Source organism: Mycobacterium asiaticum (assembly GCF_001673315.1).
GTDB classification, from domain to species: Bacteria; Actinomycetota; Actinomycetes; order Mycobacteriales; family Mycobacteriaceae; genus Mycobacterium; species Mycobacterium asiaticum_B.
The window spans coordinates 1-115,343 of sequence record NZ_LZLQ01000124.1 but is presented as its reverse complement, the minus strand read 5'-3'; the positions used below and the strand labels follow the sequence as shown (position 1 = coordinate 115,343).

General features: G+C 66.6%; 91 protein-coding genes, 1 tRNA gene, 2 pseudogenes and 1 riboswitch (1 of these 95 running past the window's edge). Of the genes and pseudogenes, 39 read left to right on the top strand and 55 right to left on the bottom strand.

Annotated elements, in window-relative coordinates; translation table 11 throughout:
* Together A5636_RS26260 and A5636_RS19550 are read right to left on the bottom strand one after the other, a co-directional pair.
* A pseudogene (locus A5636_RS26260) lies at positions 1 to 140 on the bottom strand (PE family protein); its annotated part reaches 52 nt to the left of the window's first position; the annotation flags it as partial.
* Positions 141 to 344: 204 nt separating this feature from the next.
* Positions 345 to 2,405, bottom strand: a complete 2,061-nt coding sequence (locus A5636_RS19550) for a serine/threonine-protein kinase (protein WP_065160282.1) — start codon at positions 2,403 to 2,405, stop codon at positions 345 to 347.
* A gap of 192 nt (positions 2,406 to 2,597) precedes the next feature.
* On the opposite strand from A5636_RS19550, the gene A5636_RS19545 reads away from it, so the two are divergent.
* Positions 2,598 to 5,216 carry an FHA domain-containing protein gene (locus A5636_RS19545; protein WP_081287886.1) on the top strand — a complete coding sequence of 873 codons (2,619 nt, stop codon included), beginning with the start codon at positions 2,598 to 2,600 and terminating at the stop codon, positions 5,214 to 5,216.
* A gap of 87 nt (positions 5,217 to 5,303) precedes the next feature.
* The gene (locus tag A5636_RS19540; RefSeq protein WP_065160281.1) at positions 5,304 to 5,753 is read left to right on the top strand and encodes a DUF402 domain-containing protein; all 450 of its coding nucleotides are present in this window, start codon (positions 5,304 to 5,306) and stop codon (positions 5,751 to 5,753) included.
* Here A5636_RS19540 and A5636_RS19535 read toward each other — a convergent pair.
* The 6 genes from A5636_RS19535 to polA all read right to left on the bottom strand — a co-directional run bounded on the left by A5636_RS19535 (position 5,743) and on the right by polA (position 13,799).
* Positions 5,743 to 6,195 (bottom strand): hypothetical protein, encoded by a 453-nt coding sequence (locus A5636_RS19535; protein WP_065160280.1) that lies wholly within the window; start codon positions 6,193 to 6,195, stop codon positions 5,743 to 5,745. The genes A5636_RS19540 and A5636_RS19535 overlap by 11 nt on opposite strands.
* A 14-nt stretch (positions 6,196 to 6,209) precedes the next feature.
* Entirely contained in the window at positions 6,210 to 7,214 is a 1,005-nt protein-coding gene (locus tag A5636_RS19530; protein ID WP_065160279.1) for a DUF2889 domain-containing protein, read from the bottom strand.
* A 6-nt stretch (positions 7,215 to 7,220) separates the two neighbouring features.
* Positions 7,221 to 8,435 (bottom strand): dephospho-CoA kinase, encoded by a 1,215-nt coding sequence (gene coaE, locus A5636_RS19525; protein WP_065160278.1) that lies wholly within the window; start codon positions 8,433 to 8,435, stop codon positions 7,221 to 7,223.
* Between the two features lie 11 nt (positions 8,436 to 8,446).
* The gene (gene rpsA / locus A5636_RS19520) at positions 8,447 to 9,886 is read right to left on the bottom strand and encodes a 30S ribosomal protein S1 (protein ID WP_065160277.1); all 1,440 of its coding nucleotides are present in this window, start codon (positions 9,884 to 9,886) and stop codon (positions 8,447 to 8,449) included.
* A gap of 196 nt (positions 9,887 to 10,082) precedes the next feature.
* On the bottom strand, positions 10,083 to 11,048 hold the full coding sequence (locus A5636_RS19515; protein ID WP_065160276.1) for a lysophospholipid acyltransferase family protein: 966 nt from the start codon (positions 11,046 to 11,048) through the stop codon (positions 10,083 to 10,085).
* Between the two features lie 78 nt (positions 11,049 to 11,126).
* On the bottom strand, positions 11,127 to 13,799 hold the full coding sequence (polA, locus tag A5636_RS19510; RefSeq protein ID WP_155763918.1) for a DNA polymerase I: 2,673 nt from the start codon (positions 13,797 to 13,799) through the stop codon (positions 11,127 to 11,129).
* 133 nt (positions 13,800 to 13,932) lie between these two features.
* On the opposite strand from polA, the gene A5636_RS19505 reads away from it, so the two are divergent.
* Together A5636_RS19505 and A5636_RS19500 are read left to right on the top strand one after the other, a co-directional pair.
* Complete coding sequence (locus tag A5636_RS19505) at positions 13,933 to 14,376, top strand: Zn-ribbon domain-containing OB-fold protein (protein ID WP_065160274.1); 444 nt, start codon at positions 13,933 to 13,935, stop codon at positions 14,374 to 14,376.
* Positions 14,373 to 15,575, top strand: a complete 1,203-nt coding sequence (locus tag A5636_RS19500; protein WP_065160273.1) for a lipid-transfer protein — start codon at positions 14,373 to 14,375, stop codon at positions 15,573 to 15,575. Before A5636_RS19505 ends, A5636_RS19500 begins: the two co-directional genes overlap by 4 nt.
* A 99-nt stretch (positions 15,576 to 15,674) precedes the next feature.
* Here A5636_RS19500 and A5636_RS19495 read toward each other — a convergent pair whose 3' ends face one another.
* Positions 15,675 to 16,286: an ANTAR domain-containing response regulator gene (locus tag A5636_RS19495; RefSeq protein WP_065160272.1), complete on the bottom strand. Its 612-nt coding sequence runs from the start codon at positions 16,284 to 16,286 to the stop codon at positions 15,675 to 15,677.
* Between the two features lie 78 nt (positions 16,287 to 16,364).
* Between A5636_RS19495 and A5636_RS19490 the strand changes: the two genes are divergently transcribed.
* From A5636_RS19490 to cydC, 7 genes are all read left to right on the top strand, one after another.
* A tRNA-Leu gene (locus tag A5636_RS19490) sits at positions 16,365 to 16,441 on the top strand.
* 66 nt (positions 16,442 to 16,507) lie between these two features.
* Positions 16,508 to 17,839, top strand: coding sequence for an adenylate/guanylate cyclase domain-containing protein (locus tag A5636_RS19485; protein WP_065160415.1), 1,332 nt, complete (start codon positions 16,508 to 16,510; stop codon positions 17,837 to 17,839).
* A 49-nt stretch (positions 17,840 to 17,888) separates the two neighbouring features.
* A complete protein-coding gene (locus tag A5636_RS19480) occupies positions 17,889 to 18,467 on the top strand; it encodes an HdeD family acid-resistance protein (RefSeq protein WP_437339846.1) in 579 nt (192 codons plus the stop codon).
* A gap of 68 nt (positions 18,468 to 18,535) precedes the next feature.
* The gene (locus A5636_RS19475) at positions 18,536 to 20,005 is read left to right on the top strand and encodes a cytochrome ubiquinol oxidase subunit I (protein ID WP_065160271.1); all 1,470 of its coding nucleotides are present in this window, start codon (positions 18,536 to 18,538) and stop codon (positions 20,003 to 20,005) included.
* Between the two features lie 28 nt (positions 20,006 to 20,033).
* Positions 20,034 to 21,074 (top strand): cytochrome d ubiquinol oxidase subunit II, encoded by a 1,041-nt coding sequence (gene cydB, locus A5636_RS19470; protein ID WP_065160270.1) that lies wholly within the window; start codon positions 20,034 to 20,036, stop codon positions 21,072 to 21,074.
* Positions 21,075 to 21,154: 80 nt separating this feature from the next.
* Entirely contained in the window at positions 21,155 to 22,744 is a 1,590-nt protein-coding gene (cydD, locus tag A5636_RS19465; RefSeq protein ID WP_065160269.1) for a thiol reductant ABC exporter subunit CydD, read from the top strand.
* Complete coding sequence (gene cydC, locus A5636_RS19460) at positions 22,731 to 24,386, top strand: thiol reductant ABC exporter subunit CydC (RefSeq protein WP_065160268.1); 1,656 nt, start codon at positions 22,731 to 22,733, stop codon at positions 24,384 to 24,386. Before cydD ends, cydC begins: the two co-directional genes overlap by 14 nt.
* Here cydC and A5636_RS19455 read toward each other — a convergent pair.
* The 11 genes from A5636_RS19455 to A5636_RS19405 all read right to left on the bottom strand — a co-directional run bounded on the left by A5636_RS19455 (position 24,361) and on the right by A5636_RS19405 (position 36,583).
* Positions 24,361 to 25,743 (bottom strand): phosphatidylglycerol lysyltransferase domain-containing protein, encoded by a 1,383-nt coding sequence (locus A5636_RS19455; RefSeq protein WP_065160267.1) that lies wholly within the window; start codon positions 25,741 to 25,743, stop codon positions 24,361 to 24,363. The genes cydC and A5636_RS19455 overlap by 26 nt on opposite strands.
* 61 nt (positions 25,744 to 25,804) lie before the next feature.
* On the bottom strand, positions 25,805 to 26,668 hold the full coding sequence (locus tag A5636_RS19450) for an acyl-CoA thioesterase II (RefSeq protein ID WP_065160266.1): 864 nt from the start codon (positions 26,666 to 26,668) through the stop codon (positions 25,805 to 25,807).
* Entirely contained in the window at positions 26,669 to 28,087 is a 1,419-nt protein-coding gene (gene pyk / locus A5636_RS19445) for a pyruvate kinase (RefSeq protein WP_065160265.1), read from the bottom strand.
* A 74-nt stretch (positions 28,088 to 28,161) separates the two neighbouring features.
* The gene (locus A5636_RS19440; RefSeq protein ID WP_065160264.1) at positions 28,162 to 28,578 is read right to left on the bottom strand and encodes a DUF2752 domain-containing protein; all 417 of its coding nucleotides are present in this window, start codon (positions 28,576 to 28,578) and stop codon (positions 28,162 to 28,164) included.
* Positions 28,568 to 28,978: an NINE protein gene (locus tag A5636_RS19435; RefSeq protein ID WP_065160263.1), complete on the bottom strand. Its 411-nt coding sequence runs from the start codon at positions 28,976 to 28,978 to the stop codon at positions 28,568 to 28,570. Before A5636_RS19435 ends, A5636_RS19440 begins: the two co-directional genes overlap by 11 nt.
* Before the next feature lie 91 nt (positions 28,979 to 29,069).
* Positions 29,070 to 31,328 (bottom strand): prolipoprotein diacylglyceryl transferase, encoded by a 2,259-nt coding sequence (locus A5636_RS19430; protein WP_065160262.1) that lies wholly within the window; start codon positions 31,326 to 31,328, stop codon positions 29,070 to 29,072.
* Positions 31,325 to 32,134 carry a tryptophan synthase subunit alpha gene (gene trpA, locus A5636_RS19425; RefSeq protein WP_065160261.1) on the bottom strand — a complete coding sequence of 270 codons (810 nt, stop codon included), beginning with the start codon at positions 32,132 to 32,134 and terminating at the stop codon, positions 31,325 to 31,327. The genes A5636_RS19430 and trpA overlap by 4 nt, the downstream gene beginning before the upstream one ends.
* Positions 32,131 to 33,384 carry a tryptophan synthase subunit beta gene (trpB, locus tag A5636_RS19420; RefSeq protein ID WP_065160260.1) on the bottom strand — a complete coding sequence of 418 codons (1,254 nt, stop codon included), beginning with the start codon at positions 33,382 to 33,384 and terminating at the stop codon, positions 32,131 to 32,133. The genes trpA and trpB overlap by 4 nt, the downstream gene beginning before the upstream one ends.
* Before the next feature lie 35 nt (positions 33,385 to 33,419).
* Positions 33,420 to 34,238: an indole-3-glycerol phosphate synthase TrpC gene (gene trpC / locus A5636_RS19415; protein ID WP_065160259.1), complete on the bottom strand. Its 819-nt coding sequence runs from the start codon at positions 34,236 to 34,238 to the stop codon at positions 33,420 to 33,422.
* A gap of 121 nt (positions 34,239 to 34,359) precedes the next feature.
* Entirely contained in the window at positions 34,360 to 35,031 is a 672-nt protein-coding gene (locus A5636_RS19410; protein ID WP_065160258.1) for a TIGR02234 family membrane protein, read from the bottom strand.
* Positions 35,024 to 36,583, bottom strand: coding sequence for an anthranilate synthase component I (locus tag A5636_RS19405; RefSeq protein ID WP_065160413.1), 1,560 nt, complete (start codon positions 36,581 to 36,583; stop codon positions 35,024 to 35,026). Before A5636_RS19405 ends, A5636_RS19410 begins: the two co-directional genes overlap by 8 nt.
* Positions 36,584 to 36,633: 50 nt before the next feature.
* On the opposite strand from A5636_RS19405, the gene A5636_RS19400 reads away from it, so the two are divergent.
* The gene (locus A5636_RS19400; RefSeq protein ID WP_065160257.1) at positions 36,634 to 37,089 is read left to right on the top strand and encodes a peroxiredoxin; all 456 of its coding nucleotides are present in this window, start codon (positions 36,634 to 36,636) and stop codon (positions 37,087 to 37,089) included.
* Positions 37,090 to 37,127: 38 nt separating this feature from the next.
* The gene (locus A5636_RS19395) at positions 37,128 to 38,639 is read left to right on the top strand and encodes a serine/threonine-protein kinase (protein WP_065160256.1); all 1,512 of its coding nucleotides are present in this window, start codon (positions 37,128 to 37,130) and stop codon (positions 38,637 to 38,639) included.
* A gap of 55 nt (positions 38,640 to 38,694) precedes the next feature.
* Here the strand turns inward: A5636_RS19395 and hisI are convergent, their stop codons facing one another.
* Genes hisI through hisD form a run of 8 tightly spaced genes read right to left on the bottom strand, consistent with a single transcriptional unit; the run spans position 38,695 to position 45,154 of the window.
* Positions 38,695 to 39,042, bottom strand: a complete 348-nt coding sequence (gene hisI / locus A5636_RS19390; RefSeq protein ID WP_065160255.1) for a phosphoribosyl-AMP cyclohydrolase — start codon at positions 39,040 to 39,042, stop codon at positions 38,695 to 38,697.
* Positions 39,039 to 39,863, bottom strand: a complete 825-nt coding sequence (gene hisF / locus A5636_RS19385; protein WP_065160254.1) for an imidazole glycerol phosphate synthase subunit HisF — start codon at positions 39,861 to 39,863, stop codon at positions 39,039 to 39,041. Before hisF ends, hisI begins: the two co-directional genes overlap by 4 nt.
* Positions 39,857 to 40,663: an inositol monophosphatase family protein gene (locus A5636_RS19380; RefSeq protein ID WP_065160253.1), complete on the bottom strand. Its 807-nt coding sequence runs from the start codon at positions 40,661 to 40,663 to the stop codon at positions 39,857 to 39,859. Before A5636_RS19380 ends, hisF begins: the two co-directional genes overlap by 7 nt.
* A 7-nt stretch (positions 40,664 to 40,670) precedes the next feature.
* Positions 40,671 to 41,405, bottom strand: a complete 735-nt coding sequence (gene priA / locus A5636_RS19375; protein WP_065160252.1) for a bifunctional 1-(5-phosphoribosyl)-5-((5-phosphoribosylamino)methylideneamino)imidazole-4-carboxamide isomerase/phosphoribosylanthranilate isomerase PriA — start codon at positions 41,403 to 41,405, stop codon at positions 40,671 to 40,673.
* 2 nt (positions 41,406 to 41,407) lie between these two features.
* Entirely contained in the window at positions 41,408 to 42,028 is a 621-nt protein-coding gene (hisH, locus tag A5636_RS19370) for an imidazole glycerol phosphate synthase subunit HisH (RefSeq protein WP_155763917.1), read from the bottom strand.
* A gap of 8 nt (positions 42,029 to 42,036) precedes the next feature.
* Entirely contained in the window at positions 42,037 to 42,663 is a 627-nt protein-coding gene (hisB, locus tag A5636_RS19365; RefSeq protein ID WP_065160250.1) for an imidazoleglycerol-phosphate dehydratase HisB, read from the bottom strand.
* Complete coding sequence (locus A5636_RS19360) at positions 42,660 to 43,841, bottom strand: histidinol-phosphate transaminase (RefSeq protein WP_065160249.1); 1,182 nt, start codon at positions 43,839 to 43,841, stop codon at positions 42,660 to 42,662. The genes hisB and A5636_RS19360 overlap by 4 nt, the downstream gene beginning before the upstream one ends.
* Complete coding sequence (gene hisD, locus A5636_RS19355; RefSeq protein ID WP_155763916.1) at positions 43,838 to 45,154, bottom strand: histidinol dehydrogenase; 1,317 nt, start codon at positions 45,152 to 45,154, stop codon at positions 43,838 to 43,840. The genes A5636_RS19360 and hisD overlap by 4 nt, the downstream gene beginning before the upstream one ends.
* A 108-nt stretch (positions 45,155 to 45,262) precedes the next feature.
* Between hisD and A5636_RS19350 the strand changes: the two genes are divergently transcribed.
* Entirely contained in the window at positions 45,263 to 45,676 is a 414-nt protein-coding gene (locus tag A5636_RS19350) for a nitroreductase family deazaflavin-dependent oxidoreductase (RefSeq protein ID WP_065160247.1), read from the top strand.
* A gap of 29 nt (positions 45,677 to 45,705) precedes the next feature.
* Here the strand turns inward: A5636_RS19350 and nadC are convergent, their stop codons facing one another.
* The 3 genes from nadC to nadA are packed head-to-tail and all read right to left on the bottom strand — an operon-like array spanning position 45,706 to position 49,195.
* Positions 45,706 to 46,563 (bottom strand): carboxylating nicotinate-nucleotide diphosphorylase, encoded by an 858-nt coding sequence (nadC, locus tag A5636_RS19345; RefSeq protein ID WP_065160246.1) that lies wholly within the window; start codon positions 46,561 to 46,563, stop codon positions 45,706 to 45,708.
* On the bottom strand, positions 46,563 to 48,149 hold the full coding sequence (locus A5636_RS19340) for an L-aspartate oxidase (RefSeq protein ID WP_065160245.1): 1,587 nt from the start codon (positions 48,147 to 48,149) through the stop codon (positions 46,563 to 46,565). The genes nadC and A5636_RS19340 overlap by 1 nt, the downstream gene beginning before the upstream one ends.
* On the bottom strand, positions 48,146 to 49,195 hold the full coding sequence (gene nadA, locus A5636_RS19335) for a quinolinate synthase NadA (RefSeq protein WP_065160244.1): 1,050 nt from the start codon (positions 49,193 to 49,195) through the stop codon (positions 48,146 to 48,148). Before nadA ends, A5636_RS19340 begins: the two co-directional genes overlap by 4 nt.
* Before the next feature lie 46 nt (positions 49,196 to 49,241).
* On the opposite strand from nadA, the gene A5636_RS19330 reads away from it, so the two are divergent.
* Positions 49,242 to 49,946 carry an NUDIX hydrolase gene (locus A5636_RS19330; RefSeq protein WP_065160243.1) on the top strand — a complete coding sequence of 235 codons (705 nt, stop codon included), beginning with the start codon at positions 49,242 to 49,244 and terminating at the stop codon, positions 49,944 to 49,946.
* Between the two features lie 195 nt (positions 49,947 to 50,141).
* Entirely contained in the window at positions 50,142 to 51,491 is a 1,350-nt protein-coding gene (locus A5636_RS19325) for a lipase family protein (RefSeq protein ID WP_065160242.1), read from the top strand.
* 6 nt (positions 51,492 to 51,497) lie between these two features.
* Here A5636_RS19325 and A5636_RS19320 read toward each other — a convergent pair whose 3' ends face one another.
* Genes A5636_RS19320 through bioB form a run of 3 tightly spaced genes read right to left on the bottom strand, consistent with a single transcriptional unit; the run spans position 51,498 to position 53,455 of the window.
* On the bottom strand, positions 51,498 to 52,157 hold the full coding sequence (locus A5636_RS19320) for a DUF2567 domain-containing protein (RefSeq protein ID WP_065160241.1): 660 nt from the start codon (positions 52,155 to 52,157) through the stop codon (positions 51,498 to 51,500).
* Positions 52,154 to 52,390: a hypothetical protein gene (locus tag A5636_RS19315; RefSeq protein ID WP_155763900.1), complete on the bottom strand. Its 237-nt coding sequence runs from the start codon at positions 52,388 to 52,390 to the stop codon at positions 52,154 to 52,156. Before A5636_RS19315 ends, A5636_RS19320 begins: the two co-directional genes overlap by 4 nt.
* 15 nt (positions 52,391 to 52,405) lie before the next feature.
* Positions 52,406 to 53,455, bottom strand: coding sequence for a biotin synthase BioB (gene bioB, locus A5636_RS19310; RefSeq protein ID WP_065160240.1), 1,050 nt, complete (start codon positions 53,453 to 53,455; stop codon positions 52,406 to 52,408).
* 220 nt (positions 53,456 to 53,675) lie between these two features.
* On the opposite strand from bioB, the gene A5636_RS26645 reads away from it, so the two are divergent.
* The 4 genes from A5636_RS26645 (at position 53,676) to A5636_RS19295 (ending at position 57,449) form a co-directional block, all read left to right on the top strand.
* Positions 53,676 to 53,819, top strand: coding sequence for a hypothetical protein (locus tag A5636_RS26645; RefSeq protein ID WP_172827275.1), 144 nt, complete (start codon positions 53,676 to 53,678; stop codon positions 53,817 to 53,819).
* 114 nt (positions 53,820 to 53,933) lie between these two features.
* A complete protein-coding gene (locus tag A5636_RS19305; RefSeq protein WP_081287897.1) occupies positions 53,934 to 55,715 on the top strand; it encodes a hypothetical protein in 1,782 nt (593 codons plus the stop codon).
* 4 nt (positions 55,716 to 55,719) lie between these two features.
* Positions 55,720 to 56,085, top strand: a complete 366-nt coding sequence (locus tag A5636_RS19300; RefSeq protein ID WP_065160239.1) for a hypothetical protein — start codon at positions 55,720 to 55,722, stop codon at positions 56,083 to 56,085.
* A complete protein-coding gene (locus A5636_RS19295) occupies positions 56,082 to 57,449 on the top strand; it encodes a hypothetical protein (RefSeq protein ID WP_065160238.1) in 1,368 nt (455 codons plus the stop codon). The genes A5636_RS19300 and A5636_RS19295 overlap by 4 nt, the downstream gene beginning before the upstream one ends.
* Here A5636_RS19295 and A5636_RS19290 read toward each other — a convergent pair.
* From A5636_RS19290 to A5636_RS19275, 4 genes are read right to left on the bottom strand one after another with little or no spacing between them, the layout of a single operon-like run.
* On the bottom strand, positions 57,446 to 57,958 hold the full coding sequence (locus tag A5636_RS19290; RefSeq protein ID WP_065160237.1) for a 2'-5' RNA ligase family protein: 513 nt from the start codon (positions 57,956 to 57,958) through the stop codon (positions 57,446 to 57,448). The genes A5636_RS19295 and A5636_RS19290 overlap by 4 nt on opposite strands.
* On the bottom strand, positions 57,958 to 58,635 hold the full coding sequence (gene bioD / locus A5636_RS19285) for a dethiobiotin synthase (RefSeq protein WP_065160236.1): 678 nt from the start codon (positions 58,633 to 58,635) through the stop codon (positions 57,958 to 57,960). The genes A5636_RS19290 and bioD overlap by 1 nt, the downstream gene beginning before the upstream one ends.
* Positions 58,632 to 59,780, bottom strand: coding sequence for an 8-amino-7-oxononanoate synthase (locus A5636_RS19280; protein ID WP_065160235.1), 1,149 nt, complete (start codon positions 59,778 to 59,780; stop codon positions 58,632 to 58,634). The genes bioD and A5636_RS19280 overlap by 4 nt, the downstream gene beginning before the upstream one ends.
* A gap of 6 nt (positions 59,781 to 59,786) precedes the next feature.
* The gene (locus A5636_RS19275) at positions 59,787 to 61,091 is read right to left on the bottom strand and encodes an adenosylmethionine--8-amino-7-oxononanoate transaminase (protein WP_065160234.1); all 1,305 of its coding nucleotides are present in this window, start codon (positions 61,089 to 61,091) and stop codon (positions 59,787 to 59,789) included.
* Positions 61,092 to 61,175: 84 nt separating this feature from the next.
* Between A5636_RS19275 and A5636_RS19270 the strand changes: the two genes are divergently transcribed.
* From A5636_RS19270 to treZ, 6 genes and pseudogenes are all read left to right on the top strand, one after another.
* The gene (locus A5636_RS19270; RefSeq protein ID WP_065160410.1) at positions 61,176 to 61,601 is read left to right on the top strand and encodes a hypothetical protein; all 426 of its coding nucleotides are present in this window, start codon (positions 61,176 to 61,178) and stop codon (positions 61,599 to 61,601) included.
* 333 nt (positions 61,602 to 61,934) lie between these two features.
* Positions 61,935 to 62,606, top strand: a pseudogene (gene ripD / locus A5636_RS19265) (NlpC/P60 family peptidoglycan-binding protein RipD); the annotation flags it as partial.
* Positions 62,607 to 62,951: 345 nt separating this feature from the next.
* On the top strand, positions 62,952 to 65,096 hold the full coding sequence (locus tag A5636_RS19260) for an acyltransferase family protein (protein WP_065160409.1): 2,145 nt from the start codon (positions 62,952 to 62,954) through the stop codon (positions 65,094 to 65,096).
* Between the two features lie 42 nt (positions 65,097 to 65,138).
* A complete protein-coding gene (gene glgX, locus A5636_RS19255; protein WP_065160232.1) occupies positions 65,139 to 67,331 on the top strand; it encodes a glycogen debranching protein GlgX in 2,193 nt (730 codons plus the stop codon).
* Between the two features lie 3 nt (positions 67,332 to 67,334).
* Entirely contained in the window at positions 67,335 to 69,635 is a 2,301-nt protein-coding gene (gene treY, locus A5636_RS19250; protein ID WP_065160231.1) for a malto-oligosyltrehalose synthase, read from the top strand.
* On the top strand, positions 69,628 to 71,364 hold the full coding sequence (gene treZ, locus A5636_RS19245; RefSeq protein ID WP_065160230.1) for a malto-oligosyltrehalose trehalohydrolase: 1,737 nt from the start codon (positions 69,628 to 69,630) through the stop codon (positions 71,362 to 71,364). Before treY ends, treZ begins: the two co-directional genes overlap by 8 nt.
* Before the next feature lie 139 nt (positions 71,365 to 71,503).
* Here treZ and A5636_RS19240 read toward each other — a convergent pair whose 3' ends face one another.
* The gene (locus A5636_RS19240) at positions 71,504 to 72,832 is read right to left on the bottom strand and encodes an aminotransferase class I/II-fold pyridoxal phosphate-dependent enzyme (protein ID WP_065160229.1); all 1,329 of its coding nucleotides are present in this window, start codon (positions 72,830 to 72,832) and stop codon (positions 71,504 to 71,506) included.
* 47 nt (positions 72,833 to 72,879) lie between these two features.
* Here A5636_RS19240 and A5636_RS19235 point away from each other — a divergent pair, with 47 nt between their 5' ends.
* Positions 72,880 to 73,521 (top strand): pyridoxamine 5'-phosphate oxidase family protein, encoded by a 642-nt coding sequence (locus A5636_RS19235; RefSeq protein WP_065160228.1) that lies wholly within the window; start codon positions 72,880 to 72,882, stop codon positions 73,519 to 73,521.
* A gap of 143 nt (positions 73,522 to 73,664) precedes the next feature.
* Here A5636_RS19235 and ilvA read toward each other — a convergent pair whose 3' ends face one another.
* Together ilvA and A5636_RS19225 are read right to left on the bottom strand one after the other, a co-directional pair.
* A complete protein-coding gene (ilvA, locus tag A5636_RS19230) occupies positions 73,665 to 74,948 on the bottom strand; it encodes a threonine ammonia-lyase (RefSeq protein WP_065160227.1) in 1,284 nt (427 codons plus the stop codon).
* Between the two features lie 34 nt (positions 74,949 to 74,982).
* Positions 74,983 to 75,420: a nitroreductase family deazaflavin-dependent oxidoreductase gene (locus A5636_RS19225; protein WP_065160226.1), complete on the bottom strand. Its 438-nt coding sequence runs from the start codon at positions 75,418 to 75,420 to the stop codon at positions 74,983 to 74,985.
* Between the two features lie 80 nt (positions 75,421 to 75,500).
* On the opposite strand from A5636_RS19225, the gene A5636_RS19220 reads away from it, so the two are divergent.
* Positions 75,501 to 75,710, top strand: coding sequence for a hypothetical protein (locus A5636_RS19220; protein ID WP_065160408.1), 210 nt, complete (start codon positions 75,501 to 75,503; stop codon positions 75,708 to 75,710).
* Here the strand turns inward: A5636_RS19220 and A5636_RS19215 are convergent.
* Positions 75,691 to 77,583: a lysophospholipid acyltransferase gene (locus A5636_RS19215; protein ID WP_065160225.1), complete on the bottom strand. Its 1,893-nt coding sequence runs from the start codon at positions 77,581 to 77,583 to the stop codon at positions 75,691 to 75,693. The genes A5636_RS19220 and A5636_RS19215 overlap by 20 nt on opposite strands.
* A gap of 152 nt (positions 77,584 to 77,735) precedes the next feature.
* Positions 77,736 to 78,167 carry a helix-turn-helix domain-containing protein gene (locus A5636_RS19210; protein WP_065160224.1) on the bottom strand — a complete coding sequence of 144 codons (432 nt, stop codon included), beginning with the start codon at positions 78,165 to 78,167 and terminating at the stop codon, positions 77,736 to 77,738.
* Positions 78,168 to 78,219: 52 nt separating this feature from the next.
* Between A5636_RS19210 and A5636_RS19205 the strand changes: the two genes are divergently transcribed.
* Entirely contained in the window at positions 78,220 to 78,666 is a 447-nt protein-coding gene (locus A5636_RS19205; RefSeq protein WP_065160223.1) for a PPOX class F420-dependent oxidoreductase, read from the top strand.
* Here the strand turns inward: A5636_RS19205 and dnaE are convergent.
* Entirely contained in the window at positions 78,663 to 82,214 is a 3,552-nt protein-coding gene (gene dnaE / locus A5636_RS19200; RefSeq protein WP_065160222.1) for a DNA polymerase III subunit alpha, read from the bottom strand. The two genes, A5636_RS19205 and dnaE, sit on opposite strands and share 4 nt — an antisense overlap.
* Before the next feature lie 67 nt (positions 82,215 to 82,281).
* Positions 82,282 to 82,713 (bottom strand): type II toxin-antitoxin system Rv0910 family toxin, encoded by a 432-nt coding sequence (locus tag A5636_RS19195; protein ID WP_065160221.1) that lies wholly within the window; start codon positions 82,711 to 82,713, stop codon positions 82,282 to 82,284.
* An 81-nt stretch (positions 82,714 to 82,794) separates the two neighbouring features.
* Between A5636_RS19195 and A5636_RS19190 the strand changes: the two genes are divergently transcribed.
* The 3 genes from A5636_RS19190 to A5636_RS19180 are packed head-to-tail and all read left to right on the top strand — an operon-like array spanning position 82,795 to position 88,192.
* Complete coding sequence (locus A5636_RS19190; RefSeq protein WP_065160220.1) at positions 82,795 to 84,660, top strand: serine/threonine-protein kinase; 1,866 nt, start codon at positions 82,795 to 82,797, stop codon at positions 84,658 to 84,660.
* Positions 84,657 to 86,531, top strand: coding sequence for a serine/threonine-protein kinase (locus A5636_RS19185; protein WP_065160219.1), 1,875 nt, complete (start codon positions 84,657 to 84,659; stop codon positions 86,529 to 86,531). The genes A5636_RS19190 and A5636_RS19185 overlap by 4 nt, the downstream gene beginning before the upstream one ends.
* Positions 86,531 to 88,192 carry a hypothetical protein gene (locus A5636_RS19180; protein WP_065160218.1) on the top strand — a complete coding sequence of 554 codons (1,662 nt, stop codon included), beginning with the start codon at positions 86,531 to 86,533 and terminating at the stop codon, positions 88,190 to 88,192. Before A5636_RS19185 ends, A5636_RS19180 begins: the two co-directional genes overlap by 1 nt.
* A gap of 9 nt (positions 88,193 to 88,201) precedes the next feature.
* Here A5636_RS19180 and A5636_RS19175 read toward each other — a convergent pair whose 3' ends face one another.
* Positions 88,202 to 89,005 carry an SDR family NAD(P)-dependent oxidoreductase gene (locus A5636_RS19175; RefSeq protein ID WP_065160217.1) on the bottom strand — a complete coding sequence of 268 codons (804 nt, stop codon included), beginning with the start codon at positions 89,003 to 89,005 and terminating at the stop codon, positions 88,202 to 88,204.
* A 4-nt stretch (positions 89,006 to 89,009) separates the two neighbouring features.
* Positions 89,010 to 90,023 (bottom strand): SDR family NAD(P)-dependent oxidoreductase, encoded by a 1,014-nt coding sequence (locus A5636_RS19170; protein ID WP_065160216.1) that lies wholly within the window; start codon positions 90,021 to 90,023, stop codon positions 89,010 to 89,012.
* Positions 90,024 to 90,256: 233 nt separating this feature from the next.
* On the opposite strand from A5636_RS19170, the gene A5636_RS19165 reads away from it, so the two are divergent.
* On the top strand, positions 90,257 to 90,889 hold the full coding sequence (locus A5636_RS19165) for an MliC family protein (protein WP_065160215.1): 633 nt from the start codon (positions 90,257 to 90,259) through the stop codon (positions 90,887 to 90,889).
* Positions 90,890 to 90,891: 2 nt separating this feature from the next.
* The gene (locus A5636_RS19160) at positions 90,892 to 91,668 is read left to right on the top strand and encodes a class I SAM-dependent methyltransferase (protein WP_065160214.1); all 777 of its coding nucleotides are present in this window, start codon (positions 90,892 to 90,894) and stop codon (positions 91,666 to 91,668) included.
* Here the strand turns inward: A5636_RS19160 and A5636_RS19155 are convergent.
* Both A5636_RS19155 and lspA read right to left on the bottom strand, forming a co-directional pair.
* Entirely contained in the window at positions 91,651 to 92,577 is a 927-nt protein-coding gene (locus A5636_RS19155; RefSeq protein WP_065160213.1) for an RluA family pseudouridine synthase, read from the bottom strand. The genes A5636_RS19160 and A5636_RS19155 overlap by 18 nt on opposite strands.
* Positions 92,574 to 93,167, bottom strand: coding sequence for a signal peptidase II (lspA, locus tag A5636_RS19150; RefSeq protein WP_081287883.1), 594 nt, complete (start codon positions 93,165 to 93,167; stop codon positions 92,574 to 92,576). Before lspA ends, A5636_RS19155 begins: the two co-directional genes overlap by 4 nt.
* Before the next feature lie 46 nt (positions 93,168 to 93,213).
* On the opposite strand from lspA, the gene A5636_RS19145 reads away from it, so the two are divergent.
* Complete coding sequence (locus A5636_RS19145) at positions 93,214 to 94,167, top strand: asparaginase (RefSeq protein WP_065160405.1); 954 nt, start codon at positions 93,214 to 93,216, stop codon at positions 94,165 to 94,167.
* Here A5636_RS19145 and A5636_RS19140 read toward each other — a convergent pair.
* Positions 94,132 to 95,532, bottom strand: coding sequence for a DNA polymerase IV (locus A5636_RS19140; RefSeq protein WP_065160406.1), 1,401 nt, complete (start codon positions 95,530 to 95,532; stop codon positions 94,132 to 94,134). The two genes, A5636_RS19145 and A5636_RS19140, sit on opposite strands and share 36 nt — an antisense overlap.
* A 232-nt stretch (positions 95,533 to 95,764) precedes the next feature.
* Here A5636_RS19140 and A5636_RS19135 point away from each other — a divergent pair, with 232 nt between their 5' ends.
* A complete protein-coding gene (locus A5636_RS19135; RefSeq protein WP_172827273.1) occupies positions 95,765 to 97,405 on the top strand; it encodes a PE family protein in 1,641 nt (546 codons plus the stop codon).
* A gap of 23 nt (positions 97,406 to 97,428) precedes the next feature.
* Here the strand turns inward: A5636_RS19135 and ileS are convergent, their stop codons facing one another.
* The 5 genes from ileS to A5636_RS19110 all read right to left on the bottom strand — a co-directional run bounded on the left by ileS (position 97,429) and on the right by A5636_RS19110 (position 105,243).
* Entirely contained in the window at positions 97,429 to 100,677 is a 3,249-nt protein-coding gene (gene ileS, locus A5636_RS19130; protein WP_081287881.1) for an isoleucine--tRNA ligase, read from the bottom strand.
* A 224-nt stretch (positions 100,678 to 100,901) separates the two neighbouring features.
* Complete coding sequence (locus A5636_RS19125) at positions 100,902 to 101,147, bottom strand: Rv1535 family protein (RefSeq protein ID WP_065160211.1); 246 nt, start codon at positions 101,145 to 101,147, stop codon at positions 100,902 to 100,904.
* A gap of 277 nt (positions 101,148 to 101,424) precedes the next feature.
* Positions 101,425 to 101,594: riboswitch (M-box (ykoK) riboswitch) on the bottom strand.
* A 168-nt stretch (positions 101,595 to 101,762) separates the two neighbouring features.
* On the bottom strand, positions 101,763 to 102,887 hold the full coding sequence (locus tag A5636_RS19120; RefSeq protein WP_065160210.1) for an NAD(P)H-dependent flavin oxidoreductase: 1,125 nt from the start codon (positions 102,885 to 102,887) through the stop codon (positions 101,763 to 101,765).
* A 10-nt stretch (positions 102,888 to 102,897) separates the two neighbouring features.
* Positions 102,898 to 103,482 carry a carboxymuconolactone decarboxylase family protein gene (locus A5636_RS19115; protein ID WP_065160209.1) on the bottom strand — a complete coding sequence of 195 codons (585 nt, stop codon included), beginning with the start codon at positions 103,480 to 103,482 and terminating at the stop codon, positions 102,898 to 102,900.
* A gap of 9 nt (positions 103,483 to 103,491) precedes the next feature.
* On the bottom strand, positions 103,492 to 105,243 hold the full coding sequence (locus A5636_RS19110) for an AMP-binding protein (protein WP_065160403.1): 1,752 nt from the start codon (positions 105,241 to 105,243) through the stop codon (positions 103,492 to 103,494).
* A 138-nt stretch (positions 105,244 to 105,381) separates the two neighbouring features.
* Between A5636_RS19110 and pks2 the strand changes: the two genes are divergently transcribed.
* The 3 genes from pks2 to A5636_RS19095 form a co-directional block, all read left to right on the top strand.
* Positions 105,382 to 111,693 (top strand): sulfolipid-1 biosynthesis phthioceranic/hydroxyphthioceranic acid synthase, encoded by a 6,312-nt coding sequence (gene pks2, locus A5636_RS19105; RefSeq protein WP_437339845.1) that lies wholly within the window; start codon positions 105,382 to 105,384, stop codon positions 111,691 to 111,693.
* Between the two features lie 60 nt (positions 111,694 to 111,753).
* Complete coding sequence (locus A5636_RS19100) at positions 111,754 to 113,199, top strand: condensation domain-containing protein (protein WP_065160208.1); 1,446 nt, start codon at positions 111,754 to 111,756, stop codon at positions 113,197 to 113,199.
* A 401-nt stretch (positions 113,200 to 113,600) separates the two neighbouring features.
* A partial coding sequence (locus A5636_RS19095) for a type I polyketide synthase (protein ID WP_253900650.1) occupies positions 113,601 to 115,343 on the top strand: 1,743 nt, incomplete at its 3' end.

The following is a 115,343-nucleotide window of genomic DNA, read 5'->3' as shown; positions in this document are numbered from 1 at the left end:
GCGTTGAACAACGCCGCGATCGCCGTGGACACCTCGTCAGCAGCAGCGGTGACCAGGTTTGTCGTGGTGGCGGCGGCACTGAGGTTGGCCGCATTCAAGGCGGAGCCAAGCCCGGCCAACTGCCCCGCTATAGCCGACATCAATTGGGGCGCAGCCACCATCAACGACATTCGAGCCTCCTCCGCCGACGACCCCCTTTGCCGACGCAATTTATCAACGCACGGGTCAACCAACTCGGTAATTGAAAAAACTCGTCGCGGCGGAAACTTAGGTGCGCCGAAAGTGTGGAGAATCCGCGCGTCGCGGCGTGATGCTCTCCATTTGCGCACCCTCGCGACGGGAATTCAGCTGTGCCGGGACCACACCCGGGTCACCGGGTCGCACTCGATCAGATAGCCGTCGTTGGATGCCGACATCGCGAACACCGGGATGTCCGGGCGGTCGCAGGAGCTACCTGCGGCGTGGACGCCGGTGGTGATCGGCGCTTTGCTCCACGTGCCGCCCTCGCACACGACCTGCTCGTTGCTGGTCTGGTCGTAACTCAGCTTGTCGACGTCGTTGCATGCCCCGCCCAGCACTGGTGGCGACGGCTTGCTGGCCGGCGTAGCGGGTGCGCTGAGTACCTGCGCCGGATCCGCCCACGTCAAACCCGACGGCGCCGCGCCCACTCGGGTAGCCACCACAGGGACTCGGAGCACCGCCCCTTGCGCGCCGCATTCGTTGCTGCGCACGGTCTCGGTCTCGACACCGCGCAGGGTGCCGTCGGACTGCGGCGCGAGCGACCAGGAGACCGTTTCCTGCTGGGTGGCTCCCGCCGGGCCGTTCGGCTGGCGACAGCCAACCTGCTGCTGCTGCGGTGCGCCCTGCCAGTACCCGGCGACGAAACGCAAGGCATCGGTCTGGCCGGCACCGGCCATCTGATGGTTCGCGGCGTCGAGCTGGATCCCGGTCGCCGCACACCCGTTGTCCGTGCAGACCGAATGGAATGCCCACCAATCGGTGCTGGACCCGTCGTGCCGAATTCCGAGACCATTGCTGGTCTTCTTGGCCCGGTTGTAATCCAGCCGGTAAGTCCCGTCCAGGACCCGCATGCCGGTAGCTGCGACCGGCGCGGAAGTAGGGGCCGCCTCCGGCGCCGCGGGCCTGGCTGCCAACGCGGGCTTGGGCTGTGGAGTACCGGAGGTATCGGGCTCGAACGAGTACAGCAGCGACCAGGTGGCGGCCACCGCAACCAGCACCGCGCACACCAACGCCGCCGCCATGCGAGTACGCGCCGAAAACTTGCGCCTCAGCCCAGCGATGGCGCCACGTTCTGTGGGCTCCTCCGCCGCAGCTTCGTCGCAACCGTCGGGCAGTTGCGCACGGAAATCGGCGGCGAAGGCCCGGCACCGCTCGTATCGGTCGGCCGGGTCTTTGGCCAAAGCACGGCAGAACACCTCGTCGAGGTGCGCCAAATCGGGTCGGCGGTCGCTCAGCAGTGGCGGCTCATCGTGCAGGTGCTGACTGATCACCGCGATCGAGTTGGGGTGCTGGAATGGCGGCGCACCGGTCAACAGGTGAAAAGCCGTGGCTGCCAACGCGTACTGGTCGGCTCGCCCGTCGATGTTGGATCCGGTCAGCTGCTCGGGGGCCGCGTAGGCGACGGTGCCGACCGCGACATTGGTCTGGGTTATCCCGCTGATGTCCCCCAGGTGGCGAGCGACACCGAAATCCGCCAGCAGGATTCGGCGCTCGTCGTCCTCGGGATGGGTGAGCAGGATGTTTGCGGGTTTGACGTCGCGGTGCAGCAGGCCGCGGTCGTGCGCGTAATCGAGCGCGCCGGCGACGGCGGTCAGGATGGCGCACACCTCAGCGGCCGGCATGCCTTGCGGGTGCTGCTCTTTGACCAGCCTGGACGCATCCGTGCCTTCGACGTAGTCCATCGAAATCCAGAGCTGGCCGTTGAATTCGCCGCGGTCATGCACTCCTACGATGTGCGGGTGCCAGAGCGTGGCGGCCAGATCAGCTTCCCGGTTGAACCTCTCGCGGAACTCGCTGTCGGCCGTGATCGCTTGTGCCAGAACCTTGATCACGTCGCGTCGGGGCAATCGGGGATGCAGGGCCAAATAAACCTCGGCCATTCCGCCGGCGCCGAGCGGCCGCAGGATGGTGTATCCGGCGAAGGGAGCACCACGGGACAATCCGGCGTCCTCGACCACCGCACCACGGGACAATTCGGCGTCCTCTACTACGCGGGTGGTCTGGCGGTCCTGCGCCGGTCGGGGCTGGCCCCCGGGCGTGCTCCGGACGGGTGGAACGCGGCGGCGGAGGTGAGCGACGCTCACCGAAGGTAGGGATTGAAAGCTCGCGCGCAGCAGGCGCCGACCGGCATGCAGGCGCCGGGTGGCACCGCTGTGGTCGTCCATGTGCGTTATCCCTCCCCTCGGGCTCGGCACTACGTGAGATCGCGTGCATACCTTTTGCGATGATGCCGGAAGTTGGCTGGGCACTGGGCCGATACAGGCTGTGTAGCAGCTATGTATGGCCGCGCCGAAACATAGCGGACTCACAGCTGCGTCACACAGAGCACACTCAGAAAGTGCACGGATACTGTTCTGGTGAGTCGACCAGCCCCTCCCGCGCTGACCATCCGGCACGACGGTACACAGATTTCGTTCGCCCCCGGTTACGAGGTGATCATCGGACGAGACCTACACGCCGACCTACGCATCCCGGACCCGCGTATCTCCCGGGCGCACCTGGTGCTGCGGTTCGACCAAGGGCGGTGGCTGGCGATCGACAACGGCTCGTTGAACGGCACCTACGTCAACGGCTACCGGATGCCGGTGGTCGACATCCACGACGGGCAAAGCATCAACGTGGGGAACCCGGCCGGGCCGCGACTGACATTCGAGATCGGTCAGCAACGAGGCGCCACGACCCGCCCGCCCGTCGCCAAGCCCAGAACGGCGCACGACAGCGGTCCGCCCACGCTGGCCTGGTCCACAGTCCCACCACCACCTCCGCGCCCTGCGACCCGTCCCCCGCGAGGACGGGTCCATCCCGCGCCGACGCGAACGACCCCACGGCGTCCGGGGCGTCGGGCGGTGCCGCCAGCGCCGCCGGAGGAGATCACTTCGTCCAACATCCAGTCCAACATCCAGTCCAACATCCAGGCCAATATCCGGCCGGAACCGGCGGAGATGACCGAAATCGACATCAGGTCCGCCGACGTGTCGAGTCTGGCCACCAGGATGGTGCGGATCCTGTCACCCCGCTCATCTGGGGCCACCGGCACCGCGAAGTCGTCGGGCACCCAGACGATCGGCCGGGCCAACGACAGCGACATCGTCGTCTCCGATGTGCTGGCCTCCCGTCAGCACGCCGTGTTGCGGGACACCCCGCTGGGCACCGAGATCCAGGACCGCAGCATCAACGGGACGTTCGTCAACGGCACCAGGGTGGGATCGGCGATCCTGTCCAAGGGTGACGTGGTCACCATCGGCAACGTCGACCTGGAGTTCCGCGAAGACACCCTCGTCCCGCGCCGCGAAACCGAGACTCGCACAGGCGGTTTGGAAGTACGCAGCGTCAACTACACCGTCGACAACGGCAAACGGCTGCTCGACGGCATTTCCCTGGTCGCCCGACCCGGCACGCTGACCGCCGTGATCGGCGGCTCGGGTGCAGGCAAGAGCACACTGGCCCGGCTCATCGCCGGGTATGCCCGCCCCAGCTCGGGTTCGGTCAGTTTCGAAGGCCATGACATCCACGCCGAGTACGCCTCGCTGCGCAGCCGGATCGGAATCGTCCCCCAAGACGACGTCGTGCACCGCCAGCTCACCGTCAACCAGGCCCTGGGATACGCCGCCGAACTCCGGCTGCCGCCCGATACCAGCAAAGCCGACCGGGCCAGGGTAGTCACCCAGGTGCTCAAGGAGCTTGACCTGACCAAGCACGCCGACACCCGGGTCGACAAGCTGTCCGGGGGCCAGCGCAAGCGGGCCTCGGTCGCGCTGGAGCTGCTCACCGGACCATCGCTGCTGATTCTCGACGAGCCGACCTCGGGCCTGGACCCGGCGCTCGACCACCAGGTCATGACGATGCTGCGCCAGCTCGCCGACGCCGGGCGGGTGGTCATCGTGGTCACGCACATGCTGTCCTACCTGGACACCTGCGATCAGCTGCTGCTGGTGGCTCCGGGCGGCAAGACCGCCTACTGCGGCCCGCCGGACCAGATCGGCGATGCGATGGGCACCACCAACTGGGCCAAAATCTTCAGCCAGGTGGGCGCCGACCCGGACGAGGCGAACCGACGCTTCCTGGCCCAGACCGAAGCCCAGAACCTGCGCCAGCCGCCCGCCGGGGCCGCTGAGCCCGCCGATCTCGGCGCGCCGGTGCATACCAGCGTGCGCCGCCAGATCTCCACCATCGCGCGGCGACAGGTTCGACTGGTGGTCGCCGACCGCGCCTACTTCGTCTTCCTGGCGCTGCTGCCGTTCATTCTGGGTTCGTTGTCCCTGACAGTGCCGGGTAGCAACGGATTTCGCGCTCCTGGGCCCAACGCGGGCACGCCGGACGAGGCCGCCCAGATCCTGGCGCTGCTGCTGCCGGCCGCTGCGTTCATGGGAACCGCGCTGACGATCCGCGACCTGGTCGGCGAGCGGGCCATCTTCCAGCGCGAACAGGCCGTCGGGCTGTCCACCACGGCCTACCTGCTGGCAAAGACGCTGGTGTATTGCGGGTTCGCGATTATGCAGTCGGCGATCATCACCGCGATCGTGGTGGTCGGCAAGAGCGCACCGACGCGGGGCGCCGTGCTGATGGGCCATTCGACGCTCGGCGCCTCGGTAGAGCTGTTCACCACCGTCGCCGCGACCTGCGTCGCCTCGGCCATCCTCGGCCTGGCCATTTCGTCGCTGGTGCGCTCCAGCGAGCAGATCATGCCGTTGTTCGTGGTGACGGTGATGGCGCAACTCGTGTTGTGCGGCGGGATGGTGCCGGTGACTGGCAGGCTCGCGCTGAACCAGCTGTCGTTCGCGATGCCGGCACGCTGGGGCTACGCGGCGGCGGCTTCGACGGTCGATCTGCGGCACCTGGTGCCGGGCTCGCTGGTGCCGCAAGACCGGTTCTGGGATCACACGTCGAAGAGCTGGCTGACCGACATGGGCATGCTTGCCGGGCTGTCGGTGTTCTACGCCTGCTTCCTTCGGTGGAGGATTCGGCTCCGTAGATAGCTCGGTCGTTAGAGTGAGACCATCCATCCGCCCAAGCACGAGACGTTTGACCTGGCTGCCCGCACCAACACCGATCCCAAAGGCATCGTGCGGGCGGTGGACGAATACGTTGTGCAGCCGTGGGGCCTCTACGTCGCCCGGCCGACGCCCGGGCGGACTCAGTTCCGCTACCTCGAATCGTGGCTGTTGCCGTCATTGGGCTTGCGCGCCACAGTTTTTCACTTCAACCCTGGCCATGAGCGCGACCACGACTATTACCTCGACATTGGCGAATACACGCCCGGCCAGACGGCGTGGCGTTCTGAGGACCACTACCTCGACATCGAGGTCCGCACTGGTCTGGGTGCCGGTCTGGCCGACGTCGACGAGCTGGTCGCCGCCGTACGGCAAGGGTTGTTGAGTCCAGACGTCGCGGAACTGGCGGTGCGACGGGCGGTGACCGCCGTCGACGGGCTGGCTCGCAACGGTTACGACCTACAGGCCTGGCTGGGCTCGCAGGGCATGCAGCTCAGCTGGCGGGACGGGTTTAGGTCGTGAGGTGCCTGCGGACCAGCTTGTGCCAGCGCCGCTGCCGGTACCGATAGATCCCGTTCGCGACGGCGACGACTACGCCGGTCATCGCGCCGGCGTCGATGTCGACGGTGTCGCTGTAGCGGCAGGACCCCGCCGCGAGCGGCTCGACGTGCAAGGTGTGGTTCCAGGCTTTGAGCAGGCCGCCGTGTTCGCGGGTGCGGATTGTTCCGGTGCTCTCGTCGACCTCGACGACTTCGATGGTGTGCCGGTAGGCCGGCAGTAGGTGGAACGCGAACAACCATCCGGTCCCCTGCTCGCCTTCCCGCAGCGCTTCGGTGCGTCCGGCCAACGACGGGAAGCCGAACAACCCTTTGCAGACGTAGAGAAAGGTGGCGGGCGACAGCATTGCCGACCAGACCCGCTCGGCGCCGGTAGGCAGGACGGTTTCGACATGCACGGTACGCATGGCCACTGTTTACCTCAGCCGAGATCCAGTAGGGCGTCCAGATCGGCGATGGCCCGGAGCGTGTCGTTGAGGTGCGTGCAGGTGCTGGTCCCGACGAACTCACCTCGGACCCGCTGCCGTAGCTCGGCGAGTGTCATTCCTTGAACATCCGCAGCGCTCCCGATGGCGCGGGGGCATTCCTGCCACGGCAGCACCCGCACCTCTGCGCTCACCGCGGTGATGGTCCGCGTCGAGGTGTCGACCCTGCCGGCGACGGTGTACTCGTGCACGATCGTCTCCACCAGGTCGTCGTCGGTGTAGGAATCACGGAAATGGGCGTCGAACTGCGCCGAAGAGGCGTCCGCGGGCGACATGTCGAGCCGGCGGAACCTGCGCATTCCCCGCGCCCGGAGCGGTTCGACCTCATGCAGTCCGTTCAGCGTGGGCGCCCGCGGACCGCGACCCGTGGGAATCACGTCGTGCTGCCGGGTGTAGCTGATCAACGACGCCTCAGGTGCGAAACCCGCGCAAATCCCGGCCATCCGGTCGGCGATGCCGGGCGGGAACTTCTGCTCGGTGCCGTCGACGATGGCCGCGTACTGAGTGGCATACCCGGACACCAGGGCGGCCCCCACCCAGTCGTCGAGCAGCAGATGCAACAGGCTCGCCCGCTGCACTTCGTCCGGGAAGAGTTGGCCGATCTTCGATCGAAAACCCGCACCCACGCGACTGCCGCGCAGCGTCTGCAGGCGGCTGTCCTGCGGCGCGGCACTGATGTCGTCGATGACGGAGTCGGTCAGGTGTGCCCGTACCCGGATTTCGTCCCGCACGTGGATTTCTCCCCGCACGTCGACTTGCACATCGAGAGAGCCCGCGCCGGCCGCTACGGCGTCGCGCGCCCGCAGGTCGACCAGGGATCCCCGCGGGCCGTCCGGATGAGTATCGATGGTGCTGGTACGCCGGCGCCGACCGGCCACCAACGGCGGTGCCTCGTCCACGACGGGCCGCCGCGGGCCGAGGATGTCGGTGACGAATGGCATGAGACGCTACGGCTTCCAACCGGTGGCGTCGGCCCACTCCCAGGCTCGCCGGTAGGCGTCCCGGAACCACGGCTCCTTCGCGGTGATGTAGCGCACGATGTCGCCGCCGGCGCTCGCATCCGCGTCCTGTTTGACTGCCGAATACTTCTCGCACACATCGGCATTGGCTTTGAGCCAGTCGACGAACAGTAGAGCGAACTGCTGATTGGGCCACCCCGCAGTGCGGATATGGACGTTGGTCGGCCGCCCGGGGTCGGCTGAGGCGTGAATGCGCTTGCCCCACAACGCGGGATCGTCGCTGTGGTCGATGCCCGGTACGGTGCTGCGGGCATCGGTCTTGGCGGCGTCCTGAGTGATGTGCTCGAGGCGCGGATAGCCGGCGGACAACAACGGTTCGACGAGTTCTTCGGCGGCATCCAGGGATTCGACGGTGACCTGGATGTCGATCACGTCTTTGGCGTCGAGTTTCGGTACCGCGGTCGACCCGATGTGGTCCACTCGCACGGCCCGGTGACCACACGTGGTCTGCAATCGCTTGACGATGCGTTGGGCTTGCTCCGCCCAACTCGGATCAGCCGAAACCACCCGTGCCGGTGTCCGCGCGGGCTGGCGCTGAGAAAGATTGTGCGAGAACGGAAGTATCCGGTTGTGCCATACGTCGCGGGCCCGTTCCGCCAACGCTTCCGGCCTGCCCGAATTGTCCAGCCAAATGTCGGCCACTGCCCTGCGTTGCTCGTCGGTGGCCTGTGCGGAGATCCTGGCTCGCGCGTCGTCCTCGGTCATGCCACGGATCTCGACCAGGCGTTGCACCCTCAACTCGACGTCAGCGTGCACGATGATCACCAACGGAAACAGCGGCGCCATGCCGGACTCGACCAGCAGCGGAATATCTTCCACCACAACGGCATCCGGAGAAACGCCGGCGATGATCTCCGCGCGCCGCTTGCCGACCAGTGGATGAACGATGCCGTTGAGCTTCTGGCGCTCTTCGTCGTTGGCAAACGCCTTGGCCGCCAACGCGGGACGATCCAGCGACCCGTCGGGCTGCAGGATGTCCTCACCGAACGTGTCGACCAGGGATTTCAATCCCTCGGTGCCTGGCTCGACGACCTCGCGGGCGATGACATCACCGTCGACGATGATGCCACCGAGCTCCGCGAACGTCTTGGACAGCGCCGACTTTCCGGCACCGATGCCACCGGTCAGCCCGATGCGCAGCATCCGGCGTGCTGCTATGCGCTGCCGGCGAGCTTCTCCCGCAGAGCCGCCAGCTGGGCGTCGCTGGCCAGCGACCCACCCGCGGACTTCTCCGAGGAGCTGCTGCTCGAGGACGACTGCCCGCCGTGGTCGGCTGCCTCAGCCGCGGCGAACTTCTCCATTTGCGCAGTGTGCATCTTGTGGCGACGCTCGGCCTCGGCGTAGCGGGCTTCCCATTCGTTGCGCTGGGTGTCGAAACCTTCGATCCACTCGTTGGTTTCGGCGTCGAAGCCTTCGGGGAAGATGTAGTTGCCCTGCTCGTCGTAGCTGTCGGCCATGCCGTACTTGGCGGGGTCGAACTCCTCGGTGTAGTCCTCGTTGGCCTGCTTGAGCGACAGCGAGATCCGGCGACGCTCCAGGTCGATGTCGATGACCTTGACCATCGCGTCGTCGCCCACGGCAACCACCTGGTCGGGCACCTCGACGTGGCGCTCGGCCAGCTCGGAGATGTGCACCAGACCCTCGATGCCCTCTTCGACACGCACGAATGCACCGAACGGCACCAGCTTGGTGACCTTGCCCGGCACGATCTGACCGATCGCGTGGGTACGGGCGAAGTGCCGCCACGGGTCTTCCTGAGTCGCCTTGAGCGACAACGAAACCCGCTCGCGGTCCATGTCGACGTCGAGCACCTCGACGGTGACCTCGTCGCCCACCTGCACCACCTCGGACGGGTGGTCGATGTGCTTCCAGGACAGCTCGGAGACGTGCACCAGACCGTCCACACCGCCGAGGTCGACGAATGCGCCGAAGTTGACGATGGAGGAGACGACACCCTTGCGGATGGTGCCCTTCTGCAGCTGGTTGAGGAACTCGCTGCGCACCTCGGACTGGGTCTGCTCCAGCCAGGCGCGCCGCGACAGCACCACGTTGTTGCGGTTCTTGTCCAGCTCGATGATCTTGGCTTCGATCTCCTTGCCGATGTACGGCTGCAGATCGCGCACCCGGCGCATCTCGACCAGCGAGGCGGGCAGGAAGCCGCGCAACCCGATGTCGAGGATCAGACCGCCCTTGACGACCTCGATGACGGTGCCCTTGACGGCCTCGTCCTTCTCCTTGAGCTCCTCGATGGTGCCCCAGGCGCGCTCGTACTGGGCGCGCTTCTTGGACAGGATCAGACGGCCTTCTTTGTCCTCTTTGGTGAGAACCAGGGCCTCGACCTCATCGCCGACGGTAACGACCTCGTTGGGGTCGACATCGTGCTTGATGGAGAGCTCGCGGGCGGGGATGACCCCTTCGGTCTTGTAGCCGATGTCGAGGAGCACCTCGTCCCGGTCAACTTTGACGATGGTGCCTTCGACGATGTCGCCATCGTTGAAGTACTTGATCGTTTTGTCTATTGCTGCGAGAAAATCCTCGGCGGAGCCTATGTCGTTGATGGCTACTTGCGGCGAGGTGACGGCGGGACTCGGCATATTGTTGGGTTGCTCCGGACAGGGTTCATCGTAGGGACTTGGGACTTGAGTTATTGGTGTGACCCGCGATCGAGCGCAAACGGGTACCTGTCGAGGCTACTCGACTGCATACACGCTGGCCAAACTCGGTCGAAATCACTGGTCAGACTACCGGGTGCCCCGCGGGCGCACGCAGGCGACTCCCGCGTGCGGCGGGCTAGGGCCGGCGCCCAACCGAGTCCGACACCAGGCCGCCGGGCATCAGCCACTGGTCCGGCTCGCGGCGGATGAACAAAGCGATCGCGTCGGCGACCCGTTGCGAGGTTGCCTGCACTGCGTCTCGCACGTTCTGATCGTCGCCGCCGAGCGGAACTTCGGCAGCAATCGGCTCGCCGAAAACGGGTTCTCGCCGATGTTTGCGCTGGAAAACCGCGCCGGGCACGATCAACGCGCCGGTGCGCAGGGCCAGCAGCGCCGGGCCCGCACCGACCGGGCGCTTGATGCCGGCCAGGTCGACCTGGACGCCCGCACTTGTCCCGCCCTGCGCGCCCTCTCGGGCTCTGAAGTAGTCGCCGGCGATCGCGACGATGCGGCCGCGACGGATGGCGTCGGCCATGGCCGTGGTGGTGCTGACGCCACCGTGGCGCTCGATGACGATGAGTTCCAAGTCGGCCTTCTGCGCGCCCCGGGTAAGCACCCATTGCATCAGGGCAGGCTGTCGATTCACGACGGCGGTAACCGGCAGGCCGTTGAGTGCCAGCACGATCGGTAGCGCCGCATATGAGCCGAGATGCGGGAAGGCGACGATGGCACCGACTCCGGCAGGGCGACCGGCCTCGAGCGCGGCATAGATAGGTGACGGATCTGCGATGCGGAAGCGCCGCAGCGCGGTGTCGTGCGGCGCGGCGAGGAACCAGATGGCGTCGTTGGCGTTGCGGACCAGCGCGCGATACATCGCCTGCACGGGGCGCCATTTCCGGGACGAGAACTGGGCCGTCGGGTCGACGTTGTCGCGGAAGTCCTGCAACACATTCAAGTGCTGGGCACGGCCTCGCCAGTACACAAGCCGCGCGAGCACTGTTAATAGCGCGTCGGCCACCGGGGCCGGTAACAGACCGAACAACTTCGACGCCACCACCAGCGGATAACGCAGGAGCGGCGGACGCTGAGCCGGTTCGGACACCTGAGCAGTTTAAGTTCGGCTGAGCAGTTTAAGTTCGGCTGAGCAGTCTGAAGTTCGACTGAGCAGTTTGAGTTCGGCTCAGTGGGCGGCGGCGTCCCAGCTGCGGCCGTAGCCCACCGACACCTCGAGCGGCACATCCAACGGATAGGCGCCGCCCATCTTGTCGCGGACCAGCGCCTCAAGCTGATCACGTTCCCCGGCCGCGATCTCGAACAGCAACTCGTCGTGCACCTGAAGCAACATTCGGGACGCCAGGCCGGCCTGCTTGATCGCTTTGTCCACCTCGATCATCGCCACCTTGATCAGGTCCGCCGCGCTGCCCTGTATCGGGGCGTTGAGCGCCGCACGCTCGGCGGCCTCACGGACCTGACGGTTGCTGCTGTCCAGCTCGGGCAGGTAACGCCGTCGGCCCAGCACGGTCGAGGTGTAACCGTCCTTGCGGGCCTGTTCGACGACCGCAAACAGGTAGTCGCGCACGCCACCGAACCGGGAGAAGTACTGGTCCATCTGCTCTTTGGCCTCTTCGGTGGAGATCTTGAGCTGGGCGGACAATCCGTAGGCGCTCAACCCGTAGGCCAAGCCATAGGACATCGCCTTGACCCGGCGTCGCAGTTCGCCGGTGACCTCTTCGATCGGCACGCCGAAGGCACGGGAGGCAACGAAGGAATGCAGGTCCTCCCCGGTGTTGAACGCTTCGATCAGCCCCTGATCACGCGACAGGTGCGCCATGATCCGCATCTCGATCTGGCTGTAGTCCGCGGTCATCAGCTCGTGGTAGCCGCTTCCGACGATGAATGCGTCCCGGATCCGGCGGCCGGCGTCGGTGCGGATCGGGATGTTCTGCAAGTTCGGTTCGGTTGAGGACAACCGGCCGGTGGCGGCGATGGTCTGATTGAACGTGGTGTGGATCCGGCCGTCGGCGGCCGCCGAGTTCAGCAGGCCGTCGACGGTGACCTTGAGCCGGGTGACATCGCGGTGGGTCAGCAGATGCTGCAGAAACGGGTGACCGGTCTTTTCAAAAAGACCCTGCACAGCATCCGCGTCCGTGGTGTAACCCGTCTTGGTCCGCTTGGTCTTGGGCATGCCGAGCTCGTCGAACAGCACCACCTGCAGCTGCTTGGGTGAACCGAGGTTGATCTGTTTACCGATCACTGCGTAGGCAGCCTCGGCGGCATCGCGGATCTGCTCGGCGAACTCGCTCTGCAACTCGGTGAGCTTGGCCAGGTCGACGGCGATCCCGGCATGCTCCATCTCGGCCAGCACCTGCTGCACCGGCAGCTCCATCTCACCCAGCAGGGCGGTGGAATCGATGCGGGCCAGTTCGGCATCCAGGGCGTCGGCGAGGTCGGCGACGGCGCGGGCGCGCAGGATGCTGGTCTGGACCGCCTGGTCGTCCGCCCCGCCCGATTCGTCAAGGTCGTCGAGCAGCGAAAGCTGTTGCTGTTCAGGGTTTTCCGCGCGCAGTTCGCGGCGCAGGTAGCGCAACGAGAGATCGTCGAGGGTGAAGCTGCGTTGTCCGGGGCGCACCAGGTAGGCCGCGAGCGCGGTGTCGGAGGTGACACCACCCAGCGTCCAGCCCCGCCCGGTCAGGTCATGGATGGCCAGCTTCGCTTCATGCAGGGCCTTGGGCCTGTCCGGGTCGGACAGCCAGGCCGCCAGCGCGGCGTCGTCCTCGGGGGTCAGCGCGGCGGTGTCGATGTAGGCGCCGTCCCCGTCTGCGGCCGCGATCGCCAGCGCGGTGGCGTCCCCGCCGTGCGGGAGATGAGTGCCCACCACCGTCAATCCCGACCGGCGCCCGTCGTCCGCGTGCTCGGACAGCCACTGGGCCACCGTGCCGGGTTCGAGCGCGCCGCCGCGCACGTCGAAGCCCTCGTCGACCTCCGGTTCTACCGCAGCCAACGTGTCGAACAGGCGGTCTCGCAGGACGCGAAACTCCAGGTCGTCGAAGAGTCGGTGGATCAGGTCGCGGTCCCACGGCTGTAACCGAAGGGTGTCGGGCGTCTGGGCCAGCGGCACGTCCTTGACCAGTTCGGTGAGGTCCCGGTTCAGCACCACGTTGGCCACATGCGCGCGCAACGCGTCGCCCACCTTGCCGCGCACCGAGTCCACGCTATCGACCAGGGACTGCAGCGAGCCGTACTCGATGATCCACTTCGACGCCGTCTTCTCCCCCACGCCAGGAATACCGGGGAGGTTGTCGCTGGGGTCGCCGCGCAGCGCGGCGAAATCCGGGTACTGCCGGGGAGTGAGACCGTATTTCTCGACGACGGCTTCCGGGGTGAAGCGGGTGAGTTCGCTGACACCTTTGCGCGGATAGAGCACCGTCACGTCGTCGCTGACCAACTGCAGCGCGTCACGGTCGCCGGTGACGACCAGCACCCGGTAGCCCTCGTTCTCCGCCTGGGTGGCAAGAGTGGCGATGATGTCGTCGGCTTCGAAACCCGGCTCGGCCAGCACGGTAATGCCCAGTGCGCCAAGCACTTCCTTGGTGATGTCGATCTGACCGTGGAACTCATCGGGAGTCGAGGACCGGTTGGCCTTGTACTCCGGGTAGCGCTCAGAGCGGAAGGTCTGACGCGAGACGTCGAACGCCGCGGCGATATGCGTCGGCGCCTCGTCCCGCAACAGGTTGATCAGCATGGCGGTGAAGCCATAGACCGCGTTGGTGGTCAGGCCCCCGCGTGTCTTGAAGTTCTCCGCCGGCAACGCGTAGAACGCCCGGAACGCCAGCGAATTGCCATCCAGCAGCATCAGCGTCGGTTTTTCGGCCACCCCGCCCGCGTTACTCACGGCTCACACTCTAGGCAACCCGGCTGACACCCGATGCGCCCGGCAGAACTGGAACACGTTTCAGTTTTGCGCCTGGGCTGGGTACGCTGGCCCGGTGCCAGAGGTCAGCATTCCCGAACCCGCGATCGACGGGTGGTTCGCCACCGACGAGGCCGGAAATCCGCATCTGATCGGCAGTAAGTGCGTCAAGTGCGGCACGTTCGTCTTCCCGCCGCGCGACAACAACTGCCCTAATCCGGCGTGTGACGGCGACTCACTAGAGTCCGTCGCGCTGTCGAGGCGCGGCACGTTGTGGAGCTACACCGAGAACCGTTATCCGCCACCGGCCCCCTACCCCGCCGCGGAGCCGTTCGAGCCGTTCGCCATCGCCGCGGTGGAACTGGCCGACGAAGGGATCATCGTGCTGGGCAAGGTGGTCGACGGCACGCTGGCGGCCGATCTGAAGGTCGGCATGGAGATGGAGCTGACCACCATGACGTTGTTCACCGATTCCGACGGGGTCGAACGGACTGTGCACGCGTGGAAGGTCTCGTCATGAGCCCGCCCGAACCGCTGTACATCCTCGGCGCCGGCATGCACCCGTGGGGCAAATGGGGCCGCGACTTCACCGAATACGGCGTGGTCGCCGCGCGGGCGGCGCTGGCCGAAGCCGGCCTGGACTGGCGGCAGATCCAGCTGGTCGCCGGCGCCGACACCATCCGCAACGGCTACCCCGGTTTTATTGCCGGGTCGACCTTCGCGCAGAAGCTCGGATGGAACGGCGTGCCGGTCAGCTCCAGTTATGCGGCATGCGCCAGCGGATCGCAGGCGCTGCAAAGCGCCCGCGCCCACATCCTGGCCGGCTTCTGCGACGTCGCGCTGGTGATCGGCGCCGACACCACACCCAAGGGCGCTTTCGCCCCAGTCGGTGGGGAACGCAAGAATGACCCCGACTGGCAGCGGTTCCACCTGATCGGCGCGATGAACCCGGTGTACTTCGCACTGCTCGCGCGGCGACGGATGGATTTGTACGGCGCGACATCGGAAGACTTCGCGCAGGTGAAGGTCAAGAACTCCCAGCACGGTTTGCAGAACCCGAATGCCCGCTACCGCAAGGAGTCCTCGATCGAGGATGTACTGGCCAGCCCGGTGGTCAGCGATCCGTTGCGCCAGCTGGACATCTGCGCGACCTCCGACGGCGCGGCGGCGCTGATCGTGGCCAGCGCGGAGTTCGCCCGCAAACACCTCGGGTCGTTGGACGGGGTTCCATCGGTGCGCGCCGTCAGCACGGTCACGCCGCAATACCCGCAGCACTTACCCGAATTGCCCGACATCGCAACGGATTCCACCGCCGCCGTAGCGGCACCCGAGCGGGTGTTCAAGGACCAGATCCTTGACGCCGCCTACGCCGAGGCCGGCATCGGGCCCGAGGACGTCAGCCTGGCCGAGGTTTACGACCTGTCCACCGCGCTAGAACTCGACTGGTACGAGCACCTCGGGTTGTGCGCGAAGGGCGAGGCCGAGCAACTGTTGCGCAGCGGGGCGACCGCTCTTGGCGGCAGGGTGCCGGTCAATCCGTCCGGTGGGCTGGCGTGCTTCGGCGAGGCGATCCCCGCTCAGGCGATCGCGCAGGTCTGCGAGTTGACCTGGCAACTGCGGGGGCAGGCCACCGGCCGGCAGGTGGAGAACGCGACCGTCGGCGTCACCGCCAACCAGGGGTTGTTCGGACACGGCTCGTCGGTGGTGGTGGCGCGCTAGACAGCGCTTGGTTCTGGGCGCGAGAGTCCGCGAAATGCCAGCCGCGGCCGCGTGTCGCTGTGCCGACACGCGCCCTCGCCACGGAACGCGAGGCTGCTGTTACTCGGCCTTGTCGAGCGTCTCGAGCACGACCTCGGCGACCCGCTTCATCGACGTCCGCCGGTCCATGGCGGCACGCTGAATCCACTTGAACGCCTCCGGCTCGGTCATGCCCTGCTTCACCTGGAGCAGGCCCTTGGCGCGCTCGACCAGCTTGCGCGTTTCCAATCGCTCGGACAGCGTCGCCACTTCGCGTTCCAACTCAGTCAGCTCACTGAAGCGGCTCACCGCCAGTTCGATGGCCGGAACCAGGTCGCTCGCGGTGAACGGCTTGACCAGATACGCCATGGCTCCGGCGTCGCGGGCACGTTCGACCAGATCCCGCTGGCTGAACGCGGTGAGCACCACAATCGGCGCAATGCGCTTACTGGCTATTTCGGCCGCAGCGTCGATGCCGTCGCGCCGCGGCATCTTCACGTCCATGATCACCAGATCTGGTTTGTGCTGCTCGGCCAGTTCGACGGCTTCTTGCCCGTCACCGGCCTCGCCGACGATGTCGTACCCCTCTTCGCGCAGCATCTCCGCAAGGTCCATGCGGATGAGCGCCTCGTCTTCAGCGATCAGGACCCGCCGCTTCGGAGCGGCGTCAGCGTCGGTGGTTGGGCCGGTCATGACGGATATTGTGTCGTGACGGCTGTGACGGGCGCTCGGGGGGTTCCTCTAAGGTAGGTACCCGGACAGCCGAGACCAGCCCTCGTATCCCAACTGGCAGAGGAAACGGATTCAAAACCCGTACAGTGTGAGTTCGAATCTCACCGAGGGCACCAGGCGCCGTCGCCCACCAATATCGCCACACTCGGTAAATGCCGAGCTCGACGGTTACCCTTGACGTCGTGGCCGCTAAAAAATGCGGTGCCCTCTCAGCTGGCGATGACAGATCCGCAAGCCGGCCAGACTGTGTCGCCGCCGTTCGCACACAGACCCGCGACCTCCGGCAGCACTACGCGGCCAGCGCCGCCCGTCGGGCTCGAATCCTCAACATCGCCGCTTGGTTATCGGTGATCGTCAGCGCGAGCTTCGTCGCTATGCAGTTGCTGTTGGGCACCTGGCTGTGGCAGGTCGTCTCGATCAACATCTGCGCGGCGCTGATCTTTGCCGTCGTTCCCACCCTGCACCGTTTCGGGGATCTGGTGGCACCGCTGACATTCATCACCGCGGCCTATGTCACCGTCTTCGCCAGCTGCTGGGACGTGGGAACCAGCTCGGGCGCACAGCTGTTCTTCATCGTCGGTGCGTGCCTGGTGGTGCTGGTACTGGGTGCCGAACACATCGTGTTGGCCAGCCTGCTGGCAGCGGTAGCAGCGGCGCTGGTCATCGCGACCGAGTTCCTGATCCCCCGCGACACCGGCCTGCAGCCGATCTGGGCCCAGTCTGCGGGCTTCGTCATCACCACGATCTCGGCCTGCGTCATGGTGGTCGTGACGATGTGGTTCGCCTTGCGCGACACCGCTCGCGCGGAAGCCGTCATGGAAGAGCAGTACGAGCGGTCCGAGGCGTTGCTGGCGAACATTCTCCCGGCCAGCATCGCCGAGCGGCTCAAGGAGCCGGAACGGCAGATCATTGCCGACAAGTACGACGAGGCCTCGGTGTTGTTCGCCGATATCGTCGGCTTCACCGAGCGGGCCAGCAACACCGCGCCGGCGGACCTGGTGCGGTTCCTGGACCGGCTGTACGGCGCTTTCGACGAACTCGTCGACAAGCACGACCTGGAAAAGATCAAAGTCACCGGCGATTGCTACATGGTGGTCAGTGGCGTTCCGCGGCCGCGCCCCGATCACGTGCGGGCGTTGGCCGATTTTGCCCTCGAAATGGCCGATGTCGCAGCAACCCTCAAGGATCCGCATGGGCGGGCGGTGCCGCTGCGGGTCGGGTTGGCCACCGGTCCGGTGGTCGCGGGCGTGGTTGGTTCGCGCCGGTTCTTCTACGACGTCTGGGGTGACGCCGTGAACGTCGCCTCGCGAATGGAATCCACCGATTCTGTCGGTCAGATACAAGTGCCCGACGACGTCTACGAACGGCTGAAGGAAGACTTCGTGTTACGCGAGCGCGGCCACATCGACGTCAAGGGCAAGGGATTGATGCGCACTTGGTACCTGGTCGGCCGCAAGGTAAGCGAGCAGCCCGACGAACTACCCGCCGACGAGGCCCACGCCGCGCACGTCTAGGCCGCAAAAGCCCCTATACCAGGCCCATCACTTGCGTCACACTGGTGCCATGGAACCAACCCATGCAGCCCCTGTTCCGACCTCGCCGCCCAGCCTGTTGCCGCACCTGTGGAAATCGACGCTGGCGTCGGGGATCCTGTCAACCGTTCTCGGCGTCGTCGTCTTAGCATGGCCGCAGATATCCGTGCTGGCGGCGGCCATCGCGTTTGGCGTCTACCTGTTGATCACCGGCGCCGCCCAGGTGGTGTTCGCCTTTTCGCTGCATGTCTCGGCGGGCAGTCGCGTCTTGTTGTTCGTCAGCGGTGCGGCATCGCTGATTCTTGCCGTGCTGGCGTTTCGGCACTTCGGGGACGCCGTGCTGTTGCTGGCCATCTGGATCGGGGTCGGGTTCATCTTCCGTGGGGTGGCGACGACCGTTTCGGCCGTCAGCGACCCCCACCTGCCCGGCCGGGGCTGGGCCATCTTCATCGGCGTGATCAGCCTGCTGGCCGGGATCGTGGTGATGGCCTCGCCGTTCAAGTCGATCATCACGCTGGCGCTGGTGGTCGGCATCTGGCTGGTCGTCATCGGGATTTTCGAGGTGGTCTCCGCATTCGGGATCCGCAAAGCGTCACACTCGCTGCGCTAGCACTCACCCAATGCGACTACTACACTCTGTCGTAGTCAATGGTTTAGTCCGCGACCTCGGGAGATGACATGAATGTCGTCGACATATCGCGGTGGCAGTTCGGTATCACCACCGTCTACCACTTCATTTTCGTGCCATTGACCATCGGTCTGGCTCCCCTGCTGGCGATCATGCAGACCGCCTGGGTGGCCACCGATAACGTTGCGTGGTACCGGCTTACCAAGTTCTTCGGCAAGTTGTTCCTGATCAACTTCGCCATCGGCGTCGCGACCGGGATCGTCCAGGAATTCCAGTTCGGCATGAACTGGAGTGAGTACTCGCGCTTCGTCGGCGACGTATTCGGCGCCCCGTTGGCGATGGAAGGCCTGCTCGCCTTCTTCTTCGAATCGACCTTCATCGGGTTGTGGATCTTCGGCTGGGGGCGGCTGCCCAAACTGGTGCACCTGGCCTGCATCTGGATCGTCGCCATCGGCGTCAACGTCTCGGCGTTCTTCATCATTTCGGCGAATTCCTTCATGCAGCACCCGGTGGGCGTGCACTACAACCCGCAGACCCGGCGCGCCGAGCTGACCAACATCTGGGCGCTGCTCACCAACAACACCGGTCTGACGGCGTTCGCGCACACCATCACCGGCGCGCTGCTGACCGCGGGGACCTTCGTCGCGGCCGTCAGCGCATGGTGGTTGGTCCGGTCCCAGACCAGCACTGTGGACCCCGGCACCCGGGCGATGTATCGCCCGGCCACCGTCCTGGGGTGCTGGGTGGTGTTGCTTTCAGCCGTCGGCATGTTCTTCACCGGCGACTTCCAGGGCAAGCTGATGTTCCAACAGCAGCCGATGAAGATGGCGTCGGCAGAATCGTTGTGCGACACCCAGGTCGACCCGGACTTCTCCATCCTCACCGTCGGCAGACAGAACAACTGCGACGCCCTCACCCGGGTGATCGAAGTGCCGTATGTGCTGCCGTTCCTGGCGGAGGGCAAGTTCGAGGGCGTCAAGCTGCAGGGCGTGCGCGACATCCAGCGTGACTACCAGCAGCGGTTCGGGCCGAACGACTACCGCCCCAACCTGTTTGTCACCTATTGGTCGTTCCGCATGATGATCGGCCTGCTGGCCATCCCGATCTTGTTCGCCCTGGTGGCGCTGTGGCTGACGCGCCGCGGCCGGATCCCGAATCAGCGTTGGTTCGGGTTATTCGCCCTACTCACCATTCCGACGCCGTTCCTGGCCAACAGCGCCGGCTGGGTGTTCACCGAGATGGGCCGCCAGCCTTGGCTTGTCGTGCCCAACCCCACCGGTGACCAGAGCGTGCGTCTCAACGTCGCGGCCGGGGTCTCGCACCACGCGCCTGCCATGGTGATCACTTCGCTCACCACCTTCACGTTGATCTACGCCGTACTTGCGGTGATCTGGTTCTGGTTGCTCAAGCGCTACATCGTCGAAGGCCCACAGGAACATGACGCCGAACCCGCTGCGTCTCCACCGGCGGATCAGCAGTCCGATGAGGACGAGGTGAAACCCCTGTCGTTTGCTTACTAAGCCGTCTCACCTGAGATAGGAGTCAACGATGAACCTGCAGGAGTTGTGGTTCGGCTTGATTGCGGCGCTGTTTCTCGGCTTCTTCATCCTCGAGGGTTTCGACTTCGGCGTCGGCATGCTGATGGCGCCTTTCGCGCGGGTCAGCAAGGGCGACAAAGACGCTCACCGGCGGGCGGCGCTCAACACCATCGGTCCCGTCTGGGATGCGAACGAGGTCTGGCTGATCACCGCAGGCGCATCCATGTTCGCCGCCTTCCCGGGCTGGTATGCCACCGTGTTCTCCGCGCTCTACCTGCCGCTGCTGGCCATCCTGTTCGGCATGATCGTCCGCGTTGTCGCCATCGAATGGCGCGGCAAGGTCGACGACCCGAAATGGCGGGGGTTGGCGGACTTGGCGATTGCGGTCGGCTCCTGGCTGCCGGCAGTGTTGTGGGGCACGGCGTTCGCGATCCTGCTGCGCGGCCTTCCCGTGGATGCCGACGGTCAGGTGCACCTGTCAATCGGCGACGTGCTCAACCCCTACACCCTGCTGGGCGGGTTGGCCACCGCGACGTTGTTCATGTTCTACGGCGCGGTGTTCGTGTCGTTGAAGACCGAAGGTTCCATCCGCGACGACGCCCACCGGTTCGCGTTGTGGTTGGCTCTGCCGGCGACGGGACTGGTTGCCGGGTTTGGCATTTGGACCCAACTGGCGCACGGTAAGGACTGGACGTGGGCTGCGCTGGGCGTGGCGGTTGTCGCCCAGCTGATGTCGGTGTTGCTGGTGTGGCGGCGCATTTCTGACGGCTGGGCGTTCTTTTGCACCCTGCTCGTGGTCGCGAGCGTGGTGGTGTTGATGTTCGGTTCGCTCTACCCCAACCTGTTGCCCTCGACGCTGAACAGCCAATGGAACGTCACGATCTACAACGCCTCGTCAACCCCCTACACCCTCATGATCATGACCTGGGTAACGGGCATCATGATTCCGCTGACGGTGGTCTATCAGGGGTGGACGTATTGGGTTTTCCGGCAACGAATCTCGGCTGACCGGATCCCGCCGTCGATCGGGCTGCGAAGGCGCCCCTCCTGACCGCCAAGAGTTCTCGAGCACCACTGGACCCGCGGCTGTGGCGGGCATCCGCGGCGCTACGCGGTTACCTACTCGCCGTAGTGGGCTGTGGAGTGGTGATCTCGGGGTGCGCGATCGGATCGGCGATCGTGCTGGCAAGCATCGTGGCGCGGGTGGTGACCGATCCCGCCGCGCGCTGCGTGCGCTGCTGGGTGATCCCGATGTCAATCGTGCTGGGGCTATGGACAATTCGCACGATCGCGCACTGGTTGCAGGCGCGCCTGGGTCAACGCGGGGCCAGCGCGGTGATCGCAGACCTCAATGGGCAGGTGTTGACCGCGGTGACCGCACGGCAGCCCGACCAGCTGGCCGCGCAGCGTGATTCCGCTGCTGTAGTGGTTACTCGCGGTCTGGACGGATTGCGTCCCTACTTCACCGGGTACCTGCCCACCCTGCTGCTTGCGGCGATACTGACCCCCGCCACCGTGCTGGTCATCGCGCTCTACGACCTGACATCAACACTCATCGTGGGGATCACCCTGCCCCTGATCCCGCTCTTTATGGTGTTGATCGGCCTGGCCACGGCCCAACGATCTGCAAGCGCCCTGGCGGCCATGACGACGTTGCAGTCGCGTCTGCTGGACTTGATCGCCGGGATCCCCACGCTGCGCGCGTTGGGCCGGGCGTCGGGTCCGGAGCAGCGCATCACCGAACTCAGTGCCGCACATCGTCGTTCGGCGATGGCAACGCTGCGGATCGCGTTCCTGTCGGCGCTGGTGCTCGAGTTGCTGGCCACACTGGGCGTCGCGCTGGTCGCCGTCGGTATCGGTCTGCGTCTGGTGTTCGGCGAGATGAACCTCCCCGTCGGGCTGACCGTGCTGTTACTTGCCCCGGATGTGTACTGGCCACTGCGACGCATCGGAGCCGAATTCCATGCCGCCCAGGACGGACGTGCTGCGGCCGATCAAGCTTTCGCACTCATCGGCGAACCGGCGCAGGCGCCGTCCGGGCAGGGGACGGTCACTGCCCGCGGCGCACAGATCCGCCTGGAAAACCTCAGCGTCGCAACCCGAACGGGTAACGCCCCGAACCGCCTGACCGCAGTCATCGATGCGGGCCAGGTGACGGTGCTGACCGGGCCGAACGGCGCCGGCAAGAGCACCGCCCTGCAGGTGATCGCGGGACTGACCGCTGCGGCGTCAGGTCGCGTCACGGTGGCAGGTGTCGACCTCGCCACGCTGGCGCCGGCGCAGTGGTGGCGCCAGTTGTCCTGGCTGCCGCACCGTCCGGTGCTGGTGCCGGGAACCGTTCGAGAGAACCTGCTACTGCTCGGCGAACTGCATGACCTCGATACCGCCTGTGCTGCAGCCGGATTCGATGTCGTGTTGGCTGATCTGCCCGACGGGTTGGACACCGTGTTGGGCCGCGACGGGGTCGGGTTGTCGCTCGGGCAGCGGCAACGGCTCGGTTTGGCGCGGGCTCTGGGATCACCGGCGCCCGTGCTGCTGCTCGACGAACCCACCGCGCACCTGGACGCGGTTACCGAGCAGCGAGTGCTGCGGGCGATTGTCGCCCGTGCACGTGCGGGTGCCACGGTGGTGGTGGTTGGGCACCGCGCACCGGTCCTAGCGATCGGTGATCGGGTGGTCGAGGTGGCTGCCGGAATCGAGGCGCGGTATGCGCCGGTCTGATCTTGGCATCGCCGTCACTGAATTGCTGCGGCCGCGCGTGGCCCGCCTCCTGCTGGCCATCACGCTGGGCGTGCTGTCGCTGGGCAGCGGGCTGGCCCTGGCCGGGGTGTCGGCCTGGTTGATTACCCGCGCCGCCCAGATGCCGCCGGTGCTCGATTTGTCCGTTGCCGTCGTTGCCGTGCGGACCTTCGCGATCTCGCGGGGCGTGCTGCGCTACTGCGAACGCCTGGCCACCCACGATGCCGCATTGCGGGCCGCTGGCACCGCACGTGCACAGATTTATGGCCGGTTGGCCACTGGAACCGCCGCGAGTGCCGTCCGGCTGCACAGCGGCGAGTTGGTGGCCCGGGTGGGTGCGGATGTGGATGCACTGGCCGACGTATTGGTGCGCGCCCTGGTACCCATCGGCGTCGCGGCGGTGCTGTCACTGGCGAGCGTTGTGGTCGTCGGACTCATTTCGCCGTCGGCCGCGCTGGTGTTGGCGGTCTGTTTGATCGTCGCCGGGGTGATCGCACCGTGGCTGGCCGGCCGGGCCGCCGCCGCGCAGGAAGAGGTTGCCGGCCGGCACCACGCCGAACGCGACACCGCGGCGATCCTTGCGCTGCAGCACGCACCCGAACTGCGGATTGCCGGTGCGCTGCCGGGCGTCATCGCCGAATCTCAACGGCGGCAACGGGCCTGGGGCGCAGCGGCCGACGCCGCAGCCCGGCCCGCTGCCGCCGCCGAGGCCATTCCGACCGCGGCCATCGGAGTCAGTGTGCTCGGCGCGGTAGTGGCCGGGATCAGCCTGGGGCCTGCGGTCGCGCCGACAACCCTGGCAGTCCTGATGTTGTTGCCGCTGTCCGCGTTTGAGGCGACCAGCGTGCTCCCCGCTGCGGCGGTCCAATTGACACGGTCCAGGATTGCCGCGCGTCGCCTCCTCGACCTGGCGCCGCCTGTCGTCGACCAGCCGGCCGAAGCGGGGTTGTCTCCGAGCCGTCCGATAGGCCGGTTGCGCGCTGAGGTGGTAGCCGGTCACTCGCCAGCGCAAAGCGCCCGCGCCACGGTCGATCTGGCCCCCGGTACCCGGCTAGCCGTCACCGGTGACAGCGGCTCCGGCAAGACGACGCTACTGATGACCCTGGCCGGGTTGCTGCCACCGGTGCACGGCCAGGTGACGCTGGACGGAGTGGACCTGCGGCGAATCCGGGAACCCGAACTACGCCGCGCAGTCACCTTCTTCGCCGAAGACGCGCACCTCTTCGCGACCACGGTCCGGGACAACCTGCTGGTCGCCCGGGGCGATTGCGGCGATGACGAACTCACCGAAGCCCTGGAAGTCGTGGGTTTGGGCGGTTGGCTGGCCGGTCTCCCCGAGGGTTTGTCGACGGTGTTGACCGGCGGCGCTGAAGCGGTTTCGGCGGGCCAGCGGCGGCGGTTGCTGTTGGCCCGAGCGGTGCTCTCCCCCGCGGGAATCGTGCTGCTCGACGAACCCACCGAACATCTCGACGCCGTCGACGCCGAGCAGGTACTGCGCCGGCTCCTGGTGCCCGGTGCGGGGCTGATACCCGGCGGCAAAACGGTTGTGGTGGCGACCCACCACCTCCCGCGTCACCTAGACTGCGCCGAATTACCGATCACAGCCTTCGCCGGCGTGGCATGAATTCGAGCGACAGCAGCACGAACATCAACGGCACCACCTGAGTCAGCGTCACCAGCGCGTACCGTCGCGCGTCCAGGGCGTGAAACTTGCGCACGTAGCGGGCCAGTGACTCGAGTGCGATGAACGGGTCCAGCAGATGAAGCAACGCATAGCCGCACTGACGCGCCCAGCCGCGCCGGTCATCGGCGAAAAGGTCAGCGAACGCGGCAAAGGCCAGCGATACCCGTTGCGCCCCAACCGCTCTGGCGGCGATGATCATATCCACGCTCAGTCGTTCGTCAATACCGTTTGGTGCACCGCGGCGCCGCCAGGGCACATCGAGGGTGAGGTCCTTACCGCCACCGGCCGTCGCGTACCGATGAAAGCCCTGAACCGTGCCCGTCGCGTCCCTTGCGATGATCAGCTGGGCCCCGGGATAGCGGCCCTCCAGCACGCCGTCCAGGTTCATGCAGAAACCTCGATCGCAGTGGGCTCCTTTCGGGGATGCCCGCAGCACTGTCGCCAACTCCCGCCGCAATCGTGGAACGAGTTCTCGCTCGTTGACGATCTCCGTGGTGATACCGCGGTTGTAGGTGCGGCTCACGGCCTGACGGAGATTACGGAACTTGCGTCCTGCCAGGTCAAATGTGGTTGCGTCGACGACGACGTCGCGTCCAATTGCTATGGCGTGCAATGATTGTCCGACTTCGGCAGACTCCCATAACCCTAGCCGGCGTTCGCTGCAACCGACCACCACCATCCGCCAGCCATACGTGTGACACATGGCGGCGAAATCGACAACGAGGTGGCGGAAGCGCCTCTCGTCGCCAATGGGATCTCCGGCGACCACCGCAAACCCGAATCGGGTACGGTAGGCCAGCGCCGCGGCGCCGGTCACGTCGAAGTGGTAACACTTGCCCGCCTGCATGGTGAACGGCGCCAACGGATCATTGCTGGTGGCATCGATCAACGCCCACACCCGCGGCAGATCGGCAGGCTGCGGACGCGCTGCCGTCGGCCACATCAACGCCAAACCGGCTGCGGCTATCGTCAACTCCCCCAGCAACTCCAACGCCAATACGTGCGCCGCCAGCCCGGCGACGAGCAACGCGCCGGCGGCCGCCGCGTGCAGCGTGGTGACCGGACGGCCAAGACAGATGCCCCGCACCACGAACACCGCGGCCGCCAGTATCGTCAGGGACCAGCCAAGCCGGCCGGCGTGAGCAAGCACGGCGAACAGCCAGCATGCGGTGCCCGCCAGAGCGAAGGCACCAAGATAGCGGGCCCGCCGCGAATCGACGTGCAGGACAACACGTTCGTGCGCCCGCAGGCTGTGCAACCCCGGTATGGCATGGACGGTCGATGATTTCACCCGCACCTCCTCGTAGAGCTGCGTCTACACCGACGTTACGCCTTCTCGTCGTTTCTGCCCGGCCCTATCAGCGGACGGTCGGGAAGTACTTCAGGACGCCCTCTTGCACCACCGAGGCGACGACTTGACCTGCGCGGTCGAAGAAATGCCCGGTGCCCAATCCGCGCGAGTCCGCGGCCACGGGTGAGGTCGTCGAATACAGCACCCAGTCATTGAAATCGACCTGCCGGTGGAACCACACCGAATGGTTTGCCGATGCGGCGAAGATACGGTCGAAACCCCACGACAGACCGTGCCTGGTTATCACCGAGTCCAACACGGTGGTGTCCGAGGAGTACAGCATCGTCGCGGTGTGCAGCACCGGATCGGCGGGCACCGTGCCCAGCGCTTTGAGCCAAACCCGGTTGTGGTCAAGGCGATCGCCCTTGTCCCGCATCACCCAGGCGGGGTCGTTGGTGTAGCGCCAGTCGACGGGTTGCAGCGCGTTGACGAAGAGCGGGACGGTTTCCTCGTAACCGCGCAGCAGCTCGCCGATAGGGGGCAGGCTTTCCGGGTCAGCCACTTCGGGCGGTTCGACAGCGTGCTCGAGCCCGCGGCCCCCGGACATGTAGGAGATCATCGCCGAGGACAACAACATTTCGCCCTGCACGGCGTCCACGCGCCGGTTGGCGAAACGCCGTTCGTCACGTAGCGGCACGACGTGGAATTCGATGTCCTTGGACGTGTCACCGCCATTGACGAAATGCACCGACATCGCGCTGGGCGGCAGGTCGTCGCGGGTCAGGGTGCGGCTACTGGCCACGAAGGATTGCGCCATGAGTTGCCCGCCGAACGTGCGCATCGGGGTCTTGCTGGGATGGGAGCCGCTGAACCGGTTCTCGGCAATTCGGTTGAGGCTCAGCACATCCAGCAGTTCCTGGAAATCAGACAATCAGACGTCGTCCTCGCCGATCCGGTGCACGTGGATCAGGTTGGTCGACCCGACGGTGCCCGGCGGCGCACCCGCGACGATGACCACCAGGTCGCCCCGCTTGTAGCGACCGAGTGCCAGCAGCGACTTGTCGACCTCGCGGATCATGCCGTCAGTCGTCTTCATGTGCGGGACGATGAACGTCTCGGTCCCCCACGTCATGGCAAGCTGGCTGCGCACCTCGGGCAGGTCGGTGAAAGCCAGCAGCGGCAGCGGGGTGTGCAGGCGGGCGAGCCGGCGCACGGTGTCACCGGATTGCGTGAAGGCGACCAGGGCCTTGGCGTCGAGTCGCTCGCCGATGTCGCGGGCGGCATAGGAGATCACCCCACGTTTGGTGCGCGGCACGTGCGTCAGCGGGGGCGCCGCTGTCGAGTTCTCCTCGACCGCGCACACGATCCGCGACATCGTCTTGACCGCCTGCAGCGGGTACTTGCCCACCGAGGTTTCACCGGACAGCATCAGCGCGTCGGCGCCGTCGAGCACGGCGTTGGCGACGTCGGACGCCTCGGCGCGGGTCGGCCGCGAATTCTCGATCATCGAGTCGAGCATCTGAGTCGCCACGATGACCGGTTTGGCGTTCTCCCGGGCCATTTGGATGGCCCGCTTCTGTACCAGCGGGACCTCTTCCAACGGCAGCTCGACCCCGAGGTCGCCGCGCGCCACCATGATGGCGTCGAACGCCAGCACGATCGCCTCGAGGTTGTCGACCGCTTCGGGCTTCTCCAGCTTGGCGATCACCGGTACCCGCCGCCCCGCCCGGTCCATCACCTCGTGCACGAGATCAACGTCCGACGGCGAACGCACGAAGGACAGTGCGACCATGTCGACGCCGAGGTTCATCGCGAACGTCAGGTCCTCGATGTCCTTTTCGGACAGCGCCGGTGCGGACACGCTCATCCCCGGCAGCGAGATCCCCTTGTTGTTGCTGACCGGACCGCCCTCGACCACTTTGCACACCACGTCGTCACCGTCGACGTGGTCGACGACAAGACCGACCTTGCCGTCGTCGACGAGCACCCGGTCACCGGCCGAGGCGTCCTGGGCCAGTCTCTTGTACGTGGTGGATACGCGGTCGTGACTGCCTTCGCAATCGGCGACGGTGATCCGGATCGTCTCGCCGTCTTTCCACTGCGTCGGCCCGTCCGCGAAACGCCCGAGTCTGATCTTTGGGCCCTGCAGGTCGCACAGCACACCTACCGCGCGGCCGGTGGCATCCGAGGCCGACCGGACGCGTTTGTAGGCGGCTTCGTGGTCGCTGTAGTCACCGTGGCTGAAATTCATTCGGGCGACGTCCATACCAGCTTCGACCAGCGCCCTGACCAGGTCATCCTGTTGGGTAGCCGGTCCGAGAGTGCAGACGATCTTTCCGCGTCTAGTCACGACGTCACAGCATAGTCGCGCTTGTTGTGATGGGGCGTGCGGAACGCGCGGCGGGCACAACTATCCCTGCATGTTCAGCCGGTGAGGACGGTGGGCATCAACGGGAAACCGGGCAGGTTGCGTACCACCGTCCAGGCAGTCATCAGCACTACCGCCGCCACGGTGGTCTGGATGGGCAACCAGGACCGCCCGCGCCACCGGCGCGCCAGGACCCACACCGCCAGCAACGGGAGGCCGACGAGCAGAAAGGCGTTGTCGTTGATGCTGGCGGCGAGATCGCCGTGCAACAGGTCATGGGTCATTCTCAGTCCGCCGCAGGCTGGGCAGTTCCAGCCGGTGAGCCACCTGAACGGGCACTGCGGGTAGATCGTGTGCGGGCTATGCGGATCGGCGAGTCCGACGTAGAGCAGCGCTCCGGACAAGGCCACTGCGGCACCGGCGGCGGCAAGGCCGCGGTGTTGCGTCGCTGGGGTGGACGTGTCAGGTGCCATCGCGCAACGGGCGGCCCTGCGGGTCGTTCACCTTGTCGGTCAGGATCATCAACGCGTCGATGGTGCCCCAGATGACGGCGCCCAGCCCGCATGTCACCCAGCCGACGAGGAGTTGCGCGATACCCAAACCGACATACCCGGCATACATGCGGCCAATGCCGGCGAGGCCGAAGAGTCCGAGCAGCTGCAGCAAACCCGCGACGGTCTTCGATTTGTCTGAATAGGGTTGCCCGGTGACGGGATGACGACCGAATGGCGCCGACGGATCATAGCCCGCGCTGTATTGCGGGTATGACGGATATGGCGGCGGGAAGGGCGGTGGCGGATACCCCTGCCCCTCGGGTGGGGGGCCTGGTTGCGCAGCACCGGGCCACGGCTGCTCAGTCACGGGGTTCAGCATGCCAGATCTTGCTGGCGGCTGCCCTAGCGTCGCTGCGTATGGGCTGGGGTGCGGCGAGGCAGCTTGCGCGGGCTGGTGGTTCGCCGCCGCGTTATCGACGCTGCCGTCTGAGCCGGGACCGCCAGCGCCGCCGTTCTGCCTCGGGGGCTTGCGGCGCCGTAGTCGATGCGGGTTCAGTTTCGCCGCCAGCGATTTCTTCTGGTGTTGCGGCGTCGGCCTCGTCCACCGGCTCCTCGGTGGTCGGCTCGCCTTCGGGCTCGTCAGCCTCGACAGCTGCGTCCTCGCGCTCGTCCGGGACGTCCGCAGATTCCGGCTCCGCGGCCTCAGCGTCCGCGATCGCCTCGGCCTCAGCGTCCGCGATCGCCTCGGCCTCTACGACCTCGGCCTGCTCGGACTTGGGCTCCTGGACGCCGACATCGCCAACCGCATCCTCGACAATTTCCGGTTCAAGCACCTCAGCTTCAGCGGCTTCAGCGGCTTCTGCGTCGGGCTCCGCTACCTCGGGCTCAACCTCAACCGGTACGGCTTCCTCGGCGTCAGCCTCGTCGAGCACCGAAGCAAGCTCCGCGTCCTCGGCGTTAGCCTCCGCGCTAACGTCGGCCTCGACCGCCTCGGCTTGGTCGGACTCGGGCTCCTGGACGCCGACATCGCCAACCGCATCCTCGACAATTTCCGGTTCAAGCACCTCGGCTTCAGCGGCTTCAGCGGCTTCTGCGTCGGGCTCCGCTACCTCGGGCTCGACCTCAACCGGTACGGCTTCCTCGGCGTCGGCCTCGTCGAGCACCGAAGCAAGCTCCGCCTCCTCGGCGTCAGCCTCCCCAACCTCGGCCTCCACCTCCTCGGCCTGCTCGGACACGGGCTCCTGGACGCCGACGTCGCCAACCGCATCCTCGACGATTACCGGTTCAAGCTCGGGTTCGACGACCTCGGCTTCAGCAGCTTCAGCGTCCGGTTCGCCGAGAACTGCCGCAGGGTCCACCTCTTCGGCTTCGTTCTCACCAGCCTCGGTCTCAATTGCCTCGGCTTGCTCGGATTTGGGTTCCTGGGCCTCAGCGTCGCCGTCTGCCGGCTCGAGGGCTACGGCTTGCTCGGAATCCGGCTCCTCAGAAATAGCCTCGGCTTCAGGCTCGACTTCGGGCTCGGCTCCGGCGTCCTCGAGCGCTACCTCGACCTCGTCCAACTCCCTGGGCTCCGCTTCGTCAGCCTCGGCATCGCCGGCTTCGGCTTCCTCTACCGCCTCACCCTGCTCGGCCTCGGCCAGCGCGGCCTCGACTTCCGCGATCTCCACCTCGGGTTCGTCGCCGCCGACCGCTGCGTCGGCGTCCTGTCCGGTCGCGGGCTCGGCACTCCCGGCCGCCGCATCGTGCTCGGCACTCCCGGCTGACACATCGGGCTCGTCACCGGCGGCGATTGCGGCCGCGCTAGACCCCGCGCCCACAGTCGCCAGTTCCGTCTCCTCCTCCTCCTCGGTGACATCCGCATCCGGGCCACGCAGAGTCTCCGGATCCTCGCGGCCTTTCGGCGCCAGGATGATGTAAACGACCGCTCCGATGAAGACGAACGTCGACGTGAACGTGTTCACCCGGATACCCGCGATATGCGTGGCCGTGTCGTCGCGCAGCAGTTCCACGCCGAATCGCCCGAGGCAGTAGAGCGCGACGTACGACGCGAACAGACGCCCGTGCCCGAGCCGGAAACGGCGGTCCAGGTACAGAAGGGCGCCGAATACCAAGAGGTTCCAGATCAATTCGTACAGAAAAGTCGGCTGCACGATGAGGGCCACCTGACCCGTCGACACACCGTCCAGCGAATGGACGTCGACAAATCCGGCGGGGTCGCGGCGATAGAAGATCTCCAGACCCCACGGCAACGTCGTTTCACGCCCGTACAACTCTTGATTGAAGTAATTACCAAGCCGTCCGATTGCCTGGGCCAACACCACACCAGGGGCCACCGCATCGATGAAAGCGGGCAACGGGATCTCGCGGCGGCGACAGCCGATCCAGGCACCCACCACACCGAGCGCAACGGCACCCCAGATACCCAGGCCGCCGTCCCAGATCCGTACCGCCGCAGCCAGACCGGCGCCGCCCGGACCCCAATACGTCTGCCAATCAGTAATCAGGTGATACAGGCGGCCGCCAATCAAACCGAACGGAACTGTCCACAACGCGATGTCGTAGATCACGCCCCGCTCCCCGCCGCGGGCGGCCCACCGCCGGTCGCCGATCAGCAGCGCAGCAAGGATGCCGACGATGATGAAGAACGCGTAGGCGCGGATGGGCAAGGGCCCCAGGTGCCAGACCCCACGCGGCGGGCTCGGAATGTAGGCGAGCAAGGTTGTTCTCATGCAGAGGCTCTCTGGCGCACACCGGCCGCGAGTTCCTCCGTCAACGCCTGCAGCGCAGGCAGACCCTCCCCCAGCGCGGAAACCAACGCCGACCCCACGATGACGCCGTCGGCATAGCTGCCGATCTGGGCGGCCTGCTGTCGCGATCGCACACCCAGGCCGACCCCAACGGGTATGTCGGACACCGCCTTCACCCGCTCCACCAACTCGGGCGCGGCGTCAGACACCGCATCGCGGGCGCCGGTCACCCCCATGGTCGAGGCCGCGTAGACGAACCCGCGGGATGCCGCGACTGTGGTGACCAGCCGCTCCTGTGCCGATGACGGCGCTACCAGGAAAATGCGATCCAACCCGTGCTCCTCGGACGCTGCCAGCCACTGTTGCGCCTCGTCCGGAATCAGATCGGGGGTGATCAGGCCATCTCCGCCAGCTGCAGCCAGGTCTCGAGCAAAAGCATCAATCCCGTAGCGCAGCACCGGGTTCCAATAGGTCATCACCACGGCACGTCCGCCGGCCCCGGTGATCGCCTCGACCGCCGCCAAGGTGTCGCGAACGCGCACTCCGCCGCTCAGCGCTTGCTCGGTGGCCCGCTGGATAGTGGGGCCGTCCATACCCGGATCCGAATACGGCACACCGACTTCGATGATGTCGCAACCGGAATCGACCAATGCCGTCATCGCCCGCACCGACGTCGGTACATCCGGAAACCCGGTCGGCAGATAACCGATCAGGGCCGCACGGCCGTCGGCTCGGCAGGCGTCGAACAGGGACCCCAGTTTGCTTACGCCGCTGTGCTGCAGTGTCATCGCTCGTCCAGCAGACCGAACCACTTCGCGGCAGTCTCCACGTCCTTGTCACCGCGGCCCGACAGGTTCACCACAATGATGGCGCCGCTACCCAATTCGCGACCCAGCTTCAAAGCGCCCGCCACCGCGTGCGCGGATTCGATAGCCGGGATGATCCCTTCCAATCGGGACAGCACGCCGAACGCCTCCATCGCCTCGGTATCGGTAATCGGCTCGTACTGGACGCGTCCGAGGTCCTTGAGCCAGGCGTGCTCAGGCCCCACCCCGGGATAGTCCAAACCCGCTGAGATGGAATGCGATTCGATGGTCTGCCCGTCCTCGTCCTGCAGCAGATACGAGAACGATCCCTGGAACGCTCCCGGCGAACCGCCGGTGAAAGTGGCTGCATGCCTGCCGGTTTCGACGCCGTCACCGGCGGCTTCGTAGCCCACCAGTCGCACACCGGGATCGTCGAGGAACGCGTGGAAGATGCCGATCGCATTGGATCCGCCACCCACACAGGCGACTACCGCGTCTGGCAGCCGGCCCGCCTGCTGCTGTATCTGGACGCGGGCCTCCAATCCGATGATCCGCTGAAAGTCACGCACCATGGTGGGGAATGGATGTGGCCCGGCGGCCGTGCCGAAGCAGTAATAGGTGCTGTCAGCGTTGGTCACCCAGTCCCGGAACGCCTCATTGATGGCGTCCTTGAGCGTCCTGGACCCGGTTTCCACTGAAACGACCCTGGCGCCCAACAGTCGCATCCGCGCCACATTGAGAGCCTGGCGCGCGGTGTCGACGGCACCCATGTAGATGATGCAGTCCAGGCCGAGCAGTGCGCACGCGGTTGCGGTGGCAACCCCGTGCTGACCTGCCCCGGTTTCGGCGATCACCCGGGTCTTGCCCATTCTGCGCGCCAGCAAAGCCTGTCCCAGCACGTTGTTGATTTTGTGAGAACCGGTGTGGTTCAGGTCTTCTCGCTTCAGGAAGATCCGCGCCGACCCGGCCTCACCGCCGAGACGGGTGGTCTCATAAAGCGGTGACGGTCGGCCCGCGTAGTGCTTCTGCAGCTTGTCGAGAGTGTCCAGGAAATCCTGGTTGACGCGTTCCTTCTCATAAGCGGTAGTGACCTCGTCGATCACCGCCATCAGCGCCTCGGGTACGTACCGACCGCCGTAAACGCCGAAATGCCCGCCCTGATCAGGGTCGTGGTGGGTGCGTTCGACGACGGCGGCACTGGTGCGTGGGATATCCGGGGATAGGTCGGCCATCAGAAAGACTCAACGCGCGCGAAGTACATCAGCTGCTAGCGAGCCGGCTTGGGACAGGACGGATGGGTACCGGCGGTCACCAGATCGGCGACCGCGGCGCGCGGGTCGCCGCTCTTCACCAGACCCTCGCCGACCAGGACGGCGTCGGCCCCCGCGCCGGCGTAGGCCAACAGATCGCCGGTGTGCCGCACACCCGATTCGGCGATCCGGATCACCTTGCTGGGCAGTCCGGGAGCGATCCGCGCAAAGCAGTCCCGGTCCACTTCCAATGTGGTGAGATCGCGGGCGTTAACGCCGATTATGTTGGCCCCAGCCTTCAGCGCACGGTCGGCTTCTTCTTCGGTGTGCACCTCGACGAGGGCTGCCATGCCGAGCGACTCGGTGCGGTCCAGCATTGACACCAGCGCCGACTGATCCAACGCCGCGACGATCAGCAACAGCATGTCTGCACCGTGCGCACGTGCCTCATGAATCTGATAGGGCTGCACCACAAAATCCTTGCGCAACACCGGGATTGACACCGCCGCACGCACCGCGTCGAGGTCGTCCAACGATCCGTGGAAGCGTCGTTCCTCGGTCAGCACACTGATGATCCGTGCACCACCGTCCTCATACGCACGGGCCAGCTTTGCCGGGTCCGCGATGGGCGCCAGCGAACCCTTCGACGGGCTAGCCCGCTTGACCTCGGCGATGACGCCGATACCGGGTTCACGCAGTGCGGCCATTACGTTGCGCGCCGGCGGAGCCGCGGCTGCACGGGCTTTGATTTCCGAAAGACTCACGCGGGCTTCGCGCGCGGCAACGTCGGCACGGACTCCCTCAAGAATGGAGTCAAGCACGTTGGCCGGACTCATACCTGCGGTTTCCCTTCCCTCTGTGGCCTTTCGTGGCCCTGCTGCGACCACCGCCACCCCACGCTCGTCGGCCGATTGCGACGACGTGCAAGAAGGGTAGCGACCGTCGAGACAGGGTCCGTCACCGCCCCTCGGTGTCTGTCTCGGGCGCTCGATCCGTAGGGTCGCGGCCCTCGTCGAGAGCGTCCCAGATCATCCGTTCGGACAACTCGGGTTTTGCACCCTCGGGACGTTCCGGACCGTCGACACCCGCACCCTCGCGTCGCGCCACTGAGCGGCGGGCGCCGGGTGCCAGGTACTTTGTGCTGCCCGTCCCAGCGCCCCCGACTCCTGAGGCCGCGCGCATCATGAGGGCCGCGGCGACCAGCGTGCACACCGCGGCCGCCACCGCGACTCCGGCTCCCCAGTACTGGCGCGCACTACCGACCAGTGTCGCCACTGGAACGTGGGCGAGTTCAGCTCCGCGCGCGGCCACGTCCGGCAATGCCCACAGGCTGACCCCCAAATAGCCGATCGCGAAGCTCACCGCCGCCAGCAACGCGGCCAGCGCCCGCAGCTGCCATCCCCGCACGGCCAGCACCGCCACGGCGGCGGCCAGGTCGACGATGGCCAACGGAAGCAACGCACTCGACCAGGTCGCACCCGACAGCGTCAGCTCCTTCGGCGGACCCAGCCCGTCGAACGACCGGACCACCACCCAGGTCAGCCGCGACGCCCCCCACAGCAGGCCGGCGGCCACCACCAGCAACACCTGAGCGATCCCGATCGGCAGCCGGCCGCGCCTCTCACCCATTCGGCGCCACCGGACTGATTCCGGGAGCGGTCAGGGTCTCGGCGGCGGCGATCGCATTCAGCACCGCCCGCGCCTTGTTCCTGGCCTCGTTGTATTCGTATGGACCGTTGGAGTCGGCGACCACCCCTCCACCGGCCTGGACGTAAGCCTTCCCGGCACGCATCAACGCCGTACGAATCGCGATCGCGAAGTCAGCGTTGCCGGCGAAGTCCAGGTAACCCACCACCCCGCCATACAGGCCGCGACGGGTCTTTTCGACCTCTTCGATCAGCTCCATAGCCCGCACCTTCGGCGCGCCGGAAAGGGTGCCGGCCGGAAAACAGGCTGTGACGGCGTCCAGCGCGGTCTGCCCCTCCGCCAACTGCCCGGTCACCGTCGACACCAGATGCATGACGTGGCTATAGCGTTCGATGTGGCTGTAGTCCTCGACCCGGACGCTGCCCGGCGTGCAGACCCGGCCAAGGTCGTTGCGGCCCAAGTCGACCAGCATCAGATGCTCGGCGAGTTCCTTGTCGTCAGCCAGCAGTTCCTTTTCCAGCAGGAGGTCTTCTTCGTCGGTTGCGCCGCGCCAGCGGGTACCGGCGATCGGATGGGTGGTTGCGCGGCCGTCGTGCACCGTCACCAACGCCTCAGGGCTGGATCCGACGATCGAAAAGTCAACGGCACCTTCGCTGTTGGGTATCTGCAGCAAATACATGTACGGGCTGGGATTGGTCACCCGCAGCATGCGGTACACGTCGATCGGGTCGACGTCGGTGTCCATTTCGAAGCGTTGCGACGGCACCACTTGGAAGGCTTCACCGGCCGCGATCTGTTCCACCAGGTACTCGACGATGGCGCCGTACTCTTCGACCGTGCGCTGGGCACGATGGCGCGGTTCGGGTTTGCCGAACGAGGCAACCGTCGACGGCAGCGGCTGGCTCAACGCTGCGGTCATCACATCCAATCGTGCGACGGCGTCATCGTAGGCCCAATCGACGCGCTCGTCGGTGCCGTTCCAGTTCACCGCGTTGGCGATCAGGGTGATGGTGCCCTCGTGGTGGTCGACGGCGGCCACATCGGTCGCGAGCAGCAGCAGCATGTCGGGCAGCTGCAGGTCATCGAGGGCGATCTCGGGCAGCCGCTCGAGTCGGCGCACCATGTCGTAGGCAAAGAAACCGACCATGCCGCCAGACAACGGCGGTAAGTCCGGGCGGGAATCCTGCGGAGCCGCCGTGGCCAGCACCGCCAGGGTGGCGCGCAGCGCGTCTAATGGGTCACCGCCGGTGGGTGCGTCCCTGGGCACGGTGCCCAGCCATACGGCCTGGCCGTCGCGGACGGTCAGCGCCGTCGGCGCGCCGGCCCCGATGAAGGACCAGCGCGACCACGACCGGCCGTTCTCGGCCGACTCGAGCAGGAAAGTGCCGGGGCGGTTGGCGGCCAGCTTGCGGTAGGCCGATAGCGGAGTTTCGCTGTCGGCCAAGACCTTGCGGGTCACCGGAACTACCCGATGCTCGGCTGCCAGCACGCGGAAATCGTCCCGTGTGGTCGTGGTTGCGAGGTTGGCGTGCACCGAACCATCCAATCAGATTGCCGGGTCACCATCCGCGTAGCGTGTCGACCATGAAAACTGGTGACACCGTGGCCGACTTTGAACTTCCCGATCAGACAGGCACGCCGCGCAGACTGAGCGCGCTGCTGTCCGACGGGCCGGTGGTGCTCTTTTTCTATCCGGCGGCCATGACGCCAGGTTGCACCAAGGAGGCCTGCCACTTCCGTGACCTGGCGGCCGAATTCGCCGCGGTCGGTGCCAATCGAGTCGGCATCAGCACCGATCCCGTGCAGAAGCAGGCCAAGTTCGCCGACACCCAGAAGTTCGACTATCCCCTGCTGTCGGACACCGAAGGCACGGTGGCCACCCAGTTCGGCGTCAAGCGCGGATTGCTCGGCAAATTGCTGCCGGTCAAACGAACCACCTTTGTCATCGACACCGACCGCAAGGTGCTCGACGTGATCTCGAGCGAGATCAGCATGGACAGTCACGCCGACAAGGCCCTGGCGACACTTCGTAACCGTTGAGCACTCGCGACCGCGGACCGGCTCAGTAGCATGCTCCCATGCCGACAAGCGCTGGCGAGGGCGGAGGCCTGAAAGAAGGCGAGCTGTTCGCCGGTTACACCATCGTTCGGCGGCTGGGTGCCGGCGGGATGGGCCAGGTGTATCTGGCGCAGCACCCTCGACTGCCGCGCCGGGACGCCCTGAAGGTCCTGCCGCGCGAGTTCACCGCGAATTCAGAATTCCGCCAGCGCTTCAACCGCGAGGCCGAACTGGCCGGGAGCCTGTACAACCAGCACATCGTCGGCATCCATGACCGCGGCGAGTACGACGGCCAACTGTGGCTGTCGATGGACTATGTCGAGGGCACTGACGCCGCCGAACTGTTGCGCACCCAATACCCCTCCGGGATGCCCCTGCCCGAGGTCGTCGAGATCGTCTCGGCAGTGGCCGACGCGCTCGACTATGCGCACTCGCGCGGTTTGCTGCACCGTGACGTCAAGCCGGCGAACATCCTGCTCGGTCACGGGCAGCCGAAGCGCCGAATTCTGCTCGCCGACTTCGGTATTGCCCGGCAGCTGGGTCAGACCAGCAACCTGACGGCGACCAACATGACGATGGGCACCAGCGCCTACTGTGCACCCGAGCAACTGCAGGGTTTCGACCTGGATGGGCGTGCCGACCAGTACGCGCTGGCCTGCACCGCGTTTCAGTTGTTGACCGGCGGAGCCCCGTTCCAGGACTCCAATGTCGCGCTGTTGATCACTCAGCATTTGTCCGCTCCACCGCCGCTGCTCAGCACCCGGCGCCCCGAACTGCGCCACCTCGACGGGGTCATCGTCAGAGCGCTCGCCAAAGACCCGGCCGGCCGTTTCGCGTCCTGCGCGGAGTTCGCAACCGCGCTGGGCGCTCCTCCCGGCACCGTCCACCTTCCGGTGCCCCCGCCGGGCGCAATGGTGCCGACGCAGGTGATGCCACCGCCACCGCCGATGCAGCGCGGTGGGCATGGCACGTTGATCGCGGCACTGATAGCCGTGGCGCTGGTGGTGGCCGCGGCGGTGCTCGGGCTGGTGGCGCTGCAAGGCAGATCCGGGCAACCCGCGGCCGCACCCTCGCGTGAGCCCAGCACTGGCAATTCCTCGCGGGCGGCAGCGCCCCCGCCCGGCAGCAACGCCGCACCGCCCACGCTTCGATTGACCGACTCGGTCACCGACGACGCGCGGGTGCTCCGTCCCGCCGAGCGTGCCGTGGTGGAACGCGACATCAAGAAGCTCTACGACGGGCGCCACATCAAGCTCTGGGTGGTCTATGTCCAGGACTTCGGTGAGTTCAAGCCGGCCAAATGGGCCGAACGCACCATGTACGCCAACGATTTCACCGACATCGACGCCCTGCTGGCCATCTCCACCGACCGACCCTCGTTCAGCTTCCATGTGCCGGTGGCGGTCACGGTGGGTAAGCCGATCGACGTCGAGGAAATCCGCCGGGAGCGGGTTGCGCCGGCCGTCGAACGGCGCGAATGGACCCGCGCCGCGCTGGCCGCCGCCAACGGACTGGATGTCGCACCTAACTAGTCGTCGGCATTAGTCATTAGTCGCCGGTACTAGTCGTCGGCACTAGTCGTCAGCACTAGTCGTCGGCGCCCAACAGCAGCGCGGCATCGAAGCAGCTGTGATCGCCGGTGTGACAGGCACCCCCGACCTGGTCGACGGTCAACAGCACGGTGTCGCCATCGCAGTCCAGTCGCACCTCGTGCACATGCTGGGTGTGCCCGGAGGTGGCGCCCTTGATCCACTGCTCCCCCCGCGACCGCGAAAAGTACGTCGCTTCACGGGTTTGCAGGGTGCGGGCCAGGGCCTCGTCGTCCATCCAGGCGACCATCAATACGTGGCCGCTGCCGCGCTCCTGCACGACGGCAGTGATCAGTCCGTCGGCGTTGCGCTTCAAACGTGCGGCGATATCGGGGTGCAGGGTCATCTGGCCGCCATCCGCACGGTGATCTTCTCCTGCTCCATGGCGGCCTTCACCTGACCGATGGTCAGCTCGCGGAAGTGAAACACGCTGGCGGCCAACACCGCATCGGCACCCGCCTCCACCGCTGGTGCGAAGTGCTCGATCGCACCGGCGCCACCGCTCGCGATGACCGGCACGGTGACCGCCGCTCGGACGGCGCGCAGCATAGCCAGGTCGAATCCGGCTTTCGTCCCGTCGGCGTCCATCGAATTGAGCAGGATCTCCCCCACCCCCAGGTCGGCCCCGCGGGCGGCCCACTCGACTGCGTCGATGCCGGTTCCACGGCGCCCCCCGTGCGTGGTGACTTCCCAGCCCGACGGGGTCGGAGCCGAGCCGACGGGTACCGTCCGGGCGTCGACCGACAGCACAATGCACTGGGACCCGAATTGCCTTGCCATTTCGGCCAATAGATCCGGACGTGCGATGGCAGCGGTGTTGACCGATACCTTGTCGGCGCCGGCGCGCAGCAGGACGTCGACGTCTGCCACGGTGCGCACCCCTCCGCCGACTGTCAACGGGATGAACACCTGTTCGGCAGTGCGGCGCACCACATCCAACATCGTGGCCCGGCCCGAGGATGACGCGGTCACATCCAAAAAGGTGAGTTCGTCGGCCCCCTCGGCGTCGTACGCGGCGGCCAATTCCACCGGATCGCCTGCATCGCGAAGGTTTTCGAAGTTGACGCCTTTGACCACGCGGCCGCCGTCCACATCCAGGCACGGGATGACGCGCACTGCGAGACCGCCCCCGTCGTGAAGCCGCAGCGAGGGTGCCTCGTTCAGCATCGGTAGTCCTCTGGCTGGCCGGTGCTGCGCAGGATATCCAGGATCTCCTCATGCACACCGGGCGCCGCAGCCAACGCGGACGTGGATGCCGGGGTCCACGGCTCGCCGGCCAGATCGGTAACGATGCCACCCGCGGCCCGGACCAGCGCCACTCCCGCGGCATGGTCCCACACGTGGCTGCCGAAACTCAGTGCACCACCGAGGATTCCGTCCGCCACGTAGGCAAGGTCAATGCCGGTGGAACCGTGCATGCGCAGCCGCGAGGACAGCCGGCTGAGGTTCTCCAGCACCGCCACGCGGTACTGGCCCGGAAACCTGGCGCGCGAGTCCGCGCTGAACGAACCCGCACCGACGAGCGCATTGGTCAACTCACTGCGCTTGAGCGGCGGCTGGGGCGCACCGTTTTTCATCAGCGGACCGCCCGTTACGGCCGTATACCGCTGGTCGATGAACGGCAACCAGGTCAGTCCGGCCACCGGCTCGCCGTCGCGCAGCAGGCCCAACAGGATCCCCGCCATCGGCGACCCGGCCGCGTAGTTGAAGGTCCCGTCAACCGGGTCCAGTACCCAAACCCAAGGCGAGTCGACATCCGCGCCGCCGAATTCCTCGCCATGCACCTCGATTCCAGTGGCCTTGACCAGGGCATCGACCACCTGACGCTCGATGGCGAGGTCGACCTCGGTGGCAAAGTCGTTGCCTTTCTTGCTGACTGCTGACTCGGCGCGGTGACCGGCCAGGAAGGGCTCGGTCGCGTCGTCCAAGACGGCCGACGCTTCGGCCACCAACGCATCCAAGTTCATTGCCGCGTTACCCTCGCACCGCATCCAAAGCCTGCGGCAGCGTGAACCGCCCGGCGTAGAGCGCCTTGCCCACGATCGCTCCTTCGATGCCGCGGTCGGTCAGGGTGGCGATGGCGCGCAAGTCGTCGAGGCTGGACACGCCGCCGGAGGCGATCACTGGGGCATCGGTGCGCTCGGCGACCTGCGTCAACAGGTCGAGATTGGGTCCCTGCAGCGTTCCGTCCTTGGTCACGTCGGTGACGACGTAGCGCGAACATCCCTCGGCTTCGAGGCGGTCCAGCACCTCCCAGAGGTCACCGCCGTCGGTCTCCCACCCCCGCCCGCGCAATCGGTGTTGCCCATCGACGATTTGCACATCCAGACCGACGGCAACCTTGTCACCGTGCTCGGCGATGGCCCGCGCACACCACTGCGGGTCTTCCAACGCAGCCGTACCCACGTTGACCCGCGCGCACCCGGTGGCCAGCGCCGCAGCCAGCGTTTCGTCGTCGCGGATACCGCCGGACAGTTCGACCTCAACGTCCAGCTTTCCCACCACCTCGGCGAGCAACTCGCGGTTCGAACCACGACCGAACGCGGCGTCCAGATCGACCAGGTGGATCCAGTCGGTGCCGTCGCGCTGCCAACCCAGGGCGGCGTCCAGCGCTGAGCCGTACTCGGTTTCGCTGCCGGCCTTGCCCTGCACCAAACGCACCGCGCGGCCGTCGACCACGTCGACAGCGGGCAACAGAATCAACGGCATCGCTACAGCCCCTCGACCCAGTTACGCAGGATTGCCGCGCCGGCATCCCCGCTCTTCTCCGGGTGGAACTGGGTGGCCGACAATGGCCCGTCCTCGACCGCCGCCAAAAACGGCACCTGGTGTGTGGCCCACGTCAACATCGCCTCGGCTGAACCTTCCCACCGCTGCGCGGCGTAGGAGTGTACGAAATAGAACCGGGTGTCGGAGTCCACACCCTGGAATAACGTGCTGTGTGGCGCGGCGTTCACCACATTCCATCCCATGTGCGGAATCACCGGTGCCTCCAGCAGGGTCACCGCACCAGGCCACTGGCTGCAACCCGTTGTCTCCACCCCGAATTCGACGCCGCGCGAGAACAGGATCTGCATGCCCACGCAGACGCCCAGCACGGGCCGTCCGGCCGTGACCCGCTCGGCAATGATCCGCTCGCCACCGATCTCGCGCAGTCCGGTCATGCACGCCTCGAAGGCGCCGACTCCTGGCACTACCAGTCCGTCGGCGGCCAGCGCCGCCTCGGCGTCCGCGGTTACCTCCACGTTGGCTCCGACGCGCTCCAGCGCACGCTGCGCCGACCGCAAATTGCCCGAGCCATAGTCCAGCACCACGACGGATTTTCGCCTTATAAGGTCTGTCACAGAACCCCTTTGGTGGATGGCACACCGGACACGCGGGGATCGGGCTCGACGGCCTGGCGCAGCGCGCGGGCGACCGCCTTGTACTGCGCTTCGGTGATGTGGTGCGGGTCGCGTCCGTAGAGAACCCGCACGTGCAGCGCGATGCGGGCATTCATGGCCAGCGATTCGAAAACATGTCGGTTGATGACGGTGTGGTACGGAACCGAACTGCCGGCGATCGTGGTGTGCTGCAGGTGATCCGGCTCGCCGGTGTGCACGCAGTAGGGCCGGCCGGAGACATCCACCGCTGCATGTGCCAGCGTCTCGTCCATCGGAATGAACGCGTCACCGAAACGGCGGATACCCCTCTTGTCGCCCAGCGCCTGCGCCAGCGCCTGGCCCAGCGCGATCGCGGTGTCCTCGACAGTGTGGTGGGCTTCGATTTCGATGTCGCCCTTGGTACGGACCATCAGATCGAAGCTGGCGTGGCTGCCGAGCGCGGTCAGCATGTGGTCGTAGAACGGTACGCCGGTGTCGATGTCGACTTGTCCGGTGCCGTCCAGGTCGAGTTCGATGACGATGTCGGATTCGCGGGTGCGACGTTCAATGCGCGCTCGGCGCGTGCCGGTGTCGGTGGTAGTCATGGTGCTCCTAATGGACGGTCGCGACCCGCTTCGCCCGGCTTCGCCGCGCTCGCGATCGCTCGTGACAGGCTTGGACAGGCTAGTTCGGTGACGGCGATCTCGGCGCTGGCGCGCAGGAAGGCGTCGTTCTCCTCTGCCAGCCCGGTGGTAGCCCGCAGATAGCCGGGAATGCCGACGTCGCGGATCAGCACGCCGGCGTCCAGGTAGTGTTGCCACGCGGCCGCAGCGTTAGTGAACTCACCGAACAACACAAAATTCGCATCGCTGGGAATAACCCGAAATCCCATGCCCATCAACGCAACTGACACCCGTTCCCGTTCGGCGATCAGGGTCGCAACGCTGCCCAGCGTGTCGTCGGCATGCCGCAGCGCTGCCCGCGCGGCCGCTTGGGTGACCGACGACAGGTGATACGGCAGCCGAACCAGCAGCATCGCCTCGACGAGTGCGGGGGTGGCCACCAGGTAGCCCAATCGGCCACCGGCGAACGCGAACGCCTTGCTCATGGTGCGGGTGACCACCAGCTTGGCCGGGTACTCCTCGACCAGTGCCACCGCGCTGGGCTGCGAGGAGAACTCACCGTAGGCCTCGTCCACGATCAGGATGCCCGGTGTCACCTCCAGTAGCTTGCGTAGTTCTTCCAGCGGAACACCCTGCCCGGACGGGTTATTGGGGCTGGCGATGAATATGACGTCCGGTCTGCGGTCGAGGACGGCGGCCACCGCGCGCTCGATGTCGAGACTGAAATCGTCGGCGCGCACGGTTTCCAGCCACTCGGTGCGGGTGGCATCGGCGATGATCGGGTGCATCGAATAGGACGGTACGAATCCGATCGCCGTACGACCGGGTCCGCCGAACGCCTGCAGCAGTTGCTGCAGAATTTCATTCGAACCGTTTGCCGCCCATACGCTCTCGACTCCGATGGGGTTCCCGGTCTGGATGGTCAGGTAGGCGGCCAGGTCTTCGCGCAGGGCTACCGCGTCACGGTCGGGGTAGCGGTGCAGATCCGCGGCCGCCGCACGCACCGACCGCACGACGTCATCGATCAACGCCTGGGTGGGCCGGTGCGGGTTCTCGTTGGTGTTCAGCCGCACCGGCACATCCAATTGCGGTGCGCCGTAGGGCGTTTTGCCGCGCAGATCCTCGCGCAGCGGCAGCTGGTCGAGTGTGGGTCGGGTCATGGCTCGAACCGCCGCCGTACCGCTTCGCCGTGCGACGGCAAGTCCTCGGCCTCGGCCAGCGCGACAACGTGACCGGAGACATCTTTGAGGGCTGCCTCCGTGTAGTCGACCACGTGGATGCCGCGCAGGAAGGTCTGCACCGACAGCCCGCTGGAGTAGCGTGCGCTGCCGGCGGTGGGCAGCACGTGGTTGGAGCCGGCGCAGTAGTCGCCCAGGCTCACCGGCGCGTATGCGCCGACAAAAATCGCTCCGGCCGAACGGATCCGGGTGGCGACTGCAGCCGGATCGGCGGTCTGGATCTCTAGGTGCTCGGCAGCGTAGGCGTTGACCACCTGCACGCCGGCATCGAGATTGTCCACCAGAATCGTCTTCGACTGCGGGCCGGAAAGCGCCGCAGTGACTCGGTCGCGGTGCGCCGTGGTCTGCAGCTGAGCACCAAGCTCGGCCTCGGTCGCGTCGGCCAGTTCCTCGCTCGGAGTGACCAACACGCTGGCGGCCATCTCGTCGTGCTCAGCCTGACTGATCAGATCGGCGGCCACGTGCACTGGGTTTGCGGTCTCGTCGGCCAGGATGGCGATCTCGGTGGGCCCGGCTTCGGCGTCGATGCCGACCATCGAACGGCACAGCCGCTTGGCGGCGGTGACGTAGATGTTTCCCGGCCCGGTGATCATGTCCACCGGCGCCAAGGCCGCACCGCCGGTATCTACGCCGCCGTAGGCCAGCAGCGCCACCGCTTGCGCGCCACCGACCGCCCACACCTCCTCGACCCCCAATAGCGCGGCCGCGGCCAGGATGGTCGGGTGTGGAAGGCCGCCGAAACCGGCTTGCGGGGGGCTTGCCACCACCAGCGATCCCACTCCTGCCGCCTGGGCCGGCACCACGTTCATCACCACGCTGGACGGGTACACCGCGTTCCCGCAGGGCACGTAGAGGCCGACGCGTTCGACCGGCACCCAACGTTCGGTGACGGTGGCCCCGGGGCTCAGCGTGGTAGTGGTGTCGCTGCGTCGCTGATCGGCGTGCACCGCGCGGGTTCGTTCGATCATCACCTGCAAGGCGTCCCGGACGTCTCCGTCCAGCCCCTTCACCGCGGCGTCCAGTGCGGCCTCGGGGACCAGGACGGCCGACGGCCGTACCCCGTCGAACTTCGCCCCGTACTCCAGGGCCGCAGCCACCCCGTGCTCGGCGACAGCGGCCACGATGGGCCGCACAGTCGGCAACACCGCGTCCACGTCGACGCCGCCGCGCGGCAAAGCCGTCCGCAGCCGCGCAGCCGTCAACTCCTGGCCCCGCAAATCCATCCGGGCCAGCAGAGCGGGCGATGTGGTCATATGGTCCATTGTCCCAGAGCAGCTCAAGTCGTTATTCCCCCGGTAGTGTGCCGTTGGACAGCGCAAGCCGGAGAAAAGGTGGAACCCTCGATGTCGGCAAAGGATCAGCACCCCAACAACGCGCCGGGGATACCGATGGTCTACCCGGTGTGGTTCGAGAACATCCAAGTCAAGTACCTCAACCCGGCGCTCAAGCCGATCGTGCGGTATCTACCGGGCACCGCGACCGTCGAGCACCGCGGGCGCAAGTCTGGGAAGCAGTACAAGACGATCGTCACCACCTACCGCAAGGGCAAACTGCTCGCAATCGCGCTGGGCCACGGCAAGACGGACTGGGTGAAGAACGTGCTGGCCGCCGGGGAGGCTGATGTCAGCTACACCCGCCGCACGGTGCATATCACCAACCCACGGATCCTGGAAGCGGGCTCCACCGCCGACGATCTGCCCTGGTTGGCGCGGCTGCAGCTGCGCCGCATGGCGGTGTTCGTCGGCGACATCAGCTGAATCGCCTGCGGCACGGTCCTGCCGCCTGACTACATGTCCAGCCCGACGTCCAGGACGCGCACCGAGTGGGTCAGCGCACCAACGGCCAGATAGTCCACCCCCGTAGCCGCGTACGTCTTGGCGGACTCCAGGCTCAGCCCGCCCGACGATTCCAGCAGCACCTCCGGTGCGCGCGAGTCCCTGCGCTGCACCGCCATCTGCGTCTGCCACACCGGGAAGTTGTCCAGCAGGATCAGCTCGGGTTTCTCCACCAGAACCTCGTCGAGCTGCTCCAGCGAATCAACCTCCACTTCGCAGGACAGGTCGGGAGCCGCGGCCCGCACTGCGAGCAACGCCTCGACCACCGATCCCGCCGCGGCGACGTGGTTGTCCTTGATCAGCGCGGCATCGCCCAGGCCCAATCGGTGGTTGACGCCGCCGCCAACCCGCACCGCGTACTTCTGCAGGGCCCGCAAACCGGGCAACGTCTTGCGGGTGTCGCGGACTTTCGCCTTGGTTCCCTGCACGGCCTCGACCCAAGCGGCGGTGACAGTCGCGATGCCGGATAGATGGCATACCAGGTTCAGCATGGTCCGCTCCGCGGTCAGCAGGCCGCGGGTGTCGGCCCGCACGGTCAGCAGCGGCTCGCCCACCTTCAACCGCGCGCCGTCCTCGACCCGGTGCACCACCTGGTAGCCGTCGCGGCCGATCACCTCGTCCAGCACTATCAGCGCGACGTCGACGCCGGCGACCACCCCGCACTCACGCGGCACCATCGACGCCGTGGCCACCGCGCCCGCCGGCACCGTGGCAAGCGTGGTGGCATCGGGTCCGTAGCGCAGGTCCTCTTCGAGTCCGCGGCGGATGGTCTCGCGCGCATCTACCAGCTCGGCGTCGTCCAAGAACATCAGCCCACCGCCGCCAGCGCTTCCAGCTGCACCCCGTTGCCGTCGGGGGCTAGCCGGATCAGCGCGCTGCGGCCCGGATCGGCGCCGAGCGATGGGTAGTCGGCACGGTGGTGGCAGCCGCGGCTCTCGGTGCGCGCCAGCGCGGCGGCGGTGACTGCGCGGGCAGCCATGGTGAGGCACACGTCTTCGGCATCGCGTCGGTTGACCACGGTGCGTGTCGGTGCGGCACTGAGCATCTCGGCCAGCCGCTGCAGACCGGCGGCATCGCGCTCCACCGAGGCGTCGCGGCTCATTGCCTGTTGCAGATCGCTGCGGCGCAGCGCGGTCACCTCGGTCCACGCCGGCACCGAAGCGCACGCGCGCCCCGCCGCCTGAGCATGCGCCGCAGCCGCCTTTCCGGCGCGCCCGCCGATTACCAGACCTTCCAGCAAGCTGTTGGAGGCAAGCCGGTTGGCGCCGTGCATTCCGGTGCGAGCGACCTCACCCGCGGCGTACAACCCCGGCAGTGAGGTCTGGCCGTACACATCCGTGACGACGCCGCCACAGCTGTAATGCGCTCCCGGCACGATCGGGATGGGCTGGCGGACCGGGTCGATGCCGGCCGCGCGACAGGCGGCGGTGACCGTCGGGAACCGCGCCTCGAAACCGGCGATACCCCGCGCATCGAGGTAGGCGCACCGGTCACCGGTCGCCTTCAATCTCGCGTCGATGGCGGCGGCCACGACGTCTCGCGGGGCCAGGTCACCCATCGGATGAACGCCTGCGGTGATCGAATGACCTTGACTGTCAAGCAGTATCGCGCCCTCGCCGCGGATGGCCTCGGTGATCAGCGGCCGCCGGCCGCCGCCACGGGCCGAATAGAGCATCGTGGGGTGGAACTGAATGAATTCGACGTCGCTGACCGCCAGGCCGGCCCACAAGGCCAAGGCGAGGCCGTCCCCGGTGGAACCGGACGGATTGGTGGTGGCGCCGTAGAGGTGACCGAGTCCGCCGGTGGCCAGGATCACCGCGGGGGCGCTGATGATGCCGAGACCGTCCGGACGGCTGACCAAGATTCCGGTCACCGCCGTCTCGTCGTGCAGGACGCGCAGGGCGACGTGGGCGCTGCGGATGTCGAGCATGCGTGCAGCGTCATCGAGGGTGCGCTGCACCTCGGCGCCGGTGGCGTCCCCGCCGGCGTGCACGACGCGTCGGCGCGAATGCCCGCCCTCCCGCGTCACGTCCCACCGGCCTGGTACGGATTCGTCGAAATGTGCTCCGTGACCAACTAATTCGCAGACGGCGCGGTAACCGTCGGCGACGATCGAATACACCGCGTCGGCGTCACACAGCCCCGCTCCGGCGGCCAGGGTGTCCGCCACGTGCGCATCGACCGAGTCTCCATCGTCGAGGTTGTCCGGCGTGACCACGGCGATGCCGCCTTGCGCGTAATGCGTTGCGGTGGCACCCCGCGTCTGCGCGGCCTTGTTCAGCACAACAACCCGGCTGCCGGCCCGGTGCGCCGCCAACGCGGCCGCCAGGCCGGCGACGCCCATGCCGATCACGACGACATCGGCGTCATCGCGCCACGGCTGGACCCGCGTCATTCCCCGCCGCCCGGCTGGCCGATCTCGATCATTCGCTGCACGCTGCGACGGCCCGCGGCTGCGACCTCGGGCGTGACGTGGACTTCGTCGGCGCCGTCGATCAGGCAGCGCAGCAACGCGGCGGGGGTGATCATCTTCATGAACCGGCATGAAGCCCGGTCGTTGACCGCTTGGAAGTCGACTTCTGGTGCGGCCCGGCGCAATTGGTGCAGCATGCCGACCTCGGTGGCGACCAGCACCTTGCGGGCGCGAGTTTCGTGCGCGGCGTCGAGCATGCCGCCGGTGGACAAGATCTTGACTCGCTCGGCGGGGAACGCGCCTTCGCCGGCCAGATACAGCGCCGAAGTGGCACAACCACATTCGGGATGCACGAACAACTCGGCGTCGGGATTGGCCCGGGCCTGTTCGGTGAGCTCGTCGCCGTTGATCCCGGCGTGCACGTGGCACTCGCCGGCCCAGACATGCAGGTTGGTGCGCCCGGTCACCCGTCGGACGTGGGCGCCGAGAAACTGATCCGGGCAGAACAGCACCTCGCGGTCCGGGTCGATGGAGGCGACCACGTCGACGGCATTGGACGACGTGCAGCAGATGTCGGTGAGCGCCTTCACCTCCGCGGTGGTGTTGACGTAGGAGACGACGACCGCGTCCGGGTGTTCGGCCTTCCAGGCACGCAGGTCGTCGGCGGTGATGGAGTCGGCCAGTGAGCAGCCGGCGCGTTGGTCGGGAATGAGCACGGTTTTGTCCGGGCTGAGGATCTTGGCCGTCTCGGCCATGAAGTGCACACCGCAGAACACGATGGTGTCCTCCGGCGCCTCGGCGGCGATTCGGGACAGTGCCAGCGAATCTCCTACGTGGTCGGCGACTTCCTGGATCTCCGGCAGTTGGTAGTTGTGCGCCAGCACGGTGGCGCCGCGCAGCCGGGCCAGGCGGCGAATCTCGTCGGCCCATTGCTCGTTGCCCTCGACGCCGGTGTAGCCGCTGGGCGTACTGATGATGCCGGCGGCTAACTCTTGGGCGAGTGTGTCCATGCGATTCAGGACCGTCATGGGGGCTCCTTTCGCACCCAGAGGTTTTCGACTTACAATCGAAAACATGCTTCATACTAGCACCGAGCACGAAGTACTTGCGGTCGTGTTCCAGGTTCGTATGGTCGCCAAGACACCACGGGGTCAAAAACCGCAGTTGAACGTGCTGTTATGGGAGCGAGCCCGGGATCCCGAACGTGACAAGTGGTCACTGCCGGGCGGACTACTGCGCAACGACGAGGATATGACCACCTCGGTCCGCCGCCAATTGGCCGAGAAGGTCGATCTGCGCGAGGTCGCGCACCTCGAGCAACTCGCGGTGTTCTCCGAGCCCAACCGGGTCCCCGGCACTCGCATGATTGCGTCCACCTTCCTGGGGCTGGTGCCCTCCCCCGCAACGCCGGAGCTACCGCCGGACACCCGCTGGCATCCAGTGGATTCGTTGCCGTCGATGGCATTCGACCACGGCCCCATGGTGACCCATGCGCACGCCCGGCTGGTGGCCAAGATGTCTTACACCAACATCGGGTTCGCCTTAGCGCCAAGGGAATTCGCGCTGTCTACGCTACGCGACATCTACGGCGCCGCCCTCGGCTACCAGGTGGACGCGACCAATCTGCAGCGGGTGTTGGTCCGGCGCAAAGTGATCACCCAGACCGGCACCATCGCCCAGTCCGGCCGCAGCGGCGGCCGCCCGGCAGCGCTCTACCGATTCACCGACTCGCATTTGCGGGTCACCGACGAGTTCGCCGCGCTCCGCCCGCCGGGTTAGCCGCGGGACGGGGCGCCACCCGCGAGTTGGTTTCGACGCAGGCGGCCTCGACCTGTACATTATCTAAGAGCTGTTTAAGAAACTGCTGGCGCGGCAGGCGCTGGTGCTGGAATCAGACTGGCCGGCGGCGCCACCACCCCGCTTGATCGGGTTAGAACGCGTAGGAGCACGCCTAGGGCCTCGAAGGGAGCCTTGATGGTCGAGCTCGCCAAGGACGCAAGCGCGGTCGGACCCGAAGGGCTGCACTGGATCGGGCGGCCACCGCACGAGGAGTTGCAGCGCAAGGTTCGCCCGCTGCTGCCCAAGGACGACCCGTTCTATCAGCCCCCAGCCGGCTTCCGGCACGCGGCGCCGGGCACCGTGCTGCGGTCGCGCGACGTCGAACTGGCGTTCCTGGGCTTGATCCCGCAGCGCATCATCGCCACCCAGCTGCTGTACCGGACGACGGACATGAACGGGAATCCCGAGGCGACCGTGACGACGGTGCTGGTCCCCGCCGAGACGGCGCCGGGCAAGACCGTCCCGCTGATCTCCTACCAGTGCGCGATCGACGCCATCACGTCCCGCTGCTTCCCGTCCTATGCGCTGCGCCGCCGCGCCAAGGCCATCGGATCCCTGGCGCAGTTGGAGCTGTTGTTGATCTCCGCCGCGGTCGCCGAAGGATGGGCGGTCTCGGTACCCGACCACGAAGGACTCAACGGCCTGTGGGGCGCACCCTACGAGCCGGGGTACCGCGTCCTTGACGGTATCCGCGCCGCCCTGAGCTCGGAGCGGTTCAATTTGTCCCCCGAAGCACCGATCGGGCTGTGGGGTTACTCCGGCGGTGGACTGGCAAGCGCCTGGGCCGCCGAACTGTGCGCCGAGTACGCGCCGGAGCTGGACGTCGTCGGTGCGGTGCTGGGATCACCGGTGGGCAACTTGGGGAACACCTTCCGCCGCCTCAACGGCAGCCTGCTGGCGGGTCTGCCCGCACTTGTGGTCGCAGCACTCGCGCACACGTACCCGGACCTGGATCGGATGATCAAAGAACACGCCAGCGACGCGGGCCGGGAGCTGTTGCTGAGCCTGGAGAAGATGACGACGGCCGAAGCGGTCGTCCGGATGGCACACCTGGACTTGGGCACGTTCCTCGACGAACCGCTCGAGGACATTCTGGCCATGCCTGCGGTGGCGCATGTCTTCGACAGCACCACCCTGGGCGTCGCGGTGCCCACGCCGCCGGTGCTGATCATTCAGGCCGTGCACGACTATCTCATCTCCGTCGACGACATCGACGTGTTGGCCGACGCCTATTCCGCGGGTGGCGCCAGGGTCACCTACCATCGGGACGCGTTCAACGAGCACATGCTGCTGCACCCGCTGTCGGCTCCGATGGCGCTGCGCTGGCTCATCGACCGGTTCGCCGAGCGGCCGCTGACCGACCATCTCATCCGGACCAAGTGGCCCACCATGTTCAACCCGGTGACCTACGTCGGTATGGCGCGCCTCGGTGTTATCGCGGCCAAGGTGATCACAGGCCGCAAGATTCACCGCCGCCCGCTCTGATCGCAATCAGGGAATTGGCGCCGGTGGGACTGACGGCACCACGACCACCCGCCGGTTGACCGGCGGATAGGCGCCGAGGTCGTCCCGAACGGTGCCGCTGGCGCACAGTGCGTAGATCAGCGACCCTGCGGCGACCGGCGATAACAGCGTGGCCAGGATCTGCAGGGGCAGATGGCCGAAGAAGACCGGCGGCGCCTGGTTGACGTATGTCAGGTGGTGTTCGCCGCCCGACAGTGCCACGGTGTCGAAATCCAGCGCCCCGTAACGCAACCGGACCAGCGCCGCTCCCACACCGGCGGCCGTGGCGGCGGCGCCGATCAGCCCGACAGCGAGCGCGACCACCATCTCCGGCCCGCGGTGATCCCGCCACAGCCACACCGCCACCGCTGCCACCACGGCCATCACGCCGAGTAGGCCCAGCAGCAGAAACGGCGCCACGAAGAAGTTCTGCGACTCGCTGCCGAGGTATTCGTGTACCCGCTCCCCTTTGCGGCTGATGGCCACCACAGCTTGGACCGGCGGTGCGATTAACGCCCACAGCGCGCCCACCAGGGCACCGCAGGCGCTCAGAACCAGCACCACAATGCCGAGAGCCCGGTTGCGCGAGGTGCGCGGCCCGGGCGGCCGGCCCGGCGGGGGCGTCTCGGAAACGACGTGCTCGGTCATCGCTGCGCCTCCAGGTCGGCGGAGTCGACCTGCCCGTGCCGGGAACACCGGGCCCACCACCCGTCGGGACGGACTTGCACGATCATCCGGCGACCGCACTCGGCGCAGAATCGCGGCGGCTCCAGACCCAACTGCGCCGCGGTGGGTGTGGCGCTCCCCGCCAACTCACCTGTGTAGACGTTGTAGACGCCGGCAGCCACCGGACCGCCCATGTCGCCCGTCACGATCGTCATCTCTTTCAGGCCGGCTCAGAGGCTGGCGTTCAACGCCTTGATCGGCATCTGCAGATCCTCCAGCAGCTCCAGATCCGCCTCGGCGGGCCGGCCGAGAGTGGTCAGGTAGTTGCCGACGATGACGGCGTTGATGCCGCCCAGGATCCCCTGCTTGGCGCCGAGGTCGCCCAGCGTGATCTCGCGGCCGCCCGCGAAACGCAACATGGTCCGCGGCAACGCCAGGCGGAACGCGGCGACCGCCTTCAGGGCTTCGCTGGCCGGCAACACCTCCAGGTCGCCGAACGGGGTGCCCGGCCGGGGGTTGAGGAAGTTCAGCGGGACCTCGTCGGGATCGAGCGCGGCCAGGTCGGCGGCGAATTCCGCGCGCTGTTCCAGCGTCTCGCCCATGCCCAGAATCCCGCCGCAGCACACCTCCATGCCGGCTTCGCGCACCATCGACAGGGTCTGCCAGCGTTCTTCCCAGGTGTGGGTGGTGACGACGTTGGTGAAGAACGAGCGGGCGGTCTCCAGGTTGTGGTTGTAGCGGTGCACACCCATTTCAGCCAGCCGATCCACCTGATCGGCCGTTAGCATGCCCAGCGAGCAGGCGATCTGGATGTCGACCTCGTTGCGGATCGCCTCGATGCCGGCGGCGACCTGGGCAAGCAACCGTTCGTCGGGTCCGCGGACTGCGGCAACGATGCAGAACTCCGTCGCACCGGACTTGGCGGTTTGTTTGGCTGCCTCGACCAGGCTGGGTATGTCGAGCCACGCGCTTCGCACCGGGGACTGGAACAACCCGGACTGGGAGCAGAAGTGGCAATCCTCGGGGCAGCCCCCGGTCTTGAGACTGATGATGCCCTCGACCTCGACCTCGGGACCGCACCAGCGCATCCGCACGTCGTGGGCCAGCGCCAGCAGCTCCTCAAGCCGGTCATCGCTTAGCTGCAGGATCGCCAGCACCTGATCCTTGCTCAGTCCCTCGCCGCGCTCCAGCACCTGCTCGCGGGCCACCGCAAGAATGTCACCGTCGCCGGCGCCATCGATGCCGGCGTCGCTGGTCGGTCGAGTTGGCGCTTGGGTCACCAGGTACTCCCTGCTTCTTGATCGCAGGCGCGCGTTGCGGCCGCAATCTGCGTCTCTGGCCGCGTTTCTGACGGCGGCTCGGATGGAAAAGCGTTCAGGTCAGGGTAACGGTCCCTAGGACGACGGATGCGCCGCGGGCATCCGACCAGCGGTCTGGCCGTGCTCGGCCTGCACGGGGCTTGCACGGGTTGGATCACGTGCGGCAGGGTATGAGTTCCTCATGACCGAACTGCATGTCGAGTATCTGGCCGACCACGGTGTTTGGCTGGCGATACCGGCGTTGACGCCGGCCGTGATTGTTGTCGGTGTGGTGCTCTACATTGCGATGCGTAACCGAAAAAGCTCCAGCAAAAAGCAGGATTGACCGGCGCCTCATGTGGGCATAACAGGTTCGTCCTAGTCGGCCGTGCGCAAACGGGAGGCGATCGCGGTGGATTTGTCAGTGGTTGCGGAGGCGCCTGCAGCTGGCGGTGCCGAACTGAGTCAGGTAATCGGGCTTTCGGTCGCGGCGCTGATCATCACGCTGATCATGCTGGCCATCGGCTGGGCGCACCGCACCCGTCGAATCATGTGGCTGGAGAAGTTCGCGGACTGGCTGGGTGTCAAGTTCAGGCGCCCGTCCTGGGTAGCGCTGCCGGTCCTGGTGTACACCACGTCGATCATCTGCGCGCTGTTCGGCTTTATCTGGGATGTCAGCTGGCATATCGGTGAAGGGCGCGATCCCGGTCCGCTGGCCAACCCCGCGCACTACTTCATCATCATCGGTCTGTTCGGAATCTTCCTCGGCGGCATGATCGCCATCGCGCTGCCCTTCAACGAGCCCGGTCCCGCGGCGGTCCGCATCACCGATAACTGGCACGCCCCGGTGGGCGGCGTGTTGATGGCTGGGTGCGGAATGTATGCGCTGTTCGGCTTCCCCCTCGATGACATCTGGCACCGGATCTTCGGCCAGGACGTCACCTTGTGGGGCCCCACCCACCTGATGATGATCGGCGGCGCAGGGCTGTCGTTGTTCGCGGTGCTGATGCTCGAATACGAAGGCGGGCGTGCGCTGCCCGACGCTCCACCCGAGAAGCCCTTCGTCAAGTTCTTGCGTTACCTGTCCTGCGGCGGACTTCTGATCGGTCTGTCGGTCTACCAGATCGAATACGACTTCGGTGTCCAGCAATTCCGCCTGGCCTTCCATCCGATGATGATCGCCGGCGTCGCCGCGCTGGGACTGATTGTCGCCCGCATGACACTCGGCAAGGGCGCGGCAGTCGGGGCAGCTCTGTTCGCCATCGTGCTGCGCGGCGCCGTCGCTTTCACCGTCGGGCCCATCCTGGGCGCGCCTCTGAACTGGTTCCCGCTGTATCTCGGGCCCGCGCTGGTGGTCGAGATCATGGCACTCACCCCACTGTTCAAGCGACCGATCGTCTTCGGCGCCGTCACCGGCCTGCTGGTGGGCACCATCGGTCTCTGGCTCGAGTCACTGTGGATCGGAGCCGTCTACCACTACCCTTGGCCCACCAGCATGTGGGGCGAGGGATTGGCGATGGCGGTGCCGGTCGCAGTGATGATGGGCGTCTGCGGCGCAATGACCGGGATGGTGCTCACTGGACAGCGCTTGCCGCGCCGGGCCATCGGCATTTCACTTGTCGCCGCGACGGTAGTGGTAATCGGCGGTGCGGTGGCCAACGGTCTGCACATCGTCATCCCCAGCAAAAACACCGCCACCATCAAGCTGAGCGAACTGCCTAGCGAGCCCGGGAAGCGCATGGTATCGGCGGACGTTCAGATCAACCCTCCGGATCTGATCAAGGACGATCCCGACTGGGTGTCTATCACGTCCTGGCAGGGGAAGATGGAGAACAACCGCGGTCTGTTGATCGACCGCCTCGAGCGGGTCGGTCCAGGGCACTACCGCACCACCGAACCGATCCCGGTTTGGGGTTCCTGGAAGACGCTGCTGCGGGTGCAGGACGGGTACACCATGACCGCGGTGCCGATCTACGAACCGGCCGACGAGGCGATTCCGGCTCCCGAAGTTCCGGCCCAGCCCGTGATCACCCGCCCGTTCGTCCTGGAGAACACCATCCTGCAGCGCGAACGCGACCCGAGCGCCCCCGAGTGGCTGTTCACCGTCGGCTCCATTTTGGTGCTGATCTTCACGCTGATGGTGATCGCCGGCCTGACCTGGGGTGCCGGGCGGATCAATTCCGAGGTGACCAAGCCGAAACGGGTGGAGGAACAAAAGCACCCCTTGCCAGAAGCGGCGTAGCTCGATGACAGCTGGACGCACTCTCGCCACGGCGTGGGCGGGCCTACTGACCTGCGTGTTCGTCGCGTGCGGTGGTAACTCGCCGAGCAAGCCCCCCGCCCAGGGCTTGACGATCGACGTGACCATCGCGAACGGGCAGGTCACCCCGACCAACGCCACCTTGCAGGCCAAGGTCAAACAACAGATTGTCCTGCACGTCACCAGCGACACCACCGACGAACTGCACGTGCACTCGGTGCCAGACCACAAGTTCCAGATCGCCGCGGCACCTCACCAGACGTTCGAGTTCAGCGTCGACGTGCCCGGCAGTGTCGATGTCGAGTTGCATCACCTCAAGCGGACGATCGCCACCATTCAAGTTCAGCCGTGACCGGTCCCCACCCTGTGTCGGTGCTGGCGCACGGCCTCGGTGGGTCCAACGACCTTCCGGTGCCGTACACGTTCGCGTTGATCGGGGCGGCCTGGGCACTGACATTCACTTTCGCGTTGGTGGCGCTGGCCTGGAAACGGCCGCGCTTCGACCCGGACAAGCCAGGACGTCCGCTCCCGGATGCGGTGACCACCGTGGTCGATTCCCGCATTACCCGCTGGATTGTCGCGGGATTGGCGTTCCTGTTCGCCGTCTGGGTGCTGATGGCGGGGATTTGGGGCCCGCAGACCCAGGCCAACGGCCTGCTGGGCGCGTTCTACGTGCTGCTCTGGGTCGGATTGGTAGCGCTGTCGCTGATCTTCGGGCCGGTGTGGCGAGTGATCTCACCAGTACGCACCGCGTATCTGCTGTTGCGTCGCTGCCTGCCCGAGCGCCTCAGTCGGCCTCGGTTCACCTATCCGGACAGCTGGGGGTACCGGCCGGCGGCATTCGGGCTGTTCGCCTTTGTCTGGATGGAGTTGGCGAGTCCGGATTCGGCCTCACTGACCGCCGTCAAGACGTGGCTGCTGGTGTACACCCTCGTCTTGTTCATCGGGGCGTGGCTGTGTGGTCAGCGCTGGTTCGCGCGCGTCGACCCGTTCGGTGTGTACAGCATGGCCGTGTCCCGACTCTGCCCGTTCTGGCGAAACCCGGAGACGGGCAAGATCGTCATCGGCAACCCGTTCGACCATCTGCCGTCGCTGCCGGTGCGTCCTGGCGTAGTGCTGATGCTCGCGGTGCTGCTCGGCTCCACCGCTTTCGACAGCTTTTCCGCGGCGCCGACCTGGCGCAATTTCGCCGACGGGATGGTCCGTCAAGCGCCCGGTGTTCCCGAATCGCTGACCTCGTCGGCGCTGCGAACGGTCGGGCTGCTCTTCTTCGTTTCGGTTGTGGCGGTGACGTTTTCGCTTGCGGCGCGTGCGACGGGCGGTGTCGACGCCGACCAGCGCCGGGCCCTGCCCGGTCAGATGGCGCACTCGCTGATTCCGATCGTGGTGGGATACATCTTCGCCCACTACCTGACCTATCTGGTGGAGCGCGGGCAGCAGGCCGTCATCGCCCTGGCCGATCCGCTGGGCCGCGGGTGGAATCTGTTCGGGCTTGCCGACGCGCATGTCGCCTACGTGCTGTCGACGCACCCCGCGGTGCTGTCCACGATCAAGGTCGCCTGCGTGGTCACCGGGCACATCGTGGCGGTCATCGCTGCGCACGACAAGGCGCTGCGGCTGTTACCGAAAGACCATCAGCTCACCGGGCAGCTGACCATGATGCTGGTGATGGTCGGCTACACGTTCATGGGGTTGTACCTGCTGTTCGGGGGCTAATGGCCGATCCGGTACTCGACGCGCTGGTCACCGTCCCAGCGACGTAGACCGGTCAGAAGCCCGTCGAATTGCGAGGGCTTTCCCGCCAGCTCCACTGCCCGGCCCAGGACGGCGCCATCGAGCCGGCGCGCCAGCGTGACGTGTGCCGTCCATTGCCCGGGCAGGCTGTTCGCCATCGGTTCCGGGACCAGGTGCCGACCGCAGATTCGATGTACTTCGGCGTGCAGATCCAGCAGCTCGCCGGAGGCCACGATCAGCCGGGTCAGCACGACATTGCCGCGGCCGAACACCACCGGTGCACCAATCACACAGCGCAGCGGAAGCCGCTTCACCACCGGACGCAGAAGCTCGTCTACCTCGGCGCCGATTCGCCGGGCCACGGCCACCGTCACGTGTGGGCGCCCGGGCGGGATCCGGGCGGATAGGCCTGCTGCGGCCAGGTCGTCCCACATCCGCCGGATCGCGGCTTCGGTATCGGAGTCGAACAGCAACTCGATCGAATGCGCCATCAGCCGACCAGCGTCGCTACCCAGTCGCGATCGAACGCCGCGGCGCTGACGGCGGCGAAGTCCACGCCGACCGAGGCTGCCGCGGCGGGCAGCACGGCCCGCACCGGTGCCAGCCTGGACAACGCCGACCGGTTGGACTCCTCCACCGGCCCGGGCCGCACCGGCCAACTGCCGATGACCAACCCTGCGCACGGCACGTGTTGTGCGGCAAGAGCTTCCAGGGTCAACGCGGTGTGGTTGAGGGTACCCAGCTCCGCACCGACCACGACCAGTGCCGCGGCGCTCAGCTCGACAGCCAGATCCCGCAGGGTGCAACCAGCGGCAGCCAGCTCGACCAGGACTCCCCCGGCGCCCTCGACCAGCGTCAGGCGTCCGGGCCTGTCGACGCCGCGGATCAGGTGCAGCAGCTCCTCGCGAGTGGGCAGCGGCATTCCGGCCAGCTCGGCGGCAGCGGCGGGCGCCATGGGCAGCGGATACCGGGCCAACCCCGCCAGTTCGGTGACCCCGGACAGGCGGGCGATCTCGGCGAGATCATCGTCACCGTCTCGGGTGCCGGTCTGCACCGGTTTGCACACCGCCACGTCGACGCCGACCTGCCGGGCATGCGAGGCCAACGCAGCGGTGGCGACGGTCTTTCCGACCCCCGTGCCGGTCCCGGTGACAACCAGGACGGTCAACGGCGCACGCCGGACAACACGTCAGTGAGTACGCGGCGCGCAAGGGCGAGTTCGTCGGCGCTCAAGGACGCACGCGCGGTAAGCCGCAGCCGAGACGTCCCGGCCGGAACCGTCGGGGGCCGGAAGCAGCCGACCTTCACCCCAGCGTCCAGACAGGCCGTGGCCGCCGCCAGCGCCACCTCGGGATCACCGAGGATCACCGACACCACGGCCGACTCCGGAACCTGCGGGACGTCACAGACACGGGCGAGTTCAGCGGCATGCCGGAGCACGGCATCCGGGCGCCAGGGTTCCGCGTCGAGGACCCGCAGTGCCGCCAGCGCGGCACCGACCGCGGCTGGGGCCAGTCCGGTATCGAAGATGAACGGCCGGGCGGCGTCGATCAGGTGAGCCCGCACCGACGGGGGGCCGAGCACCACGCCCCCCTGGCTGCCCAGCGCCTTGGACAGGGTCGTGGTCATCACCACGTCGGGTGCGCCGGCCAGGCCCACCTCATGCAGCAGTCCGCGCCCGCCGCCGCGCACGCCGAGCCCGTGCGCCTCGTCCACGATGAGCAGGGCCCGGTGCCGTCGGCACGCGGCGTGCAATTCGCGGATCGGCGCCAGCGCGCCGTCGGCACTGAACACGGAGTCGGTGATGACGACGGCACGCTCTTCCTGGCGGTCGGCCAGCACCGCTTCCACCGCGTCGACGTCGCGATTCGGTGTCACCACGACGCGGGCCCGCGACAGCCGACAAGCGTCCACCAGGGAGGCGTGCGAGAACGCGTCGGATACCAACAGCGAACCCGCCCCCGTCAGGCTCACCACCGCGCCCAGGTTGGCGGTGTATCCCGAAGAAAACACCAAACCCGTTGCGGCACCGACATATTCTGCCAATTCAGCCTCGAACTGCTGGTGCAGTTCGGTGTCGCCGGTGACCAGGCGAGAGCCGGTGGCACCGGCACCCCAGACCCGCAGCGCCTGCACGCCGCCTTCGATCACATCCGGGTGCTGGGAGAGCCCCAGGTAGTCATTGGAGGCAAGATCCAGCTCGGTGGCCACGGCAGCACGGGGCCGCAGGGCGCGACGCAACCCGGCTTCGCGCCGCTCGGTCTCCACCGCTGTCAGCCACGCCAGCGGGGAGGTCGTCTCGATCGGTGCCATCGCGGTTCAGCCTACGAGGCGCGCGACCTGCACCATCGCCGAGGTGATCTGCGCGATCTCGACCGGCGTGCAGATATACGGCGGCATCACGTAGATCAAGTTGCGGAAGGGCCGCAACCAGACACCGCGTTCGATGGTCGCCGGCGTAGCGACCGTCAGATCGACCGGCCGGTCGCATTCGATAACGCCGACGCCGCCGCAAACCCGCACGTCGGTCACGCCGGGCAGCGCCCGCGCCGGTTCCAGGCCGGTCAGCAGCCCGCCACCGATCTCGGCTACCCGCGCCCGCCAGTCCTGGCTCACGAGCAACTCGACGCTGGCCACCGAAACGGCGCAGGCCAACGGGTTGGCCATGAACGTCGGACCGTGCATCAACGCGCCCGCCGCACCGGTACTGATGGCGTGCGCTATCTCGGCGGTGCACAAGGTCGCGGCCAAGCTGAGATACCCGCCGGTGAGTGCCTTGCCGACGCACATGATGTCCGGGCTCACTCCGGCGTGGTCGGCGGCGAACAACTCCCCGGTACGGCCGAAACCCGTTGCAATCTCGTCGAAGATCAGCAACACCCCGTGTCGGCGACAGATGTCGCGCAGGTCGACCAGATATTGCGGGTCGTGGAAGCGCATCCCGCCCGCTCCCTGCATGACGGGCTCGACGACCACCGCGGCCAGTTCGGCCGCATTCCGGGCCAGTTGCGCCTCGAACGCCGCGCTGTAGTCCGGGTCGTAGTCACGCGGCACCTGGGGCGCGAAAACCTGGGCGGACAGGACGTCAGTCCACAGCGAGTGCATCCCGCCGTCGGGGTCGCAGATGCTCATCGGGGTGAAGGTGTCGCCGTGATAGCCGCCGCGCCAGGTCATCAGTCGTCGCTTTGCGGGTTGACCGATGCTGCGCCAGTACTGCAGCGCCATCTTGACCGCGACTTCCACCGACACCGAGCCGGAGTCACTGAGGAAGACGGTCTCCAGGCCGGCCGGGGTGATCTGCACCAGCAACTGGGCCAACCGGGCCGCGGGCTCGTGGGTGAGACCGCCGAACATGACGTGGTTCATGGTGGCGAGCTGGGCGCTCATCGCTTCGTCGAGCACCGGATGACCGTGACCGTGAATGGCGGTCCACCAGGAACTCATCGCGTCGAGAACCTCGACCGGTGCGCCGTCCTGGATGAGTGTCAACCAGGCGCCGCGCGCACCGACTGCCACCACCGGCGGTATCGCTTCGCTGCCGATGGTGCTGTAAGGGTGCCAGAGGTGAGCGGCGTCGATCGCGCTGATCTGTGCGGGTGTCCACCCGGGGCCGCCCGGTGCCATGGAAGCCGAGACTAATGCAGCGGTCAGGCCCCCCGGCTGCCCTATCGGTCGCAGAAAACCGGTTCATCGGGAAACATGCAGGACATGGCTGCACCTGACGAGTCTCAGCAGGAGCACGACTCGGCGCAGCAAGCACCCGAAGGAAGCGAGCCGCGGATCATCCGACTGCGGTTGGTCCCCTGGGACGTGGTCACGATGGTGATCCTGCTGGCGCTGCTGATCTGCGCGCTGACGTTGACGAGTTGGCCGACGCGGCTGTTCGCGTTCACCGAGAACGTCTGCCAGGGCGAGGATTGCGGACTGGTGCCCTTCGGCGCCGACTACTACATCTACCCCCTGGTCTGGGGCGGTATCGGTGCCGCGGGCACCACGGCGTTGCTGGGCCCGGTCGTGTCGTCGGTGAAAGGCTGGTTCATGTGTTTCTGGCCGGTCGTCTCGGTCGCCGTCCTGAGTCTGGCCTCGGTGGTCGGCCGAGCACTCACTGACTTCAGTAGCAACTACTGGCATTAACTACTGGCGCTAACCACTGGCGCTAACCACTGGCACCAACTACGGCGTTAGCCGCCGGAGCACGTCACGCCAGGGCACCCCTTTGAGACCGAAATCACAACTGCTGTCACGGAATTGGCCCCGCTCATCACCATCGGGTCACGTTACGACAAAGAATGTTTCGTGACTCTGGCGGTCGCTTATCCCTGTTGCCAAAGTGTCTGTAGTGACTAGTGTGAATAGAGCGGCCTGACCGCCGATCTCTCACAACCGTCATCCAGCGGCGCTCGGCCCCACTGTGGCGGCCGGGCCCGAAATGGCCTCCCGAAATGGCCTTAGGAAATGAGGGAACAAATGAAACGCGTCTACGCCTTTGCGATCGGTCTGGTCATGGTGGTGGCGCCCATAGTGACCATCGGACCAGCAACAGCCGACCCCTACACCCGGCCGATGGACTACCAACAGGTCACCGACACCGTCATTGCACGAGGACTTTCCCAGCGCGGCGTGCCGTTCTCCTGGGCCGGCGGCGGTGTCACCGGCCCGACTCGCGGCACCGGCTCCGGAATCAACACCGTCGGGTTCGACGCCTCGGGCCTGATGCAGTACGCGTACGCGGGTGCCGGGCTCAAGCTGCCTCGGTCCTCCGGTCAGATGTACCGGATCGGCGAGAGGGTACTGCCGCAGCAAGCCCGCAAGGGTGACCTGATCTTCTACGGACCGGAAGGCACGCAGAGCGTCGCGATGTACCTCGGCAACGGCCAGATGCTGGAGGTCGGCGACGTCGTCCAGGTCTCGCCCGTGCGCAGTAACGGCATGACGCCCTACCTTGTGCGGATCCTCGGGACACAAACTGCGCCGGCAGCCCCGGCCCCCGCACAGCCCGCTCCGGCTCAACCGGCGCCCGCCCAGCAAGCGCCCGCTCAGCAGCTGCCCACGCAACAGGCTCCCATGCAGCAGCTGCCGACGCAGCAGGCTCCCCTGCAGCAGGTTCCCGGCCAGCAAGCGCCGCTGCAGCAGATCCCGGGGCAGCAGGCGCCGCTGCAGCAGGCACCGGCGCAGCAACTGCCGGTGCAGCAAGCGCCGCTGCAGCAACAAGCACTCGCCCCGCAGGCACCGGTGCAGCAGCTACCCCAGCAGGCACCGTTGCAGCAGGTACCCGCCCAGCAGGCGCCCGCCCAACCGGTACCGACCCCGCCGCTGCAGCTGGTTCCGGTGCAACCGGTTCCCGCGGTGCCCGCCCGGTAACCCCCGCAGCACCGCCACCGCCACTTGCTCCTCTCCGACGGCGCCACGTCAACGAGAGCACGAGCGGCTCGCCCGAACGAGCGCTCAGGAGCAAGTGGCGGTTTCGGTAAGTTAGCGGTGATCATGCAGACGCAGACACCGCTTCCCTTACCGGCTACCAGCACGGAGCCGGACGCAATGGGGACCCGTACTGCGGGCTTCTACCGCCACGACCTCGACGGCTTGCGCGGGATAGCGATCGCGTTGGTGGCCGCCTTCCACGTCTGGTTCGGACGGGTGTCCGGTGGAGTGGATGTCTTTTTGGCGCTGTCCGGTTTCTTCTTCGGCGGCAAAGTTCTTCGGTCCGCGCTCAGCGGGTCGCTGTCGCCGGTGACCCAAGTCGTACGGCTGGTGCGCCGGTTGCTACCGGCCCTGGTGGTGGTCCTCGCCGGGTGCGCACTGCTGACCGTGCTGATCCAGCCGCAGACGCGGTGGGAGACATTCGCCGATCAGAGTCTGGCCAGCCTCGGCTACTACCAGAACTGGGAGTTGGCCCACTCGACGGCGGACTACCTGCGCGCCGGGGAGGCGGTCAGCCCACTGCAGCACATCTGGTCGATGTCCGTGCAGGGTCAGTTCTATCTGGCGTTCCTGTTCCTGATCGCCGGAATCGCATATTTGTTGCGCGGATTAGCGGGCAAGCACCAGCGAACCCTGTTCGTGGTGGTGTTGAGCGCGCTGACGGTGGCCTCGTTCGGCTACGCGATCGTGGCCCATCGCACGTATCAGCCGATCGCCTACTACAACAGCTTTGCGCGTGGCTGGGAACTGTTGCTGGGCGCGCTGGTCGGGGCCCTGGTCCCCGTCATCCGTTGGCCCATGTGGGTGCGCACCGTGGTGGCGACGGTGGCGTTGGGCGCAATCCTGTCCTGCGGCGCCCTGATCGACGGCGTCAACGAATTCCCCGGGCCGTGGGCACTGGTACCCGTGGGTGCCGCCATGCTGATGATCCTGGCCGGAGCAAACATGGCGGCCCGGCCGGACACTCGCGGCCGCATGCCCGCACCCAACCGGATCCTGGCGGTCGGTCCGCTGGTCACCCTCGGGGCGATGGCGTACTCCCTGTACTTGTGGCATTGGCCGCTGCTGATCTTCTGGCTCGCCTACACCGGCCACAAGCACGCCAACTTCATCGAAGGTGCAGCGGTGCTGCTGGTGTCGGGCGTGCTGGCGTACCTGACCACCCGGCACGTCGAGGACCCGCTGCGCTACCGGCCCACCGCGCAACGTGCCGCGTCGATCCCGTGGCGGCAGCGCATGCGCCGGCCGACGATGGTGTTGGGGTCGGTGGTCGTGCTGCTGGGTGTCACGCTCACGGCGACCTCGTTCACCTGGCGTGAGCACCTGATGGTCGAACGCGCGTCCGGCAAGGAGCTCAGCGGGCTCAGCGCGAACGACTATCCCGGGGCGCGGGCGTTGGTCGATCACGTGCGGGTGCCCTCACTGCGGATGCGACCCACCGTGCTTGAAGTCCGGGAGGACCTACCGGCTTCCACCCGGGACGGTTGCATCAGCGACTTCGCCAACCCCGCGGTGGTGAATTGCACATACGGCGACGACAACGCGCCCAGAACCATCGCCCTGGCCGGTGGCTCCCACGCCGAACACTGGCTGCCCGCGCTGGACCTGCTCGGCCGTCTGCACCACTTCCGGGTGGTGACGTATCTGAAGATGGGCTGCGCGCTGTCCACCGAACAGGTCCCGCTGATCATGGGCAACAACGCCCCCTATCCCCAGTGCCGGGAATGGGTGGAGACGACCATGGCCAAACTGGTCAGCGACCGTCCCGACTACGTGTTCACCACCTCGACGCGGCCCTGGAACATCAAACCCGGTGACGTGATGCCCGCGACCTACATCGGAATCTGGCAGACGTTGTCCGACAACAATATTCCGATCCTGGGTGTGCGCGACACACCCTGGCTGGTCAAGGACGGCAATCCGTACAACCCCGCCGACTGCCTGGCCAAAGCCGGCAACTCGACCTCCTGTGGCATCAAACGCAGCGAGTTGCTCAGCGAGCACAACGGCACGCTGGACTTCGTCGCCCAGTTCCCGCTGCTGAAACCGCTCGACCTGTCCGACGCGATATGCCGACCCGACGTCTGTCGCGCCGTGGAGGGAAACGTGCTCATTTACCGTGACCCTCATCACCTGACAGCGACCTATATGCGAACACTTGCACCTGAGCTGGGCCGGCAGATCGCGGCAATCACCGGTTGGTGGTGAGGACACCCTCCGGCGCCACCTTGTCGGCATTAAGGTCAAGTGATGGCTTCCACCGAGCGAGGAACCGAAACTGCGTTCGACGGGGCCGACACGCCGCCCGCGCTGACGACGGTCTGGCCCGGCACGCCGTTTCCGCTCGGCGCGACGTATGACGGTGCCGGCACGAACTTTTCGTTGTTCTCCGAGGTTGCTGACCGGGTTGAGCTGTGCTTGATCGCGCGCGACGGCACCGAAACCCGGATCAACCTCGACGAGGTCGACGGGTACATCTGGCACTGCTACCTCCCCTACGTCACGCCCGGTCAGCGTTACGGGTTCCGGGTACACGGCCCGTTTGACCCGGATGCCGGTCTGCGGTGCGATCCCAGCAAGCTGCTGTTGGACCCGTACGGCAAATCGTTCGTCGGCGACTTCGACTTCGGGCAGGCGCTGTTCTCCTATGACCTGGCGGCCGCTGCCGAGGATCCTTCGGCAACCGGCACTCCCCCGATGGTCGATTCGCTGGGCCACACCATGACCTCCGTGGTGATCAACCCGTTCTTCGACTGGGCGTCGGATCGGGCACCGTGCACCCCTTACCACGAAACGGTGATCTACGAGGCGCACGTGAAGGGCATGACCCAGACACACCCCGGCATCCCGCAGGAACTGCGTGGCACCTATGCCGGATTGGCGCACCCGGTGATCATCGACCACCTCAAGTCACTGAACGTCACCGCCATCGAACTGATGCCCGTTCACCAGTTCATGCACGACCATCGGCTACTGGACCTGGGATTGCGAAACTACTGGGGCTACAACACATTTGGCTTTCTTGCCCCGCACTATCAGTATGCGGCCACCCGCAAGCCCGGCGGCGCGGTCGCCGAGTTCAAGTCGATGGTGCGCAGCTTCCACGAAGCCGGCATCGAGGTCATCCTCGATGTGGTCTACAACCACACCGCCGAAGGCAATCATCTCGGCCCGACCATCAATTTCCGCGGGATCGACAACGCCGCCTACTACCGGCTCGTCGATGGGGATCTGCGCCACTACAAAGACTTCACCGGCACCGGCAACAGTCTCAACGTGCGCCACCCGCACACCCTGCAGCTGATCATGGACTCACTGCGGTACTGGGTGCTGGAGATGCACGTCGACGGCTTCCGCTTCGATCTGGCGGCCACGCTGGCTCGCGAGTTCTACGATGTCGACCGCCTGTCAGCATTTTTCGACCTGGTGCAGCAGGACCCGGTCGTCAGCCAAGTGAAATTGATTGCCGAGCCATGGGATATCGGTGAAGGCGGCTATCAGGTCGGCAACTTCCCAGGTTTGTGGACCGAATGGAATGGGAAATACCGCGACACTGTGCGCGACTACTGGCGGGGCGAGCCCGCAACCCTGGGCGAATTCGCTTCCCGGCTGACCGGGTCGTCGGACCTGTATGAAGCCACCGGCCGCCGTCCGAGTGCCAGCATCAACTTCGTCACGGCTCACGACGGATTCACGTTGCATGATCTGGTGTCGTACAACGAAAAGCACAACGAGGCCAACGGCGAGGACAACCGCGACGGCGAAAGCCACAACCGGTCCTGGAACTGCGGCGTCGAAGGCCCCACCGACGACCCGGACATACTCGAAGTGCGTTGCCAGCAGATGCGAAACTTCTGGGTGACGCTCATGGTCAGCCAGGGCACCCCGATGATCTCCCACGGTGACGAAATCGGACGCACCCAGCTCGGCAACAACAACGTGTACTGCCAGGACTCCGAATTGTCGTGGATGGACTGGTCATTGGTGGAGACGAACGCCGACCAGCTGACCTTCGCCAAGAAGGTGACGCGACTGCGTAGGAAGCACCCGATTTTCCGCCGGCGTCGCTTCTTGCAGGGCCAGCCGGTGCGAAGCGGGCCCGACGGCCACGACATCGCCTGGCTGACCCCGTCCGGTCAAGAGATGACAGTGCAGGACTGGGACAACGACTTCGGCAAGAGCATTGCGGTGTTCCTCAACGGCCGGGCGCTGCCCGAGCCGAATCGTCGCGGCGAACGCGTGGTCGACGACTCGTTCCTGCTGTGCTTCAACGCTCACGACCAGGAGGTCACCTTCGTCATGCCGCTCGGTGACTACGCCCAACAGTGGACGGTCGAGTTGGACACCACCAGCCCGACCGGTGTCGCCGAACGGGTCGTCAGCCGGGGCGAAGAAGTTTCGCTGGCCGGCCGTTCCGTTCTCATCCTACGTAAGACGTTGTGACTCATGGTTTTTCCAATTTCGGCAACCTACCGGTTGCAGCTGCGGGGTGCCTCGAGCGGGTTCGCCTTCACCCTCAGCGACGCTGAGGACCTGCTGGACTACCTCGACGACCTCGGGGTTTCACACCTCTACCTGTCGCCGATCCTGACCGCCGTAAGCGGCTCGTCGCACGGCTATGACGTCACCAACCCGGAGACGGTGTCAGCCGAGCTCGGCGGCCCGGATGCGTTGAACCGGTTGGCGGCGGCGGCGCGGGCCCGCGGTATGGGATTGATCGTCGACGTCGTGCCCAACCATGTCGGTGTCGACAAACCCGAGCAGAACGCCTGGTGGTGGGATCTGCTGCGGCACGGCAGAGACTCCGAGTATGCATCCTTCTTCGATATCGACTGGACCCTTGACGAGTCGGGCCGAATCATCCTGCCGGTGTTGGGATCTGACGACGATGCCGCGGATCTGACCGTCGACGGTGATGTGCTGAGATTGGGTGATCTGGCGTTTCCGATCGCACCGGGCACCGAGACCGGCACCGGACCTGAGGTGCACGACCGCCAGCATTACCGCCTGGTGGGCTGGCGCAACGGGGTGGTCGGCTATCGCCGGTTCTTTTCGATCACTTCGCTGGCCGGACTGCGCCAGGAGGATCGGTCGGTGTTCGACGCCAGCCACGCCGAGGTGGCCCGCTGGGTCAGTGCGCGCATCGTCGACGGGGTACGAATCGACCATCCCGACGGATTGTCCGATCCGGCAGGCTATTTGGTGTGGTTGCGGGAATTGCTCGGACCGGACGCCTGGATCGTGGTCGAAAAGATCCTGGCCGTCGACGAGGCCCTGGAACCGACCCTGCCGGTGGCAGGCACCACCGGTTACGACGTGCTGCGCGAGGTCGGTGGGGTCTTCATCGACCCCAGTGGGGAGCCGGCGCTCACCGAGCTGGTCGAATCCGCCGGTGTGGACTATGGCGCCATGCCGCAGATGTTGACCGAGCTGAAGATCCGCGCCGCCACCGACACCTTGGGCAGTGAGCTGGCCCGGTTGCGCCGCAGCATCGTGGCCACCGCTAATGCCGACGATCCGCTGCTGCCCGATGCCGTGGCCGCGCTGCTCACCCACATCGACGTCTACCGTTCCGACTACCAGGGTCTCGCGGCGATTCTGCCTACAGCTTTGGCGAAAACAGAAGCTGCGCAACCGGAATTGGGTCCAGCGTTGCAGGTGCTGGCCGCCGCGTTGGCCGGTGGTGAGGAACCCGCTGCCCGGCTGCAGCAGCTGTGCGGCGCGGTCACCGCCAAGTCCGTCGAAGACTGCCTGTTCTATCGCGACGCACGCCTGGTCTCGCTCAACGAGGTCGGGGGGGAACCGCACCGCTTCGGCGTCGGTGCGGCCGAGTTTCATCAGAGTGCCGTGACCCGCGCCCGGATGTGGCCGCAGGCGATGACGACACTGACCACTCACGACACCAAACGCGGGGAAGATGTGCGCGCCCGCATCGGGGTGCTCTCCCAGGTCCCGTCGCTGTGGACGGAGTTCATGGCGCGCTGGGGGAATCAGGCGCCCGCCCCGGACAAAGCGACCGGACATTTCTTGTGGCAGAACATCTTCGGCGTCTGGCCGGTCAGCGGTGAGATCACCGATTCCCTGCGGGAGCGGCTGCACGGTTACGCCGAGAAGGCGATCCGGGAAGCGGCACTGCACACGACCTGGAACGATCCCGACACTGAATTCGAGGGAGCCGTCCACCGCTGGCTGGACACCGTGCTGGACGGTCCCGTGGCCGGGGCGCTGACCGAACTCGTCGGTCAGCTCAATCCGCACGGCGCAAGCGACGCGCTGGGCCAAAAGCTGCTAGCGCTGACCGTGCCGGGCATACCCGATGTGTACCAGGGCACGGAGCTGTGGGATGACAGCCTGGTCGACCCGGACAACCGTCGGGAAGTGGACTACGCCACCCGGCGAGCCGCGCTCAACGACTTGCAGCATCCCAAGATCCGCGTCGTCGCCACCGCGCTTCGGCTGCGCCGCTCCCGTCCGGAATGCTTCCTGCAGGGCGACTACGTTCCGGTGCTTGCCAGCGGAGACGCCAGTGACCACATCGTGGCGTTCAGCCGCGGCGGCAAGGTCGTGGTCGCGGTAACGCGTTGGACGGTGCGGCTGAACGACACCGGGTGGGGCAACACGGTGCTGCCATTGCCCGAGGGTTCCTGGACTGACACCCTGACCGGCGCCATGGCAAGCGGACCTGTCTCCGCCGTGGAATTGTTCGCCGACCTGCCCGTCATACTCCTGGAGCGCAACGATGCCTGAATTCCGGGTGTGGGCGCCCAAACCCGAGCGGGTGCGGCTCGACGTCGATGGCGTCGTGCATGACATGTCGCGGTCCCAGGACGGCTGGTGGCATGCGGAGGTGGACGCTCCGCCCGATGCACGCTACGGGTTCCTGCTCGACGACGCCTCCACGGTGCTGCCCGATCCGCGTTCGCCCCGCCAGCCCGACGGGGTACACGATCGTTCGCAACTGTGGGATCCCGCCGAGGCCGCCTGGACCGACGCCGACTGGCCCGGCCGGTCGGTCGAGGGTGCGGTGATCTACGAGTTGCACGTAGGCACGTTCACACCGGAGGGCACCTTCGACGCCGCGATCCAGAAGCTGGACTACCTCGTGGAGCTCGGGGTCGACTTCGTCGAGCTGATGCCGGTCAATTCCTTTGCCGGCACCCATGGTTGGGGTTATGACGGGGTGCTCTGGTATAGCGTGCACGAACCGTACGGAGGCCCGGACGGGCTGGTCCGGCTGGTCGACGCCTGCCACGCGCGTGGTTTGGGCGTATTGATCGACGCGGTGTTCAACCATTTGGGGCCCTCGGGCAACTACCTGCCGAAGTTCGGGCCGTACCTGTCGTCGGCCAGCAACCCCTGGGGCGAGGGCATCAACATCGCCGACGCCGACTCCGACGAGGTCCGGCACTACATCATCGGGTGCGCATTGCGCTGGATGCGTGATTTTCATGCCGACGGCTTACGTCTGGACGCCGTGCACGCCCTGGTGGACACCACCGCCATACCCATACTGGAGGAGCTGGCTACCGAGACCGACTGGCTGTCAAGGCAATTGGGCCGCCCCCTGGCACTGGTAGCCGAGAGCGACCTGAACGATCCGCGGATGATCACCCCGCGTGACCGGGGCGGCCACGGGATGACCGCGCAGTGGGCCGATGACATCCACCACGCCATTCACACCGCGGTGTCCGGTGAACGTCAGGGCTACTATGCCGATTTCGGTTCGCTGGCCACGCTGGCGCAGACGCTGCGCCACGGCTTCTTCCACGCAGGCACCTATTCGTCGTTCCGGCGGCGACGACACGGACGACCACTGGACACGGCGGAAGAAACCGGGATTCCAGCGACCAGGCTGGTGGCCTACACCTGCACTCACGACCAGGTCGGAAATCGGGCCCTCGGGGATCGGCCCTCGCAGAACCTGACTGGCGGCCAGCTCGCGGTCAAGGCCGCTCTGGTGCTCGGATCCCCTTTTACGACAATGCTTTTCATGGGTGAGGAGTGGGGCGCGTCGAGCCCATTTCAGTTCTTCAGCTCACATCCCGAACCGGAACTGGCGCAAGCCACCCGGGATGGGCGCAAAGCGGAATTCGCCGAGCACGGCTGGGACGCCGACGAGATCCCCGATCCGCAGGATCTGCAAACCTTCGAGCGGTCCAAGCTGATCTGGACCGAGGTGAACGCCGACGAACACGCCAGGCTGCTGCAGACCTATCGCGACCTGATCGCACTGCGCCGCAACGAGCCTGACTTGACCGACCCCTGGCTGGATCACCTCAGCGTCGACTACGACCAGGAGAAGCAGTGGATCGCCATGCGCCGCAGCACCATTGCTATCATCTGCAACCTGGGCGCCGACCCCGTCACGGTTCCGGTGAGCGGCGAGCTGGTGTTGGCCTGGGACGCACCGAAGATCGGTGACAACGCCACCAAGCTGCCCGCGCACTCCTTCGCCGTCCTGCGCATAGCTGAATAGTTCGTCGCGATCGGCCCGATCTTCCGGACCCCGTTCACGCCAAGGATCCGGCAAGGATTCGGCAAGGATCCGGTAAGGGCCGGGGCCGAGGGTCTTATGACATGGCGATGTGGCGCTTTCGGCTGGTTGCTGGTCCGATTCACACGCTGGCGGGTCCGGTCCCGTGAATGGCCTCGGCAATGGCGTCGGCCAGCGGAACGATCTCGTCGTCTTTCAGGTCCGCGATGGTGATGCGCATGCCCGGCGGCGTGTCCATCCGAAACCGGGTACCGGGTGCCGCACCCCAGCCCGCGCTGAGCAGTCGCGTGATCGCGACCGTCTCGTCGGGAACCGGGATCCAGACGTTGAGGCCCGATCTGCCGTGCGCGGCGACGTCTCGCTCGGCCAACGCGGCCCGCAGTGCCTCCCGGTTTTTGGTGTAGCGTTCGCGCGCCGTATTAACCAAGTCTGTCGCCGACTCATCGGTCCACATCCGCACCGCGAGGTCTTGCAGCAAACGGCTCACCCATCCCGGCCCGAGCCGCAACCGCCCGTGCACCCGCTCGACGGTGCGGCGGTCACCGGCCAGCACCGCGAGGCGCAGGTCGGGTCCGTAGGCCTTGGACACCGAGCGGACGAAGGCCCAGCGCCGGGTCGCGCCCGCGAGGGGATGCAAGGGAGCCCCGGAGATCCTGGCGCAGTGATCGTCCTCGACCACCAACACGTCGCTGGTCTTGGCGGCCAGCAGGCTACGCAGCGCGGCGGCGCGTTCCTTGGACAGGGCGGCACCGGTGGGATTCTGGGCGCGGGTGGTGACGATGACGGCCTGCGCACCGCGACGCAGCGCTCGCGCCATGCTGAGCACCAACGGTCCTTCATCGTCCACCTTGACGGGTTCGGGGGAAAGCCCCAGCGCCGCAACGAGATCGAGCATGTTCGCCCAACCCGGATCCTCGACAGCGACCCGGTCCCCCGGGCGCAAGTGCGCGGCCAGCACCCGCTCGATACCATCCAGCGCACCGCTGGTCACGGTCAAGTAATCGGCCGGCACCCGGTCGGCGCCCAATTCCGCACGGGCATGCTTGGCGAATGCGGCCGACATGGCCGATTGCCCATACAGCAGCGGCTTGTCGGCGGTCGCCGGACCGAACTGCGCGGTGGCGATGGGCAACAGGGCCGGGTCCGGGTTGCCGGTCGAGAGATCGCGCGCACCCGGGGGCACCGCGACCCCGAGCAGGGATCGCGGGGTGGTCGCTGGCCGACCCCGTACCCGGGTACCACGCCGCCCGGCGGTTTCGACCGCGCCACGTTCCCGCAACAGACGGTAGGCGGCGGCGACGGTGTTGGCATTGACGCCGAGCTGGGCGGCGACCTCTCGGATCGACGGCAGTGCGTCACCGGGCGCCAGGGCGCCATCGGAGATGCCCTCTTCGACGCTGGCCGCAATCGACTCCGCGCCGGTTCCGGTTATGCTGTATCGTACTGGCATAAAGCTAAGTATGTACTAGAACAAACTATCACGCAAGGGTTGCCGCCGTGGACATCGACTACCGACCGACTGCCCGGACCACGCCCACCCGCTACCGGGAACGGGCGCGCTATGACCGCGACACGGTCCACCGCATCCTGGACGAAGCGCTCATCTGCCACCTGGGATACGTCAAAGACGGGCGGCCGGCGGTACTGCCGACCACCCATACCCGGCTAGGGGAAGTCCTGTACCTGCACGGGTCCTCGGGCAGTGGCCCGATGTTGGCGGCGCGCCCGGCCGCCCTGCCCGTTTGCGTCACCGTCACCTTGGTAGACGGCCTGGTGCTGGCCCGCTCGGCGATGCACCACTCACTGAAATACCGCTCGGTTGTCGTCATGGGCACCGCCCGCCTTGTCGACGACCCCGAAGAGAAGCGGCAGGCTCTGCACGCGCTGCTCGACCACATCCGGCCCGGGCGAGCGGACGACTGCCGACCTCCGAACCCGCGCGAACTCGCCGCCACCGCCGTGCTCGCCCTCGACCTGGTCGAAGTTTCGGCGAAGGTGCGCCTTGGGGGTGTGGCCGACGACGACGAGGACCTCAAGCTGCCGTATTGGGCCGGAGTGGTGCCGCTGACGGTGTCCGCCGGGACGCCCGAGCCGGCCGCCGGTCTCGACCCCGCTATCCCGCTGCCGTCGTACCTCTGACGGCCAGCGCCCCGCTGGCGGCGAGCGCCCCGCTGATCGCGAGCGCCCCGCTGACGGCGAGCGCGCGTGTCCGCACAGCGGCACGCCGTTGCGAATGGCATTTCGCGGCCGCTCGGCAGACACCCGAGCAGATACCGGCGGGCTCAGTGCAGCAGGTACCGGTACGCCGGCGAACCCGGCAACAGGGTTTCGACGTGAATCTCGGTCGCCCGCATACGCGTCAGCAGGCCATCCAGATCCGCCGCCGATCCCAGTTGCACGCCCACCAGCGCCTCTCCGGTTTCCCGATTGTTGCGCTTGACGTACTCGAACAGAGTGATGTCGTCGTTCGGGCCCAGCACCTCGTCCAAGAACCGGCGTAGCGCTCCGGGCTCCTGCGGGAAGTCGACCAGGAAGTAGTGCTTGAGACCCAGATGCACCAGCGAGCGCTCCAAGACCTCGCCGTAGCGGGACACGTCGTTGTTGCCCCCCGAGATCAGGCACACCACCACGGAACCGGGCTCGACCTGGGCTTCCAGCAGGCCGGCGACCGACAGCGCCCCCGCCGGTTCGGCGATGATGCCTTCGTTCTGATAGAGGTCCAGCATCGCGGTGCACACCGCGCCCTCGTCCACCGTGGTGATCGACACCATGTCGCCCGCGGCGGCCAGTGCGGCATAGGGCAGGGCTCCCGCGCATGCCACGGCCGCGCCGTCGACGAACTGGTCCACGTGATCCAGGGTGACCGGCGCCCCGGCGGCCAGGGCCGCCATCATGGCCGCGGCGCCGGCCGGCTCGATGCCCAGCACCGACGTGTTGCTGGTTCGCTCGGCCAGGTAGGTAGTGATGCCGGCGATGCATCCGCCGCCGCCAACGGGAACCACCACCAAGTCCGGTTCCTGCCCCAGCTCGGCGAGGATTTCCACGGCAATGGTGCCTTGACCGGCCATGGTGCGCAGGTCGTCGTACGGCGGCACCAGGGTGGCGCCGGTGCGTTCGACGTCTGCGCGGGCGGCGGCGGCGGCCATGTCATAGGTCGATCCGCCGACGATGAGCTCGATGTACTGACCGCCGTGGTAGCGAATCCGGTCCCGTTTTTGCTTGGGGGTTTTCGCAGGGACATAGACCCGGCCGCGCACCCCCAGTGCCCGGCACGCGAACGCGAACCCCTGCGCGTGATTGCCCGCCGACGAGCACACCACGCCCGCGGAAAGCTCTTCCTCGGACAACTGGACGAGCAGGTTATATGCCCCGCGCAGCTTGTAGGAGCGCACCACCTGCAGGTCTTCCCGCTTGAGGTAGACCGTCGCGCCGGTGATCTCGGAGAGGCGCTCACTCAATTGCAAAGGCGTGGGCGTCACCACCGGAGCAATCCGTTGCGCCGCGCGGTCGATATCCACCGCAGACAGCGGTGACCTACGCGGGCTCGAGCTCAATTCGGCGGACACCGGTCAATGGTGCCATGACGGCGCAGCGGGTGGATCAGCTCACCGGGGTCAGCACGAAGACCGGAATCTGCCGGTCGGTCTTCTTTTGGTAGTCGGCGTAGTCCGGCCACGCCGCCACGGCCCGTTCCCACCAGAGCGCCTTCTCATCACCAGAGACCTCGCGAGCGTCGTATTCCCGGGACACACTGCCGTCCTGCAACTCGACCCGAGGGTGCTTGACGATGTTGTGGTACCAGACCGGGTGCTTCGGCGCGCCACCCAGCGACGCCACCACCGCATACTGACCGTCGTGCTCCACGCGCATCAGCGGGGTACGACGGAGTTTGCCGGTCTTGGCGCCGACGGTGGTCAGCACGATGATCGGTTTGCCCTTCAATTCGCCGGCTTCGGTCCCGCCCGATGCCACGTATTTGTCGGCTTGTTCGCGGGACCAGTCCGACGGGCTGGGTTCGTATTCACCTTCTAACGCCATGCCCACACTCTAGGCCGCAGAGCGGCCGCATCGAATGTTTCGATTAGCCGAAAACCCGAGTGACGGGTACACTCAACTTCATGACTCAGCCCGTCTTGAACAGCACCGATGTGCTTATCGCGGGTGTTCCCTGGCCGCGGCACAAGCTGTTCGCGGTCCTCACGGGGATTGTGACGCTGCTGCTCATCGGGTCAGTGACTGCCAGCGCCGCGCCGGCGGTGCTGGGCGGGGCCGGAGTGGCCATCGCGGTCGGGCTGCTGCTCAAGGTGGTCACGGAACAGCGCGACTGACCCGCGTCCTGGCCAGTTCCGCAATCACGTTGACCCGCTGGGTCGCGGTCGCGATCTCGTCCGCAAATTCCTGACGCCGTTTGGCGATGTCGGCTTGATCGACTCCGTCAACCAACTCGCGATGCCGGGCCAGCCGCAGCGCCGTCTTGAAGAGCTCCATCGATCTGGACTCGGCGTTGGCGATTCGGCGTTGCAGCTCCCACTGTTTACCCACCTCGAGGCATTCGGTGAGGAAGGCATCCTCGTCCAGCGATTCGTCCTCGAGAGCTGCGAGCCGGTCAGCGACGATGTGGTAGGCGTCCAGGAACGGACGCAACACCAGATGCGCCAGCAGCACGTCGGCCGACTCGAGCAATCCGCGCACTTCGTCGGCGCCGGCGTTCTTGGTGGTGTCCTCCACCGGACCGATCAGGCGTACCTCGTCGGCGAGTTCCATCTCGAACTGCGCCCGCGCGGAGAACAGAAACTCGAATTTGAGCAGCTCGCGCAGGCTCAGCGCCTCGTCGCGCACGGCAGCGGGTGACACAGCGGCATTCCCCGAGCTCTGGGCGTTTTCCGACGCCGCCAGCAACGCCAATTCCGCGATGGCCCGGTCGACCAGGATGTGGATGGCGGTGTTGCGGTAGAACGCTGCCACCAGATGCTGGTCCGCGCCGATCCCCCAGACCGCCTCGGTACCGGCGTCGTAAACGCTGACCACCCCGGAGTCGACCATCTGGTGCAGGGTCCAGCGGATTGTCGATTTGTTCGTCAGGTCCGCCGCCCCGGCCACCGCCCAGTTGCGGGCCGCGATGTAGCTGGCCAGCGGTCGCACCGTGGCCAGCACCTCGCTGATGGACAACGACCGGTCGGCGCCCAGCAGCGCCAGACTCACCACCGCGGTCGGCGTCACCGGTGTGGCCCGATTGATCCGGTGCTCCACGTCCAGCGCGATGCGCTCGACGACGGTTTCGGTACCCGACGGGTCAGCGCGCAGTTCCTCCAGGCGCTTGCGCAGCGGAAGGGGCTCGCCGAAGTCGAGGTAGGCACGGCCCAGCCGCTCGCCTTGCTGGCGGGAAAGCCGCACCAGGAAACGGAAGTCCTCGGGTCGCTTGGTGGCGCCGTAGGCTTCGGTGGTCATCGCTTCGACTTCGTGCAACTGGTCGTACACGATCGAGGTCGGCACCAAATACACTTCGGGACCGTCGATTTCGTCGACAGCATCGGTGAGATAGCGCAGGATGCCGAACACCGGCGGCCGCAGCTTCCCGGTCCGGGTGCGGCCGCCCTCGATCGACCAGGTGAGGTTGACGTGATTCTGCACCAGCTGTGCGGTGTATGCGCGCAGCACGAATCGGTAGACCGGGATGTCCTTGGTCTGGCGGCGGATGAAGATCGTCCCGGTCCGCTTGGCGAAGCCGCCCATCGGAAAGAAGTTCAGGTTGGCTCCGCCGAAAGTGAAAGCGGACGACAGGCGGTTGGCTGCAATCTCTTCGGGCAGCAGCATGCCGTCCAGATAGGACCGGTGCGAGAACGCGAAGGCCAACGTCGCCTTACGATCGAGCCGACGCAAATGCGCGATCTGATCCTCGTCGACCAGCACGTCGTAGGCCCGCATCAGCCAACGGCTGAAACCGCGCCAGGCCTGCACCGCGCGCTCGTCCAGTGAAGCCGCCACTTCCCGCAGATAACCCGCTGCCTCCACCCGCACGCTGGCGGGATCGCGGCCCAGCTCGTCGGCCAGCGCGTCCAGCCGCTCACCGAACCAGCGGGCGCCCAGCAATTGGGAGACCGCATCGGGGTCGGTGGGTAGCGCTGACGTGGATTCGTCGACGAATCCAGTGCGTTGCAGCAGCTTTCGCACTCCGCTGCGACCGACCTGCCGTGCAGTCACCGTTGTCCCCCTATGCCGGTTGTGCCGCCGCGGCGGCGGGCTGGTGTACCTGGGCGCCGGGCTCTTCGGAATACAGCTCCTCGGTTGTGGTCATCACCGCTCCCCTCCGTCGCCCCGCCTCACCGGTGAGCCTACGTCCTTTATGTCGAGTGTCACGCTGGTGTCGCGTTCATAGGTGACCGTTGTGAGAGCGTGGCATTCGCCGCAGGCGGTCGAGGGTGAATTCCGCACGTGCAGGCATCGATCGAGGGACAGGTGCACTGCATCCCCCACTCGATGACCTCGCGTGCCCGCGCCAATGCTGTTATCTGAGCGTCGATTTCGACGAGTTTGCGCTCGGCGAGCGCCCGACTGGCGGGACGGCCCGGCTCTTCGTCGGCGAACAGTAGTTGGATCTCTTCCAGGGAGAACCCGGCGGACTTGCACAGCCGGATGACTTCGAGCCGGTCGAGGACCGCACCGTCGTAGCGACGCTGTCCGCCGAGTCGGGCGGGCGGGGGGACCAGGCCGATCTGCTCGTAGTAACGCAGTGTCGTCGCCGCAATCCCGGCCGCGCGGGCCACTTCGCCGATGGTGAGTTGCATCCGGACCTTTCAGGCTTGACTTCGAGTCAACTCTAAGTGCTTGACTCGGCCCATGCACACCTCCACACGCCCCGCACTGCGCGATGCCCGCTACGTCCTGCTGCGGTCCTACCGCCGCGACGGCACACCCGTCGACACTCCGATCTGGTTCGCCTTCGACGCAGACGCGTTGGTGTTCCGAACCAAGGTGGGCCCCAAGACCAAGCGGCTGACCGCGCGACCTGAAGTCCGGCTCACCGCGTGCGACCATCGGGGGCGCGTGCAACCCGATGCGGCGGAGGCGGTGGGTCGGGCCACCCTGCTGAGCGGCCCCGAGGCCGACCGCGCCAACCGCGTACTCCACCGTCGGTATGGCTGGCAGTGGAACATCGTGCCGTTACTCAAGATTCCGGGAGTGACCAACGTGCACCGCGATTTGCCGCTGCGGGAGAAGCTGCGGCGGGCACGCGACCGCGGCGTGTGGGCGGACAGCGCGATTGTCCGCGTCGACTTCGGTTAAGCGCCCAGACACCCCGGTCCGAGCAACTCCTTGAGGTCGCCCATCAACGCCGGCGACGGCGTCACCCGCAGCGACTGATCCAGCTCCAGCGTGGTGATCCGGTCACCGCTGATGAGCCGCAGATGCACCTGCGACGTGCCGGGATGGCGGGCCAGCACCTGCTTGAGGGCGCTGACCTTGTCGATCGTGCACTGTCGGGTGGGCAGGCTGACGGCCAGCGGACGATTGGGCTGGGCGTTGGAAAAGTCGGGCACCACAAGCTCATTGGCGATCAAGCTGATGCGGTCGTCGCGGATGGCGACCTTGGCGTTGACCAGCACCACCGCATCGTCGGCGATGTCGGCTCCGTAGCTGGAGTAGGTGTGTGGGAAGAACATCACCTCGATACCACCGGTCAGGTCTTCCAATTGCGCTGAGGCCCAGGGCATCCCGTTCTTGTTGACGCGCCGGTTGACCGAGGCCAGGATGCCGCCCACCCGCACCTGGGTGTCGTTGGGCACGTCACCGTCCAGGATCGCCGGGATGGCGGTGTCGACCTGCGTGGCCAGCAAGTGCGCCACCCCGTTGAGCGGGTGGCCGGACACGTACAGGCCCAGCATTTCCCGTTCCAGGGCGAGTTTGTGTTTGTCCTCCCACTCGTCCTCGGGCACTTTGATGGTGAACACGGAGTCGCAGGCACCATCTCCATCAGCGCCGCCGAACAGGTCGAACTGCCCCATCGCCTCGGCCTTCTTGGTGCCCAGGACCGAGTCCACGGCGTCGGTGTGCACCAGGAACAGACCCTTGCGGGGGTGGCTGAGCGAATCGAACGCGCCCGCCTTGATCAACGACTCGGTGACCTTCTTGTTGCACGCCGAAATGTCGATCTTGTTCAGGTAGTCCGAGAAGTCGGTGAACTTGCCCTTCTCGCTGCGGGTCTTGATCAGCGACCCCACCACATTGGCGCCGACGTTGCGCACCGCGCCCAACCCGAAGCGGATGTCTTTGCCCACCGAGGCGAAGTTGACCAGGGACTCGTTGACGTCCGGGGGCAGCACGGTGATGCCCAGCTTGCGGCAGTCGGCCAGATAGACCGCCGCCTTGTCCTTATCGTCGCCGACGGAGGTGAGCAGGCCCGCCATGTACTCCGCGGGATAGTTGGCCTTGAGGTAGGCGGTCCAGTAGGAGACCAGTCCGTATCCGGCGGCATGCGATTTATTGAATGCATACCCGGCGAACGGAAGAATGGTGTCCCACAACGCTTTCACCGCTCGATCGGAGAAACCGTTGGCCGTCATGCCCTCGTAGAAGCCCTTGTACTCGGCCTCGAGCACCTCGAGCTTCTTCTTGCCCATCGCCTTGCGCAGCGCGTCGGCCTTACCCATCGTGTAGGAGGCGACCTTCTGGGCGATGAACATGATCTGCTCTTGGTAAACGATGAGACCGTATGTCTCCGAGAGGATCTCGCGCAGCGGCTCTTCCAGTTCGGGGTGGATGGGTTTGATCGGCTGGCGGCCGTTCTTGCGGTCGGCGTAGTCGTTGTGGGCGTTCATGCCCATCGGGCCCGGCCGGTACAGTGCCAGCACCGCGACGATGTCGTTGAACTCGGTGGGCTGCATGCGGCGCAGCAAGTCGCGCATCGGCCCGCCGTCGAGCTGGAACACACCCAGGGTGTCGCCTCGGCCCAGCAGCTCGTAGGTGGCCTTGTCGTTCAGCGGCACCGATTCCAGGTCCAGGTCGATGCCCCGGTTGATTTTGATGTTCTCGATCGCGTCGCCGATGATCGTCAGGTTTCGCAGACCCAGGAAATCCATCTTCAGCAGGCCGATGGCCTCGCAGGACGGGTAGTCCCAGCCGGTGATGATGGCGCCGTCCTGCGGTCGCTTCCACAGCGGGATGGCTTCGGTCAGCGGTTCGCTGCTCATGATCACCGCGCACGCGTGCACGCCGGCGTTGCGGATCAGGCCTTCCAGGCCGCGCGCTGTCTGATAGATGGTGCGCACATCGGGGTCGGTCTCGATCAGGCTGCGGACCTCGGCGGCTTCCTTGAAGCGTTCGTGGTTTGCGTCAGTGATCCCCGACAGCGGAATGTCTTTGGCCATGATCGGCGGCGGCAGCGCCTTGGTGATCCGGTCGGCGATCGCGAACCCGGGCTGCCCGTAGTGGATCCGAGCCGAATCCTTCAGTGCCGCTTTGGTTTTGATGGTGCCGAAGGTGATGACCTGGGCGACCCGATCGTGACCCCACTTGTCTGCGGCGTACCGCACCATTTCGCCGCGACGGCGGTCGTCGAAGTCGATGTCGATGTCGGGTGCGGACGGGCGCTCGGGGTTGAGGAAGCGTTCGAACAACAGACCGTGCGGGATCGGGTCGATGTTGGTGATCCCCATCGCGTAGGCCACCAGCGACCCTGCCGCCGAGCCACGGCCGGGCCCCACCCGGATGTCGACCGACCGCGCGTAGTTGATCAGGTCAGCCACAATCAGGAAGTAGGCGGGGAAGCCCTTGTCGCAGATGACCTTGATCTCGTAGTCCGCACGGTCGAGGTAGTCCTGGCCGACACCGGCCGGGAACCGGCGTTGCAGGCCGGCCATCACCTCGTGGCGCAGCCAGGATGCCTGGTCGTGCCCCTCGGGCACCGGGAAGACCGGCATGCGGTCGCGTGGGGTCCACACGTCCGCGTAGGACTGCACCCGTTCGGCGATCAACAGCGTCGAATCACAGGCCCCGGGCACCTCGTCGTCCCAGAGCCGGCGCATGTCGGCGGCCGACTTGAGGTAGTAACCGTCGCCGTCGAACTTGAACCGGTTGGGGTCAGACAGGGTCTTGCCGGTCTGCACGCACAGCAGCGCCTCGTGATTGTGGGCGGCCTCGCGGGTGACGTAGTGGCAGTCATTGGTGGCCAGCGGCGGAATATTCAGCTTGCGCCCGATCTCGAGCAGACCCTGCCGGACCCGCTGTTCGATCGAGATGCCGTGATCCATCAGCTCGAGGAAGAAATTCTCGGCGCCGAAGATCTCCTGCCACTTGGCGGCGGACTCCAGCGCCTCGCGTTCGTGGCCGAGACGCAGCCGCGTCTGCACCTCCCCCGACGGACATCCCGTGGTGGCGATGATGCCCTCGGCGTGCTCGGCGATGAGCTCGGCATCCATGCGCGACCACTTGCCGAGTTGGCCTTCGAACGAAGCCAGCGAGGAAAGCCTGAACAGGTTGCGCAACCCGGTCGCGTTCTCGGCCATCAACGTCATGTGCGTATAGGAACCGCTACCCGAAACGTCGTCACCCTTCTGGCTGGGATCCCCCCAGGTGATGCGACGGGTGTCGAAGCGAGAACCGGGCGCGATATAGGCCTCCACGCCGATGATCGGCTTGACCCCGGCCTTGGTAGCCGTGTTGTAGAACTCGCTGGCGCCGAACATGTTTCCGTGGTCGGTCATCCCGACCGCGGGCATGCCCAACCGCTCTACCTCGGCCAGCATCGGCGTGATCTTCGCGGCACCGTCGAGCATCGAATACTCGGTGTGGTTGTGCAGGTGCACAAACGAGGACCCGAAAGATGAACCGCTCATAGGGACGCCAGTCTATGACCGACTACCGACATCCCACCGGCGTGTCGCGAAGTGTGTCTTACCGCTGTCAGGCGTACAGCTCGACGAAGTTTTTGAGGGACTTTTCCACGTCCCCCTTGACGGCGCGGGCCGCGGCTTTGCCGACGGGACCGAACAGCGCGCGGCCGCCCAGCTCAAGGCGCAGACCCATGGTGGAACCGTCGCCCTTGGGCGTAACTGTGACCCGAACGCCGTACTTTGCTCCGCCTTTACCGTCCCCGGACATCGCGACCTGGTGCGGTGGGTCCCATTTGGTGACCGTCCAGGTCACCCGGTTGCGCAACCCCTTGGAGCGGGCCACCCCGACGACCTGGGTACCTTCGGTGATCTCCTCGGGCACGTCACTGCGCCAGCCCTCGTGCATGACGAGCCACTCATTCAACTGGGACAGGTCCGACACGCGCTCCCACATGTCCTGCGGGGTCATCGGCACATCGGAGGTCACCTCGACGGAAGCCATGGCCGCGAGCCTAGCCGGTGCGCTCACCGGCCTCATTTCTCGCAGTCACGATACGCTCGGCGACGAAACGGAGGGAGAGTAGTGGTCGAGGATCGGACGGGGTCGCAGTTCGGGCCATATCGGCTGATCCGATTGTTGGGCAGCGGCGGATACGGCGAGGTGTACGAGGCCGAAGACACCACGATGCACCGTGCCGTCGCGCTCAAGCTGCTGAACAGCACCTTTTCCACGAATCCGGTGTTCCGCGAACGCCTCTTCCGGGAGGCCCACACCGCCGGACGGCTCCGCGAACCGCACGTACTGCCGATCCACAGCTGCGGAGAGATCGACGGGCAGGTCTACATCGACATGCGCCTGGTCCGCGGCCAGGACCTGGAGACGTTGTTGAAGCGCGACGGCCCCCTCGAGCCCGCCCGCGCGGTGAACCTGATCCGTCAGACCGCCGCGGCGCTCGATGCCGCGCACGCCGAAACCGTGCTCCACCGGGACGTCAAACCCGCCAACATTCTGGTGTCGGGCGACGATTTCGCCAGCCTGGTCGACTTCGGCCTGGCCAACGCCGCCGGCGATGCCCGGCTCACTAAACCCGGCACGGCTGTCGGGACCTTCGATTACGTTGCCCCGGAACGTCTTTCCGGGGGCGCGGTCGACGGTCGGTGCGACGTGTACGCGCTCGCCTGCGTGTTGTACGAACTCCTCACCGGCGACCCGCCTTACCACGAGTACCGCGACATACCCGCGCTGATGCAAGCTCAGTTGAACGCCCCGATTCCCCGGGCCAGCGAGCACCGGGCCGGGATCCCGGCCGAACTGGACTCCGTCATCGCCCGCGGCATGGCCAAGAATCCCGACGATCGCTATCCGAGCGCCGGGGATTTCGCCGCGGCCGCCCAACGCGCCCTGACCCCCGCGCCGGTCACCCGCGACTGGGTGGTCGGCACTCCCCCCGCCGCACCGTCCCCGGATGTCGCGCCGCTGCCGCCGCCGGGCCCACCACCGGCCTGGGCCCAGCCGCGCCAACGAAAAACACGGCGGCGCAACATGATCGTCGCCGCTGTCGCGCTCGTCGCGGTCGCGGCTACGGTCGCGTTCGTTGTGATCGCGCACCGTCCCCCCGGCGCACAACCGGCGGCACCCAGCCGGCCCCGGCCCTCGCCGACCGCGCCCATCGTCGTCAATTTCCCCGATCTGGTGAAGACGCACGGCGTAGCCGTAGACGACACCGGGGCGGTGTACGCCACCGAATTGGGCAACCCCGCTCCCAACGGTCGGGTGCTGAAACTACCGGCCGGCCAGACCTCCGCCACCGAGCTGACTTTTGGCGAGATCTTCCCCGAGGGCGTGGCCGTGGATCCGGCAGGCAATGTCTATGTGGCCGACCTGCACGCCCCCGCGGTGTGGAAGCTGTCGCCGGGGGCCCGGGGGCCATCCCTGGCCCCCTTCGGCCACCTCATCCGGCCGGTCGGCCTGGCCATCGGCAAGGACGGCAGCGTCTTCGTCTCGGACGGCGCCTCGAGGCAGGTGCTGAAGCTTCCTCCCGGCGCCACCAGCCCTACTGTGCTGATGCCGACGACGTTGTTGAACACGCCCGCGGGCATCGCCGTGGACGATGCCGGCAACCTCTATATCGCCGACGGCACGGACCGGCATGTGCTGAAGTTGGCCCCCGGCGCCGAAACCCCCACCGAGTTGCCGTTCGCCGGGCTCCAGCAGCCGTTCGGTGTGGCGGTGGACAAGCGGGGCAATGTCTACGTCTCAGACATCGACGGCCGCGGCATCTTCAAGTTGGCGCCCGGTGCGCCGAGTGCCACTCCGGTGGCGTTTCCCGGGTTGAACTACCCGTTCGGCATAGCGGTCGACAAGGACGGCAACCTCTTCGTCGCCGACTGCCATCGAAACGACGACTGTGCCACCGGGAAAGTCCTGGAATTGGGTGCTGCGCAATGACTTCGAGCCCGCGCGTGGGTACCCGGTTCGGCCCGTACCTATTGCGGCGCCTGATCGGCACCGGCGGCTTCGGTGAGGTCTACGAAGCCGAGGACACCGCGATGCACCGCGTGGTGGCGCTGAAGTTGCTGTCCAGCAGCTACTCGCACAATCCGGCATTTCGGGAACGGCTCTTCCGGGAGGCGCGCACCGCCGGGCGACTGCACGACCCGCATGTCGTGCCTATCCACGGCTGCGGCGAGATCGACGGGCAGCTGTACATCGATATGCGCCTGATCGACGGCACCGACCTGCAAAGCACCCTGGAGCGTGAGGGAGCGCTCGCCCCGGCACGAGCGGTCAACATCGTCCGTCAGATCGCCGCGGCACTGGACGCCGCGCACGCCGAAACCGTGATCCACCGCGACGTCAAACCGGCCAACATTCTGCTCGGCAAGGATGACTTCGCCTGTCTGGTCGACTTCGGGCTGGCCAACGCGGCCACCGACACCAAGTTGACCAGCGAGGGCACCACGGTCGGTTCGTTCGCCTACCTGGCCCCCGAGCGCCTCGCCTCCGGCGTCGTCACTCCCGGAGCCGACATTTACGCGCTGACCTGTGTGCTGCACGAATGCTTGACCGGGTCGGCGCCGTACGAAACTCGAACCGAGATACCGGCATTGGTCGCCGCCCACCTGGCGTCACCGCCGCCCCGCCCGACGCAGCAACAGCCGGGCATCCCGGTCGGGTTCGACGAGGTGATCGCGCGCGGCATGGCGAAGGAACCCGAGGATCGCTACCGCAGCGCCGGCGAACTGGGCGCCGCCGCGCAACGCGCCCTGAGCACACCCCAGCACCAGCCCGCCTGGGCACCGCCCGCACCGCACCAGAGCGCGACCACCCAGCCCTGGACAACGCCGGGGCCGCCGCCTGCTGCCCACGACCCGAACCCGGTGCGGCGCAAGCCCCGCCGCCGCGCACTACTCATCGGAGGCGCGGTCGCGACGGTCGCCGTTACGGCCGGGGTAATCGCCGTCATCGCCGCGCCCGGCCCGTCCGAACACGCTTCCACCAGCCCCAGCCCCAGCACCAGCGCCAGCCCAAGTGCCGCCGCGCCACCGGTCACCAGCGCCGCACCGCCGCTGAACGCCACCCGCCTGCCGATCATCGGTTACGGCGAACTCGGCGGTGTGGCGATCGGCCCCGGCGGGGATGTCTACGCCGTTGACACCAGCAGTGCCCGGGTTTACCGGTTTGCCGCCAATGCCGCCGCACCCGTCGAAGTGCCGTTCCGCGGACTCACCCGACCCAAACGGATCAGTGTGGACGGAGCCGGCGGCGTGTACGTCACCGACTTATCTCGCAGCGACAACACCGGCAAGGTCTGGAAACTGGACCCCGGTGCCACCACCCCGGTCGAGTTGCCCTTCGGCCGGTTGTTCCCCAACGGTGTAGCTGCCGACGCCGCCGGGACGGTGTTCGTCGCCGCGAACGATCGAGTGCTTTCACTCGCGGTGGGGGCCACCACCCCTGCCGTGCTGCCGTTCGGCGGCGGAATGTACGAGGGGGTCGCCGTCGACGGTGCTGGCAACGTCTATGCGCTGGAGTCGGGACGGGTGCTCAAATTGGCTCCCGGCGACACCAATCCGACCCAGCTGCCGTTCGGTCAGCTCGGCCGGGCACAGGGCGCCGCGATCGACGGCCAGGGCAACATCTACGTCATCGACAACGCCGACAACAGGGGCCGGCTGATAAAGCTTCCGGCGGGTGCCACCGCCTCGACCCTGCTGTTCGCGCCAGAGAACCAAGCATTCGGCGGTGTGGCCGTCGACGCTGCGGGCGGCATTTACCTGACCGAGAACAACCGGCTTCTCAAGGTGGGGGGGAGCTGATGGACGTGCGCAGTCTCAAAGCCGTTCTGGCACAAGGCGGGCCGCTCGATCCCGGACGCGCGGTCGACGTGCTGCGCCAGGTTGCGGCTGGGGTCGATACGGCTCACGCAAGCCAAGCCGTGCATCGCGACGTCACCACCGACAGCATCCTCCTCGGTGGTGACGGCTCCGCCTTGCTTGGCGACGTCGGCGGCGCGACGCCGTCGACCGATCGCACCCGGTCCCTGGTCACAAACACCGAGGCGACGTACCGAGCCGACGTCCACGCGCTGGCGGCTGTGTTGTACGAGTGCTTGACCGGACACCCGCCGGATGCCTCCGGTCCCGGTGGGCGTGTCTCGCGCCCGAGCGAGTTGCGCGCCGACATTCCTCCTGCATTCGATGACGTCCTCGCCAGGGGGCTGGCGACCGATGCCGAAGACCGCTACCGCAGCGCCGGGGATCTGGTGGCCGCCGCGCAAAACGCGCTTCGCGCCGGCCCGCGTCCGGTCTCGGGTCCTTCGGAGGCGGCGACCCGTACCATGCAACTCCCGCCACCGCCGCAAAGCCCCAATCCCCCTCAGCCACAATGGCATCCAAGCCATCCGCCGTCACCCACGGTGTCCTATCCGCACTCGCGTCCGGTACCGCTGCCTTTCCCGCCGAGACGGCGACGCCGCATCGCGCCGGTGGTGGCCGCCGTGGTGATAGTCGGAGCCGTAGTGGCCGGCGCTATTGCGATCCCACGGCTGGTCCGTCACACCGATTCCGCGGCAACCACTTCCACGAGTCCCACGCCGACTGCCGCGAAGCCTCGTCACACCTATGCCGGCCAACCCATCGAACTGCCTTTCCCCGGACTGCATCCGACAAAGGCCATGGGGGTGGACGGCGCGGGCAACATCTACGTGCTGGCCTCGATCGCGCCGCCACCTGACGCGGGCACCTTCGATTCGCTGCCGGCACAGCTGTTCAAGCTGACACCCGGGGGCAGCGCCGCGACCACGCTGGATGTCCCCGGGGTGGATCTGCGCATGGCCTCCGACCTGGCCGTCGACAAGGCGGGAAACATCTACTTCAGCACCGGCGCTCAGGTGTGGTTTGTGGAGTCGGGCAAGTCCCCAATTCGGTTGCCGTTCCGGGGATTCTCCTCGATCCAGGCCATTGCGGTGGACGGGACAGGCAACACCTATGCGGTCGGCGGTCTACTGGGTAGCTTGTCGGACCGAAATCTGAAGTACGGGGCCAAGAAGCTGGCTCCGGGTGAAAACCGGCCAACCGACCTGTCCTTCGGCGACCTGTTCCTGCCTCGCGGGATCGAGGTGGACGACGCCGGGAACGTCTTCATCTGCGCCGGAGTCAGGGGCGGCGGCCATGGCCGCGTGTTGAAGCTGCCGGCCGGTGCCACCGCCCCGATGACGCTGCCCATCCCCGACCTGTTGGAGCCGCGTCACGTGGCTTTCGACAGCAGCGGAAACATCTTCGTCGCCGACGCCTTCGGACGCGGATTCTTCGAGCTCCCGGCGGGCGGCAGCGTCGTCAAGGTGCCCCTGGCCGCGAACAGCAATGACATCGCGGTCGATTCAGCCGACACCCTCTACGTCCTGACCTCGGCTGTTTCCGACAAATCCGACAAGATCTCCCGGCCCGGTCAGGTGTTGAAGATCCCACCCGACAGCTGAGCGGCTGCCTCAGCGACCAGGCCCACCGCGCAATTTGTTCCCGATCCGGATGCCGGGCAACAGCAGACTGCGCGGAATAAGCCGCCCGCTGGTGCTGACAACCTTGGGCACCACTCCCGGGACCACCGTGCGCTTGCCGGCCAGCATCCCCTGGATCGCCTGCTCGGCCACCTCGTGCGGCGAGACTTGCGCCAACGGAATGCTGAACCGTTCGGCATCGGCGATCTGCGCCCATTCGGTGGGCACCGGCCCAGGGCACAACGCCGTGACCGAGACCCCGGTGCCATGCAACTCTTCCTGCACGGCCTCGGAGAACGTCAGCACGAACGCTTTGGTCGCCGAGTAGACGGCCATGTACGGGATCGGCTGAAAGCCGGCGATCGAAGCGATGTTCAGCACCGCACCGGCCCCGCGCTCGACCATGCCGGGCAGCGCCGCGTGCGTGAGTTCGGTCAGCGCCAGCGCATTGAGGGTGACCTGCTCGCTTTCCCGTTCGAAAGGCGACTCCCAAAAGTTGCCGCTGGTGCCGAAACCGGCACTGTTGCACAGGCCGCCGATCGGGTCGGTACGCAGCCGGTCGACGAGCTCGCCGCGAGATGTGGTGTCGGAAAGGTCGAGCGGCAGCACCTCGACGCCTACCTGGTGGTCCTCGCGCAACTGCCCGGCGAGCTCGTCGAGACGTTCACGGCGGCGCGCGACGAGCATCAGTGGAAATCCGCGACCGGCCAAACCCTTGGCCAGTTCGGTGCCGATGCCCGAGGAGGCGCCGGTGATGACGACGGTTGCGTTCTGGTCCGGCTTCGGAAGGCTCATGAGGTCACCAGTGGATTCCGCGGGTGGCCTGCAGGAATGTTTCGCTTCGGCGATCCAGATCCTTTTCCTCTTGGTTTTCGCTGCCCTTGGCGGCCGACGAGTCGTCGAACATGCCGAACGCGCGGTTGCGCACCCGGTCCATGACCGCGGGATTCACCGCGTCAGCGACCGCGGCGAACTGCCCGAACGGCGAACTGGCTCGCCGCGGCCGGTGAATCAGCGCGTCGGTGATGACCCCTGCGGCCTGATCCGGCGTCAGCGTCGGGAATTTGTCGTACATGGTGGTGGGGCTGATCATCGGGGTACGTACCAACGCCATATGCACGGTGGTGAATCGCACGTTGTCACTGACGGTTTCGGCCTGCAGCGCGTCGCACAGGCTGTCCAACGCGGCCTTGCTGGCGATGTAGGCGCCGAAACGTGGTGCGCGGGTCTGCACGCCGACCGAGGACACGTTGACGATGTGGCCGAAACCGCGTTCCCGCATGCCGGGGACGAATTTGAGAATCAGCTGAACCGCACCCAGATAGTTCAACTGCATGGTCCGCTGATAGTCATGGATGCGGTCGTAGGACAGCGCCAGCGAACGGCGGATCGAGCGTCCCGCGTTGTTGATCAAGATGTCGACCCCACCCAGGTCCTCCAGCACCTTGTCGGCCATCGCCGCGATCGCGTCCATGTCCGAAAGGTCGCACGGATACACGTGCGCGGTGCCGCCGTTGGCGCGGATGTCGTCGGCGACCTTCTCCAGGTTCTCCAAGGTTCGAGCGACCAGCACGACGGTGCCACCGGCCTCGGCTATCTTGTGCGCCGCCGCCTCGCCGATGCCCGACGATCCGCCCGTGATGAGCGCGATCTTGCCCTCGACCGCGTCGTCGAGCTTGCGGCCCTGCACCGCGTCACGCAGGTTGCGCCAGTAGAACGGCCGATACCGGCCCGCGGAGTTCGGCGTGTTGATCAGGTTCGACACAGCCGCGATCGGCTTCTCGACCAGGTTCGTGAGGTCACCAAGATTCATTGGCAGGTGCTCCTGATGGCGGTGTGGAGGGTGTGACACAGGTCATGAAGCCAACCTAGGACATCGACCGGTCAATTTATACCGATTGCCGCTTATACAGATTGCAGCTATAGAAACGATCCTCTTGCCACACCGGATAATCCGTTGGTCAGGGCGCGCGGTCGCCGAGATTGCTCGGCTGCCGCTGGGCGTGTCGCACCCGCGACCCAGCGGTCGAACGGTAGTCAGCAGGTATGAGACTGATGGTCGTGCTCGCGGCAGTGCTGCTCGGCAGCGCCTGCTCTGCCCAGGCCCCGCCGGCCCCGTCCAGCCGCACCTCCGCCACCCCGACGACCACCGCCGCACAACCCGCGGCGGGTACCTTCGATTGCACCAAACCAGCGAACAAAGCACAGCAATTGGTATGCGACGAACCGCAATTGACCGACCTCGACCATCGGGTGCACACGGCCTACCAGCAGGCGCTGGGACGCCCGGGCGCTGACCACCCAGCGCTGACGACCGCGCAGAGCGCCTTCGCCACGATTCGAGACGGTTGCGCCGATCAGGCCGAAACAAGAACCTGCGTCGTGGAGTCCTACCAGACGCGACTGGTCGAATTGTCCATCGCCGACCCGGCCACCGTCGCTCCCCCCGTCGTGACTTATGACTGCCCGCCGGAGGCCGGCACGTTGACCGCCCAGTTCTACAACCAACTCGACCCCAAGACCGCGGTGCTCGATTGGAAAGGCAACCGCGTCATCCTGTTCATTCAGCCTTCGGGCAGCGGCGCCCGGTACGGCCGCCAAGGGTCGGAATATTGGGAACACCAGGGCGAAGTGACGTTGGACCTCGGCGGCACCAAATTCGTCTGCCACACGGGATGAGCATGGAACGCAGCTTCGATGCTTTGGTCGCCGAGGCCGAGTCGGCATCGGTCGACGGATGGGACTTCTCCTGGTTTGAGGGCCGTGCGACCGAGACGCGTCCGTCCTGGGGATATCAGCGGTTGATGAGCAACCGGTTGGCGAATGTGTCTGCGGCGCTGGATATTCAGACCGGCGGCGGTGAGGTGCTGGCCGGCGTCACCAAGTTTCCGCCGACCATGGCGGCGGTGGAATCCTGGCCGCCCAATGCGGCGCTGGCGACTCGGCTGTTGCACCCGCGGGGTGTGGTGGTGGTAGCCACCCCCACCGAGTCGCCGTTGCCGTTCGCCGACGAGGCATTCGATCTGGTGACCAGTCGGCATCCGAACACCGTGTGGTGGAACGAGATCGCCCGGGTGCTGCGGCCCGGCGGCACCTACCTCGCCCAACACATCGGTCCCGCCACCGTTTCAGAGTTGGTCGAGTATTTCATCGGTCCGCAGCCCGAGGCGTGGGCGCGGCGCCACCCGGATCGCGAACGTGCCCAGGCGGAAGCGGCCGGGCTGCAGATCGTGGACATGCGACTTGAGCGGTTGCGCCAGGAGTTTTTCGACATCGGCGCCGTCGTCCACTTCCTGCGCAAAGTGATCTGGACGGTGCCGGACTTCACCGTCGAGCGCTACCGCGAGCGGTTGCGCGAACTGCATGAGCGCATCGAGGCCGACGGACCGTTCGTCGCGCACGCAGCGCGCGTGCTGGTCGAGGCGCGCAAACCCGACGCCTCAGCCCTCGGCGCGTAGCACGCCGAGGGCATGTTGTAGGTCAGCCGGATACGGGGCCTCGATCTCGATCCGGCGGCCGTCGGCCGGGTGGGCGAATGCCAGCGACCTCGCATGCAGCCATTGACGTTCCAGCCCAAGTCTTTTCGCGAGTTTCGGGTCGGCGCCATAGACCAGGTCGCCGCAACACGGGTGATGCAGGGCGGCGAAGTGCACGCGAATCTGGTGGGTGCGACCGGTCTCCAGGTGCACGTCGAGCAGGCTGGCGGCGACGAAGGCCTCCACGGTGTCGTAGTGCGTGATGCTGTGCCGCCCGTCCCTTTTGACCGCGAACTTCCATTCCGGACCGGGATGCCGGCCGATCGGAGCGTCGATGGTTCCACTGGACGGGTCCGGATGCCCCTGCACCAGCGCGTGATAACGCTTGTCGACGGTGCGTTGCTTGAATGCCCGCTTGAGCAGCGTATAAGCCCGTTCGGAGATCGCGACCACCATCACCCCGGACGTGCCGACATCCAGTCGATGCACGATGCCCTGCCGCTCATGCACGCCGGATGTGGTGATGCGGTAGCCGGCGGCGGCCAAGCCACCGAGCACCGTCGGACCGGTCCAGCCCACCGATGCGTGCGCGGCCACCGCTGCGGGCTTGTCGACTGCAACGATGTCGTCGTCGGAGTACAGAATCGTCATGCCCTCGATGTCGACGGGTGAGTTCTCCGGAGGCTTCGGCGGTTCCGGCAGCCGGACCCGCAGCCACGCGCCAGGGTTCAGCCGGTCGGACTTGCCCGCCGGGACGCCGTCGAGTTCCACACCGCCGTCCTCGGCGATGGCCGCCGCGGCACTGCGGGACAGCCCGAGCAGCCGAGCCAGACCGGCGTCCACGCGCATGCCCGCCAATCCCTCCGGGACCGGCATCGTGCGGTCGGTCATTCCTCTGAGTCGGTGGAGTCGGCGTTGCGCCGGCCCACGGAGTCGAAGTCGAAGCCGAAAATCGACAGCACGACCAGCAGGATGGCCCCGCCCACCACGGAGGGGTCGGCCACGTTGAACACCGGCCACCAGCCGACCGACAGGAAGTCCACGACGTGGCCGCGCAACGGCCCGGGAGCCCGGAAGAAGCGGTCGACCAGGTTGCCCATCGCCCCGCCCAAGATCATCCCCAGCCCCAGCGCCCACCAGGGCGAGACCAGGCGGCGTCCCATCCAGAAGATGCCGACCACCACGCCGGTCGCGATCAGCGTCAGCACCCAGGTGTAGCCGGTGGCCATCGAGAACGCCGCGCCCGAATTGCGGACCAGCGTCCAGGTCACGGTGTCACCGATGATCGACACCGGTTGGCCGGGCGGCAGGAGTTTGACAGCCAGCACTTTGGTGACGATGTCCAGCGCAAGCACCACCGCGGCCACCGCCATCAGCAGCCGCAGCCGCCGCGGCGGCGGTGCTGCGTCGGGCTCGTCGGCTGCCACGGCGTCACCGGCTGAAGTCAACGGTTCCGCTGACCCTGTTGGTTCGTCAGGCACCCCACCATCATCCACTAAGCCGCCGCCGGTGCGGGATGATCCCCTGATGGGACGCGTCACCGTAATCACAACCGGAGGGACCATTTCGACTACTACCGGCGCCGACGGAGTGCGCCGGCCCGCTCACTCGGGCGCGGACCTCACCAGGGGACTCGTCAGTGACGTCATAGGCGACATAGACGTCATAGACGTCATAGACCTGATGGCGGTCGACAGCTCCGAACTCACACCCCCGGACTGGGACCGGATTCGTGACGCGATGGACACCGCGATCGCGGCGGGCCCGGACGGAATCGTGGTGGCGCACGGGACCGACACCATGGAAGAGAGCGCCTTGTGGCTGGAGCTGACGTACTCGGGTGAGGTGCCGGTGGTGCTGACCGGGGCGATGCGCAGTGCCGACGCGCCGGACGCCGATGGCCCGGCCAACCTGCGCGCCGCGGCGATGGTGGCGGCCCACCCTTCCGTCCGCGGGCTGGGCGTGCTGGTGTGTTTCGCCGGGCGGGTGCTGCAGCCGTTGGGGCTACGCAAAGCCGCGACGCAGGACCTCACTGGTTTCGCCGGGCATCTGGTGGGGACGGCCACCAACGATGTTGCGTTGACCGAGGCCAAGATTCGGCCGTTCGTGGGTGCCGTCCGGGCGGCCCAGGCGCCGCGGGTCGACATCGCGGCGGCGTATCTGGGCAGTGACGCCGTCGCGCTGGACGCCTTTGCCGCGGCCGGTGCGCGGGCGGTGGTGTTGGAGGCGCTGGGCTCCGGCAATGCCGGGGCCGCCGTCGTCGAAGGTGTCCGGCGACTCTGTCGCGCCGGGGTCACGGTGGCGGTGTCCACCCGGGTGCCCAGCGGGCGAGTGAGCGCCGGCTACGGACCCGGCCACGACCTGGTGCAGGCAGGTGCCGTGATGGTGCCGCAACTGTCGCCCCCGCAGGCCCGGGTACTGCTGATGGCCGCGCTGGCCGCGGGCCTACCCGTCGCCGACGTCATCGACCGCTGGGGGTGACGGTTCCTCGTCTCGCAATTGGTCGACGTACTCGGGCCAGTCCAGGCTGTCGACCGGGTTGCCCGCGACGAGGTCACCGGTGTCGAGTGGAAAGGTTCGGGCTTGGCCCGGCCCCGAACGGCGGGTCTCGAACCGCACAGTGACCACACCGTGCCCCGCACCTTGCACCCAGCCGTGCCCGAAGTCGCGATGCACTACGTCGTCCCCGACCCGCCACGACCCTTCGTCGCGCCCGGTCAGCAGCGCGGCCCGGATGGTCTCGAAATCCTGATGCGGCTCGGGCGTCGTGTCCAGCGCCGTTTCCGGCGTCAGGTCGAGATCGGAGAACAACGACTCCTGCCGGACATCGCTGAGGCCCGAAAAGCCAACGCCGAGTAGCCGAATCGGCCCGATCTGCACAGGATCCAACAACAATCGGCGTGCCACTGCGGTCAATGCGGCGGCATCGCCGGTCGCGTAGGGCAGGGTGGCCGAGCGGGTCAGCGTGCTCATGTCGGATTTCTTCAGTTTCAAGGTGACGGTGCGCGCCCCGCGGCCATCCTTGAGCAGCCGACGATGCGCGTGTTCGGCGATCGGTTCTATCGCTTCCCGTAGCTGGTCGAGGGTCGTCAGGTCGGTGGCGAAGGTGGACTCGGCGCTGATCTGCTTGGCCTCGGCCCGTTCGGCGACGGGACGATCGTCGATGCCGCGGGCCAGCCGGTGCAGCGCCGGCCCGATAGTGGCACCCAGGATGTTGGCGACTTCGGCGTCGGTGAGTGCCGCCAGTTGCCCGATCGTTTCGATGCCGAGTCGGTGCAACTTCTCCTCCGCGACCGGGCCGATGCCCCACAGCCGCCGTACCGGTAGTCCGCCGAGCAGCACCAGTTCCTCGTCGCGACCCACCACTCGGATCCCGTCGGGCTTGGCGAGCCCGGAGGCGATCTTGGCGATCTGTTTCCCCGAACCGGCGCCAACCGATGCCGTCAGACCGGTCGTCTCGCGGACCCGTTGGCGCAGTTGCTCGCAAAACGCCTCGGCGTCGGCCGCAGACGCCCCGACCAGCTGAGCCGGTTCACCGAACGCTTCGTCGAAGGACAGCTGCTCCACTACCGGCACCAGACTGCGCACGGTGTCGAACACCCGGCGGCTGGCCACGCCGTAGACCACCCCACGCGGCGGCAGCACCACCGCCGCGACCCCGACCTGACGACGGGCCTGGTGCATCGGCATGGCCGAGTGGGCGCCGAACACCCGCGCTTCGTAACTCGCCCCGGCTACCACACCCCGCCCGCCCAGTCCGCCGACCAGCACCGGACGCCCCCGCAGGGTCGGCCGGGTGAGTTGCTCGACGGAGGCGAAGAACGCGTCCATGTCCAGGTGCAGCACCCAACGGGACTCCACGAGTCTTGATGTTATTGGGCACCGCATGCCTGTCGTGTGCCCCGGGCAAGCGGGGTTCCGAACGGTCCATCCGGGTTTCAAACCCGGGAGATGCCGAGGAGAACGTCACCGCGACAGAAATATTGCGGTATACGCATGTTTAATAGCGTGTTTCCCGGCCATTACCTCTTTGAGCGCACGTGCGGTCAGCTATTGGCACTGGTCGAGGGAGATGGCTATGTCACTTGTTGTTGCTCCAGAGTGGATTGAAGTTGCTGCCCAGGAATTGGCAGGCATCCGATCGGCATTAACCGAAGTTTCGGAAACGGTCGCAGCTTCCACCACGTCCATCGCCCCGGCGGCTGCGGACGAGATCTCCGCCGCCATCGCCAGGGTTTTCGGCCAGTTCGGCGAAGAATTTCAGGCAATAAGTACCCGAACACAGGCGTTCCACGGACAGTTCCTCCGAGCGTTGAACTCGAGCGTCGCCGCCTATCTCAACAGTGAAACCGCAATCGTCGAGAGCCTGCTGGCTGCCGCGGCACCCGCCGCCGCGGGCGCTCTGCCAGCCGCGTCGATCCTGGACGGCCTTACCGGCGCGCTCAACCCCGGTGGCCTGCTGGGCGGCCTCGGCCTGCTCACCGGCGGCCTGCCCGGCCTCCCCGCATTGCCGAACCTCAACGCCCTGCTGCCGGGACTGATCGGGCCCGCCCCGGGCCCGACGCCGGTGAGTTTGGCCGCTATCACCGGGCCGTACGAACGGCTCGTGTCCAATACCATCAACAATCTTCAGAGCCTCGGCAACGGCTTGGCCGCCAACCCATTCCCGTTCCTGCGCCAATTCATCACCAACCAATCGAACTATGGGCACATCATCGCGACGGCCTTCTCGGACGCCGGGCAACATTTGAGCGCCGGCGCTGGGGCAGCCACGATCCTGGCTGATTTAGCGCCCATTGCGTCAATACCCGCCCGAATCGGACAGAACTTCGTCAACGTGCTGTCGACCCTTACCGATTTCTCCTACTCCGTCGGCACCAACATCAATCCATTGACAGTGGGATTGAATCAACTCGGCACCATGGAACTCGGGGCAGCGTTCTTCGGGTTCCCGATTGCGCTCGGCATCGACGCCATCGGTTCGCCGATCACCACGGGCAGCGCGATCGTTTCTGTCGCTAGCGCCTTCGGCAGCGCGATCCAGAGCGGGGACGGGTTCGGCGCGCTGGTGGCAGTCCTCACCGCCCCGGCGGTCGTCACCGACGGGTTCCTGAACGGCCAAGTCTCCTTCGGTCTGAGCCTGCCCGGGGTCAGTCTTCCGCTTGTAGGCGGCGTCGGCGGAGTTACGGTGCCGTTGACGGCGCAGATTCCGCTGGGCGGGATCCTCACCCCACTCGACGTCACGACGCTGGTGTCGAATCCACTAGCCAGCCCGACTCCGCTGTTGTCGGTCCCACTCGGCGGCACCCCCACCGGCGGCATTCTGCCCGGTCTGCTGCTGTACGCGCCACAACAACTGGCCGAGGCGATCGGTGCACCGCCGATACTCGGCCCGCTCGTTCCGCTGCCGGAAGTGGTTCTGCCGGGAATCGGTTCGCTGCCGAACCTAGCCGGCGTGGTGGACGGACTGCGCGGCGTGCTGGGCGGACTCGGCGGCCTGCCGGACTTGGGCGGCCTGCTCGGCGGACTCGGCGGCCTGCCGGACTTGGGCGGCGTGCTCGGCGGACTCGGCGGCCTGCCGGGGTTGCCCGCCTTGCCGGGCTTACCACCGTTGCTGCCTGGTCTGCCTTCGCTGCCCGGACTGCCGCTCCTGACCGGCGGAACCGGAACGACGTCCCTTCCGCCGCTGCTGGGTGGCGGCGGCATCCTGGGTCTGTAGAGCCAGGCCCAGCTAGGCCTGAGCTAGGCCTGAGCGCGAGAAATCGCCACCCGCACCCCGTCGCCGATGTCGACGCCCTCCGCTGGGTCGCCGAATTCGAAAGCGGTGGCCAGGATCTCGCCGGCGATCAGGTCGCGATGCGCACGCGCCCAAGCTTCGCGTTCTTCGGGTACCGCGATTACCACGCGGATGCGATCCGAGACGTCCAGCCCGGTCGTCTTGCGCAGCTCCTGCAGTTCGCGGATGCGGTCCTTGGCCCAACCTTCGGCCTCCAGCTCGGGCGTCACCGTGCCGTCCAACACCACCAGCCCCGCTCCGCCGGGCAGCGCCGCGGTGAATTCCGGGTCGGCGGCCACCAGCCGGGAACTGTATTCCTCGGGCTGCAGGACCGCCGGACCCGCGGTCAGGGTGCCGTCCGGGTTGACCACGCCCTCGCCGGCTTTGACGGCCTTGATCGCCGCCTGCACGTCCTTGCCCAGTCGAGGCCCCGCGACCCGCGCATTGACGGTGAGCTCGAAGCGTCCGTAGCTGTCGATGGCATCGGTCAGCTCGACTTCCTTGACGTTGAGCTCGTCCCCGATCAGGTCGGTGAATGGCCGCAACCGCTCTGGATCCTCCACCGCCACAGTCAATTTCGGCAACGGCAGGCGTACCCGTAGCTTCTTGGCCTTGCGTAACGAGGACGCCGCCGAACACACCTCGCGGACCTGATCCATCGCGGCCACCAAGTCGGCATCGGCGGGCAGTTCGGCAGCCTGTGGCCAGTCCGTCAGATGCACCGAGCGTCCGCTGGTCAGACCGCGCCAAATCAGCTCGGTGATCAATGGCAGCAGCGGAGCGGCCAGCCGAGCGGTGACCTCCAGCACCGTGTGCAAGGTGTCGATCGCGTCCGCATCTTCCACCCAGAACCGGGAACGCGACCGTCGCACATACCAATTCGTCAATGCCTCGGTGAACTGGCGCAGTTGCTCGCACGCCCCGGAGATGTCGCACACATCCAGCGCGGCGGTCAGTCCGTCACGCAGCACCGTCAGCTTGGCCAAGACGTAACGGTCCAGCACGTGCGTCGAATCCGTGCGCCAGGTACCGACTTTCGGCGCGTACAGGGCGAGGAAACTGTAGGCGTTCCACAACGGCAGCAACACCTGGCGCACACCGTCGCGAATACCCTGCTCGGTGACGATCAGGTTGCCACCGCGCAGGATCGGCGAGGCCATCAGGAACCACCGCATCGCGTCCGAGCCGTCCCGGTCGAACACCTCGGTCACGTCCGGATAGTTGCGCAGCGACTTGCTCATCTTCTGGCCGTCTGACCCGAGCACGATCCCATGTGCGACACAGGTTTTGAACGACGGCCGGTCGAACAGCGCGGTGGCCAGCACGTGCAGCGTGTAGAACCAGCCCCGGGTCTGCCCGATGTACTCGACGATGAAGTCACCCGGGTAATGACTGTCGAACCAGTCCGCGTTCTCGAACGGATAGTGCACCTGGGCGTACGGCATCGAACCGGAGTCGAACCACACGTCGAGCACATCGGTGATGCGGCGCATGGTGCTGTTGCCGGTGGGGTCGTCGGGATTGGGCCGGGTGAGTTCGTCGATGTAGGGACGGTGCAGGTTGTCCGGGCGTACCCCGAAGTCGCGTTCCAGCTCGTCCAGGCTGCCGTAGACATCGATCCTGGGGAACGCCGGATCGTCGGACTTCCACACCGGAATCGGCGTGCCCCAGTAGCGGTTTCGCGAGATGGACCAGTCGCGGGCGCCTTGCAGCCATTTGCCGAACTGCCCGTCTTTGACGTGCTCGGGATACCAGGTGATCTGCTGATTGAGTTCCACCATGCGATCGCGGAACTCGGTCACCCGCACGAACCACGACGAGACCGCACGGTAGATCAGCGGATTGCGGCAACGCCAGCAATGCGGGTACGGGTGCTCGTAGGTTTCGTGGCGCAGCAGCACCGCGCCGTTGGCCGCCGCCGGGCCGCTCTGGTTCTTCAGGTCGCGAATGATCTGCGGGTTGGCGTCGAAGACGTGCTGTCCCTGGTAATCAGGCACGGACGCATCGAAGCGGCCCTTCGCGTCGACCGGAGTGACCGGCACGATGCCGACCGGGTCGGTGGTCGCCATGTCGTCCTCGCCGTAGGCGGGTGCCATGTGCACCAGGCCGGTGCCGTCCTCGGTGGTGACGAATTCACCGGGTAACACCTGAAAAGCGTTGTCCGCGTCCATGAAATACGGGAACGGCGGCAGATACCGGGTGCCCAGCAGATCCGAGCCGGGAAACACCCGCAGCACCTCGGGCTCCTCACCGAGTTCGCGCGCATAGGCACCCAGCCGCGCCTCGGCAAGCACCACGCGCCGATCTCCGGCCTGCACTTCCACATAACTCACGCCGGGGTTCACCGCTACCGCCAGATTCGACGGCAGGGTCCACGGCGTCGTCGTCCAGATCAGCAGGTAGGCGCCGCCGAGTCCATTGTGTGAGTCACCACCTACCACCTTGAATCCGACGGTGAGTGCGGGGTCCTGACGGCTCTGGTAGACGTCGTCGTCCATGCGCAATTCGTGGTTGGACAGCGGCGTCTCGTCGCGCCAGCAGTACGGCAGCACCCGGTAGCCCTCGTAAGCCAGGCCCTTGTCCCACAGCTGTTTGAACGCCCAGATCACCGACTCCATGTAGGTGAGATCGAGTGTCTTGTAATCGTTGTCGAAGTCGACCCAGCGGGCTTGACGGGTCACATACTGTTGCCATTCGTCGGTGTAGCGCAACACCGATGCACGACAGGCGTCGTTGAATTCGGCAATCCCCATCGAGTCGATCTGGGACTTGTCGGTGATGCCCAACTGGCGTTCGACTTCGAGTTCGGCCGGCAAACCGTGTGTGTCCCAACCGAATCGGCGCTCCACCTTGTCGCCGCGCATGGTGCGGTATCGCGGCACGATGTCCTTGACGTAGCCGGTCAGCAGATGCCCGTAGTGCGGCAGACCGTTGGCGAACGGCGGCCCGTCGTAGAACACGTACTCCGCGGCCCCCTCCCGCCGGGCGATGCTGGCGCGGAAGGTGTCGTCGCGGAACCAGTAGTCGAGCACTTCGAGTTCGAGTGCGGGAAAGTCGGGTGCGCCGCTGGCCAGCTTGGGATAGGCCGTGTGCGCCTCGCCATCCAGGTTATTCGTCACGCGTCGTCTCCGGTGCCTCGGCAGTTCGGGCACGGGGACGACGATGCGCTTTTGCGCGAACGCCGCGGTACCACCCCGCTTGCCACGCTGACGCATGACCGCTCTGAACAGGCTGTGACGGGCCTACCCGTTCGGTTCTACTGAGCCAGTAAGGCTGTTCTTCCGAAAGCTCCCCGGTGATGGCCGGATCGACGCCAATGTGCTGATTCTAATGGACTCCGAGGGGTTAGCCGGCCGCAGGCGTACCTGAAGTCGGCTAACCCCTCGGAGTCTTGGGTTGCGCGCTTTCCATGCCGTTTTCGATGCCGTTTTCCATGGCGTTACGCCTGCACCTCGAGCACACCGATGCGCCACAGCGCGGCGTACATGTGCCGCAGCGGAACGGTGAGCAGGCGGGCAGCCCCGTCAACCAGCGGGTCGCCACCCATGCTGAATGCAGCCTCGACGCCGCTGGGCACCTTCTTGGGTGCCTTCTTGGGCAGTTCGGCGACGGGAAGGTCGCGCACCACGTGCAGGTGGGGCGCAGCGGGAACGGTTACTACTTCGTCGTACAGAGCAGCGGTCATGATCGCCTCCTAGCGGGAAACCAAACGGTGACAGGTGGACCTCAAAAGAATCTTGGTAAGTCCCATCCCGTTGCGGTTCCGCGCGTGGAAGGTGTGTGACGACTCAGCCGAGAGCGTCGCGCCGGAGACCGGTCAGGGACGAAACGTCCGGATATCGACCCGGACTGCCACTGGAACTCATGCGTCCCTCACCTCCTCTCGGTCACGACACGCGATACCCGCGCAGTCTGTGCGCGCACTTCAAGGAGAACAGAATTCCGGCGATCGCGCCGGAAAATCCGCACCCCACTCGTCAGAGCTTCGGCACTACCCGACGTGTCCGGTAAACCGGAAGCCACCTGGGCTCAACCCTTAATCCGGGAGGAGCTGTCCTGACCCGGGGCGTCTTTCGACGTTCGGGGTCAGTGGCCTATGTTCGTGTAGCCGCCTCACCTAACGAGGTGCTTGCCTGACCGATCATGCACGACCGACCCGGCTCGGTCAACGCGGCACTCCGCAGATTCGCGATCTGTGCGCAAACCCCATCCGGGCAGCCCACTCCCAAGCTTCTGAACTGCACCGATACCGTCGGGCAGGCCATGTGGGGAAGGTCACAGTCGGCACGCGCGGTCTTGTTCAGGCGTCGGAAAGCCCTTCCAGGCGCCCCACGGTCTCGATGTACTCCTCCACCATGTCCAGCACCACCGCGCGGGTCGGCCGCACCCGGTCCAGCGAGCCGACCACCTGTCCGACGAAATACGTCGCGAGTTCGCGAGCCTTGGACCCGGGCTGAGCCGCGGCCTGGTTGATGCGGATCTGCGAATCGGTGATCAATGCGGTCTGCAGCGGCATGCCCAGCGGGTTGGGCGTCTCCGGCCGTTCCCATTCCTCGGTCCAGGCCGTGCGCAGCATCCGCGCCGGTTTGCCAGTCATGGATCGGGACCGGACCGTGTCCGAGGACGTCGCGGCCAGAAACTTGTCTTTGACCACCGGCGCCGTTTCGGCCTCTTCGGTGGTCAACCACACCGATCCACACCACACGCCCTCGGCTCCCAGTGCCAATGCCGCCGCGATCTGGCGGCCGCGGGCGATGCCACCCGCGGCCAACACGGGTGTGGGCGCTACCGCGTCGACCACTTCGGGAACCAACACCATGGTCGCCACTTCGCCGGTGTGCCCACCAGCTTCGGTGCCTTGCGCGACGATCAGGTCCACACCGGCGGCTGCATGCCGGCGCGCGTGTTCGGTGGTGCCGGCCAGCGCGGCCACCAGGACGTCCTGGTTGTGCGCTCGTTCCACTAGGTCGTGCGGCGGAGGCCCGAGCGCGCTGGCGATCAGACGGATGTCGTGTGCAAATGCCACCTCGAGCAACGGTTCGTAGCCTTTGGGCGAGATATTGAGCCCACCCCGGATCGGCTCTTCGTCGGAGGCCGGTGCGGCGACGCCGTAGCGGTCCAGTAACTCATCGACGAACGCGCGGTGCTCCTCGGGCAGCAGGCCCTGCGCCTGTCTCGAGTTGATGCCGCCTTCATCGGCGCCGACGTACTTGGGCGGTAGTAGCAGGTCCACCCCGTACGGCTTGCCGCCCGTCTGCTCCTCGATCCAGGTCAGCTCGCTGTCCAGCCGGCGCGGGCTGTGCGCCGTTGCCCCCAGAATCCCGAACCCGCCCGCATTTGTCACGGCGGCCACGACGTCGCGGCAATGGCTGAACGCGCAGATTGGAAACTCGACGCCGAGCATTTCGGCCACCCTGGTTCGCATGCCGCCGACGCTACGCCGACGCGGGCGACCGCCCGTCGGGCGGCCAGCTAGCTACGCCCTCCTCCAGCGGAACCCGCAGGCTCTGCAGGATCGAAGCCACCATCCGCCACGCCCCGATGGCGGTGACCAGCTCGATGAGAACTGTTCTGTCGCCGCCGAATTCGCGCTCACACGCCGCCCAGCTCGCGTCGCTCACCACGCCGCCGCGCACGACGTCGTCGGTGGCGGCCAGCACCGCCCGCTCAGCGGCGCCGAACCCGTTGTGTGCCTGCCAATCCCGCACGCCGAGCAGATCGTCGGCCGAGACCCCGAGACGCGAGGCGACCCGCCAGTGCTGGGTCCACTCGTAGTCGCAGCCGGTGAGCCAGCCGATCCGCATGATCGCCAGTTCGCGCAGTCTGCGGTCGAGGCTCCCGTGCCACAGCATGGTGGCGAGCAGATCGTTGAAAACCCCGGCCAGGCGCGGATGGTTGAGCAGCATCTGGAAGATGCTCAACTCGGCCATGTAATCAGGTACGCCGGCTTCGTCGGCGGCAGCCTTGGCCTCCTCGACTGGCAGCAGCGGTATCCGAGGCGGATTATTGGCGTGGGTCATGGAATTCGATCAGGCGTCCAACCGGGCGAACGCCTTGTCCTGATACATCTGCACCGACTGTTGCCGCCTGATCTTGCCGCTGGTGGTGATCGGAATCGAACCGGGCGACACCAGCACCAGGTCGGCCACGCTCAGGCCGTGCGAATCGAAGATCGCGGCAGTGATGTCGCGCTTGAGAACACCCAACCGCTCGGCCAGATCGTCGGCGGATTCGTCCTTGCGCTGCTTGATCTCGATGATGGCGGCGAGCTTCTCCACCCCATCCTGCGGAACCGCGATCGCCGCGCAGCGGCCGGCGCTGATCTCCTGAATGGTCGCCTCGATGTCGTCCGGAGAGTGGTTGCGCCCGTAGACAATCAGCAGGTCCTTGATGCGGCCCATGATGAACAACTCGCCACCGGAGTAGAAGCCCGAATCCCCCGTCCGCAACCAGGGCCCCTCCGGGGTGCCCTCCGGCGGGTCGACGATCGTTGCGCCGAATGTGTGCGCGCTTTCGTCGGGCTTCTGCCAATAGCCCGATGCGACGTTGCCGCCCTGCACCCAAATCTCGCCGACCGAGCCTTCCGGGCACTCGACTCTGGTATCGGCGTCGACGATACGAACCAGCTGCGACGTCGGCACGCCGTAACTGACCAGCGGTGTGCCGCTACCGCGTTCGACTCGCAGGGCTTTGCCGTCCGGCAGTTCCTGAGTGTCGAAATCCACGATCTCGGGTGGATCACCCGGTCGGCGGGTAGCGATGTATACCGTCGCTTCGGCCATCCCGTATGCCGGCCGCAGCGACTTGGGGGTCAGGCCGAACTTGGCGAACCGGTCGGCGAACCGCTGCAATGTAGCGGGCTGCACTCGCTCGCTGCCGTTCAGCATGCTGTGGACAGCACCGAGATCGAGTCCGGCCATGTCCTCGTCGGAGGTCTTGCGCACCGCGATCTCGAAGGCGAAGTTCGGGCCGGCGGTGATCGTCACACCGTGGCGCGCGAGCAGTTGCATCCAGCGGGCCGGTCGTTGCAGGAAAGCCACCGGGCTGGTCAGCAGCGTGTGCCGGCCGGCCAGCACCGGCATGATCGTTCCGAGAAGCAGACCCATGTCGTGGTACAGCGGCAGCCACGACACCACATCGAGATCCGCCGGTGGGGCTCCGCCCTCGTTGACGAAGAAGTCGCCCATGATCTGGCCGAAGTTCGCGAATACATTGTCGTTCGACACCGTGACGCCGGCCGGGGTACGGGTCGATCCCGACGTGTACTGCAGGTAGGCAGTCGTCGATCCCTCGTCGGCGCCACGCACCGGCCGCGACGACGGCGGGCGGCCGTCCAGGTCCAACCGGTCCACCTCGATCAGCGCCGGCGCACGTTCTCCCGCGTGCGGGTCGAGGCATTCCCGGACGTTGTCGATCGCGGCCGACGTGGTCAGCACCACCGTGGGCGAGGTGTCGCTGAGGACCGAAAGGGTTCGCTCGTCGTGGGCGCCGCCATGTGGAACCGAGAGCGGCACCGCAATCATCCCGGCCTGCAACGCGCCGAGAAACCCGACAACATACTCGAGACCCTGCGGGGCAAGGATCAACGCGCGGTCGCCGGCCGATCCGGATCCCTTGATCTGCTCACCCACATTGAGGGTGCGCCGGTGCAGCTGCGCCCACGTCAACGTCTCCGGGACGCCCTCCCAGTCCTGGTCGAAGTCGACATAGGTGAGGGCGCGGCCGTTGGGATTCAGGCTTGCGCGCTCGCGCAGGATCGCAGGAATAGAGGAGCCAACCACGGGATCGCACACTACCTGCAGAAGGACCGCTCACGTGGTCCGTATGCCGGAAGTCAGCCCGGCCCGCGTCCTGGCCGCAACAAAAACATCGGCGCGTTGATGCCCGGCCACATGGTGCTGAACAGCGAAGATGACCGAGTGGATCAGCGACAGGCCACCCCGGTCGCAGTCATCGGCATGGCCTGCCGACTCCCCAACGGCATTGACTCCCCGGACAAATTCTGGGGAGCCCTGCTGCGCGGCGACGATCTGATCACCGAGGTGCCGACCGAACGCTGGGACCCCGACGACCACTATGACCCGGAGTCCGGCGTGCCGGGCCGCTCGGTCTCGCGCTGGGGCGGTTTCCTGGACGACGTCGCCGGTTTCGACCCCGAGTTCTTCGGCATCAGCGAGCGCGAGGCCACTTCGATCGATCCCCAGCACCGCCTGCTCATGCAGACCTCGTGGGAAGCGGCGGAACACGCCGGGCTGCCGCCGAACTCGCTGAACGACTCGCTCACCGGCGTGTTCGTTGGGATCTGCCATGACGACTACGCCCACGTCACCAATGCGGCGGGCGCATTGGGCGACGCTTACGGGTTCACCGGCACCGCGATGAGCATGGCGTCCGGGCGGGTGTCCTACGCCCTCGGGCTACGTGGTCCGTCGATCACCGTGGACACCGCCTGCTCGTCCAGCCTGGTCGCGGTGCACCTGGCGTGCCGCAGCCTGCACGACCGGGAGAGCGAACTGGCCCTGGCCGGTGGTTGCATGGTGATGCTGGAACCACAGATGTATGCGTCTGCGTCCGGACTGGGCATGCTCTCCCCCACCGGGCGATGCCGGACGTTCGACGCCGCGGCCGACGGGTTCGTCCGTTCGGAAGCCTGCGTCATGCTGTTGCTCAAGCGTCTGCCCGACGCACTGCGCGCCGGCGACCGCATCCTCGGCGTGATACGAGGCACCGCGACAAATCAGGACGGTCGCACTGAAACCATCACCGCACCAGCACCGCACGCACAGGTCGCGGTGTACCGGGCCGCGCTGTCCACAGCCGGCGTCGACCCCACGACTGTCGGCTTGATCGAGGCACACGGCACCGGGACCCCATTGGGCGATCCGATTGAATACGCAAGTCTGGCAACAGTTTACGGTGCCGCCGGCAGTTCCTGTGCGGTTGGTTCGGCCAAGAGCAACCTCGGCCATACGGAGGCGGCTGCGGGTGCGGTGGGAGTCCTCAAAGCGATTCTCTCCCTGCAGCACGGCGTGGTGCCATCGATGGCACACTTCACCGCGCTGCCCGAGGAACTGGCCGCGATCGACACCGGACTCTTTGTACCGCAGACCGTTACAGCATGGCCGAATAAACGTGGCCCGCGACGGGCCGCGGTGTCGTCGTATGGAATGTCGGGCACCAACGCGCATGCGATTCTCGAACAGGCACCCGAACCCACGCCGCGGCCGTACTTGGTTGACACCGCACCGGCACGGTTGTTCCCCATCTCGGCCAGCTCAGCCGGCGCGTTGCGACAGACGGCTCGGCGGCTGGCCGACTGGACCGAGAGCCACGACGTCGCGCCGTCGGATCTGGCATATACCCTGGCGCGCCGACGCACGCACCGCCCGGTGCGCTCCGTGCTGATCGCAAGCACCACAACGGAACTGACCCAGCGGCTGCGCGAATTCGCCGCTGCCGACGATCCGCTGCACAGCGCCGTCGGCCGTGACGACAGCGGACCGGTGTGGATCTTCTCCGGACAAGGTTCGCAGTGGGCGGCGATGGGTACCGAATTGCTCACCACCGAGCGGGCTTTCGCCGCCACCGTCGCGGTGCTGGAACCCCTGATCGCGCGGGAATCCGGCTTCTCGGTAACCGAAGCCATCACCGCACCGCACGCCGTGACCGGCATCGACCGCGTGCAACCGACACTGTTCGCCATGCAGGTCGCGTTGGCCGCGGCGATGGAATCCCATGCGGTGCGGCCCGGCGCGGTGATCGGGCACTCGCTCGGAGAAGTGTCCGCGGCCGTCGTTGCGGGCGCATTGTCGCTGGAAGACGGTGTGCGGGTCATTTGTCGCCGCTCGCGGCTGTGCACCCGCCTCGCCGGTGGCGGCGCCATGGCGGCGATAGAACTCCCCGCGCAACAGGTCCGCGAGGAACTGTCCCGGCGCGGCATCCGGGACGTGGTCATCGCCGTCGTCGCATCGCCGCAGTCCACTGTTATTGGCGGCACAACCCGGACCGTTCGCCAACTCGTGGCGATGTGGGCAGAACGCGACGTCCTGGCCCGCGAGGTCGCCGTCGACGTCGCGTCGCATACACCCCAGGTCGACCCGATCCTCGACGAACTCTCCGATGTGCTACTCGGCCTGAAACCGCAACCGCCGCAACTCCCTTACTACTCCGCGACGCAGTTCGACCCGCGCGAACAACCGACCTGCGACGCCCGTTACTGGGTGGATAACTTGCGGCATACGGTCCGCTTCGCCGCAGCGGTGCGGGCTGCTCTCGAGGATGGGCACCGGGTGTTCGGCGAGTTGTCCCCGCACCCACTGCTGACCCGTGCAGTCGAGCAAACAGCTGCGGGCCTGGACATGCCGGTGGCTGCCATCGCGGCAATGCGGCGCGGGCAGCCGGCACCGGACGGCCTGCGGCCCCTGCTGATCGATCTGCACAACGCGGGCGCGGCGCCGGATTTCGGCCGGCTCTTCCCGGACGGGCAACTGGTGGACGCGCCGCTGCCGGCATGGGCGAACCGGCACTTGCTGCTCACTGCCACCGCACGTCAGGCAACCGACAAGTCCGCCAATAGCGGTGCTGCGCATCCACTTCTGGGTGCGCACGTACGCCTGATGGAACAGCCGGAGCGACACGCCTGGCAGGGCGACATAGGGATGGCGAAGCTGCCGTGGCTGGCCGATCACCAGATCAACCACGTTGCCGCCGTGCCCGCCGCGGCCTACTGCGAGATGGCCTTGGCCGCGGCCGCCGTGGTGCTGGGCAAGCGCTGCGAGATCCGGGACATCCGATTCGAAGAAATGCTCCTGCTCGACGACGAAACTCCGATCGGCGCCACCGCGACAGTGGAGCTATCCGGCGACGTCACCTTCTTAGTAGAAACCGACGCGGGCCTGGCGGAAACCGACGCGGGCCTAGTAGAAACCGGCGCGGGCAAGGGGGAAACCGGCGCGGGTGCAGGACAAGTACGGCGTGTGAGCGCAACCCTGCGCCCAGCCGTGGCCGATCCACCCCCCGCCCACCACCTCGGCGCTTTGCGGGCGGCTCATCCGCGCCGCCTCGACGGCGACGGCCTGCGCGAGTGGTTTGGCCAGCGCGGCGTGCGGCTAGGAACCGCGTTCAGCGGTCTGGCCGCGGCGTTCGTGGCCGAGGGCGCCGTCAGCAGCGTGCTTTGCGAGATCGCTCCGCCCCGCTCGATCCGCGCCCAACAAAGCGGGTATGTCCTCCACCCCGCACTGTTGGACGCCTGCTTCCAGTCCGTGGCGGCCCACCCCGCCGTTCGAGCGATGGGATACGGCGGCTTGCTGCTGCCGTTGCGCGTGCGCGGACTGCGTTCCTACGCGTCGCGCTCCTCGTGGAACGCAACCCACTGCTACACCACGGTGACCGTCTGCGGCGGCAACGTCGAGGCCGACATCGACGTCATGGACGAACGCGGGAATGTGGTGGTGGCGGTGCGGGGCCTGCTGATGGGCACCGGTCGGTCCGAGCGCGCCGACCGCGACCGGTTGCTCGGCGAGCGCCTGCTGACCATCGACTGGCAGCTGCGTGAACTACCAGCGGTACGGGGGCCGGCCGGAAATTGGTTGCTGATAACGACTTCGGGCGATGACCGGGAGGCGGGCGCGGTTGCCGGCGCGTTGCGACGAGATGGCGCGCACTGCACCGTAATGCGCTGGCGGCGTGATGCCGGCGTGCTGCGCTCCGAGCTCGCAACCGGCGGATACCACGGCGTGGCTGTGCTCGCCGGGCCACCGATACAGCCGATGCAGCCGCAAGACAGCAACCGCGTCGTCCGTGACGTGATCCACATCGCGCGCGAATTGCCCGACATCCGCGACGAGGCGCCCCGGCTTTACGTCATCACCCGCAGCGCCCAGGCGGTGCTGCCGCAGGACCAGGTCAACCTTTCGCACGCTGGTCTGCGCGGCTTGCTGCGGGCGATCGGCGCCGAACATCCTTACCTGCGCACCACTCACATCGACGTCGACGCCCATACTCGTGCGGAACTCATTGCGGCCCAACTTCTTTCGGGCATCGACGAGGACGAGACGGCGTGGCGGGACAACCAGTGGTTCACCGCCCGTCTGTGCCCGGCTCCGCTGCGCCCAGAGGAGCGGATGACCACCGTGGCCGACCACCGATGTGACGGCGCGCGGGTGCGTATCCGTGCGGCCGGCGACCTCCGGACAATCGAGCTCGTCCGGACCGGGCGAATTCCGCCGGGTCCGGGGCAGATCGAGGTCGCGGTCAACGCGTCCAGCCTCAACTTCGCCGACGTACTCACCGCATTCGGCCGCTACCCATCCTTCGACGGCCGACCACCAGAGCTGGGCCTGGACTTCGCGGGGATCGTCACCGCGATCGGACCCGACGTCACCGAACACAAGATCGGCGACCGTGTAGGCGGGATCTCACCCGACGGCTGCTGGGCGACATTCGTCACCTGCGACGCCACACTGGCGGTGCCGCTGCCACCTGGACTGACTGACGAGCAGGCCGCCGCGGTCACCACCGCGACAGCCACCGCTTGGTACGGCCTGAACGAGCTGGCGCGGATCAAAGCCGGCGACCACGTGCTCATCCACTCCGCCACGGGCGGAGTCGGGCAGGCGGCCGTCGCCATCGCGCGCGCCGCCGGAGCCGAGATCTATGCCACGGCAGGCAGCACGAAACGCCGAGACTTGCTGCGCGGCATGGGAATCAACCGCGTTTACGACTCCCGCAGCACCCGGTTCGCCGATCAGATCCGCCGCGACACCGACGGTTACGGCGTCGACATCGTGCTGAACTCGCTGACTGGTGCCGCCCAGCGGGCCGGGCTGGACCTATTGGCCTTCGGCGGCCGCTTCGTCGAGATCGGCAAACGCGACATCTACGGCGACACCAAGCTGGGCCTGTTCGTCTTCCGGCGCAACCTCTCCCTGCACGCCGTCGACCTGGCCTTGCTGGCCCGTACCCACCCGCAACGCGTGCACGCCTTGCTGAGCGAGGTATACCGACTCACCGCCGAGGCGGCCTTGCCGTCGCCGCAATGCCAGCATTACCCACTGGCCTACGCGGCCACTGCTATTCGGTCGATGAGCGCCGCCGAACACAGCGGCAAGTTGATCTTGGACATCCCGCGCACCGCGAGCAGCACCGTCGCGGTGCCACCGGAACAGGTTCCGGCATTTCGCCGGGACGGTTCCTACATCGTCACCGGCGGCCTGGGTGGTCTCGGACTCTTCCTCACCGAACAGATGGCGGCGGCCGGTGCCGGCCGCATCGTGCTCAACTCACGCTCAGCGCCAAGTCAAAACGTCTTGGAGACAATCGAACTCGTCCGGGCAACCGGTGCGAATGTGGTGGTCCAATGCGGAGACATCGCTGACCCGGCAACCGCAGACCGGCTGGTCGCGGTGGCGACCGCCACCGGGATTCCGTTGCGCGGTGTGCTGCACGCGGCCGCAGTGGTCGAAGACGCGACCCTGGCCAACATCACCGACGACTTGCTGAACCGGGACTGGGCTCCGAAGGTGCACGGCGCGTGGAACCTTCATCAAGCTACCGCCGAGCAGCCACTGGACTGGTTCTGCTGCTTCTCCTCGGCGGCGGCGCTCTTCGGTTCCCCGGGGCAGGGAGCCTACGCCGCGGCGAACAGCTGGCTGGACGGCTTTGCCCACTGGCGACGTGCTCGCGGTCTGCCGGCCGCGGCCATCGCCTGGGGAGCGTGGGCCGAAATCGGCTGCGCCGCAGCACTGGCCGACTACGGCGACACCACCATGATCGCTCCCGACGAGGGCGCGCACGCATTCGACACCCTGCTACGCCACACCCGTTGCTACACCGGCTACGCCCCGACGTCGGGATCCCCGTGGCTCACCGCCCTGACCGAACGTTCCGTGTTCGCTGAAATGTTCCGTGCCACTGGGCCGCACGGGCAATACGGCAGCGAAATCATGCGGTTCCGCGCCGACCTGCTGGGGCTGCCCTGCGACGAATGGCCGGCCCGGCTAAGACGTTTGGTGTCCGAACACGTCGGCCTGATCTTGCGCCGCAGTGTCGATCCGGACCGGCAGCTTTCACAGTACGGTCTCGACTCGCTCGGAAACCTGGAGCTACGCACTCGAATCGAGACGGAAACCGGAATACGTTTCGGCTCTACCGATATCACCACCGTCCGGGACTTGGCGCACCGGCTCGGGGAGAAACTCGCACCCCTGCAGGACGCTCCGGTGTCAATGTGAGGGTCCGCCGCCGGTACGAAATACCCTGAGAGCGGCGAAGAGGAGCGCGATTTGGTCGTCATGGGCCACCTGGGTCTCGGGACCGTCGGTGACTGGGCCCCAACACCCGGCTCGGTGTGGGTCTGGAGCCCTACACCGGAATCGCTGCGCAAGGCGCGGCAAGCACCGGCTAGTGCGGTGCCGCCGAGCTATATCCAGGCCCGGCATCTGCGGGGTTTCCGCGAACAACGGCTGCGCGGGCTGGATATGTCGCGGCTGCTGGTGATCGCCTTCGATATCAGCGGCCAATGCGACATCCGTGCCATGACCTACGTCTTCACCGCTCACCTGCGTCGACACGACACCTATCGCAGTTGGTTCGAGTTCACCGACGGGGACTGTATCGTCCGGCGCACGATTGCCGATCCCGCCGATATCGAGCTATCGGCGGTCGAGCGCGGCCGGCTGACGCCGCAGCAATGGCGGCACCATCTCCTGGCGACGCCGAGCCCCGTGGAATGGGACTGCTTCCGATTCGCGATCATTCAGCGCGACGACCACTTCACCGTATGCATCAGTGTCGACCATCTGCACGTCGATCCGATGTTCATCGGCGGGGTCTTCGAAGAGATCCGGGCCATGTACAACGCCCTGATGGACGGCGAAGGGCCGATCGCGCTTCCACCGGCCGGCAGCTATGCCGACTATTGCCTGCGCGAGCGCGCCTACACCTCGGCGTTGTCGCTGCAATCGCTGGAGATCCGCCAGTGGGTCGAGTTCTTCGAGGACAACGGCGGCTCACTGCCTTCGTTTCCACTGCCGCTCGGCGACACCGCGACGCTGACCAGCGGTGAAGTGCTGTCGCTACGGCTGCTGGATGCCGATCAAACCGCGCGATTCGAAGGCGTCTGCACCAAGGCCGGTGCCCGGTTCAGCGGAGGTGTGTTCGCCTGCGCGGCCCTGACCCAATACGAACTGACAGGTTCAGACACCTACTACGCCGTCACGCCCATCGGAACCCGCAGCACACCCGCCGAATTCCTCACCACGGGCTGGTTCATCGGGCACGTCCCGTTCGCCGTCCCGGTCAGCTCTACCTTCGGCGACACAGCCCGTGGTGCCCAGATGGCGTTCGATTCCAGGACCCACCTGGCCCGTGTGCCGTTCGAGCGGGTTTTGGAGCTGGCACCCTGGCTCCACAAGCCGGTGCCGGGCAGTGGCTTCCCGATGCTGTCGTTCCTGGATGGTGGCGTGCCGCCGTTGTCCGCGGTGATCGCCACCCAGCTCGGCCGGATGAACAGCCGGGCATTCAGCGACGGCCGGATCGCCGCGCGGGTCTGCATGTGGGTCAACAAGTTCCACGACGAAACCACCGTGACTGCGTCCTTCCCCAGCAATCCGGTTGCGTATGAATCCATCGAGCGGTACCTACAGACCCTGCGATCGGTCTATCGCCGCGTGGCCGATGGCCGCGAATTTTCGCTGCCCGGCGGCCCGGCCCGGCTGCGGTCTCAGACCCCCGCGTAGTGCGTCGAACCTCGACGTCAGGTAGGGAAGGCCAGATCGGGCGCCTGTCCTCCCGGACCGTCGCCGGCACTCCCCCTCCCGGCGCCTGAGCGCCGTGATCAGGCAGTTTACTGGCGTCTGACACTGGAAACCCGCTGGCCGTGTTGCCGCGCGGGCGTCGGCGGAATCATCTTTTTTTGTACGTACGCACGATTTTCCATGACGAGTCGGGCCGAGCGGCTACGCTGCTGATCACGCCAACTATGACGTTGCCGTTGAAGTGTGGGGGTCGATCGGTGCATTCGCTGCTGCCGGTTGCCCAGGCGCGGGCAAGAGCTCATCACGAGCTCATCACCGTGCGGCGAAGGAGATGAAGAACAACCGTGGATAGGACACGCGTGGAACCGGTTGCTGTGGTTGGGATGGCGTGCCGGCTGCCTGGCGGGATCACCTCACCGGACCAGCTGTGGGAAGCACTGCTGCGGGGCGAGGATTTCGTCACCGAGGTTCCGCCCGACCGCTGGGACATCGACGAGTACTACGACCCCGAGCCGGGTGTACCGGGGCGTTCCCATTGCAAGTGGGGCGCGTTCATGGACAACCTCGGTGACTTCGATCCCGATTTCTTCGGCATATCGGAACGAGAGGCCATCGCCATGGATCCCCAGCACCGTTTGCTGCTGGAGACCTCGTGGGAGGCCATGGAACATGCCGGCTTCACCCCGGCCCAGATGGCTGATTCGCTGACCGGAGTGTTCATCGGCTTCACCCACGCCGACTACCAGTTCGTCCAAGCCGAGACCGGCACCCTGGAGGGTCCGTACGGCAATACCGGCACCAACTCCTGCATGGCCTCCGGTCGCGTCTCCTACGCCTTGGGGTTGCGCGGCCCGGCCGTCTCCGTGGACACCGCGTGCTCCTCCGGCCTGTTCGCCGCACACCTGGCCGCTCGCAGCCTGAGCGAGGGCGAGAGTGACCTGGCATTCGCCGGCGGCGTGTACGCGATGCTCGAACCGCGCCGGTTCGCGTCCGGTTCGGCCAACGGCATGCTGTCGGCCAGCGGTCGCTGCCATGCGTTCGACGTCGAAGCGGACGGTTTCGTCTCCGGCGAGGGCGCGGTGGTCCTGCTGCTCAAGCGCCTCGCGGATGCGCGCCGCGACGGTGACCGGATTCTGGCCGTCGTGCGGGGAACCGCCGCCAACCAGGACGGCCACACCGTCAACATCGTGACGCCGTCGGCCGAGGCGCAGGAGGCGGTCTACCGCGCGGCATTGGCTGCCGCCGACGTCGACCCCGCCACCGTCGGGATGGTCGAGGCGCACGGCCCCGGCACCCCGGTGGGTGACCCGCTCGAATACGCCAGCCTGGCCGCGGTCTACGGCATCGACGGCCCTTGCGCCGTCGGGTCGGTGAAGACCAACTTCGGCCACACCCAGTCCACCGCCGGCGCGCTCGGACTGATGAAAGCGATTCTGGCCGTGCAGCACGGGGTCGTCCCGCAGAACCTGCACTTCAACACCATGCCGGACACCATTGCCGAGATCGACACCAATCTCTTTGTGCCGCAACAGGTTACATCTTGGCCAATCAGCAATGACGGTCAGCCGCGCCGGGCTGCGGTGTCGTCCTACGGCATGTCGGGCACCAACGTGCACGCCCTGGTGGAGCAGGCACCCACACCCGAAGGCCAACCGGTGCACCCGGACGGCCACAGCGGTCTGGACGGCGTGCTGGTGTTCCCGGTATCGGCGAGTTCAGAGGAGGCGCTGCGCGAAACCGCCGGGCGCCTTGCCGATTGGATCGATGTTCAGGACGATCTCGCGGTTTCGGATCTGGCGTACACGCTGGCGCGCCGGCGTGGGCATCGGCCGGTGCGTACTGCGGTGCTGGCCGGCACCGCCGACGAGTTGGGCGCGGCACTGCGCGAGGTCGCCGACGGTGAGACGCCCTACCCGCCCGCAGTGGGCCAGGACGACCGCGGGCCGGTCTGGGTGTTCTCCGGTCAGGGTTCGCAATGGGCCGAGATGGGCAAGGACCTGCTGGAAAACGAACCGGTGTTCGCCGCCACGATCGCCGAGGTCGAACCGTTGATCGCCGCCGAGTCCGGTTTCTCGGTCACCGAAGCCATGACCGCACCGGAGAAAGTCACCGGCATCGACCGGGTG

What these genes read in the sequence shown, in the direction of transcription:
- A5636_RS19290 (WP_065160237.1), bottom strand. Translation starts at nt 57,958, where the DNA reads ATGGCGCATTCGATCGAGTTGCTGTTCGACTCCGATACCGAAGCCGCG.
- A5636_RS19155 (WP_065160213.1), bottom strand. Translation starts at nt 92,577, where the DNA reads ATGACCGACCGCACGATGCCGGTCCCGGAGGGATTGGCGGGCATGCGC.
- A5636_RS19165 (WP_065160215.1), top strand. Translation starts at nt 90,257, where the DNA reads ATGAGACTGATGGTCGTGCTCGCGGCAGTGCTGCTCGGCAGCGCCTGC.
- A5636_RS19500 (WP_065160273.1), top strand. Translation starts at nt 14,373, where the DNA reads ATGAGCCCGCCCGAACCGCTGTACATCCTCGGCGCCGGCATGCACCCG.
- A5636_RS19175 (WP_065160217.1), bottom strand. Translation starts at nt 89,005, where the DNA reads ATGAGCCTTCCGAAGCCGGACCAGAACGCAACCGTCGTCATCACCGGC.
- A5636_RS19260 (WP_065160409.1), top strand. Translation starts at nt 62,952, where the DNA reads ATGCAGACGCAGACACCGCTTCCCTTACCGGCTACCAGCACGGAGCCG.
- A5636_RS19300 (WP_065160239.1), top strand. Translation starts at nt 55,720, where the DNA reads ATGACAGCTGGACGCACTCTCGCCACGGCGTGGGCGGGCCTACTGACC.
- trpB (WP_065160260.1), bottom strand. Translation starts at nt 33,384, where the DNA reads ATGGCCGACCTATCCCCGGATATCCCACGCACCAGTGCCGCCGTCGTC.
- A5636_RS19550 (WP_065160282.1), bottom strand. Translation starts at nt 2,405, where the DNA reads ATGGACGACCACAGCGGTGCCACCCGGCGCCTGCATGCCGGTCGGCGC.
- trpC (WP_065160259.1), bottom strand. Translation starts at nt 34,238, where the DNA reads ATGAGTCCGGCCAACGTGCTTGACTCCATTCTTGAGGGAGTCCGTGCC.
- A5636_RS19440 (WP_065160264.1), bottom strand. Translation starts at nt 28,578, where the DNA reads ATGGCACCTGACACGTCCACCCCAGCGACGCAACACCGCGGCCTTGCC.
- A5636_RS19330 (WP_065160243.1), top strand. Translation starts at nt 49,242, where the DNA reads ATGCTTCATACTAGCACCGAGCACGAAGTACTTGCGGTCGTGTTCCAG.
- nadC (WP_065160246.1), bottom strand. Translation starts at nt 46,563, where the DNA reads ATGTTCTTGGACGACGCCGAGCTGGTAGATGCGCGCGAGACCATCCGC.
- A5636_RS19220 (WP_065160408.1), top strand. Translation starts at nt 75,501, where the DNA reads ATGACTCAGCCCGTCTTGAACAGCACCGATGTGCTTATCGCGGGTGTT.
- A5636_RS19350 (WP_065160247.1), top strand. Translation starts at nt 45,263, where the DNA reads ATGTCGGCAAAGGATCAGCACCCCAACAACGCGCCGGGGATACCGATG.
- A5636_RS19475 (WP_065160271.1), top strand. Translation starts at nt 18,536, where the DNA reads ATGAATGTCGTCGACATATCGCGGTGGCAGTTCGGTATCACCACCGTC.
- A5636_RS19495 (WP_065160272.1), bottom strand. Translation starts at nt 16,286, where the DNA reads ATGACCGGCCCAACCACCGACGCTGACGCCGCTCCGAAGCGGCGGGTC.
- A5636_RS19535 (WP_065160280.1), bottom strand. Translation starts at nt 6,195, where the DNA reads ATGCGTACCGTGCATGTCGAAACCGTCCTGCCTACCGGCGCCGAGCGG.
- A5636_RS19115 (WP_065160209.1), bottom strand. Translation starts at nt 103,482, where the DNA reads ATGACCCACGCCAATAATCCGCCTCGGATACCGCTGCTGCCAGTCGAG.
- ileS (WP_081287881.1), bottom strand. Translation starts at nt 100,677, where the DNA reads ATGCGTCAGCGTGGCAAGCGGGGTGGTACCGCGGCGTTCGCGCAAAAG.
- coaE (WP_065160278.1), bottom strand. Translation starts at nt 8,435, where the DNA reads ATGCTGCGCATCGGGCTGACCGGTGGCATCGGTGCCGGAAAGTCGGCG.
- A5636_RS19145 (WP_065160405.1), top strand. Translation starts at nt 93,214, where the DNA reads ATGGGACGCGTCACCGTAATCACAACCGGAGGGACCATTTCGACTACT.
- A5636_RS19100 (WP_065160208.1), top strand. Translation starts at nt 111,754, where the DNA reads ATGGGCCACCTGGGTCTCGGGACCGTCGGTGACTGGGCCCCAACACCC.
- A5636_RS19195 (WP_065160221.1), bottom strand. Translation starts at nt 82,713, where the DNA reads ATGGCTTCCGTCGAGGTGACCTCCGATGTGCCGATGACCCCGCAGGAC.
- A5636_RS19135 (WP_172827273.1), top strand. Translation starts at nt 95,765, where the DNA reads ATGTCACTTGTTGTTGCTCCAGAGTGGATTGAAGTTGCTGCCCAGGAA.
- A5636_RS26645 (WP_172827275.1), top strand. Translation starts at nt 53,676, where the DNA reads ATGACCGAACTGCATGTCGAGTATCTGGCCGACCACGGTGTTTGGCTG.
- A5636_RS19205 (WP_065160223.1), top strand. Translation starts at nt 78,220, where the DNA reads ATGCACACCTCCACACGCCCCGCACTGCGCGATGCCCGCTACGTCCTG.
- hisI (WP_065160255.1), bottom strand. Translation starts at nt 39,042, where the DNA reads ATGACCCTGCACCCCGATATCGCCGCACGTTTGAAGCGCAACGCCGAC.
- nadA (WP_065160244.1), bottom strand. Translation starts at nt 49,195, where the DNA reads ATGACGGTCCTGAATCGCATGGACACACTCGCCCAAGAGTTAGCCGCC.
- A5636_RS19225 (WP_065160226.1), bottom strand. Translation starts at nt 75,420, where the DNA reads ATGGCGTTAGAAGGTGAATACGAACCCAGCCCGTCGGACTGGTCCCGC.
- A5636_RS19180 (WP_065160218.1), top strand. Translation starts at nt 86,531, where the DNA reads ATGGACGTGCGCAGTCTCAAAGCCGTTCTGGCACAAGGCGGGCCGCTC.
- A5636_RS19210 (WP_065160224.1), bottom strand. Translation starts at nt 78,167, where the DNA reads ATGCAACTCACCATCGGCGAAGTGGCCCGCGCGGCCGGGATTGCGGCG.
- A5636_RS19125 (WP_065160211.1), bottom strand. Translation starts at nt 101,147, where the DNA reads ATGACCGCTGCTCTGTACGACGAAGTAGTAACCGTTCCCGCTGCGCCC.
- trpA (WP_065160261.1), bottom strand. Translation starts at nt 32,134, where the DNA reads ATGACACTGCAGCACAGCGGCGTAAGCAAACTGGGGTCCCTGTTCGAC.
- A5636_RS19400 (WP_065160257.1), top strand. Translation starts at nt 36,634, where the DNA reads ATGAAAACTGGTGACACCGTGGCCGACTTTGAACTTCCCGATCAGACA.
- A5636_RS19340 (WP_065160245.1), bottom strand. Translation starts at nt 48,149, where the DNA reads ATGACGCGGGTCCAGCCGTGGCGCGATGACGCCGATGTCGTCGTGATC.
- A5636_RS19315 (WP_155763900.1), bottom strand. Translation starts at nt 52,390, where the DNA reads ATGACGATCGTGACGGGCGACATGGGCGGTCCGGTGGCTGCCGGCGTC.
- A5636_RS19275 (WP_065160234.1), bottom strand. Translation starts at nt 61,091, where the DNA reads ATGGCACCGGGCGGCCCCGGGTGGACACCCGCACAGATCAGCGCGATC.
- A5636_RS19410 (WP_065160258.1), bottom strand. Translation starts at nt 35,031, where the DNA reads ATGGGTGAGAGGCGCGGCCGGCTGCCGATCGGGATCGCTCAGGTGTTG.
- treY (WP_065160231.1), top strand. Translation starts at nt 67,335, where the DNA reads ATGGTTTTTCCAATTTCGGCAACCTACCGGTTGCAGCTGCGGGGTGCC.
- A5636_RS19395 (WP_065160256.1), top strand. Translation starts at nt 37,128, where the DNA reads ATGCCGACAAGCGCTGGCGAGGGCGGAGGCCTGAAAGAAGGCGAGCTG.
- A5636_RS19480 (WP_437339846.1), top strand. Translation starts at nt 17,889, where the DNA reads ATGGAACCAACCCATGCAGCCCCTGTTCCGACCTCGCCGCCCAGCCTG.
- glgX (WP_065160232.1), top strand. Translation starts at nt 65,139, where the DNA reads ATGGCTTCCACCGAGCGAGGAACCGAAACTGCGTTCGACGGGGCCGAC.
- A5636_RS19280 (WP_065160235.1), bottom strand. Translation starts at nt 59,780, where the DNA reads ATGGCACCGATCGAGACGACCTCCCCGCTGGCGTGGCTGACAGCGGTG.
- treZ (WP_065160230.1), top strand. Translation starts at nt 69,628, where the DNA reads ATGCCTGAATTCCGGGTGTGGGCGCCCAAACCCGAGCGGGTGCGGCTC.
- A5636_RS19320 (WP_065160241.1), bottom strand. Translation starts at nt 52,157, where the DNA reads ATGACCGAGCACGTCGTTTCCGAGACGCCCCCGCCGGGCCGGCCGCCC.
- A5636_RS19160 (WP_065160214.1), top strand. Translation starts at nt 90,892, where the DNA reads ATGGAACGCAGCTTCGATGCTTTGGTCGCCGAGGCCGAGTCGGCATCG.
- A5636_RS19240 (WP_065160229.1), bottom strand. Translation starts at nt 72,832, where the DNA reads ATGCCAGTACGATACAGCATAACCGGAACCGGCGCGGAGTCGATTGCG.
- A5636_RS19325 (WP_065160242.1), top strand. Translation starts at nt 50,142, where the DNA reads ATGGTCGAGCTCGCCAAGGACGCAAGCGCGGTCGGACCCGAAGGGCTG.
- A5636_RS19120 (WP_065160210.1), bottom strand. Translation starts at nt 102,887, where the DNA reads ATGCGAACCAGGGTGGCCGAAATGCTCGGCGTCGAGTTTCCAATCTGC.
- cydC (WP_065160268.1), top strand. Translation starts at nt 22,731, where the DNA reads ATGCGCCGGTCTGATCTTGGCATCGCCGTCACTGAATTGCTGCGGCCG.
- A5636_RS19185 (WP_065160219.1), top strand. Translation starts at nt 84,657, where the DNA reads ATGACTTCGAGCCCGCGCGTGGGTACCCGGTTCGGCCCGTACCTATTG.
- cydB (WP_065160270.1), top strand. Translation starts at nt 20,034, where the DNA reads ATGAACCTGCAGGAGTTGTGGTTCGGCTTGATTGCGGCGCTGTTTCTC.
- A5636_RS19435 (WP_065160263.1), bottom strand. Translation starts at nt 28,978, where the DNA reads ATGCTGAACCCCGTGACTGAGCAGCCGTGGCCCGGTGCTGCGCAACCA.
- hisB (WP_065160250.1), bottom strand. Translation starts at nt 42,663, where the DNA reads ATGACTACCACCGACACCGGCACGCGCCGAGCGCGCATTGAACGTCGC.
- A5636_RS19170 (WP_065160216.1), bottom strand. Translation starts at nt 90,023, where the DNA reads ATGAATCTTGGTGACCTCACGAACCTGGTCGAGAAGCCGATCGCGGCT.
- A5636_RS19380 (WP_065160253.1), bottom strand. Translation starts at nt 40,663, where the DNA reads ATGAACTTGGATGCGTTGGTGGCCGAAGCGTCGGCCGTCTTGGACGAC.
- A5636_RS19430 (WP_065160262.1), bottom strand. Translation starts at nt 31,328, where the DNA reads ATGAGAACAACCTTGCTCGCCTACATTCCGAGCCCGCCGCGTGGGGTC.
- hisF (WP_065160254.1), bottom strand. Translation starts at nt 39,863, where the DNA reads ATGCTGAACGAGGCACCCTCGCTGCGGCTTCACGACGGGGGCGGTCTC.
- A5636_RS19270 (WP_065160410.1), top strand. Translation starts at nt 61,176, where the DNA reads ATGGCTGCACCTGACGAGTCTCAGCAGGAGCACGACTCGGCGCAGCAA.
- rpsA (WP_065160277.1), bottom strand. Translation starts at nt 9,886, where the DNA reads ATGCCGAGTCCCGCCGTCACCTCGCCGCAAGTAGCCATCAACGACATA.
- dnaE (WP_065160222.1), bottom strand. Translation starts at nt 82,214, where the DNA reads ATGAGCGGTTCATCTTTCGGGTCCTCGTTTGTGCACCTGCACAACCAC.
- A5636_RS19360 (WP_065160249.1), bottom strand. Translation starts at nt 43,841, where the DNA reads ATGACCCGACCCACACTCGACCAGCTGCCGCTGCGCGAGGATCTGCGC.
- priA (WP_065160252.1), bottom strand. Translation starts at nt 41,405, where the DNA reads ATGCCGTTGATTCTGTTGCCCGCTGTCGACGTGGTCGACGGCCGCGCG.
- polA (WP_155763918.1), bottom strand. Translation starts at nt 13,799, where the DNA reads ATGCTGCTGGATGGCAATTCGCTGGCGTTCCGGGCGTTCTACGCGTTG.
- A5636_RS19530 (WP_065160279.1), bottom strand. Translation starts at nt 7,214, where the DNA reads ATGCCATTCGTCACCGACATCCTCGGCCCGCGGCGGCCCGTCGTGGAC.